At 35.3% G+C, this 115,343-nt stretch carries 91 protein-coding genes, 2 pseudogenes and 2 riboswitches (1 of these 95 running past the window's edge); of the genes and pseudogenes, 37 read left to right on the top strand and 56 right to left on the bottom strand.

Annotated features, from left to right (window positions below; translation table 11 throughout):
• Together KA845_RS07810 and KA845_RS07805 are read right to left on the bottom strand one after the other, a co-directional pair.
• Nucleotides 1-28, bottom strand: the 5' portion of a protein-coding gene (locus KA845_RS07810; RefSeq protein WP_167867864.1) for a sensor histidine kinase. 1,379 nt of this gene lie to the left of the window's left edge; 28 of the gene's 1,407 nt are visible here — the first part of the coding sequence; the start codon lies at nt 26-28; the stop codon falls past the left edge of the window.
• Nucleotides 29-180: 152 nt separating this feature from the next.
• Nucleotides 181-1,071, bottom strand: a complete 891-nt coding sequence (locus KA845_RS07805; RefSeq protein ID WP_167867781.1) for a LysR family transcriptional regulator — start codon at nt 1,069-1,071, stop codon at nt 181-183.
• 113 nt (nt 1,072-1,184) lie between these two features.
• On the opposite strand from KA845_RS07805, the gene KA845_RS07800 reads away from it, so the two are divergent.
• A complete protein-coding gene (locus KA845_RS07800; RefSeq protein ID WP_002509060.1) occupies nt 1,185-2,375 on the top strand; it encodes an MFS transporter in 1,191 nt (396 codons plus the stop codon).
• A 105-nt stretch (nt 2,376-2,480) separates the two neighbouring features.
• On the opposite strand, the gene KA845_RS07795 is transcribed toward KA845_RS07800, so the two are convergent.
• Together KA845_RS07795 and KA845_RS07790 are read right to left on the bottom strand one after the other, a co-directional pair.
• A complete protein-coding gene (locus KA845_RS07795; RefSeq protein WP_210127931.1) occupies nt 2,481-5,192 on the bottom strand; it encodes a lectin-like domain-containing protein in 2,712 nt (903 codons plus the stop codon).
• 199 nt (nt 5,193-5,391) lie between these two features.
• Nucleotides 5,392-6,558, bottom strand: a complete 1,167-nt coding sequence (locus KA845_RS07790) for a YbfB/YjiJ family MFS transporter (RefSeq protein WP_167867778.1) — start codon at nt 6,556-6,558, stop codon at nt 5,392-5,394.
• Nucleotides 6,559-6,827: 269 nt separating this feature from the next.
• Between KA845_RS07790 and KA845_RS07785 the strand changes: the two genes are divergently transcribed.
• Entirely contained in the window at nt 6,828-8,255 is a 1,428-nt protein-coding gene (locus tag KA845_RS07785) for an aldehyde dehydrogenase family protein (protein ID WP_210127929.1), read from the top strand.
• A 138-nt stretch (nt 8,256-8,393) separates the two neighbouring features.
• On the opposite strand, the gene KA845_RS07780 is transcribed toward KA845_RS07785, so the two are convergent.
• The 6 genes from KA845_RS07780 to KA845_RS07755 form a co-directional block, all read right to left on the bottom strand.
• Nucleotides 8,394-8,765 (bottom strand): Na-translocating system protein MpsC family protein, encoded by a 372-nt coding sequence (locus KA845_RS07780; RefSeq protein ID WP_103388248.1) that lies wholly within the window; start codon nt 8,763-8,765, stop codon nt 8,394-8,396.
• Nucleotides 8,766-8,867: 102 nt separating this feature from the next.
• Entirely contained in the window at nt 8,868-11,471 is a 2,604-nt protein-coding gene (locus tag KA845_RS07775) for a DUF2309 domain-containing protein (RefSeq protein WP_210127927.1), read from the bottom strand.
• Nucleotides 11,472-11,484: 13 nt separating this feature from the next.
• Nucleotides 11,485-13,002 (bottom strand): NADH dehydrogenase subunit 5, encoded by a 1,518-nt coding sequence (locus tag KA845_RS07770; protein ID WP_210127925.1) that lies wholly within the window; start codon nt 13,000-13,002, stop codon nt 11,485-11,487.
• A gap of 713 nt (nt 13,003-13,715) precedes the next feature.
• The gene (gene exaC / locus KA845_RS07765) at nt 13,716-15,236 is read right to left on the bottom strand and encodes an acetaldehyde dehydrogenase ExaC (protein ID WP_021459448.1); all 1,521 of its coding nucleotides are present in this window, start codon (nt 15,234-15,236) and stop codon (nt 13,716-13,718) included.
• A gap of 130 nt (nt 15,237-15,366) precedes the next feature.
• Nucleotides 15,367-15,864, bottom strand: a complete 498-nt coding sequence (locus KA845_RS07760; RefSeq protein ID WP_103388251.1) for a GNAT family N-acetyltransferase — start codon at nt 15,862-15,864, stop codon at nt 15,367-15,369.
• 61 nt (nt 15,865-15,925) lie between these two features.
• Nucleotides 15,926-16,939 (bottom strand): YeiH family protein, encoded by a 1,014-nt coding sequence (locus KA845_RS07755; protein WP_002509579.1) that lies wholly within the window; start codon nt 16,937-16,939, stop codon nt 15,926-15,928.
• 112 nt (nt 16,940-17,051) lie between these two features.
• Between KA845_RS07755 and KA845_RS07750 the strand changes: the two genes are divergently transcribed.
• The 4 genes from KA845_RS07750 to KA845_RS07735 all read left to right on the top strand — a co-directional run bounded on the left by KA845_RS07750 (nt 17,052) and on the right by KA845_RS07735 (nt 20,612).
• Nucleotides 17,052-17,933 (top strand): LysR family transcriptional regulator, encoded by an 882-nt coding sequence (locus KA845_RS07750; RefSeq protein WP_167867775.1) that lies wholly within the window; start codon nt 17,052-17,054, stop codon nt 17,931-17,933.
• A 99-nt stretch (nt 17,934-18,032) separates the two neighbouring features.
• The gene (locus KA845_RS07745) at nt 18,033-18,959 is read left to right on the top strand and encodes a VOC family protein (RefSeq protein ID WP_021459450.1); all 927 of its coding nucleotides are present in this window, start codon (nt 18,033-18,035) and stop codon (nt 18,957-18,959) included.
• Nucleotides 18,960-18,977: 18 nt separating this feature from the next.
• Nucleotides 18,978-20,039: an LLM class flavin-dependent oxidoreductase gene (locus tag KA845_RS07740; protein WP_210127923.1), complete on the top strand. Its 1,062-nt coding sequence runs from the start codon at nt 18,978-18,980 to the stop codon at nt 20,037-20,039.
• 9 nt (nt 20,040-20,048) lie between these two features.
• Nucleotides 20,049-20,612: an NADPH-dependent FMN reductase gene (locus KA845_RS07735; protein WP_210127921.1), complete on the top strand. Its 564-nt coding sequence runs from the start codon at nt 20,049-20,051 to the stop codon at nt 20,610-20,612.
• Nucleotides 20,613-20,723: 111 nt separating this feature from the next.
• Here the strand turns inward: KA845_RS07735 and mqo are convergent, their stop codons facing one another.
• Nucleotides 20,724-22,211, bottom strand: a complete 1,488-nt coding sequence (gene mqo, locus KA845_RS07730) for a malate dehydrogenase (quinone) (protein WP_002509890.1) — start codon at nt 22,209-22,211, stop codon at nt 20,724-20,726.
• Nucleotides 22,212-22,677: 466 nt separating this feature from the next.
• On the opposite strand from mqo, the gene fadX reads away from it, so the two are divergent.
• The 6 genes from fadX (at nt 22,678) to KA845_RS07700 (ending at nt 31,991) form a co-directional block, all read left to right on the top strand.
• Complete coding sequence (fadX, locus tag KA845_RS07725) at nt 22,678-24,231, top strand: fatty acid degradation protein FadX (RefSeq protein ID WP_002509891.1); 1,554 nt, start codon at nt 22,678-22,680, stop codon at nt 24,229-24,231.
• A 35-nt stretch (nt 24,232-24,266) separates the two neighbouring features.
• Complete coding sequence (fadD, locus tag KA845_RS07720; RefSeq protein WP_002509892.1) at nt 24,267-25,781, top strand: long-chain-fatty-acid--CoA ligase FadD; 1,515 nt, start codon at nt 24,267-24,269, stop codon at nt 25,779-25,781.
• Nucleotides 25,782-25,860: 79 nt separating this feature from the next.
• A complete protein-coding gene (gene fadE, locus KA845_RS07715; protein ID WP_002509893.1) occupies nt 25,861-27,066 on the top strand; it encodes an acyl-CoA dehydrogenase FadE in 1,206 nt (401 codons plus the stop codon).
• A gap of 29 nt (nt 27,067-27,095) precedes the next feature.
• Complete coding sequence (gene fadB / locus KA845_RS07710; RefSeq protein WP_103388253.1) at nt 27,096-29,354, top strand: 3-hydroxyacyl-CoA dehydrogenase/crotonase FadB; 2,259 nt, start codon at nt 27,096-27,098, stop codon at nt 29,352-29,354.
• Nucleotides 29,355-29,388: 34 nt separating this feature from the next.
• Nucleotides 29,389-30,576, top strand: coding sequence for a thiolase family protein (locus tag KA845_RS07705; RefSeq protein ID WP_002509895.1), 1,188 nt, complete (start codon nt 29,389-29,391; stop codon nt 30,574-30,576).
• 206 nt (nt 30,577-30,782) lie between these two features.
• Complete coding sequence (locus tag KA845_RS07700) at nt 30,783-31,991, top strand: macrolide family glycosyltransferase (RefSeq protein ID WP_021459454.1); 1,209 nt, start codon at nt 30,783-30,785, stop codon at nt 31,989-31,991.
• 193 nt (nt 31,992-32,184) lie between these two features.
• Here the strand turns inward: KA845_RS07700 and tagD are convergent, their stop codons facing one another.
• Nucleotides 32,185-32,574, bottom strand: a complete 390-nt coding sequence (gene tagD / locus KA845_RS07695) for a glycerol-3-phosphate cytidylyltransferase (protein WP_002509897.1) — start codon at nt 32,572-32,574, stop codon at nt 32,185-32,187.
• 62 nt (nt 32,575-32,636) lie between these two features.
• Entirely contained in the window at nt 32,637-34,787 is a 2,151-nt protein-coding gene (locus tag KA845_RS07690; RefSeq protein WP_210127919.1) for a bifunctional glycosyltransferase/CDP-glycerol:glycerophosphate glycerophosphotransferase, read from the bottom strand.
• 571 nt (nt 34,788-35,358) lie between these two features.
• Between KA845_RS07690 and ilvD the strand changes: the two genes are divergently transcribed.
• The 8 genes and pseudogenes from ilvD (at nt 35,359) to KA845_RS07650 (ending at nt 46,281) form a co-directional block, all read left to right on the top strand.
• Entirely contained in the window at nt 35,359-37,050 is a 1,692-nt protein-coding gene (ilvD, locus tag KA845_RS07685; RefSeq protein ID WP_002509899.1) for a dihydroxy-acid dehydratase, read from the top strand.
• A 339-nt stretch (nt 37,051-37,389) separates the two neighbouring features.
• Nucleotides 37,390-38,280, top strand: a complete 891-nt coding sequence (locus KA845_RS07680) for an SLAC1 family transporter (protein ID WP_167867773.1) — start codon at nt 37,390-37,392, stop codon at nt 38,278-38,280.
• A 1,449-nt stretch (nt 38,281-39,729) separates the two neighbouring features.
• A pseudogene (locus tag KA845_RS13165) lies at nt 39,730-40,116 on the top strand (M23 family metallopeptidase); the annotation flags it as partial.
• 379 nt (nt 40,117-40,495) lie between these two features.
• Nucleotides 40,496-41,995: a DUF6583 family protein gene (locus KA845_RS07670; protein WP_103388256.1), complete on the top strand. Its 1,500-nt coding sequence runs from the start codon at nt 40,496-40,498 to the stop codon at nt 41,993-41,995.
• A 29-nt stretch (nt 41,996-42,024) separates the two neighbouring features.
• A complete protein-coding gene (locus KA845_RS07665; protein WP_002509903.1) occupies nt 42,025-43,191 on the top strand; it encodes an ABC transporter permease in 1,167 nt (388 codons plus the stop codon).
• Nucleotides 43,188-44,108 carry an ABC transporter permease gene (locus KA845_RS07660; RefSeq protein ID WP_210127917.1) on the top strand — a complete coding sequence of 307 codons (921 nt, stop codon included), beginning with the start codon at nt 43,188-43,190 and terminating at the stop codon, nt 44,106-44,108. Before KA845_RS07665 ends, KA845_RS07660 begins: the two co-directional genes overlap by 4 nt.
• Before the next feature lie 10 nt (nt 44,109-44,118).
• A complete protein-coding gene (locus KA845_RS07655; RefSeq protein WP_103388258.1) occupies nt 44,119-44,787 on the top strand; it encodes an ABC transporter ATP-binding protein in 669 nt (222 codons plus the stop codon).
• Nucleotides 44,788-44,943: 156 nt separating this feature from the next.
• Nucleotides 44,944-46,281: pseudogene (locus tag KA845_RS07650) on the top strand (gluconate:H+ symporter).
• 76 nt (nt 46,282-46,357) lie between these two features.
• Here KA845_RS07650 and KA845_RS07645 read toward each other — a convergent pair.
• The 6 genes from KA845_RS07645 to melB all read right to left on the bottom strand — a co-directional run bounded on the left by KA845_RS07645 (nt 46,358) and on the right by melB (nt 54,946).
• Nucleotides 46,358-47,281 (bottom strand): AEC family transporter, encoded by a 924-nt coding sequence (locus tag KA845_RS07645; RefSeq protein WP_002509907.1) that lies wholly within the window; start codon nt 47,279-47,281, stop codon nt 46,358-46,360.
• 201 nt (nt 47,282-47,482) lie between these two features.
• Nucleotides 47,483-47,659 carry a hypothetical protein gene (locus tag KA845_RS07640; protein ID WP_021459462.1) on the bottom strand — a complete coding sequence of 59 codons (177 nt, stop codon included), beginning with the start codon at nt 47,657-47,659 and terminating at the stop codon, nt 47,483-47,485.
• Between the two features lie 264 nt (nt 47,660-47,923).
• Complete coding sequence (locus tag KA845_RS07635) at nt 47,924-49,444, bottom strand: hypothetical protein (RefSeq protein WP_103388259.1); 1,521 nt, start codon at nt 49,442-49,444, stop codon at nt 47,924-47,926.
• A complete protein-coding gene (locus KA845_RS07630; protein WP_021459464.1) occupies nt 49,425-50,396 on the bottom strand; it encodes a glycosyltransferase family 2 protein in 972 nt (323 codons plus the stop codon). The genes KA845_RS07635 and KA845_RS07630 overlap by 20 nt, the downstream gene beginning before the upstream one ends.
• A 144-nt stretch (nt 50,397-50,540) precedes the next feature.
• Nucleotides 50,541-53,537 (bottom strand): glycoside hydrolase family 2 TIM barrel-domain containing protein, encoded by a 2,997-nt coding sequence (locus KA845_RS07625; RefSeq protein WP_167867771.1) that lies wholly within the window; start codon nt 53,535-53,537, stop codon nt 50,541-50,543.
• Nucleotides 53,534-54,946, bottom strand: a complete 1,413-nt coding sequence (melB, locus tag KA845_RS07620) for a melibiose:sodium transporter MelB (protein WP_021459466.1) — start codon at nt 54,944-54,946, stop codon at nt 53,534-53,536. The genes KA845_RS07625 and melB overlap by 4 nt, the downstream gene beginning before the upstream one ends.
• A 180-nt stretch (nt 54,947-55,126) precedes the next feature.
• On the opposite strand from melB, the gene KA845_RS07615 reads away from it, so the two are divergent.
• Nucleotides 55,127-55,951 (top strand): AraC family transcriptional regulator, encoded by an 825-nt coding sequence (locus KA845_RS07615; protein WP_210127916.1) that lies wholly within the window; start codon nt 55,127-55,129, stop codon nt 55,949-55,951.
• A 320-nt stretch (nt 55,952-56,271) separates the two neighbouring features.
• On the opposite strand, the gene KA845_RS07610 is transcribed toward KA845_RS07615, so the two are convergent.
• Entirely contained in the window at nt 56,272-57,228 is a 957-nt protein-coding gene (locus KA845_RS07610; RefSeq protein WP_021459468.1) for a mechanosensitive ion channel, read from the bottom strand.
• A gap of 285 nt (nt 57,229-57,513) precedes the next feature.
• Between KA845_RS07610 and KA845_RS07605 the strand changes: the two genes are divergently transcribed.
• Nucleotides 57,514-58,182, top strand: coding sequence for an RluA family pseudouridine synthase (locus KA845_RS07605; RefSeq protein WP_103388261.1), 669 nt, complete (start codon nt 57,514-57,516; stop codon nt 58,180-58,182).
• Nucleotides 58,183-58,350: 168 nt separating this feature from the next.
• Here the strand turns inward: KA845_RS07605 and KA845_RS07600 are convergent, their stop codons facing one another.
• From KA845_RS07600 to KA845_RS07590, 3 genes are all read right to left on the bottom strand, one after another.
• Entirely contained in the window at nt 58,351-59,106 is a 756-nt protein-coding gene (locus tag KA845_RS07600; RefSeq protein WP_002510695.1) for a sulfite exporter TauE/SafE family protein, read from the bottom strand.
• 374 nt (nt 59,107-59,480) lie between these two features.
• Nucleotides 59,481-59,642, bottom strand: a complete 162-nt coding sequence (locus KA845_RS07595; RefSeq protein ID WP_021459471.1) for a hypothetical protein — start codon at nt 59,640-59,642, stop codon at nt 59,481-59,483.
• A gap of 69 nt (nt 59,643-59,711) precedes the next feature.
• Nucleotides 59,712-59,817, bottom strand: a riboswitch (SAM riboswitch).
• An 83-nt stretch (nt 59,818-59,900) separates the two neighbouring features.
• Entirely contained in the window at nt 59,901-60,908 is a 1,008-nt protein-coding gene (locus tag KA845_RS07590) for a PTS sugar transporter subunit IIC (RefSeq protein WP_107373712.1), read from the bottom strand.
• A 238-nt stretch (nt 60,909-61,146) separates the two neighbouring features.
• Here KA845_RS07590 and KA845_RS07585 point away from each other — a divergent pair, with 238 nt between their 5' ends.
• On the top strand, nt 61,147-61,536 hold the full coding sequence (locus KA845_RS07585; RefSeq protein ID WP_002510697.1) for a YbaN family protein: 390 nt from the start codon (nt 61,147-61,149) through the stop codon (nt 61,534-61,536).
• Between the two features lie 35 nt (nt 61,537-61,571).
• Here the strand turns inward: KA845_RS07585 and KA845_RS07580 are convergent, their stop codons facing one another.
• A complete protein-coding gene (locus tag KA845_RS07580) occupies nt 61,572-62,042 on the bottom strand; it encodes a peptide-methionine (S)-S-oxide reductase (protein ID WP_002510698.1) in 471 nt (156 codons plus the stop codon).
• Between the two features lie 268 nt (nt 62,043-62,310).
• On the opposite strand from KA845_RS07580, the gene KA845_RS07575 reads away from it, so the two are divergent.
• Nucleotides 62,311-63,528 (top strand): pyridoxal-phosphate-dependent aminotransferase family protein, encoded by a 1,218-nt coding sequence (locus KA845_RS07575; protein WP_210127914.1) that lies wholly within the window; start codon nt 62,311-62,313, stop codon nt 63,526-63,528.
• A gap of 339 nt (nt 63,529-63,867) precedes the next feature.
• On the opposite strand, the gene KA845_RS07570 is transcribed toward KA845_RS07575, so the two are convergent.
• The 9 genes from KA845_RS07570 to allC all read right to left on the bottom strand — a co-directional run bounded on the left by KA845_RS07570 (nt 63,868) and on the right by allC (nt 74,285).
• Nucleotides 63,868-65,079, bottom strand: a complete 1,212-nt coding sequence (locus tag KA845_RS07570; RefSeq protein WP_002510700.1) for a CynX/NimT family MFS transporter — start codon at nt 65,077-65,079, stop codon at nt 63,868-63,870.
• A gap of 113 nt (nt 65,080-65,192) precedes the next feature.
• Nucleotides 65,193-66,143, bottom strand: coding sequence for a carbamate kinase (gene arcC, locus KA845_RS07565; RefSeq protein ID WP_021459473.1), 951 nt, complete (start codon nt 66,141-66,143; stop codon nt 65,193-65,195).
• Nucleotides 66,136-66,927: an oxamate carbamoyltransferase subunit AllH family protein gene (locus tag KA845_RS13125; RefSeq protein ID WP_021459474.1), complete on the bottom strand. Its 792-nt coding sequence runs from the start codon at nt 66,925-66,927 to the stop codon at nt 66,136-66,138. Before KA845_RS13125 ends, arcC begins: the two co-directional genes overlap by 8 nt.
• Entirely contained in the window at nt 66,924-68,189 is a 1,266-nt protein-coding gene (locus KA845_RS07555; RefSeq protein WP_210127912.1) for a YlbE family protein, read from the bottom strand. Before KA845_RS07555 ends, KA845_RS13125 begins: the two co-directional genes overlap by 4 nt.
• 1 nt (nt 68,190) lies before the next feature.
• Nucleotides 68,191-69,951 (bottom strand): acyl-CoA synthetase FdrA, encoded by a 1,761-nt coding sequence (gene fdrA / locus KA845_RS07550; protein ID WP_002510704.1) that lies wholly within the window; start codon nt 69,949-69,951, stop codon nt 68,191-68,193.
• A gap of 15 nt (nt 69,952-69,966) precedes the next feature.
• The gene (gene allD, locus KA845_RS07545) at nt 69,967-71,016 is read right to left on the bottom strand and encodes an ureidoglycolate dehydrogenase (protein ID WP_103388265.1); all 1,050 of its coding nucleotides are present in this window, start codon (nt 71,014-71,016) and stop codon (nt 69,967-69,969) included.
• A gap of 115 nt (nt 71,017-71,131) precedes the next feature.
• Nucleotides 71,132-72,163 (bottom strand): ureidoglycolate dehydrogenase, encoded by a 1,032-nt coding sequence (allD, locus tag KA845_RS07540; protein WP_210127911.1) that lies wholly within the window; start codon nt 72,161-72,163, stop codon nt 71,132-71,134.
• A gap of 15 nt (nt 72,164-72,178) precedes the next feature.
• Complete coding sequence (gene allE / locus KA845_RS07535; RefSeq protein ID WP_002510707.1) at nt 72,179-72,967, bottom strand: (S)-ureidoglycine aminohydrolase; 789 nt, start codon at nt 72,965-72,967, stop codon at nt 72,179-72,181.
• 85 nt (nt 72,968-73,052) lie between these two features.
• Complete coding sequence (gene allC, locus KA845_RS07530) at nt 73,053-74,285, bottom strand: allantoate deiminase (RefSeq protein WP_002510708.1); 1,233 nt, start codon at nt 74,283-74,285, stop codon at nt 73,053-73,055.
• Nucleotides 74,286-74,453: 168 nt separating this feature from the next.
• Here allC and KA845_RS07525 point away from each other — a divergent pair, with 168 nt between their 5' ends.
• Both KA845_RS07525 and KA845_RS07520 read left to right on the top strand, forming a co-directional pair.
• On the top strand, nt 74,454-75,272 hold the full coding sequence (locus KA845_RS07525) for an alpha/beta hydrolase fold domain-containing protein (RefSeq protein ID WP_210127909.1): 819 nt from the start codon (nt 74,454-74,456) through the stop codon (nt 75,270-75,272).
• A gap of 18 nt (nt 75,273-75,290) precedes the next feature.
• Complete coding sequence (locus KA845_RS07520; RefSeq protein ID WP_210127907.1) at nt 75,291-76,538, top strand: Zn-dependent hydrolase; 1,248 nt, start codon at nt 75,291-75,293, stop codon at nt 76,536-76,538.
• Nucleotides 76,539-76,634: 96 nt separating this feature from the next.
• Here the strand turns inward: KA845_RS07520 and allB are convergent, their stop codons facing one another.
• Nucleotides 76,635-77,996: an allantoinase AllB gene (allB, locus tag KA845_RS07515; protein ID WP_103388266.1), complete on the bottom strand. Its 1,362-nt coding sequence runs from the start codon at nt 77,994-77,996 to the stop codon at nt 76,635-76,637.
• Nucleotides 77,986-79,476, bottom strand: a complete 1,491-nt coding sequence (gene allW, locus KA845_RS07510; RefSeq protein ID WP_210127905.1) for an allantoin permease — start codon at nt 79,474-79,476, stop codon at nt 77,986-77,988. Before allW ends, allB begins: the two co-directional genes overlap by 11 nt.
• Nucleotides 79,477-79,899: 423 nt before the next feature.
• On the opposite strand from allW, the gene KA845_RS07505 reads away from it, so the two are divergent.
• Nucleotides 79,900-81,519, top strand: a complete 1,620-nt coding sequence (locus KA845_RS07505; protein WP_103388267.1) for a PucR family transcriptional regulator — start codon at nt 79,900-79,902, stop codon at nt 81,517-81,519.
• A gap of 232 nt (nt 81,520-81,751) precedes the next feature.
• On the opposite strand, the gene KA845_RS07500 is transcribed toward KA845_RS07505, so the two are convergent.
• The 3 genes from KA845_RS07500 to KA845_RS07490 form a co-directional block, all read right to left on the bottom strand.
• On the bottom strand, nt 81,752-82,279 hold the full coding sequence (locus KA845_RS07500) for a DUF4064 domain-containing protein (RefSeq protein WP_103388268.1): 528 nt from the start codon (nt 82,277-82,279) through the stop codon (nt 81,752-81,754).
• A gap of 229 nt (nt 82,280-82,508) precedes the next feature.
• A complete protein-coding gene (locus KA845_RS07495) occupies nt 82,509-82,859 on the bottom strand; it encodes a DUF4064 domain-containing protein (RefSeq protein ID WP_002510715.1) in 351 nt (116 codons plus the stop codon).
• Between the two features lie 24 nt (nt 82,860-82,883).
• Nucleotides 82,884-83,879 (bottom strand): DUF4352 domain-containing protein, encoded by a 996-nt coding sequence (locus KA845_RS07490; RefSeq protein WP_210127903.1) that lies wholly within the window; start codon nt 83,877-83,879, stop codon nt 82,884-82,886.
• 296 nt (nt 83,880-84,175) lie between these two features.
• Here KA845_RS07490 and KA845_RS07485 point away from each other — a divergent pair, with 296 nt between their 5' ends.
• The 5 genes from KA845_RS07485 (at nt 84,176) to KA845_RS07465 (ending at nt 88,806) form a co-directional block, all read left to right on the top strand.
• Complete coding sequence (locus tag KA845_RS07485) at nt 84,176-84,391, top strand: hypothetical protein (RefSeq protein WP_103388269.1); 216 nt, start codon at nt 84,176-84,178, stop codon at nt 84,389-84,391.
• A 128-nt stretch (nt 84,392-84,519) separates the two neighbouring features.
• Nucleotides 84,520-84,620: riboswitch (TPP riboswitch) on the top strand.
• A 106-nt stretch (nt 84,621-84,726) separates the two neighbouring features.
• Nucleotides 84,727-85,479 carry a 3-oxoacyl-ACP reductase gene (locus tag KA845_RS07480; RefSeq protein ID WP_103388270.1) on the top strand — a complete coding sequence of 251 codons (753 nt, stop codon included), beginning with the start codon at nt 84,727-84,729 and terminating at the stop codon, nt 85,477-85,479.
• Between the two features lie 30 nt (nt 85,480-85,509).
• Nucleotides 85,510-86,817 carry an LLM class flavin-dependent oxidoreductase gene (locus KA845_RS07475; protein WP_210127901.1) on the top strand — a complete coding sequence of 436 codons (1,308 nt, stop codon included), beginning with the start codon at nt 85,510-85,512 and terminating at the stop codon, nt 86,815-86,817.
• Between the two features lie 317 nt (nt 86,818-87,134).
• Nucleotides 87,135-88,085: an oxygen-dependent tRNA uridine(34) hydroxylase TrhO gene (gene trhO / locus KA845_RS07470; RefSeq protein WP_103388272.1), complete on the top strand. Its 951-nt coding sequence runs from the start codon at nt 87,135-87,137 to the stop codon at nt 88,083-88,085.
• Nucleotides 88,086-88,371: 286 nt separating this feature from the next.
• Nucleotides 88,372-88,806: an Hsp20/alpha crystallin family protein gene (locus KA845_RS07465; RefSeq protein ID WP_103388273.1), complete on the top strand. Its 435-nt coding sequence runs from the start codon at nt 88,372-88,374 to the stop codon at nt 88,804-88,806.
• Between the two features lie 59 nt (nt 88,807-88,865).
• Here the strand turns inward: KA845_RS07465 and KA845_RS07460 are convergent, their stop codons facing one another.
• The 3 genes from KA845_RS07460 to KA845_RS07450 all read right to left on the bottom strand — a co-directional run bounded on the left by KA845_RS07460 (nt 88,866) and on the right by KA845_RS07450 (nt 92,126).
• On the bottom strand, nt 88,866-89,837 hold the full coding sequence (locus tag KA845_RS07460) for an SMP-30/gluconolactonase/LRE family protein (RefSeq protein ID WP_103388274.1): 972 nt from the start codon (nt 89,835-89,837) through the stop codon (nt 88,866-88,868).
• Between the two features lie 122 nt (nt 89,838-89,959).
• Complete coding sequence (gene pcp, locus KA845_RS07455; RefSeq protein ID WP_103388275.1) at nt 89,960-90,598, bottom strand: pyroglutamyl-peptidase I; 639 nt, start codon at nt 90,596-90,598, stop codon at nt 89,960-89,962.
• Between the two features lie 799 nt (nt 90,599-91,397).
• The gene (locus KA845_RS07450) at nt 91,398-92,126 is read right to left on the bottom strand and encodes a transglycosylase family protein (RefSeq protein ID WP_103388276.1); all 729 of its coding nucleotides are present in this window, start codon (nt 92,124-92,126) and stop codon (nt 91,398-91,400) included.
• Nucleotides 92,127-92,590: 464 nt separating this feature from the next.
• Here KA845_RS07450 and KA845_RS07445 point away from each other — a divergent pair, with 464 nt between their 5' ends.
• Nucleotides 92,591-93,007, top strand: a complete 417-nt coding sequence (locus KA845_RS07445) for a DUF2871 domain-containing protein (RefSeq protein ID WP_002510725.1) — start codon at nt 92,591-92,593, stop codon at nt 93,005-93,007.
• 112 nt (nt 93,008-93,119) lie between these two features.
• On the opposite strand, the gene KA845_RS07440 is transcribed toward KA845_RS07445, so the two are convergent.
• From KA845_RS07440 to KA845_RS07415, 6 genes are all read right to left on the bottom strand, one after another.
• Nucleotides 93,120-94,232: a YkvI family membrane protein gene (locus tag KA845_RS07440; protein ID WP_002510726.1), complete on the bottom strand. Its 1,113-nt coding sequence runs from the start codon at nt 94,230-94,232 to the stop codon at nt 93,120-93,122.
• Between the two features lie 338 nt (nt 94,233-94,570).
• Nucleotides 94,571-95,260, bottom strand: a complete 690-nt coding sequence (locus KA845_RS07435) for a transglycosylase family protein (RefSeq protein WP_103388278.1) — start codon at nt 95,258-95,260, stop codon at nt 94,571-94,573.
• Between the two features lie 360 nt (nt 95,261-95,620).
• Nucleotides 95,621-96,169 (bottom strand): tubby C-terminal domain-like protein, encoded by a 549-nt coding sequence (locus KA845_RS07430; protein WP_103388279.1) that lies wholly within the window; start codon nt 96,167-96,169, stop codon nt 95,621-95,623.
• A gap of 116 nt (nt 96,170-96,285) precedes the next feature.
• Complete coding sequence (locus KA845_RS07425; protein ID WP_103388280.1) at nt 96,286-96,795, bottom strand: YfiT family bacillithiol transferase; 510 nt, start codon at nt 96,793-96,795, stop codon at nt 96,286-96,288.
• A gap of 311 nt (nt 96,796-97,106) precedes the next feature.
• Nucleotides 97,107-97,871, bottom strand: a complete 765-nt coding sequence (gene fadH / locus KA845_RS07420; protein WP_103388281.1) for a 2,4-dienoyl-CoA reductase — start codon at nt 97,869-97,871, stop codon at nt 97,107-97,109.
• Nucleotides 97,872-97,993: 122 nt separating this feature from the next.
• The gene (locus KA845_RS07415; protein WP_107382461.1) at nt 97,994-98,569 is read right to left on the bottom strand and encodes a dihydrofolate reductase family protein; all 576 of its coding nucleotides are present in this window, start codon (nt 98,567-98,569) and stop codon (nt 97,994-97,996) included.
• Between the two features lie 346 nt (nt 98,570-98,915).
• On the opposite strand from KA845_RS07415, the gene KA845_RS07410 reads away from it, so the two are divergent.
• Nucleotides 98,916-100,229, top strand: coding sequence for a YjiH family protein (locus KA845_RS07410; RefSeq protein ID WP_021459505.1), 1,314 nt, complete (start codon nt 98,916-98,918; stop codon nt 100,227-100,229).
• A gap of 538 nt (nt 100,230-100,767) precedes the next feature.
• On the opposite strand, the gene sbnI is transcribed toward KA845_RS07410, so the two are convergent.
• Genes sbnI through sbnA form a run of 9 tightly spaced genes read right to left on the bottom strand, consistent with a single transcriptional unit; the run spans nt 100,768 to nt 111,944 of the window.
• Nucleotides 100,768-101,532 carry a bifunctional transcriptional regulator/O-phospho-L-serine synthase SbnI gene (gene sbnI, locus KA845_RS07405; protein ID WP_210127899.1) on the bottom strand — a complete coding sequence of 255 codons (765 nt, stop codon included), beginning with the start codon at nt 101,530-101,532 and terminating at the stop codon, nt 100,768-100,770.
• 14 nt (nt 101,533-101,546) lie between these two features.
• On the bottom strand, nt 101,547-102,734 hold the full coding sequence (locus KA845_RS07400) for a type III PLP-dependent enzyme (RefSeq protein WP_151508235.1): 1,188 nt from the start codon (nt 102,732-102,734) through the stop codon (nt 101,547-101,549).
• The gene (locus KA845_RS07395) at nt 102,731-103,504 is read right to left on the bottom strand and encodes an HpcH/HpaI aldolase family protein (protein ID WP_103388285.1); all 774 of its coding nucleotides are present in this window, start codon (nt 103,502-103,504) and stop codon (nt 102,731-102,733) included. Before KA845_RS07395 ends, KA845_RS07400 begins: the two co-directional genes overlap by 4 nt.
• Nucleotides 103,479-105,254 (bottom strand): staphyloferrin B biosynthesis protein SbnF, encoded by a 1,776-nt coding sequence (gene sbnF / locus KA845_RS07390; RefSeq protein WP_167867762.1) that lies wholly within the window; start codon nt 105,252-105,254, stop codon nt 103,479-103,481. Before sbnF ends, KA845_RS07395 begins: the two co-directional genes overlap by 26 nt.
• Nucleotides 105,244-106,938: an IucA/IucC family protein gene (locus KA845_RS07385; protein ID WP_031266731.1), complete on the bottom strand. Its 1,695-nt coding sequence runs from the start codon at nt 106,936-106,938 to the stop codon at nt 105,244-105,246. Before KA845_RS07385 ends, sbnF begins: the two co-directional genes overlap by 11 nt.
• Nucleotides 106,928-108,187, bottom strand: a complete 1,260-nt coding sequence (locus KA845_RS07380) for an MFS transporter (protein ID WP_021459511.1) — start codon at nt 108,185-108,187, stop codon at nt 106,928-106,930. The genes KA845_RS07385 and KA845_RS07380 overlap by 11 nt, the downstream gene beginning before the upstream one ends.
• Nucleotides 108,180-109,943, bottom strand: coding sequence for a staphyloferrin B biosynthesis protein SbnC (gene sbnC, locus KA845_RS07375; protein WP_210127897.1), 1,764 nt, complete (start codon nt 109,941-109,943; stop codon nt 108,180-108,182). The genes KA845_RS07380 and sbnC overlap by 8 nt, the downstream gene beginning before the upstream one ends.
• Before the next feature lie 13 nt (nt 109,944-109,956).
• The gene (sbnB, locus tag KA845_RS07370) at nt 109,957-110,967 is read right to left on the bottom strand and encodes a 2,3-diaminopropionate biosynthesis protein SbnB (protein ID WP_103388288.1); all 1,011 of its coding nucleotides are present in this window, start codon (nt 110,965-110,967) and stop codon (nt 109,957-109,959) included.
• Nucleotides 110,964-111,944 (bottom strand): 2,3-diaminopropionate biosynthesis protein SbnA, encoded by a 981-nt coding sequence (sbnA, locus tag KA845_RS07365; protein ID WP_021459514.1) that lies wholly within the window; start codon nt 111,942-111,944, stop codon nt 110,964-110,966. Before sbnA ends, sbnB begins: the two co-directional genes overlap by 4 nt.
• A 218-nt stretch (nt 111,945-112,162) precedes the next feature.
• Between sbnA and KA845_RS07360 the strand changes: the two genes are divergently transcribed.
• Genes KA845_RS07360 through KA845_RS07350 form a run of 3 tightly spaced genes read left to right on the top strand, consistent with a single transcriptional unit; the run spans nt 112,163 to nt 115,164 of the window.
• A complete protein-coding gene (locus KA845_RS07360) occupies nt 112,163-113,155 on the top strand; it encodes an ABC transporter substrate-binding protein (protein WP_021459515.1) in 993 nt (330 codons plus the stop codon).
• Nucleotides 113,156-113,173: 18 nt separating this feature from the next.
• On the top strand, nt 113,174-114,169 hold the full coding sequence (locus KA845_RS07355; RefSeq protein ID WP_103388290.1) for a FecCD family ABC transporter permease: 996 nt from the start codon (nt 113,174-113,176) through the stop codon (nt 114,167-114,169).
• Nucleotides 114,166-115,164, top strand: a complete 999-nt coding sequence (locus KA845_RS07350; RefSeq protein WP_103388291.1) for a FecCD family ABC transporter permease — start codon at nt 114,166-114,168, stop codon at nt 115,162-115,164. The genes KA845_RS07355 and KA845_RS07350 overlap by 4 nt, the downstream gene beginning before the upstream one ends.
• Nucleotides 115,165-115,343: the final 179 nt, after the last annotated feature.

Genomic DNA, 115,343 nt, shown 5'->3' with positions numbered 1-115,343 from the left:
GTGACAAAGTAGTATATGTTTGACATATAGTTGCTACATTTTGAATTACGCATCATCCCCAACGCGTTGTGCGAAAATTTAGATAATTCTATATATTTGATATAATTATCTATTTTTATCTACAGCTTGTCAATTAAATTCACAAATTAATAACCCAAGTTACTATTTAGAATTTTTATATTAATAATCATTATATAATTCAAAATAATTAACTAAACTATTTTTTGTAGTTTTGATTATAGGTAAGATATCATTCTTTCCTTTATAACTAACACCTATCGTTCTACGAGCATGATAATTCCTTATTGGTAATTGTGTTAAATTAGGTAACTGAATATTTTTCATATGCGGTAAAATAGAGACCCCTAAACCTGAGCTAACAAAACTAGCTACAGTTAATGTCTCTTCACCTTCAAAGTTAATTTCTACATCCAAATTAAAATAGTTTAAAATCTCGTCCACTTGTTCTCGTAATACAAATCCTTGTTTTAATAAAATAAATTTTTCATTACTTACATTAGTAATATCAACAGTCGACTGTTGTGCAAGGGCATGATTACTATTAACTGTTAAATATAATTCCTCTTCTAATAATGGTACAAAGTTGGTACTTGTCGTTTTATTGGAAATTGTCGTAATGGCAATATCAATATCACCGTTATCTAACATCTTAAATAAATTATACGCATGATTTTGTACGAGTTTTACTTGAATTTCTGGATATTGCTGTCTAAATTGCTTTAAGAACTCAGACAAATACGTCGGTCCAACTGAATGTAAAAATCCAATTATAATTTCTCCTGACAAGGCGTCAGTCGCCCGCTTCACTTTACTCTGAAATAATTCCATTTCCTGCGTAATATTTTGCGTCGTTTCTAAAAATGCTACGCCGTATTTATTCAATTTAATACTACGACCAATTCGATTAAATAATGGTACGGTCAAATGCTTTTCCAATTGTTGAATTGCTCTACTCAAGGCTGATTGGCTAATATTCATAGTTTTAGCCGTTGTTGTAATATTTTCCGACTTTGCTAAGTGTTTAAAATATTCTAAGTGATGCCATTCCATTTGTTACACCCTCTCTTATGCATATATAGCATAGGTTACATGAAAATTATGCAATATTTAAATTATATAATTCATGCTACCATAAAATTATTAATAAGAAGAGGTGTTTACACATGCAGCCAGTAACGAATAACTACGTGGGAAAAGGATCAAAAGCATATACAAAAATTATAATAGCCTTATTCATTGCAGGTTTTACGATATTTTCTATTTTATATAGCGTGCAGCCACTCATCCCACATTTTACAAACATCTTTCATGTAAACAAGACTGCTGCCAGTCTGCCTTTATCTACAACTACGTTGACTTTAGCACTTGCAATGCTATTTTTCGGCGCGATTTCCGAAGTGATTGGTCGTCGTTCTGTTATGTACTTTTCCGTCATTTCAGTAACACTATTAGCTTTAGTACAGCCCTTCATTACTGATTTTAATATGTTTTTAATTATACGATTAATACAAGGTATCTGTTTAGCAGGCTTACCTTCTATTGCTATGGCATATATAGGGGAAGAAATCTCTGCCAAAAGTCTCCCTGAAGCTATGGGGATTTATATTAGCGGTAATGCTTTCGGTGGCGCATTTGGTCGTATATTCACGGGGTATATTACTAGTCTATATGGTTATCAAACGGGGTTACTTGCTATTGCCTTATTAAGTGTCGTTGCAGCGATATTATTTATTTGGTTATTACCGCCATCTAAACATTTCACGCAGCAAACTTTCTCTATTAAATCCTTACTCAAGAGCTATATTCAACATTTAAAAAATATTCGATTGCTCAAACCCTTTATATTAGGATTTTTATTGCTTGGTAGTAACATTGCTGCCTTTAATTATATTAGCTTTGAATTAAGTGATCCTAAATATCATTTGCCTCATAGCTTTATTAGTTTTATTTATGTACTTTTCTTACTCGGAATGGTGTCCTCAATGTTAAATGCGAAATTACGTGCCAAATTAGGGACACTTCCTGCATTAAAACTGAGTCTTTTAACCTTAGCACTTGGGATAACGATTACCCTACTCCCTGCATTAGCTTTTAAAATTATTGGCTTAGCGTTAAGTGTAGTCGCATTTTTTAGTGGGCATGCCATTGCCAGTGCTGTCGTAGCAAGCAGAGCGCAACACCATCAAGCACAAGCTTCTAGCTTATATTTACTTTTCTATTATATGGGGTCTTCTATTGCAGGCACACTTGCTGGTTATTTTTACAGTGTTATGCAATGGTCAGGAGTAGTATTAATGATTGTCTGCTTTATGGTTGTCGCCTTGTTCATTACGTTAACAATTAAAACGAAATAAAGAAACGGAAAGTAAAATCTGTCATTTGATATGATTTCACTTTCCGTTTTGCGCTATTATTCTGTTTAAAGTTAGCTATTAATTGTAGTATGAATACTTAAAATATTACTTTTCCCGTTGTACTAGGCCTTTACGCCCAACTAATAATAATACGCTTCCTAGTATCGCAAGGAATGACGCAAAAATTGTTACTGTTGTTCCTTCATTAATTCCAGTTTTGGGCAAAGTGTGTTGCACGCTGTTCTCATTCCACATTTTCTTTTTCATTGTAGGCTTATGCTGTGCTGGTTCACTCGTTGTAGAAGAAGGTTTGTCCATCTTCCACATTACTGTATCCTTTTCAGGCATATCTGCCATCCATTTTGTTGTTGTTGCACTGTTGGATTGTGTTGTTGACTGACTCTGCTTTGCCATGAATTCTTTATATTGGGGTGACATTGATTGTTGTCCAGCTTTCATATTACTTTGTTTAGATTGTTTATTTCCTCCACCCATTGCTTGCGGCATCGGTTGACTTGGCTTCATCATATTATCTGGACTCATTGGCTTCATTGGTACTGGGGCAGTTTGCTTTTCTTTTACATTGGACTGCTTATTTCCTTCTTCCATTACTTGGGGCATCGGTTGACTTGGTTCCATCATATCCCCTGGGTTCATTGGCTTCATTGGTACTGGGGCAGTTTGCTTTTCTTTTACATTGGACTGTTCATTTCCTTCATCCATTGCTTGGGGCATCGGTTGACTTGGTTCCATCATATCCCCTGGATTCATTGGCTTCATTGGTACTGGGTCATCTTTCATATTACTTTGATTGGACTGTTGATTGCCTCCATCCATCATTTGCGGCATCGGCTGACTTGGCTTCGGCATAACCTTTGTATCCATTTGTTGCGATGTCAGTGAATTTGGCTTCATCTCAGGTGATTGTTGAGGTGGCGCTTGTGTTGATGGTTTTACTTGTGGTTTTGCTACAGTTGGGTCAATAACTGTTACTTGCGCTGTATTGGAGATTTTGCCAGTTTTATTTTTAGCTAAAAATTGTATGGTGTCTCCTGCCGTTAATCGTTTGCCGAAAGGTACAATGACAGTAAAGCGTCCAGTCCCATCCTCTTGAACATGTACAGTATAGCCATCTGAGAAAACTACCTTAACTTCTGTATTTTTATCTGTTGTCCCTGTAATTTCTCTCGATTTAGTCGTAATCGTATCGACTTTTGGTTGCTGCGGCTCAATGTTAACATTCATATCGATAGGTTGAACGGCTTTTTTCATTTTATATTTTAAAATAACATTTTGGTTCTCTCTCGTATAAGTGATTATATTATTTTTTACCGGTCCCTCAGCCATTACAAATTCATAATTATCGTCTGACACGTCTTTTTGCAAATGATTGATCGAAATGATATCACCAGCTTTACCGGCTAGATAATTAGGTCTTGCTATGTTTTCTCCAGTGTCCACATCTTTATACTGCACATAAACAGTCGATGTTGGTACGTATGTGAATGAGCCAAATTTAAATTGTTGTTTATTTGATCCATTGGGACCTGTAGATGCAAATATAGTTAAATTAAACTTAGTTGTCTTACTTAACCGTAGCCAATCAGCAATATTACGTTCCCAAGTTTGCCCCTCATACAGTACTTTTAACATTTCAGTCTTAGGATTAAATTCGAACGAAAACGGATAAAAAAGATTATTATCAGGCTTTCCTCTAAGTAATTTAGGTCCTTCTATACCATTCTTAGAATTATACGTTATCGCTTTGTGCTGATAATCCTGTGTCGTATGAATAAAAGCACCAAAGGCACCTAACTGATTCAAATAACTAGGATCTGCTTTAGCAAAAGTACTCTCTTGTCCATCAAATTTGGTATCCAATTTAAAACCAAAGGCGTTTTTCAAGCCCCCTATACCGACTGCTGGTCCGGCTTTACCTATTTCACCCGGACTGTTCGGTGACAAGATAAAACTCACACCATTACCGCTATTTTGAGCCATACTTCTGTGACCTAAATTCACCTTGCCAGTCAAATGAAAACCTTGTGAAATATCTAATTTCGAAGTTAAATATGCAGCACTAACTAAGTTATTTGTATCATCAGTTAAACTAATAATTCCTGTATTCGGATTATACCAACTAGTATTACCAATCACTCTAAAATGATCAGCAAAGTTTGTTTTAGTCACATGCTCTTGACCCTTTAATACTGCATTTGTTTGTGTCTTTTCAGCAGTTACTGATGCTTGTGCCACATCTTTAGTACCCCAAGACATTTGATCTACTTTATTGTTCTCTTGTTGTGGTGTAGCAATGTGCATTTTGTTAGGGGCTAACCAAGGATTTTTTGACACTTGAGATTGTTTAGAATAGCTTACGGGCTGTTTGGGAGTTGGCGTTGCTTGTGTAGAATTTAAAGTTGCTGACATTACTTTGTTGGCTGGAGTATATTGAGAATTGCTCGGTTGAGATGCTTCATTAACATAGTTAATTTTGTCATCGTTATACGTTGGAGTTTGATGTTGCTCATATGCTACTGATGAATGATTCTTTACTGTCACAACATCATTATTTAATTTTGTGTCTGTAACCTGCGTATTTAGTTGCACATCAACATTTTCTTTTGGCACTGTATCTTGGGATTGCGTTACATGCTGCTCTATTGTTTGTGCTTGGGGTTTATGTTCAGCTGCTTGTGCTTGCTGCTGTCCAAATATTAAAAATGTACCAAGTAGTATTGATGCAGTCCCGACTGAATATTTTCGAATGGAGTAATAATTACTACGATGTTCCTTATGATGATTTATGTTGTTCATAGCTGTTCTTTGCTCCTTAAATAGTAGATTAATTTGTAAAACTATTTTATCTAAGGATATTATAAATAAGTTTCACGACTTCTTTGTAATCATTTTAAACTTTGTAAAAAATACCTGATAATTAGTAAAAGTCTAATTATCAGGTATTTGATGCCTTAAGATATATTAAAAATCATCTATTTGCATTATTTAGCCCTCCTTAAGTCATTGCTTTATAACTCTTTATAGTACTGAACAAACCAATAATAAGTACTAATGTCGCAAATCCTAATGCAATATTATAGTTATTTGAAGGTCCGATTAATACACCAGAAATCGCAGGGGCTACCATCTGTCCAACACTGTAGATCACCGTTAAAGACGCCACTAAATTTGACTTCCCACCCGATTGATACATTAATGTTTGACCTGTAGACATAAAAAGTGTCGTTAATCCTAAAAATGTACTACCAAACAAAATGGAACTGATAATTAAAACGACTATGTGATTAGATAATATTGGTAAACTCACACCGATTATTTGAAGTATAAATGCACAATAAGTCGCTTTATCATATCCCATTTTCTCTGCAATAACTGACCACAATACAGTTGAAGGTATGGCTCCTAAACCTACAAACATCCAACTTAAAGCAGCATAATCTGCCAACTCAGGAATAGATTTAACTATAGCAACTAAAAATGTACCTGTAATAATATAACCAGCACCTTCACAAAAATAAGCAATCGAAAAGTAGCGTATAAATTTAGCGTTTAATGGTGGCTTTTCGTCAACATTAGTGTGTTGTGATTGGTGCGTCTTTATAGTCGGATTATCACGCATACCAAAGATTACAAATGCCCCACCTAATAAAGAAAAAATACCCAATACAATCCACGTCAATTGCCAATTATCATTATGCGTTTCAAAAAAGATATATATACTACTAGCAAAAATGCCTAGCCCTACGCCACTATATAGCAAACCTGAAATATTCGATTTTTGTGCTTGTCGTAATGCTTCCAACACAATATTAGATGCTAAAACAAATACGGTACCACTCGTTATTCCAGATACTAAACGCAATATAGCCCACAAGCTGTATGCCTCTGTTACTCCCATCAAAATGGTTGTCATAATATTGATCAATAAATAAATTTTCAAATCTATAGCTTTGCTTTTAAAAATTAACCACATTGGAATAATTGCACCTATCAAATAGCCCAAATAATTAATTGTGGCTAAAAAACCTGCTTGTGTACTATCCATATGTCCAGATACTTGCATGAAGGGCAAAATAGGTGTATAAGCAAAACGACCTATTGCCATTACTATAAATAAAGTTAGCATACCTAGACATAATTGTCGTATTGCATGTTGAGTCATCAAGTAGCACCTCTTTCTTTATTTAGCTTTCATTATACTTAACTATAATGATTAATAGAAATGATAGTTTTTGATGTAAATCATCAGTTATTTTGATAATTACTGTTTCTTCACTGAAATCCTTTGCACAAAAAACATATATAAAATAATTTATTTTCTTAAATCAATCAGTTGAATTTTAATTAATATGAGTGTAATATTCGATTGGTCTTAATTTATATTAGTATTTACTAAATATGAATATAAAAGATTACTTAAGGAGTGTTTATATGTTCAATCAACCGAAACAATATATTAATGGCGCATGGGTAGAAAGCCATAGCCAAGAAACAATTGCTGTTATTAATCCAGCAACTGAAACAGCTTTTGGCACAATTGCTAAAGGTAATGCACAAGATGTAGAAGACGCTGTTCAAGCTGCTAACAATGTTTATTTAGAATTTCGCCATTCATCTATCGACTATCGTAAGCAATTATTAGATGCGATTGTAACAGAATATGAAAATCGTAAAGCTGATTTAATTGAAGCAATGACTTTAGAGTTAGGTACTCCGGTCACTGCAGCTGAAAATGTTCATTATGAAATGGGCTTGGCACATTTCAAAGCTGCGCGTGATGCGTTAGATGATTTCCAATTCCAAGAACGTCGTGGTAATAATGTCGTAATGAAAGAAGCGATTGGTGTCGCTGGTTTGATCACACCATGGAATTTCCCAACAAACCAAACAGCTATTAAATTAGCAGGTGCGTTAGCAGCAGGTAGTACAGTCGTACTTAAACCTTCTGAAGAAACACCATTTGCTGCAATCATTTTAGCCGAAATCTTTGATAAAGTTGGCGTTCCTCAAGGTGTATTCAACTTAGTTAATGGTGACGGTATGGGTGTTGGTAATCCATTATCAGAACATCCATTAGTTAGAATGGTTTCTTTCACTGGTTCAGGTAATACTGGCAGTAAAATCATGGAAAAAGCGAGTGTAGATTTCAAAAAAGTATCGCTTGAATTAGGTGGTAAATCACCATTCGTTATACTTGATGATGCTGATTTAGAAGCTGCAGCAGACGCAGCAGTTCATAAAGTAGTCGATAATTCTGGACAAGTATGTATCGCTGGTTCACGTACATTAGTACCTGAATCTCAAAAAGAGGCATTTATTGAACAAGTAAAAGCTAAAATTCAAACAATTAATGTTGGCGTTCCACAAGATCGTTCAGTAAATATGGGACCTGTTATCAATGCTAAACAATTCAAACAAGTACAAGCGTTCATAAAAACTGGTCAAGAAGAAGGTGCTACGCTCGAATTTGGCGGTGAAGGTAAACCAGAAGGATTAGAAACAGGCTACTATATTAAACCTACTGTCTTTTCTAATGTAGACAACACTATGACAATTGCACAGGAAGAAATTTTTGGTCCTGTTATGTCAATAATGACTTATTCAGATTTAGATGAAGCCATTAAAATTGCCAATGATACAAAATACGGCTTAGCGGGTTATGTTTACGGTAAGGACCTAGAAACATTACGCTATGTTGCAACATCACTAGAAGCGGGTGTTATCGAAATCAATGAAGCACCAAGAAGTTGGGATCTTCCATTTGGTGGTTACAAACAATCTGGAATTGGTCGTGAATGGGGAGACTTCGGTATCGAAGAGTTTTTAGAAGTCAAATCCATTTCAGGATTCTTCAACTAACAACTGGTTGTAGGACAGCAATTTAATGTTATCAACAAGATTTAGTCGTCCAATCTGACTGCACTGAATATTAAAAAGCACATTACAAGTCATCACCTATTTAAGGTAGTAGCTTGTAATGTGCTTTTATTTTTATAATTAACTTGGATCAAATTGTGCTTCTAAATCAGTTTCTAATTTAAATACTATGATTCTTTCTCCTGTGCGAGAGCTCAAGTCTGTATGTAAACTTACGACATGTGCTCCAGTAATATTTAATATTATTTCTTTTAAGTGTTCTGCACCAGATTCAAGCAATTTAGATCGCGTTCGTTTAATTGATAGCAAGCCTTCTTGTGTTTCACACACAGTATATTCTGCTGGCGTCAAAATACCTTGCAAATCAATAATAATCATATTTCTTAAAATATCTGTTTTTACAGATAATGAGCCTCTACCGAGATATTCTTTTTCCCATTGTGTCACTGCTTTACTAATTTCAGATTCACAAGAGCCTTTCGTTACAGTCATTAAACGATATACCTCCTATTACTTCTAGCTAGCATTTGTTCATTCCTATGATAATGGTATCTTGCTATATTATATCAAAAATAATAACACTGTCACTTTTCATTACCAGATATGCCACTGTCCATCCGGAGTAATATTCGCTAAATGTAACCAATGATTGTCTACTTTTTGTTTAAAGTTTTGATTTTCTTGTAGTAATCGGTCTATATGATCATCAGGTGCTTGAATCACAATGAGTAATCTTAGAGGCGCATGATACGCTTCGTAATCAGACCTCATGACTGATTGCCACGGTAAACCCGTCAATAAATCACTCGCGTTTCCTTGCATAACGCCCAACCCACCAGTCACTGTATGGGTAGTCTTACTGCCACTACCATAATAATGAGGTGCTACTGTCGAAGCATAATATTGTAAGTTAATCCAATGCGCCACAGTTGCAGGCCCTGCAATAATATTTGCTAGTATAGACCCTGTTGCATCCTCACGCCAATCATAATTTTGTAAGAAAGATCTACCTTCTAAATTTGTCTGTTGTGTTAATGTCCTTTGACCAATAATAAATGACGCGTTTCTTGCTAATCCCCACTCTGGTCTAATTTCGCTCCAGTCATGTGCTAAACGTTGCGCTTCATGTTTTGCATTTTTAACTGATTGTGACAATCGAGGTAAAGTTAACATGCGCTCTGCATTAGCATTAAGACTTACTTGTGGCATTGCTGCTTTAATTTGTGTTAGTGCAGTTTGTGCAGCTGTAGATAAGTTAGGCACATAAATCCAATCCAACTCATCAAGAGCAGTATTATGTTGCGCTGCTACAAATACTGTTTCTTGTGGAATTGTGATTCCTACATTTATCAATGCTTCACGGACTTCTTCTAAATTACACAACATAGCTAACACTTTGGCATTAAATCCACTGGCAGCACCCCCGCATGCCCCACAATCTAATGAAGAAGCATATGGGTTATTCGCACTTTGACTACCGTGACCACATAAAACAACTAATGGTGAAAAATCATGTGTTAATCCCATTAACTCCAATCCTTGTTTTACATATGTCACTTTTTCTTCTTTTGTGAAGCCTACTGGTAAACCGTCTTCTTCTCCATACATTTCATGCGTTAAAGTCAGCGAGCTCTTTGGTTTATTGAACCAGTTTTTATAAAATTTTTGGATTAAGTTTCCAACAGGTCTAGGTACAAAACTACGCGAAAACATTTGGACACTGAGCCATGAGCCACTTAATTCAGGTAATAATAAACTTGGCAGCACATTTTGTTTCATTTTCTTAAACGTATAAATTAATGAACTCACTGAATATTTGCGTTGTAAATGCATCTGTAAATCTTGCGGACGCGCCACTTCTTTTACTTTATGTAGTGGCTCATTCATAACTGGTAAAGATGCATGACTGTGATGACTACCCAATTGACAACTTTCTATAGGTATGCCGAAAAACCCTGCTATACCAATTGTCTCAAAAGGTCCTGCTGCTTCTAGCTGGCGTCTAAATTGTTCTGATCGTACATCTATACAAAAGGCTAGTTGTGCTTGCGTACTGTCATTCTTTTTTTCTGCTTTTGAAACGTTCGTGAGTTGATGGCGCAATTGCTGGGCATAACTATCTTCCCACGCTTCTAACCACAATGTTCTACACGTTTTGTCATCCAATCGTTGCGCTAATTTCAAGTAGTCATGCTGTTTAGGCATCGACAATTGGTTCCAATGGCTTGTTGTTAACCCTCCCCAATGTATCCAATTATTTATCAACGTCACTACAGATGGGCGTGCCACAGGGTTTGATGCATTAAAAGGGGCAAATGGTTGAATAAATACCCACTCTAATGCTAGACGAATCGCTAAGTATTCAGTTATCAACGGCGCTTTATGACCCACCTTATCAGTTTGCCATAATAACATACCTGCCCAACCCGGTAGTGCTAATAAATGATTTTCTAAGTAACCTTGAATTTCATCATGTGGAATTGCTAAATGTTCTAACATTTGTGCTATAACTTCCAGTGGTTCAGAAGGTACTTGTTTTAATGCTTGTCGTTGTACTTTTGATAATGCTGGATCATGTGTTACTAATCGTTGCCAAGCATAAAAGAATCCTTCTTCACGTCCTGGCATTGTCCAACTTGCTTGGTTTTCATCCAAGTACAACTTACACCATTTAATGACATGGTAATCAAGCAACTGTAAATATGATTCTTTCGGCTTATGTTTAATAAACTTACTTCTGGGTGGCATAGAGCGTTGTAACCAGCGTTGAAAGACATCATCATCAGGTAGTTCAGTTGTCGCCGCTAAGTCATAACTTTCAGATTCTATTGTTAACGGTTGATCATCTAATTTCAGGGCATTGCTCCCATATTGTTTTGCAACTTCAAAAGGTACATTTAACTGTTGTTGTTCTATCCATTGTTCCAAACGCTCAACTAAATAGCTATCCTCAATTTCACCTTTTTGATAAGCATCTTTAATAATTTTTTTGCCTGGAAATATATCTACATCTCTTGAATTATCTAACCATCTGCCGATAGTTTCGAATTGTTTATCTTCAAGGTTGACCCAAGGATGTCGTGCTGCAAATATAGAAATTGGTGATAATGGAACAATTACTTTTGTCGCACGTGTAATAACCGCTTCTATACTATCATTGTGCAATTGTTTGTGTGCTGTAGACTGCGCTGTAACCATGGTCATTCCTCCTTTAAGATAAAAATTTCTTGAGATAGTTAGGGTGCCGTTCTATTGCTTTTGTTTTCGCATCGCCTAAACGCACTAACCATAAATATATAATAGCGAAAACTTTTGATGATTGATGTTTCGCAACCCACGTACTTATAATGCTACCGAGCACTAAAATAACAGCTACCAATATTATAATAAATAGTGATGGGTGACTATTGCTAATAGCAATATTTTGTAACCACGCATTGAAATAATGATGGATGACGAAATAAACCACGCCCACTATAACGAGTGCGATGAGACCAATAATCCGCCCCATTTTGCCTTCACCAAATGCTACTAATTGAGTCCATGCCATCGATAACGACCATGCTAGAATAAGCGCACTAATGATTCGATAACCTTCACCTGGTTCTGCTAACCAGAAAACAATCGCTAACACTCCTGCTAAAATACGCCCACTAATAATCCAAAAGTACGACATTCTTTCATTAGCTCTAACTGGGACTTCAAAGTGTTGGAGTGCAGAGCCCGATCTTAAAAACAACGTTGCTTTGAATAAACCATGTAAAATAAGATGAATGATTGCAGCAACATACGCCCCTAATGCACATTGTATTAACATAAAACCCATTTGTCCCATAGTAGAGCCAACGAGCTGTCGTTTATAATCTACATGCACTAAGCTAATGCCCGAGCCTATTAATACGGAAATACAGGCAATAATGATTAAAATAAATGCAGCAAAATCACTATGAAACAACGGTGAAAAACGTGTCAACATAATACCACCTGCATTCACAATACCGGCATGCATAATTGCAGATACTGGCGTAGGTGCAGCAACAGATTCTATCAACCATCGTTGGAATGGCCATTGAGCTGCCGGAACAATCACAGCAATAATAAGCAGCAATGATAAACTAAAGTATTGCCATCCAGTAACCATACTAAGATGCGCTTCTGTTAAAGCTGCCGAAAACGTCCATTCTCCTGTAATAACAAATAACCACAATACCGAACATGCTAAAGCTATCCAACTTAGTAAAAAATAGCGACTTGTAACTTTTGCTGCCGCTTTAGTTACTTTCCATTTTCGATTCAGGCGCATCAGCAATGATAAACAAATTAAAGTCAGACCCCAAAATGCCGTCATTAAGCGTAAATCATCACTTAACCATGCAATCGCTGCAAAACTTGTCACTAATTGAAATAACACAAAATATTTACGATAATTAAAATCGCCTTTTAAATACTGCATCGAAAAGCGTTGGATAATTAATCCAATGACTAATACAAAGAACGCCATTAACCATGCGAGAATATCAAAATAAAAAGGTCCTAATTTCTCACTATTATCTATGTTAATTAAGGCAATTAATGCGATTAAAGGTGGGAATGCACTTACCCCTATATGTATTTTTATATAAGACAGTGGTACACGTTTATTAATAAAAATAACACCACTTATCACAGCAATGATTAACGTGCTGACAAACACAATCATGAATGTTAAAAGTCCTGATGTAGCATCCATATACTAGGCCCCTTTCCATTTAAAATAATAAATGTTCCACAACTATATTTAGCAAAACAAAAAAGCCAACAAGTTGTAAGATACACTCTGTGTATGCATTACAATTGTTGACTTCATTACAACCTACTCCCGTAAAGGAATATTTTGCGCTGCTGTCGCTATGTTATCAATAATTTTTCGTTATACCGTTAACTATAGAAAGCAACTGCACCTAAGATACTTTTTCATTCAACCAATATTATTATATTAATCGTCTGCTAAAGTGGGAATTCACCTTTCAATAAGTAACGGTATATTAATTCAGAATAGTAACAATTTATAACTTTTTCAGCTATCTGTCAAGTTTTAAGATAATTACAACAGAATCACCACGCAAAGATTCAACAAAAAAGAGGTTGGAATATCGTAGATGCAGAACAGCATCTGTTCATATTTTTGCAGCTGGCTAAAAGAAAATTACGTTTCAAATAAATCTTTTCTTTTGCTTCATGCTTTCGAATTGAGAGACAAACTTTTGCCGCTAGTACAGCTAAAACTTTCATATAATATTAGTATTGTTTTTGGCCGACTTCTACTCGCCGAAGACTACAGGCTACGGCAGTGCCCGCGGAAAGCATGCACAAAAAAACTGCCAACAAAGTTGGAGCCTTTGTCAGCAGTCTTTATCATCTTTGTAGGTAAATCTAGTTCATCAAATTGCAGTCAACGTACCGTTAAAACAAGCCAGTTGGATTGGTATCATAACTGACTAAAAGATTTTTAGTTTGTTGGTAGTGGTCTAACATCATTAAGTGGTTCTCTCTACCAATACCGGATTGTTTGTAACCACCAAATGCAGCGTGTGCTGGATATGTGTGGTAATTATTGACCCATACACGTCCTGCTTGTATACCTCTACCAATACGATAAGCAGTATTTTGACTACGCGTCCATATACCCGCGCCAAGACCATACATTGTATCGTTAGCCATTTCTAAGGCTTCTTCATTATCTTTAAATGTTGCTACAGACAGTACAGGACCAAAGATTTCTTCTTGGAAAATACGCATGTCTTGAGTTCCTTTGAAGATCGTAGGCTCAATATAAAAGCCATGTGCTAAATTATCATCTTCCGTACGGACGTTACCTCCGACTAGCACTTCTGCACCTTCATTTTTTCCAATATCTAAATATTTTTGAATTTTTTCTTGCTGTTCATTAGAAGTTTGTGCACCTACCATTGTTGTATCATCAAGTGGATTACCTAATTTAATTTTGTTCACTTTATCAATACATAATTTAATAAAATCTTCGTAAATATCTTCATGCACTAAGGCACGTGAAGGACATGTACATACTTCACCTTGGTTAAGTGCAAACATGACTAACCCTTCTACAGCTTTATCTAAAAAGTCATCATCTTCATCCATAATATCTTTAAAGAAGACGTTAGGTGATTTACCACCTAACTCCAAAGTCACAGGAATAATATTATCACTAGCGTTTTTCATAATGATTTTTCCTGTTGTTGTTTCACCTGTAAAGGCAACTTTATTAATACCTGTATGTGTGGCTAATGCCTCACCCGCTTCAGCACCAAAACCATTAACGATATTTAATAATCCGGCAGGCAATAAATCTTCAATTAATTCAACAAAATGTAATACAGATACAGGTGTTTGTTCTGCCGGTTTTAATACAACAGCATTACCTGTAACTAAAGCTGGCGCAATTTTCCAAGTGGCCATAAGTATAGGGAAGTTCCATGGAATAATTTGACCTACAACACCAAGTGGCTCTTTGTAATGATATGCGACTGTATCATTATCAATTTGTGAAATGCCACCTTCTTCGGCACGTATCACTCCAGCAAAATATCTAAAATGATCTACCACTAATGGTAAATCTGCCGTTAATGTTTCACGTACAGGTTTTCCATTATCGAAGGTTTCAATCACTGCTAAGTATTCTAAATTTTGTTCGACACGATCAGCTATATCTAATAACAATTGAGAGCGTTCAGCGGGAGATTTTTTGCCCCACTCAACTTGCGCTTGTTGTGCAGCTTGAACCGCTAAATCTACATCTTCTTTAGTGGATTGTGGTACTTGTGAATAAACTTCACCTGTTATGGGAGAGAGATTATCAAAATAATTTCCTTGTTGCGGTGCTTGCCATTGGCCGTTAATAAAATTTTCGTATTGCGTTTTTACCTTGTATTGTGCATTTGGTTCAGTTGGATTAGTATAAATCATTTAATTACCTCCTTTTAGTAGTTCCTTACCCGCAACTACTTACTTGTAAGCGCTTAAATTATAATCCCAAAAACTGTATGAATTGCTAAAACAGACTATATTCTAACATCATACAAAGTTTACCTAAACTTTAAAATAGTTTAATCATGTTAAACCATGCTACATTGCCGTGTGTTGATGCGGAAGATCCAGCATTGGTATAACCATATTGTTCATACAAGGTAACCAACTCTTTTTTACATGTCAAGGTCACACCTTGACGTTGTGTTGACCTGGCTAACTGCTCAAAATGTTGCAACAACATACCAGCTAAACCTTGATGTTGATATTCTTGTGCTACAACTATGCCTAATATGCTGAGATACCCACCTGTTTCTGAATTAGGTTTAATACTATCAAATAAATCATCCGTTATATATTTTTGGTCGATAACGGGACCATTTATATAACCTGCAATAGTATTCGTTGTATCATCCACAGCAACTATAAAGCTATCTGTAATCAAAAAAGCACGTTCGCGTAATGCCTGTTCAGTCGCCGCTTCTTCTGGGGTAAACCCCGCTTGTTCTAATAGAATGATTTGCTCTAAATCTGTTTGCTGTACTTGTCTAAATTGTAACACTGCCATCCCTCACTATTATGCTCGTATTTAAATAGAGTGTAGGCAAATATTAGATAGCTGTCAAAATTCAAACTAATAAATATGCTATACCACTAACAATGATTGAGGTAATCAGCATAGCCATTAGCGGTTTAAAGGCACGCTGTCTTAAATCTGCCAAATTAACATTCAATCCTAATCCTACCATCGCTGCCGTTAATAACCATGTTGTCAGTGTAGACACACTGTTCATTACATTTGATGCTACTGGAATCATCGGACCTAGTACATAACTACCTATAATACTCATAATAATAAAACCTATTAAAAACCAAGGGAATGGTATTTTAGTAGTATCATTTTCAGTTGAACTCTGTTTGCGTTTCATTAAATACATAAAAATAAATGCTACGGGTACTAATAGAAACACTCGTCCCAATTTAGTAAGTAATCCTAAGGCCATCGCTTCATTACCTGCCGGTGCAGCAGCTACAGCTACATGTGCTAATTCATGTAAACTCATCCCACTCCACGTACCATATTGTACAGGTGTTAATGATAATACCGGCGCTAACATCGTATAACCGATTGCAAACACAGTACCGACTAGTGCGATCATACCTACACCAATCGCTGTATCCTCTTCTTTCGCTTTCACAATAGGTGCAATCGCTGCAATCGCCGCTGCACCACAAATACCAGTACCCACACCAACTAACAACGAAATCATTTTATCTGCTTTGAACAATTTAGCTAAGCTAAGCATAACTATTATTGCTAGTGCCACAATACAAGCATCTCGTAATAATAAACCTAGTCCTTCATTAAAAATAATCGTAATATTTAATTTTAGTCCGTACAATACAATTGCCACACGTAATAATACAAATGACGAAAACTTAATGCCTCGTTGAATCGCTCGAGGATAGCCAAATAATTGTCGAAATACCACTGCTATAATAATGGCACAAGCCATTTGACCAACACGATCAAACCCCGGCAGTAAAGCTAATACGTAGCCTATACCTGCAATAGCGAACGTAAACACTACACCTAACAACCAACTCAGCACTTTGTATTGTTTAAGTTGAAGTCCAAACATAAGTATTCCATCTCCTTTTCGTTTAGCATATAGCGCTCGCTTTTATAAGTAAAATTAATTATTATAATAATTACTATAAGTAATTTGATATGAATAATTGGAGGTATACAATATGGATCGCTATTTAAATGTCTTTATCAGTGTTGCAGAGCAACAAAGTTTCTCAAAGGCAGCAAAATTACATCACATGACACAGCCTGCAGTCAGCCAATACATACGTACATTAGAAGAGCGCATGAACACCAAATTATTAGATCGAAATAATAAACGTGTCCATCTCAATAAAGCTGGCGAAATTGTTTATCATTACAGTAAGGAAATTATGGGTATGTATGAACGCATGCATTATTTAGTTGATGATTTAAATCACACCGCTAATGGACCATTAAAAATTGGAGCAAGTTATACTTTCGGGGAATATATATTGCCCCATATCATTGCCAAAACTAAAGAACACTGTCCAGAAGTCCAACCTATCGTCACAATTGGCAACACTGAAGAAATAGCTGCACTAGTAGAAAATCATCAATTAGATATCGGAATTGTCGAAGGTCATTTTAAAAATCGCACGTTAATACCACATAAATTTGCCGAAGATGAAATGATTATCGTCGCTACACCAACGCATCCTTTGTTGCAAAAATCACACATCACGCATCATTTACTAGAAACACAAACTTGGATTGTAAGAGAGGAAGGATCTGGTACTAGAGAAGCATTGAATAACGTCTTCAAATCACTTGCTATTAGCCCTAATAATCTCATACACTTCAGTAGTACACAACCTATTAAAGCATCGGTGGAATCTGGGTTAGGTATTAGCTTTTTATCAAAATGGGCAGTCAAAAAAGAATTAGCTAGAGGGGAGCTTGTTGCTGTTGATATGAATTTCCTTCCTTACAAACGGACCTTTGCATACTTAACCCATTCACCGTTTCAAACGAAATCATTAGAGGTATTTATAGATATCCTGTGTCACCATCAGTTAGATTAAGCGTACGTAAGTCCATTCTAACTAAGATAAAACATATTATTGGTAAAAATTGTATACTTGATATAAAATTTATACTAAATTGACTGTAGGAGGAATTTTATGACTGTTACTGGACATCACCACATTTCAATGTATACCAAAAATGCCAAAGCAAACAAAGACTTTTACACTAACGTACTAGGTTTAAGATTGGTAGAAAAATCTGTCAATCAAGATAACCCTAAAATGTATCATTTATTTTTCGGAGACGAAGTAGGTTCAGCTGGAACTTTATTAAGTTTTTTTGAAATACCTAATCTGGGTAAAAATCGTCCGGGTACTAATTCTATTCATCGCATAACTTTACTCGTACCAGACAGTACAGCCCTTACTTATTTTCAAAATCGTTTGGAAGCGCGCGGTGTTACTACTCAACCTCTTACTTATTTGAATCAAGATGCACTAGTGTTTCATGATGTAGATGGCTTAGAGCTTGTTTTAATGGTTAACAACCAGCATGCCTTACCAACGTTTTGGCGTCACAACCCTTATAGCGATATCCCGAAAAAATATCAAATATTAGGCATGGGACCAGTAGAATTACGCGTTAAAAAAACGCAGCCGACTATGGAATTTTTAACTCAAACATTAGGATACTATCGACGAGATGATACTACAGAACTTGTCTACACACTTGATGATTCGGGCTACTATACAGATATCGTAGTCGTTTCACAACAAGGTGCTTCTGCAAGACCAGGGCAAGGATATGTGCATCACTTGGCTTTAAACACACCGACAGATGACGATTTAACAGCTATGCACAATAGTATCAACCAGCTACCTGGCAATAATTCAGGCATCGTTGATCGCTATTTCTTTAAATCGTTATATTACCGTCAAAATAAAATTTTATATGAATTTGCAACTGCTGAACCTGGTTTCACTGTAGATACTAGTGTTGAAAACTTGGGTAAAGAACTTAACTTACCAGATTTTTTAGAAGCGCAACGTGCAGATATAGAAGCTGCATTACACAAACTATAAATAAAGGAGACTAACACTGTGGCAGAATTAAAAATGAACCAACATTCACCATTAGAATTCGGTTTATACTCATTAGGTGATCATTTGCTCAACCCACATAACGGAGAGAAAGTCAGTTACGAGCAACGCATTAACGAACTTATAGAAGCAAGTAAACTTGCTGATCAAGCAGGCATTGATGTCTTTGCAGTAGGCGAAAGTCACCAAGAACATTTCACTACTCAAGCACATTCTGTAGTATTAGGAGCTATTGCCCAAGCTACTGACAATATTAAAATTTCTAGTTCCTCAACAATTATTAGTGCGACAGATCCTGTACGTGTATTTGAAGATTTTGCTACATTAGATTTAATTTCGCATGGCCGTGCAGAAATAGTTGCTGGTCGTGCTTCACGAACAGGTATTTTTGAATTATTTGGGTATGATTTAAATGACTATGACGCTTTATACGAAGAAAAATTAAATCTCTTATTAGAACTTAATAAACACGACCGAATTACTTGGTCAGGACAATATCGACCTGACTTAAACAATGCGCTTATATATCCACGTCCAATAGACAATACTATACCTATTTGGCGAGCAGTCGGTGGTCAACCAGCTAGTGCAATTAAAGCAGGTCGCCAAGGTATTCCTATGATGATTACGACACTTGGAGGTCCAGCAATGACCTTCAAAGATTCTATAGACGAATATCGAAATGCTGCACAAGCTAATGGTTTTGATACCGATGCATCATGTTTACCAGTTTCTACTGCTAGCTTATTTTATACGGCACCGACAACACAAGATGCTTTGAAAGAATATTATCCACATCTAAATACAGGTATGGCATTTATTAGAGGCGTTGGTTATCCGAAAGCACAGTTTGCAAATGCGCCTGATTATAGAGATGCTTTAATGGTAGGCAGTCCGCAACAAATTATTGAAAAAATTCTCTATCAACATGAACTATACAATCATCAACGCTTTATGGCTCAAATTGATTTTGGTGGCGTCCCATTTGATAAAATCATGCAAAATATTGAATTAATTGGCAATGAAATTATTCCTGGCGTCAAAAAACATTTAAACAAGTAGGTGATTAAGTTGAATATAGTATTACTTTCTGGCTCTAGTGTAGGATCAAAAACACGCACTGCCATGGATTATTTACAGCAACAATTAACAGCGACAACGAATGATCATATTGAGCTTATTGATTTACGTGAAAAATCAATCGAGTTTAGTGATGGACGAAATTATTTAGATTATCACGGCGACACATTAGAAGTCACTACTGCTTTAATGCAAGCTGACATTATTTTTATTGGTTTCCCAATTTTTCAAGCTTCTATCCCTGGGTCATTGAAAAATATTTTCGATTTATTACCTGTTAATGCGTTTAAAGATAAAGTAGTAGCCATGTTCGCCACTGCAGGTTCAGACAAACATTATCTTATTCCTGAACTACAATTAAAACCAATACTTGATTATATGAAAGCACATACGATGCAAACATATGTCTTTATTGAAGAGCGTGACTTCCATCAACAAACAATTGTCAATGATGACATTATTTTCCGATTAAATGCTTTAGCACAATCTACTGTACGCATGGCGAAAACTTATCAACAAATTTTACAAGATGAAGAATCACAATATGATTTTTAATAACATAGCAAAGCGGCATGTCAATGACATGTCGCTTTTTGCTGTGACATATTAATATTTATATTATAAAATAAATCCCCGCCAAGTAATAACTTGGTGGGGTTTCATTATTTATTTTTCATTTAATTCTAATGCTTGTGCAGTTGCTTTACGTGTTTCGTGTAATAGTTTTGTATCTTCAATTAATGATTGACCATAAGATGGAATCATTTCTTTAAGTTTTGGCTCCCATGCTTGTTTAAATTGTGGGAAGTTCTTTTCAATGACTTCTAAAGCCACTGATACTGAAGTAGATGCTCCTGGTGATTCGCCTAGTAAAGCGATAACTGTATGATCTTCTGAATTCACTACCTCTGTTCCGAATTGGATAAAGCCACGACCGTGTTCTTTTGTATCTTTAATCACTTGAACACGTTTACCTGCAATGTGTAAATCCCAATCTTCGTCTTTAGCATCTGGAATAAAGCGACGCAATTCTTTCATACGGTCTTCTTTACCCATTAAGACTTGTTGTACAGAATATTTTACTAATGGGAAGTTTTTCGTTGCTGCAGATAACATCGTTACCACGTTGCTAGGGTTGATTGATTTAAATAAATCTAAATTAGAACCATTTTTTAAGAACTTAGGTCCAATAGCTGCAAATGGTCCGAATAATAAACTTTTCTTACCATCAATATAACGTCTATCTAGATGTGGTACAGTCATAGGTGGTGTGCCAGGTGGCTCTTTCCCATAAACTTTGGCGTCATGTTCATTAACAATGTTTGGATTACTACATACTAGGAATGCACCACTGATTGGGAATCCTCCTAAATGCTTACTTTCAGGAATATTTGTTTTTTGTAACATTGGTATGGCATTACCACCAGCACCGATAAAGATATAGTCTGCAACATGAACATCGACCTGATTATTTTGTAAGTTACGTACTTTCACTTCCCATTTTTTATCATCACGTTGTTTAAAATCAACTACTTCATGACGATAATATACATCAGCGTTGTCATGTCCTTCTATATTCTTAGCCATTTTACGTGTTAACTCACCAAAATTCACATCTGTACCTTCATTAATTTTACTAGCTGCAAATGGTGTATTGCTTGAACGACCTTCCATCATTAATGGGATCCATTGTTTTAATACTTCTTTATCCTCAGAGTATTCGATATCTTCGAACATTGGCAATTTAGCTAATTTTTCATAACGACGTTTTAAGAAGTTTACATTTTTAGTTCCTAATACGAAACTTATATGTGGTAATGGACGAATGAAATCTTTCGGATTTTGGATAGCGTTACTTTTAATTAAGTATGACCAAAATTGCTTTGAAACTTCAAACTGTTCATTAATTTCTTTCGCTTTTTCAACATCGATTGAGCCATCTTTTTGTTCCACTGTATAATTCAATTCGCATAATGCCGCGTGTCCTGTTCCTGCATTGTTCGTCTCATTTGAACTCTCAATTGCGGGTTGATCTAAACGTTCAAATAGCTTTATGTTCCAATTTGGTTCGACATCTTTCAAAAATGAACCAAATGTTGTGCTTAATACTCCTGCGCCAATTAATATGACACTTTTATTTTCAGTATTATCCATTAGGAACCACCTTTCCCATATTAGTTAATTTATAGTGTGTGCATCAGTCTTGCTCACTATCATTAGAATTATCTACCCTATAGTCCACACTGACAAAAGAGCATTTTGTACAAATATTATTTGTAAGCACTGTCAATTGTGATTTTAAACTAGGATTGTGAAAAAGTAAATTTCGTAGTTATTTAACTTATGTGCTTAAACAACTTAATAGCATATGTTTAAACATCAATTTTTAACTAAACTACTATCTACAGTTAATTACTTTTACACACATCTGATGACTTGATGTATTTTTATTATATCTCATTTTAATGCTAATTTTCAATACAATTTCTAACATTTAGAAATTTTAACTCAATTCTAACGTTATTTAACTTTTACACTACATAACATTGTGTTATATTTCATGTAAGGGCTTACATTTGAAGGGGGTATGTCTTCTAATGAATACAAGTGATGCTGTTGTATGAAAGTAATACCATTAAATGAATTACACACAATAATTAAAAATGATGATGTCATCGCACTCGCTGCCTTGTCGGTTGCCAATCTACCAGCGGAATTATTAAAACACATGACGAAACAACATGATGATACGGGAAAATTAACTGGTCTTACATTTATGTTAGCTAATGATATTAGTAATTATGCGGATGGGATAGATTTAGACGCTTTGGTAGAGCGAGGAATGATTAAAAGACTCATCATGAGTATTATCACTGCATCACCTGCAACTGTTAATGCTATTAAGCACGATGCGCTTGAAGCGTATTTTATACCTCAAGGTGTAATGACTACGCACTATCGTAGTGCAACATCTGCTTCACCCGGTATGATTACGAAGATTGGCTTAAACACTACTGCCGATCCACGTTATCAAGGTGGTAAAGCAAATGACCGTACTACTGAAGATTTGGTAGACTTGATAGAAATTAACAAAGAGCAATATTTACACTATAAATTTCCAAATATTGATGTAGCCCTACTACGAGGAACGTATGCAGATGAAAAAGGCAATATTTATATGCACCACGAAACACATTTAGGAGAAGGTTTCAGTGTGGCAGCAGCTGCACACAATAACAACGGTACTGTCATTGTACAAGTAAAGGCTATCGTCGCAAACGGTAGTTTTAATCCAAATGAAGTGTTTATTCCAAGTGAATTAGTAGATTACGTTGTTGTCAACAAAGACCCTAAATATCATAAACAAGTTATGCAAAAGTATTATGACCCTGCTTTAGCTGGCCATTATCGTATCGCTTCAATGACTCAACCACAACTAGACCTCACAGATAAAAAATTAATTTTAAGACGCGCAGCACAATTTTTAACTCAGGACGACGTAGTTAGCGTTGGTTTTGGTATTAATAATGATTTGTCACAATTACTTATAGAAGAAAAAGTGACGGAAGCTGTGCAACTAAATATCGATACTGGTACTTATGGTGGTTTACTAGGCAGTGGTATGCAATACGGTATGAATTATAATTTAGATGCCAAAATGAGACATGATATGACTTGGGATTTCATTTATAACGGAGGTATTGATATAGCCTTTTTAAGTTTTGGCGAAGTCGATGCCGATGGTAATGTAAATGTTTCACTTCTTGGTGATAAGATGAATGGTTGTGGTGGCTTCATTGATATTAGCCAAACCGTTAAAACCATTATATTTTCAGGTAAATTAGTTGTTGGGGGTCAACTAAATATTCAAGACGACCATATCACTATCGCACAAGAAGGTACACCTTCTAAATTCGTTGATACCGTTCAACATATCGACTTTAATGCAAATTATGCACGCAGCTTAGGACAAACCGTTTACTACGTGACAGAACGTGCTGTCTTTCAATTAGTTGAAGATGGTATTGAATTAATTGAAATTGCTCCAGGCGTCGATTTGCAACACGACGTTTTAGATAAATTATCATTCCAACCATTGATTGCTGACAAACTACACACTATTGATTCAAACATCTATCGTCAACATTGGGGAATGCTGTATAAGTCACTTTAGCACTGGGAGTTATTTACACTTAGGGGGTATTTAAAATGAATTATGATTGGATAAAAACAAGATCAGATTTTGATGAAGAGAAACCCGCAATTATAGACCCAGCAAAAGGCACACAATGGACATACCAACAGCTAAATATTCGCGCTGATAATTTAGCACATCACCTACGTGAACAAGGTATTAAGCAAGGTGATGTAGTTGGTATCTTCGCACCCAATGATGTCGCAATATTAGATGTATTATTTGCTTCATTCAAACTAGGAGCCATTTATTACCCTATCAACTGGCGTTTAAGTCCAGAAGAAATTGAAACTGTGGTTAATGATTCAGGCGTTAAGTTAATTTTTTATTCAACAAAACACCTATCTAGTTTAACTCAAATACCAGAGGACTTAATCTATTTAGATATTGATACACCCGCCTATGATGAGATTGTAAATCCAGAAGTACATCACCCATTCACTGCAGTGTCAGTAGAACATGATGACATAGCATCCTTGTTGTATACAAGTGGTACTACAGGTACTCCTAAAGGGGTCATGTTCACATATGAATCTTTTGTCAACAATGGTATTAATTTAAATTTAACTTACAACACGGTGCCTGATGATGTCGCTATTGTTTCACTACCAATGTTCCATGTATTTGGTTTTAATGATTTAACAATTCCTATGTTAATGAATGGTTCCACAATAGTGTTACAACGTTACTTTAATGGCGAAGGATTGAACGACCTTATGGCAAAATTCAAACCTAATTATGTGATGTTGATTCCAACTATGTACTATGGCATGTTAATAGCTGACAATTTCAATCCAGCAAACTTTGAAAACGCACGCTATTTAATTCAAGGTGGCTCTGCCCCACTACCCGCTGTTCAAAAGAAATTCGCCAGTATGAATCTCTTTTTAATCAATGGATATGGATTAACTGAAGCGCCACTAACTACTGTCAACACACCAGATAACGCTATCAATAAGCCAATGAGTATCGGTAAACCAGTGATGTTTACAGAAGTTCGTGTGTTAGATGACACATATCAAGATGTAACACCTGGAGAAATTGGTGAATTGGCTATTCGTGGTAAAAATGTAACACCTGGTTATTGGAATAAACCTGAAGAAACTGCTAAGTCATTTCATAAAGATTTCTTCTTAACGGGAGATTTAGCTCGTTTAGATGAAGACGGTGATATTTATATTGTCGATCGTAAAAAAGAAATGATTATTACAGGTGGCGAAAATGTGTTACCTTCAGAGGTCGAACGCGTACTATCTGAGCACCCTATCATTGAACAATGTGTTGTCGTCGGTTATGACAGCCCGAAATTTGGAGAGTCTGTTGCCGCTGCAATAATTTTAAAAGAAGACACAGCGAATTATGAACAAGAATTAGATAGCTATGCACGCGAACACTTAGCTGGTTATAAAATCCCTAGAATGTATCTTAAAATTACTCATATGCCTTTAAATGCAACATCTAAACCAGACAAACTATCACTACAAAAATTAATGAATGACAGAGCACAACAAGAAGATGAACTTGCGTAAACTAGTTTCAAAATTAAACTGCTTATTATTTTTTTAACAACAAATGTAAGCGTTACCAAAAACGATGGAGGTTGATTTTATGTCAACAAAAAATGAAACTTTAAAAGCATTATATCCTGAAGATGTGTTAAGTATTGCCAAAGATTTAACTGATGGTGAAGTAACGTTGTTAAAACAATTAGATGATTTATTAGAAAGCAAATACCGTGACTCTATTAACGACCATTGGGTTAACGCTACAATACCCGAAGACTTCTTTGATGATTTAGGCAAACTAAATTATTTTAACAATCCTTTACTATTCGAAGGACGAGAAGGCGCTAAAACACCGAGTCAACTATTCCAGTTTTTCATGTCTTATACTATAGCTCGATTTGATGTGTCTTTAGTCACATTACTTGGTGTTCATCAAGGATTAGGGCATAATTCATTCTTATTTGGTGGTAGCAAAGAACAAGTCGCCTATTATATTCCTAAATTACAATCACACGAACTCCGAACTTGTTTTGCTTTAACTGAACCAAATCATGGGTCAGACGTTGCAGGTGGACTTGAAACAACAGCTGTTCGTGATGGTGATAAATGGATATTAAACGGCGAAAAAAGATGGATTGGTGGTGCACACTTAGCTGATGTTATTCCAGTCTATGCTGTAGACCCTGAAACAGGTAAACCAAAAGGTTTTATCATTCGACCTGATCAAGAAGGTGTCGAAATTGATATTATTCAAAATAAAATTGCTTTAAAAATTGTACCCAACGCCAATATCAAACTAAATAACGTAGTTGTAGAAGAAAGTGAAAGATTACAAAATATTAATAGCTTTAAAGATATTGCAAAAGTTCTATATTCTACACGTGCTGGCGTTGCATATATGGCTACAGGAGCGATTGCAGGTGCATTACGTGCCACACTGAACTATGTAACTCAACGTAAACAGTTCGGTAAAAAGTTAAGTCAATTCCAATTAATCCAAGAAAAACTCGCTATGATGGAAGGTAATTTGGCACATGCTATGTCAATGTGTGCACAGCTTGCACGTATGCAAGCAAATGGCGAATACGATGAAGTAGCCACTTCTACTGCTAAAATGATGAACGCTTTACGTCTAAGAGATTCAGTTGCAATGGGTCGTGGAATTACAGGCGGTAATGGTATCTTAGCTGATTATGATATTGCCCGCTTCTTCTCAGATGCTGAAGCAATTTACACTTATGAAGGTACACATGAAGTCAACGCATTAGTTATTGGTAGAGCACTAACAGGAGATTCAGCCTTTCTATAAAAATGATTTAATTACATGGAGGTAATGTTATGACTATAAGAAAAGCCACTGTATTAGGTGCAGGAACAATGGGTAGCCAACTTGCTGCCTTACTTGTAAATGCGGGATTAAAAGTAAAATTATTAGATATTGTGATAGATGAACAAGAACCAAATAAAATTGCTCAAAAGGCTTATAACATCATTACAGATAAGAAGAAACCTATGTTATTTGATTTGCAATATGCTTCTAATTTATCAATTGGTAACTTTCAAGATGATTTAGTCCAAGGTGATGATAGTGATATTTATATTGAGGCAGTCAAAGAAGATATCGACATCAAACACCAAGTATGGAACCAAGTACAACAAATAGCGAAGAACAGTGCTATTTTTGCTACTAATACATCAGGTATCCCTATAGAGGGTATTGCCAAAGCGTTTGATCAGCAAGCGCGTTCTCGATTTTTAGGACTACACTTCTTTAATCCACCACGGATTATGAAATTAGCTGAAATCATTCCGAATCAAGAAACGAGTTCTGAAATTATTACACAAGTCCAACGTTTTGCTGAGGATGTATTAGGTAAAGGCGTTGTAATTGCTAACGATGTACCAGGATTTGTTGCCAACCGTGTCGGTACACAAACGATGAATGACGTTATGTATCGTGCTGAACAACAAGGATTATCCATTACTGACGTTGATGCTCTAACTGGTCAAGCTATCGGACGACCAAAAACTGGGACATATGGTTTAACTGACTTAGTAGGTTTAGATATTGCTGTAGCTGTAATGCAAGGTTTACGTCAAGACCCTGCAGAACAACCATATTTTAAAGAAGTAAAATTATCACAACAACTATATGAAGCTGGCGCATTAGGTCGCAAAACAAAACAAGGCTTCTATAAAAAAGAAGGTAAACAACGGTTAGTCTTTGATGCATCAGTTAACGATTACGTTGCCCAATCAACACCGAACTTACCTATCTTGGCACAATTCAATAAAGATTTATCTCATAATCTAGATGTTATCTTCAATGCAACAGATGAGGCCGGAACATTTTTATGGGAAACGCTACGTAATAATTTTTATTACGCTGCTATCAATGTCCCGAAAGCTGCTCCTGATTTTAAAGACATTGATCGTGCGCTTGTTTGGGGCTTCAATTGGAAAAAAGGACCATTTCAATTATGGGACTTAATGGGCTTTGACCGTGTCAAATCAAGAATGCGTGATGAATTAGGCACATTGCCCGACTGGATCGAATCATTAAATGGATCGTTTTATCAACCTCAAGAATCTATTGAGCGTGTCACAGCTATTACTGACCAAATCGAACAAGAATTATGGGATAAAGAAGATTCCAAATTAGCAGTCGTTAACACAGACCAATTACTACTTAAATTACAAAGTAAAAATAATATCATTTCAGACGGCTTTGCCGATGATTTAGTAGAAGCTATTGATGTCTTAGAAAATAATGACTATAGTAGCATGGTCATTTATGCAGATGGTCATAACTTTAGTGTTGGTGCTAACCTCTACATGATGAAAAAAGCACACGAAGATGGCTTAGTTGATACTTTAGTTGGTGACGCTGTTGATAAATTACATTATAGTTTCAGTCGCTTAAAACATTCATTAAAACCAGTAGTCACTACTACACAAGGTAAAGTACTGGGTGGTGGTTGTGAGTTAGTAATGCACTCCCCATTTGTCGTTGCATCAAGTGAAACGTATATCGGTTTAGTAGAAACAGGTGTAGGACTGTTACCAAGTGGTGGTGGTTTAGCTGAATTAGCAACACGTATCTTGAGCACTGACCATAAAGCTAACGACAAACAAGAAAGTGTATCAAAAGTATTGATGAATGTTGGTTTAGCCAAAGTAGCTACTAATGCTCATGAAGCTGTACGTTATGGTTATTTAAAACCAACTGATACGATCATCTTGAACACTGACCAACGTGTTGAAGTAGCATTGAAACGCGCAGCTTATGAAGCACAAACGAACTATATACCAACACCAAAACCAAACTTCATCGCTTTAGGTAAAGACTTTAAAGCATTAGCACAAGGTCAATTAGACGCACAACGTCTCGGTCATTTTATCAGTGACTACGACTACGAAATTGCCTTAAAAGTAGCCAATATTTTGGCTGGTGGCGATTTACCACGTAACACATATGTCAATCAACGCTATTTACAAAAACTAGAAAAACAAGGATTCTTAGAACTACTAAATAATGAAAAAACGTATGATCGTATATCACACATGCTAAAAACAGGAAAACCGTTACGTAACTAATCATTGAAATTGAGTAGAGAGAGGATGAAGTTAAATGCAAGATGCATATATTGTTGCTTATGGACGTTCTGCCGCAAGTAAAGCTAAAGGTGGCGCATTATTTCATGAAAGACCTGATGAAGTAGCTGCTCAAGTATTAAAGGGAGTATTAGATAGAGTTGATGGCAATTTCACTCCAGACATGGTAGAAGATGTCATTGTCGGTAACTCTTTCCCTGAAGGTCTACAAGGACAAAACATCGCACGTTCTATTGCCTTACTCGCAGGTATGCCTGACAGTGTTCCTGGACAAACTGTCAATCGTTACTGTTCATCTGGACTACAAACGATTGCGTTAGCAGCCAATCAAATTAAAGCTGGCCAAGGTGATATCTTAGTAGCGGGTGGCATAGAACTAATGAGTGCTGTTCCAATGGGTGGTAATGAACCTACCAACAGCCCATTACTACAAGATGAAGATCGTGGCGTATCGTATCCTATGGGATTAACAGCTGAAATGGTAGCTGATACGTATCAAGTATCGAGAGCAGATCAAGATGCCTATGCTGTCCAAAGTCATCAACGTGCTTATGAAGCTCAACAAGCTGGGAAATTTGAAGATGAAATTATCCCTATCGAAGTGAACGATGTGTCATATGACCACAATGGTCCTGTAGTCACTAAAAAACAATTCAAAACAGACGAGATGATAAGACCTGATACAAATGCCGAAGCACTGGCACAGTTACGCACTGTCTTTAAGGCTGACGGCACTGTGACGGCAGGTACATCTGCACCATTAACTGACGGCTCAGGCTTTGTAGTAGTTATGTCAGGTGACAAAGTTAAAGAATTAGGTGTTACGCCAATTGCTCGTTTTGTCGGCTTTAAAGCTGTTGGTGTAGATCCAAAATTAATGGGTATTGGACCGGCTTATGCTATACCTGAAGTACTGTCAGCCAATGGCTTAACAATTGATGATATTGACATTACCGAATTAAACGAAGCATTTGCATCTCAAACGCTCGCATCCATTCGCGAAACTGGTTTAAACATAGATAAAACCAATGTCAACGGTGGCGCAATTGCCTTAGGACATCCTTTAGGTGCTACAGGAGCAATGCTAACTGGACGTTTATTATCAGAAATGAAAAAACAACCACACACACGTTACGGCATGGTCACTATGTGTATCGGTGTAGGTATGGGTGCTGCCGGTATATTCGAATATATTCGCAATTAATACCTGTTCAATTCTCAAAATAATCTAGTCACAAAACACTTCAAATAAAGATTATTTAAATATAAAGACTACCATCAAATCACTTACGGTTGATGGTAGTCTTTTTTGTTATTCGCACTGTTAAAAAAGTAAATAAAATATACATATTTTTTTATTTGAATTATTTTTGTTAAACTAAATATTAGTTTAACTTAGGAGGTTTTTTTGTGGGAAAAATTTTATTTATCAATCCAGGGTCAGAAGGTCACATCAATCCAACGATTGAAGTATGTAAGTCGTTGGTAGACCAAGGAGAAGAAGTCGTTTATTATTTAAGCGATATATACGAATCTAAACTAGCTAATACTGGAGTCGAGATACGTTCGTTACCTATCGATTCAGTGGTCGAATCCTTTACAGCATATGGTAATAATAATGTGTTAGACGTCATCAATGGCGTGTTGAATACTGCCCATGTCATGTTACCACGCATTTTAAATGATATTAAACATGAACATTTTGATTATGTAATCTATGATTCTATGTTTGGGTGTGGCTATTTAATTGCTCAAAAATTAAATATTCCTGCTATTTCATCCGTTACCACTTTTGCTAAAACGAAGCCATTGTTCGACAATTTTATCACTTCAATTGAAAATCAACTTGATGATTCGGAAGTTGCACGTTCTAACCAAATATTCCAAAGTTTAAAAACCGATATTGAAACAACATATCAAGTTCAAATACCGTCACGTCATGAAATTATGAATAATCCTGGTGATTTAAATATTTCTTATATTATGCAAGGATTTCAACACGATGTTGAGCAGTTTAATGCTCAAGAGTTTGTGTTTGCTGGACCGTCAGTACGCACACCACAACCTACTGAGTTTATGAATAAGATTAATACTTCACGCCCTGTTATTTATATTTCTCTAGGTACAGTGTTTAACGAAAACATCAGCTTCTTTAATAGATGCTTTGCAGCTTTAAAAGATTTAGATGTTACAGTCGTAGTATCAATTGGCACTACAAATAATCTTGCTAATTTTGATGATATACCTAGCAACTTTATTGTCGAATCATACGTTCCACAAATTGAGTTATTACAATATACAGACTTATTTATCACACATGCTGGGATGAATAGTACGAACGAAGCTATGATGATGGATGTACCTTTACTGGCTTTTCCACAAAGCGCTGACCAACCAGTCGTCTCACATCAAATTGAACAATTAGGGATCGGCAAAAAACTTGATTCCGCCACTGTAACAACTACTGAACTAAAAACAACGGTAACAGAAATGTTAACTAACTTAGACTATTACAAAGCGAATATTGCCAAAATCAAGCAATTACAATCTGCTACGAAACCTGGATATCAAGTAGCTGTAGAAGCAATACTTAATTTCAAAAAACAGTATGTACACTAGCTTTGGGACGTATCATATTGCAACAATATATAATTTTGGCAACGGTTCCTGCGAGAAGCGCACTCGCTGAAGACTACAGGCTGTGGCAGTGCCCGCGGAAAGCGTGCATAAAAAAACTGTCGACAAAGTCAGAAACTTTGTCGACAGTCCGAAAGAAGCGATTTCTCGCTTCTTTTTTATAACTAACGGTAGCTTAGTTACCGTATAATTCAGTTTTAATTTGAGTCGTTGAAATACCTTCTGTACGATTCACATAAATCACTTCACATTGTGATTTCAACTCGTCAAATTCACCTTCCCAGTCGTGACCCATAATAAATAAATCAACATCATATTTATCTACATCTTTAGTTTTTTGTCCCCAACCATCTTCAGGAATTACTAAATCTACATAACGAATTGATTCTAACATCATCTTACGTTGCTCATAGTTATAATATGATTTTTTGTTTTTAATTTTATTAAACTCATCTGTAGATAACGCAACGATTAAATAATCACCGTGCTCTCTAGCTCTTCTCAATAATTCAATATGTCCATAATGTAATAAATCATATGTGCCGTAAGTTATTACTCTTTTCATCGTTTGTTTGCCTCCAGCTATTGTTAGACCATAACTATGTCTAATGTAGTTCGTTTATTTAATTAATATTTAATGACATCTGAAATAATTTTAGAACCTTTTCCTTGTTCTAACGAACAGAATTTATCATAAAACGCATCAATTTGTGGTTTGTAATCTTCTGCTATTTGATCTAAGTTCTTCAAATCATTTGCTAATTCATAAGGATCTTGATAAATCGGACCTGGTAAATCTTTGTGATAGTCTAAATAGAAACCACGTAAATCTTGTCCATATTTATCTAAATCATAAGCAAAGAAAATTTGTGGTTTTTTCAGTACACCATAGTCAAACATAACTGATGAATAATCTGTAATTAAACAATCAGTAACTAAGTATAATTCTGAAATATCACTGTAGTTTGATACATCAATCGCAAACTCTTCAAAACCACGTAAGTCTAGAGCATTGGAAATAAGATAGTGCATTCTTAATAACACTACGTACTCATCCCCTAGTTGACATTGTAAGTTTTCTAAATCTATTTTTAAATCAAATAGATATTTACCTTTTTTCACAAACTCATCATCTCTCCATGTTGGAGCATACATTATGACTTTTTTATCATGTGGTAAATTTAAATTTTCTTTGATGTCATTAATATACTGTTCGTCATCCGCTCTGTTCACTAAGACATCGTTACGAGGGTAACCAATTTCTAAAATTCTATCACTATCCATCCAAAAGGCACTTTCAAAAATTTCAGAAGAATACCTATTTGGTGATACTAAATAGTCCCATCTACTAGTTTCTTCTCTGAAGTTACGTTTATAATTCTCAGTTGTCGTTCCTGGCATACGAATAACTTTCATGTCATTAGCTAAACGTTTTAATGGTGTACCATGCCAAGTTTGTATATACACTTGATTGGGCTTTTTATTTAAATATAATGGCAAGCGTGCATTGGCAACCCAATATTTAGCTTTACTATATGCTTCGTAATACGCTTGTGAACCTTTTTTCACTTTCTTCGCTGGACCAGGTATAAATACATTCTTCGGTCGGTTTAATACCCAAATGTATTCAAATTCTGGGAAATGATTCATCATATATTCATAAATATATTTAGGGCTATCGCTGTAGCCTTTGCCACCGAAAGATTCAAACACAATGACATTTGGACGAACGTTTTCTGGACTATCCGTTAACTGATACAACGAACGATTTTTGTTTTTGCGCTTTAAGATAACATTTTTAGCCAAACGTGCATTTTTTCTAATTAGGTTAATTTTGTAAGCTTTTTTCTTTTGATTTAATGCTAGTAATAATGATTCTAAAATAAATAATGGTTTTTCGTTTTTAATGATATTAGTTAATAATTTGCGTATTACACCAGGAAGTAAAGAGCTATAATTTGCATAACGTTCTTTTGTCTTTCTTGAAGATGGTTCAAATGATTGCATCACTAAGCTCTTCATTTTATTCGTAATAAATTTTTTATTGTCTTTATATGGTGCGCGTTTTATAGCATCGTTAAAACTATAAATATAGTCGTTAAAAACAACACCAAACTCTTGTTTAGACAACGCTGGTTTTAAGAATGGATCATAGATTTCACCTTTGATATAAAATGGGAATCGTGACACTCGTACAAACCAATTTGAATATTTCATATACTCAAGTAAAAATGACCAATCAATATAAACATCTAAGTCTTCGTTAAAACGTACGTTATGCCCTTTCATGATAGCCGTTTTAAACACTATATTACATGCTGAATTTTTACGTAAAAATTGATTGGAATGTGTTTTAGTTTTTAAATATTTTACTTCTACTAAGTTTTGATCAACGTATTGTGGAATATCCAATGTAAACGAATGGATTGGCGCAATTAAGGCATCACATTTATTTAACACTTTCAAATAATAAGTTAAAGCATATGATGCTAAATAATCATCGGAATCGACAAAAATGAAATACGGTGAAGTTACTTCTTTTAATGCTATATTTCGTGCGTGCGCATGACCTTTGTTTGTATCTAAATCAATCTCATGACAATTAATATCCCATCCATCTAACATAGATGCCACTAGCTCTTTTGACTGATCCGTTGAGCCATCGTTCACTAAAATCAATTCAAAATCTTGCATTCTTTGCTTTTTCAAACTACTTAAACATTTAGCAATGTAGTCCTCCGAGTTATAGTAAGTGACTATAACAGATATTTTATTCATTAATATTACCTCTTTACTTTTATATATATTTACATTAAGTGTTAAGAATATTTCTTTAGCACTTGGAGTTTATCTGAAAACAATAACATTTAGTATAACAAAAACAAATGCATTTTTTTACAAAAACAAAACATTTTTAATATACATTTAATATAATAGTAACAATTTTAGATTTAATAGCAAATAGCGTTGTAACTATCGATACTACTGTGTTCTACAGTATTTTATTTCGTTAATTTTAAGTAAAACGCCATCTTGCAGTCAACGATTCAGTCATATATCGCTACTGTTGCGCTCACATGTGCATTCCCATATCGTAATTTAGCTATTGACTGCACAATAAAAATGTACAAGATTAGTTTAAGTTTAATTCGTTATGTTGGGGTTCGACGTCATTTTGAGTTACACTGAAAAAACAATAGTTTTAGTCTGCCTGTTAAAAGTGAAGACAAAAGGTTTGGCTACTATGACTGACTTTAACTTGATAACTATTTTGTTACACTCAAAATAGTTAGAATTTTCACACAATAGTAAATTCACTAAAGTGTTAGTAATTTTAGGGGGTATTTTTATGAACAGGGAGAGTAACAATCAGCAAGATTTAAGAATTAAAAGTAAAGTAATCAGTGAAGGTGTCAGTCGTACACCGAACCGTTCTTATTTACGTGCGTTAGGTTTTGAAGATGATGACTTTAACAATCCAATGATTGGAGTTGCCAGTACTTGGAGTGAAGTTACACCATGTAACGTACATATTGATGGCCTCGCACGTGCTGCCAAACGTGGCGTGAGCGAAGCTGGTGCAAATCCACTGATTTTTAATACCATTACTGTATCTGATGGCATTTCTATGGGTACTGACGGTATGCGATTCTCATTACCTAGTCGTGAATTGATCGCCGACTCTATTGAATCTGTAGTCAGTGCAGAAAATTTAGACGGCGTAGTTGCAATTGGCGGCTGTGATAAAAATATGCCGGGTTGTATGATTGGTATTGCACGTTTAAATTTACCAGCTGTATTTGTTTACGGAGGTACTGTATTACCAGGGAAATTAGACGGAAAAGACTTAGATGCTGTGTCTGCCTTTGAAGGTGTAGGACAATATAACAATGGAGAAATTGATAAAGCAGCGTTACACAAAGTAGAGTGTAATGCTTGTCCAGGCGCTGGTGCTTGTGGTGGTATGTTTACCGCAAATACTATGTCGTCAGCAATTGAAGCTATGGGTATGAGTTTACCTGGCAGTGCATCACACCCAGCAGTATCTGCCGATAAAGCTAAAGATAGCCGTGCAGCAGGCAAGGCTGTTTATCATTTATTAGAACAAGGCATTTATCCAAAAGACATTATGACTAAAGAAGCTTTCGAAAATGCAATTACTGTTGCTATGGCTTTAGGTGGCTCAACAAATGCAATTTTACATTTACTTGCCATCGCACATACTATGGAAATTGATTTAACATTAGATGATTTTGAAGAAGTACGTAAACGTGTACCTCATATAGCTGATTTACGTCCGAGTGGTAAGTACGTCATGTCACACCTTAACGATGTCGGAGGTATTCCAGCAGTAATGAAGCTACTTCACAAACATGGATTAATTCATGGAGAGTGCTTAACAGTTACTGGTAAAACAGTAGCAGAAAATCTAGCTGATGCACCCGATTTATCTGATAACAAAGAAATCATTAATTTTGAACAGCCGAAACACCCAACAGGTCCACTAGTAATCCTAAAAGGAAACTTAGCCCCTGAAGGTGCGGTAGCCAAAATTTCAGGATTAAGTGTTACGTACATTCAAGGTCCAGCTAAAGTCTTTGACACTGAAAATGACGCAACACATGCGATTTTAAATGATCAAATTAAACCTGGCGATATAGTCGTTATTCGGTACGCCGGACCTAAAGGTGGACCAGGTATGCCTGAAATGCTATCCGCTTCCTCAATTTTAGTTGGTAAAGGGTTAGGTGAATCTGTAGGCTTGTTAACAGACGGCCGTTTTTCTGGAGGCTCTCATGGTTTAGTTATTGGCCACGCTGCACCAGAAGCTCAAGTTGGTGGACCTATGGCACTATTAGAAGAAAATGACATTATTACCATTGATGCCGAAAAACGTGAAATTAGCTTCGATGTTTCTGATAGCGAGTTAGCTGAGCGTAAAGCAAAATGGCAAGCACCAAAATTGAAAGCAACACATGGTACGTTATACAAATATGCAAAATTAGTATCTTCCGCATCTAAAGGTGCGATAACAGATTAATGATTTACAACAGCGTATCTCGCCTCAAAGTCCACACTTTGAGGCGAGATGCTTTTTTATATTACAATATTCGATGCCTCATAATGATAGCGCGCTTGCATTTGGCTATTTTTATACTGATTCCAGTAGCTATTTAATTGAAATTTTTATAGCAACTAAGCGCCTAGCCCACATTGAAAATCAGAACTATAGAACTTTCCTAGTAACAATTTAGCTTCACACAACTACTTTAAAACATAGTATACTAATAACATTGTTGATAAAAGACTGTGTAAGGAGTGCATCACTATTTATGCTAAATTACTGAAACAATTACCGACTCCCATATGTGGTTTAGCATTGGGTTTAGCAGCATTAAGTAATCTTTTGTTCACCATCAACTTGACCTATCTACCTTTTTTATTATTTTATATATCTCTTATTATCATAGTTATATTTTTACAAAAATTGCTACTTTTTCCCCATACAGTTGCCAATGAATTAAAAAATGCTAATACTTGTGCCACCTTTCCTGCCTTGCCAATGGCACTATTATCATTATTATATATATTACATCATTACTTACATGTCATTGGATGGTTTATTACTATAATGTGGTGGCTCATGGTACTCATCCATTTTAGTATATTACTTGGATTCATCATTTATCATATATGGTTATTTCCATCGACTGATTCCAAACCGAATACTAGTTGGTTTGTGGCATTTGTAGGTATCGGGGTTATTGCTGAAACGTCTGAAGGTTTTAGTACACAACTAGGCGCAGGCGTGGTTTATTTAGGATCGATATTTTTCATCATATTACTACTGTTTGTATTATGCCGTAAAGCTTGGCAAAGGTATAACAATCAACAGTTTCCAATGGCCGTAATTATTTCTGCACCTGCAGCACTTTGCTTAAATGGTTATCTGTTAACGCGGACAGATTATTCAATGCTATATATAGGAAGTTTTTTTGTATTATCACAAGCTTTATTTATCATGTCGCTCTTTTTCATTCCAAGAATTAAAACAATTGGGTTCCAACCTGCCTATGCAGCTCTTACTTTTCCCTGGGTGACAACTGCTGCTTCGGTAGTCTCACTATGTCAACTGGTAAATTTACCACCGTTGTGGAATGTTCTATTGAATATCGTAATGATTACTGAACTTATTTTCGCCACATTAGTAGTCGTTTATGTCACTTTGACTTATATTAAATACATTATCAATCATTTACGCTACACATAGCTTGGTCCAAAGTATTTATTTACTACAGTAAAAAGAACATAAAATTAGAAAATAAAGGCGTTATTATCACATGATTTAATGTGCAATAACGCCTCTTTACTTAAAATTTGATACTGAAAGAAAATTTCAATTTAACTTACTTGCTGTCAATGTTCCTATATAACAATCATATATTGCTGTTACTCCAAAACACATATTTATTATTAATAGTAGTCATCATTACCTAATCTTTATTACAAACAACGAAACATAATATAGATTTTGCCAAAAAACATAACGTTATGTTGCAAAAAAATTACATACAATGAAATAATGTATTTTTACACTATAGTACAATCTTAATATTCGCCTATAAATATAAGACTTTTTTAATTTTCTAAATATTTACATGCATCTCATAATAATTACTTTTGTATTAAAACAAACATTACTATATTCTCTTTTAGAAAGTTATCTGCTATTGTTATTCCAGGAAAAATTTTGGGAGGATTTATTTTTATTATGAAAAAATTAATGACAGCAACGATTGCTACGCTATCTTTAGGTGCAGTCGGTATCGCGCAACAAAGTGAAGCTGAAGCTTCAGAAACAACTATTTCAAGTCAAGAGCAAAGTCAATTTTCTGGTATCTTTGCCGAAGGTTATATGGATAAAGATGCAAGTGGAAATTATCATCATACATCAGATGGCAATTGGGAGCAATCTATGTTCGATGATGAGCAATATTATTTCTACCTTATTGATGATAAAGGTAATTATCATTACTTCTACTTCCCTGTTGCAGGAGAAGGACAAGGCGCTACTAACGATAATACAAACGCTACAACTACACCTGTTCAACAAGATGGGAATGTGAACAGCCCAAATAAAAGCCATGAAGAAGTTCAAAAATCAGGTTATCACTTAGACGGTACTGATGACAGTGCTCAACAAGATAAAAATAACTATGACAATAACTATACACGCAATGATAATAATGGACAGCATAACGTTCAACAAGGCGCTACTTCAAATCAATCAGCTAATGAATCAGCACAAGCAACTGACAACGAAGACAGTACAAATGCTGCAAGCTCTAATAACGAGACTGCTCAAACTGCAGCATCAGCTAATGAATCAACACAAGTAACTGAACAACAAAATAATACAAATGTTGCAAGCTCTAATAATGAGACTGCTCAAACTGCAGCATCTGTAAATGAATCAGCACAAGCAACTGACAACGAAGATAATACAAATGCTGCAAACTCTAATAATGAGACTGCTCAAACTGCTGCACCTGTAAATGAATCAGCACAAGCAACTGAACAACAAAATAATACAAATGCTACAAGCTCAAATTATGAGACTACTCAAACTGCTGCACCTGTAAACGAGTCAGCACAGTCAAGTGAAGAAGCAAACACTACGCAATCAACTACAGACAGTAATAATGAAACAAGTTCATCTAATTGGTTAACTCAAAACCGTCAACTACAACCTTATGGTCAATATTATGGTGGCGGCGCTCACTATGGCGTTGACTATGCAATGGATGAAAATACACCAGTATATTCATTAACTGATGGAACAGTTACGCAAAGTGGTTGGAGTAATTATGGTGGCGGTAACCAAGTTACTATCCAAGAAGAAAATAGTGATAATTACCAATGGTATATGCACATGAATGAACTAAATGTATCAGAAGGTGACACAGTTTCAGAAGGTGACCAAATTGGTTTATCAGGTAATACTGGTAATTCAACAGCACCTCATTTACACTTCCAACGTATGGACGGTGGCGTAGGTAATAACTATTCAGTTGATCCAACATCATATGTAAATTCAAAAGCATAAATATTAAAACCCTAGCGCAGTAGACTGTGCTAGGGTTTTTTACATATAACTATTCCCACAATCACACTGCCTATATAGCTAGCGCATAAAAATCCTCTTTTCGCTGTCTTTGCAATTAATAGACCCTTATCAACATTAAAATATCTATTATATAAATTAACATTATAAATTCCTTTGAGTTAACTCCCGATAAAATATATATCATTATAATTAACTATATTTAAAAAAGTAATTATACTTTCTAATTTAATTTTATAAAATTTACACAAAAATAATGGGCGTTTACACTTTTTAAAAAAATTATCAAATTCATGATTAATTATTATATTTTTTATGTTATTATGTTTACAAAGAATTGAAATTTGAGGGGGGCAATCTTATGTCAAAAACAGTGAAAATTGTCATTGCAGCTATCATTGGACTCTTGTTAGTTGTGGGAATTATTGGGGCAGCAACATATTATTTTGTTTCAAATTCACCTAAAAACACTTATTTAAAAAGTGAACAAGAAACTGCAAAACAATATCAAGAATATGCCAAAACACGATTCAAGGATGGATTTGAGTTCCAAGACAAGATGAAAGACGAATCATATTTAATTAATATGGATGCGAGTGCTGATGTACCTGCAAAGCTATTAAAAGACGCAGATATTCCTAAATCGGTGGTAGACGGTTCTAAAATCGGATTAAAGGTAGGACATGACCCTGATAAAGACAAGTCAGTGCTAGCATTATCTCCAACAATCGCAGATAATAGTATCGGAGACTTCCAGTGGGCTGCAGACAAAAATAACCAATATTATGAAGCACCTATTTTAGATGATGTTTACAAAGCCAAAAACGATGAGCTAGTAGATGTGTATAACAAGTTAACTGGAAGCAGCAGTTATTCTTCAACAAGTTCACAAGATAATGCTATCACAAATGATTCATTGAATTTAAATACTATTTTATCAAGCACACAGATTTCTGAAGATAAATTAGAAGACATTAGTGAACGTTACAGTGATCTAATCATCGATGAATTAGATGACGATAATTTCGACAAAGAAGATGACACTATTTCAGTTGATGGTGAAGACACAGACGTACAAAAAGTTACTATGACTTTAAGCAAAAAAGAAACAAAAGCTCTTATTCAAACTGTATTAGAAGAAGCAAAAGATGATGACGACATTAAAGAAATTGCAGAAGATAAAATGCAAGCAGATTCTTATAGCGATTCAATTGACGATGCATTAGAAGAAGTTAAAGATACAGATGCTTCAGATTTCCCTAGCGTTAAATCTGTAATTTGGGAAGAAGATAAACATATTCTAAAAAGAGATTTAACTCTAAAAGCAGAAAATGGTGAAGAAGTAACACTTGAAGGTACAAGTAATATCGATGATGATAACTTAGCTGTCGATTATAAAATCAAAGCCGACAATACAACTTTAGGCATCAAAGGTAAATCTACTAAAAAAGATGACACGTACAATGATAAATACACTTTAACTGCTGACGAGTCATATAAAAAATCTAACATTAAAATTTCTAACAAAGAAAAACAAGATGGAGACAAACGTACAGACAAAGGTAACATTACCTTCGGCTCTGAATACGATGAAACAACAATAGATTATAATAATGTATTAAATACAGATACTAAAAATAATCAACAAAAACAAAAACTTGATGTCACTATGGATGTCGAAGGTGAACCAGTAACAGTTACTTTAGAAGGTGACGTAAAACTGAAGGAAGATATTAACTTCGACAAAGGTAATGCTAAAGATTTAAATACACTAAGTGACAGCGACTTCAGAAAATTACAACGTGAAATATCTGATAATACAGAAGATATTGTTAAAGATGTCGCAAAAGATTTAAAATAATAACTAATTAACTATAAAGGAGTGATAAAATGAAAACATTTCAATTGTTTCGCATTTATCACTCCTTTTTATTAAAAAAATGGTATTTATTGCTTTATATATTTGTCATAATTATCGCTGCTTTTGGAACATTACTTATTATTCAACAGTCACAGCAAGATAATACTACCTTCAACATTGGAGTTGTCGATGAAGACGACACTAAAGAAACACGATTAATTTTAAAATCTTTAGGTAATGGTAATAACTTAGGAAAAGATATACGTATCACCCCTTACACACAACGGCAAGCGCATAAAAAATTGCAACAACACCAACTCGATGGATATTATGTATTCAAAGATGGTATGACGAAAACATTTTATCGTAATGGCAGTTTACCTATTACAGTTTATACATATGATAAACAGTCAACACAGAGTATTACACTTAACCAATTAACTGATTCAGTCTACGACAGACTGATGGGTGCTATGGGCGGTGGCCTCACTTACAATTCACTTGCACCTGATGCAACAAAAAATGACAATCTAAAGTTATTGACCGACTTATTATTTACAGGACTTAATCGTACAGGCACCTTTGACTATCATCCAATGACTATTTATCATACTGGCAGTTATTATGTAGTAACTGGTTATTTAGCATCTATCTTTATTGTCTGTTTATCACTGTTTTCAATTTTAAAAATGAATCAAGAAAAAGCTTTAAAAGACCGTTTGACCCTATTTCATTTTGCTGTAGAAAAGCTTATACTTATCCGAAGTTTGTTTACTTTTATCTATACTTTAGTATGGGCGATTTTAGGCTTACTTTGGATGTTGTTAACCTTACCTAATGCCTTTGAAATGTACAACTGGCCAACTTTAGCACTTCACATTTTATATTATGTCATCATGATAACTCTAGTGCTAACAATTATTGAATTACAGTTACAAGGCTTAAAACAGTTATTTGCTAAAATTCTTTTTACACTAGTTATACTTGTATTATCAGGAATCACACTCCCTACTATTTACTTCAGTCATTTATTGGGAGGACTATTCGCTCATCAACCGTTCAGTCTAGTTACGAATCAATTGTTAGAACTCGTACTGAACAACTATATTTTAGACATCAGCCCTCTATTTTATAGCAGTTTGATCGTCCTGTCCTGTTGGCTTATCGGGCTATTAGTTTGGAGGTATCGCACATGAAGCCATTTTTATACTTAGTCATTTATAAACAATGGAAGCAGTACCTTCTTTTATTTGGCATTTTATTAAGTAGTTTAGGTTTGATATGGGTACTACAAAAAACGATTAATCAAACATTTCACATTCCTATTGCTATACAAGATTTAGATCAATCTACTAACTCTAAAACGTTAATTAAGCAACTTAAACAAGAACCTATTTTAGAAGTATCAACTTTACCTTTAGATGATGATTACATCGAGGAAGCTGTAACTAAAAAAGAAGCTGTAATTAGTCTGCAAATACCTAAAAATTACAGCTCACAACTAGAACAAAATGATTTACATGAAGCTATATTACTTTATGGCAGAGATGATTTTATTGGCAATATTTCCTTGGAAATAGTAAGCCAATCTTTGTATAACCAACAGATACCTCATCTTGTACATGCACACGTACAAGAGGCCGATACTAACGTCAGTATCAATCAAGTTAAATCTAAATTAACAGCTAAAACACCTGCATCAAATGTGGACTTTCGTGCGTTACATAATGCTTCCAATCGCTCACTATCTATGAGTATTATTTTCGGTTTGCTTTTGTGTATCAGCAGTATTCAAATACTACTTCACCACAATCTAAAACAAAACGCGCCTTTGCAACGTTTGTATTTAGCACCTTTTAGTAAATTAAAGTTGTATGGGCTATATATTGCGGCACACACTATAGTGTTGCTTATTATACTATGGTTGAGCGCACTATTAATGCACCAACAACTTAGCATAACTTTTTATTTAGCTACATTATTCGTTATTATTATTTATGAATTAGGTATCTCATGGTTATTATTCACTATTAATACGTTAAGTCATAGACTTTTCATGGCACTTATCTATGCAGTTGCTATTACTTTAATTTATATCTATTTACAATTTTAGGAGTGACAATATGATAGAACTTATTAATATTCATAAGCATTATCAACGCAAAACAATATTTAATAAGCTCAATATGACATTCGCAGATCGACAAGTTACCGTACTCCTTGGTGAAAATGGTGCCGGTAAATCAACGTTGTTAAATTTAATTTCATCTTTGGAGCAACCAAATAGTGGAACAATTAAATACTTTGATAAAACTTTAACAACAAAAGCAATTCGTCAACTTATTGGTTATATTCCTCAAGATATTGCTTTGTTTGAACATATGACGATCGATGAAAATATCGCATGTTTCAAAGCATTGTGTCGTACACCATTATCAGATCAACAAATTACTAATTACGCAGAAACACTTAACTTACAAGATCGTCAGCAAACTGTCGCCAAACTGTCTGGAGGAACAAAACGTAAAGTCAATCTATTAATTGGTCTACTCGGTCAACCACAAATATTATTACTCGATGAACCCACTGTCGGTATCGATTTAAAATCTCGTTATGATATCCACCGTTTATTAGTTACTTTAAAGGAACAATGCTTAATTATTTTAACAACACATCATTTAGATGAAGTTGAAGCGCTTGCAGATAATATCAAAGTCATCGGCAGCGATCCGTTCTATACTAAAGTGTTAACTGATAAACAGTGGCCTTTTGAATCATATGCTAATAATTAACAACTAATATAATAAACATAACACACCGCTTTTCATAATTAATGGTGTGTTACTTTTTATAAAAATAACAACGTTGTTATTTTCTCGAAAATCTTTTATAATAGAGTAATTTGAATACGCTTACATGACTTATTATTAAATTAGGAGGACGTTTACATGTCATTATTGAGTGAACATTTGCCGCTAATATCTTTGATTATTGGTGTAGCATTCCTACTCTTTATCAATATTAAACTTAAAATAAATAGTATATTAGCTCTTATATTTTCTGCTATTATCGTTGGTCTAATTAACGGAATGAAACCAATGACTATATTAGATACTGTTAAAGATGGATTAGGATCAACATTAGGAAGTTTAGCATTAATCATTGGGTTTGGTGCTGTCTTAGGTAAAATTATGGTTGATTCTGGCGCAGCACAACGTATTGCTTCAACTTTAATCTCTAAATTTGGGGTAAAAAATGTACAGTGGGCATTAATCATTATTGGTGCTGTATTTGGTATTTCAGTCTTTTATGAAGTTGCATTTATGATTTTAGCACCTTTAGTAATTAGTATTGCTGTAGAAGCCAAAACACCTTTCATGAAATTAGGAATCACTATGGTTGCAGCTACAACATTGTCCCATAGTCTCTTTCCACCACAGGCGGGACCAACAGCGTTAGTTGATGCTTATAACGCCGATATGGGGATGGTTTATTTATTAGGTATTCTTGTCTTTATTCCCGGAGTTTTAGTCGCAGGAATACTCTTCCCAAAATTGTTAAAAAAATTAGATTATCCAGTACCACCATTATTGTAAAAAAATAAAGTTTTTACGGAAGCAGAGATGCTTAGCTTTCGTTTAAGTTTAATTGTACCTTTAATTCCAGCAATTTTAATTTCTATTTCTACGATTTTAAGTATGTTTGTTACAGAGGATACTGCCATACATGAAATAATCACCTTTTTCGGAAGTGCTGAAATTAGTTTAATAATTTCAATTATGATCGCAGTTATCGTCTTTGGTCTACGTAAAGGAAAAAATATGTAAACTATGATGTCGTCATTTGAAAGCGGTTTAAAAGGCCTTTCTACCATTATTTTCATTGTAGGTGCTGGTGGTGCTTTTAAAGAAATTATATTAAAAGCCCATGTTGGTGAATATATTGCCAATCTGATGACTGACACTAATATTTCACCTCTTATTATGGCCTGGCTCATTACTGCATTGATCCGTATTGCAACTGGTCAAGGCGTAGTATCAGCGATTACAGCCGCAGGAATTGTCGGTCCTTTAATTCCTACTTTCAATGTCAATCCAGTTTTAATGGTCTTAGCCACAGCTACGGGAAGTAATACAATTACGCATGTGAATGACGCTTCATTTTGGTTATTCAAAGAGTATTTCAATATTTCTATTAAAGATACCTTTAAAACTTGGGGGCTAACACTTCTTTTAACATCCATTACTGGACTTATTGTAGTGCTAATTTTAGATATCTTTATTTAACACAAATTTTAATAGAGACAACAAAAACACCACTCCTACACATTTACTTGTATACGGAGTGGTGTTTTACTGTTATTTAAAATAACATATGTGAAAAATAAATAGTTATTGCTACTGTTAGCGCACTAAAGAGTGTTGATAAAAATACTAATTGTGCTGCCATTTCTGGATAGTTATCATATTCTTGAGCGATAACTGAACTATTTACAGAAGTTGGCATCGCAGACGTGATGAAGAGTGCTTGACCTACAATACCGTCTATACCCATTAATTTAATAATAACCAAAGCAATCAATGGACCAGCAACGAGACGAATTAGTATAAAAATATAAGCTGAAGACCATTTTAAACTGAAGTTTATTTTGGCAATTTGTCCGCCTAATAAAATTAAGGCAATCGCAATCATTGCATCTGCTACATAGTTAGCAGGCGTCCACACAAATTTAGGAATAGGAATATCATTATAATTAAAAATTAATGCTAACACTAACGCATAAAGCACAGGCATTTTAAAATAACCTAGCATTGCTTTCAATTTACCTATTTGTAATGATTGAATTGAAAAGATTCCATAAGAGAACGTAAAAATATTTTGTAACGATAACATAATGACTTGTACAGACATTGCTAGTGCATCCCCTTTAAACACTAAGTCATTAACAGGCACGCCGTAATTACCGCAATTAAAAAAGAAAGTGCTATTTTTAAGCGTCGTAGCTTTACCTCTCTCCATTTTGCCAAGTCTTGTTAACACTTCTGCAATAATATAGAGAATAAATATGTATATAATAAAAAAGATGACGATGTACAATAACAGTTTCAATGCAAAATCAGTCTGATAAAATTTTACAAAAATAAAACCTGGCACAAATACATAAATATTTAATTTAGCCAACGTGTTTAAATCTAAGGTGAATTTTTTTTGTAAAACAAAACCAAGCAATACCATAATAAATATTGGTAGCAAGATGTTTTGTAAAATATAATACATTTCAATCATATATGTATCCCCTTTTTCATATGATGGTCATTGTAAATAAAATCCATTATCCTTTATCATACACTTCTTATTTCATAAAAACTATGCCATAGCTTATTCATTTTTCCTATTTACCTTTAAAAATGCAATAAAAAAACACGACCCTCACCAACTGGGTCGTGTTTCTGTTATATGGTAGTATGCCTCTAACATACATATTATTTAATGCTCATCTTTATCGTCGTCTTGCAGCTCTGCTTTTTCTTGTTGTTCTTGCTCAAATTGTTCTTGTTGTTCTTGTTTTTCAGCATCTTGTTTTCTATGCTTTTTCTCTTCTAATACAGACATTACGATAAAACCGATAACTAACAGAGGCATTAAAATACCAATATACATCATAATTCTTCACCTCAATCAACACTTTGAAATGATACGACTCTATTAACGTAACAGTTCATTGTTAATAGATATGGATCCTTAAGTTAAATTTACATGTTCTCTGCTGAAATAACAATAAAAATACTACATTTCCTTATGGTAACTGCTTAATTGTCTAAATTTAGTAACAATCAAACTAGAATGTACTATTATCAATTCTAACAAAAAATACTTACTTCTTTATGCAAATGCCATTCAATAACTATTATACATTATTGATTGTTGCTATTGTTCAACATCTCTTTCTCGTGCTTGCACTTGCTGTTTTTTATAACCAAATGGAACATGTTTCACATGAGTATTTTCTGGTATGTCCCAATATAAATTAAAATACTTTTGATATTTACGACTTTTCGGTATTGAATGTTGCATATAGTTTTCGAAAGGCAGCCTTTCCATAACATAGGAATGCTTTTTAGGGTGTGCTTTAATGTCATGTTTCAACTGAGCAACACGTTCACTATTATAATAATGAATATATCCAAAAACACTTATAAATACGACACTTAAAATAACGGCCACTGCCATAACTAACGAACGAATAATATGCATTTTAATATGCAATTGCTTCACTAGTAATAATAGTATAACGACATAAATTCCATAAATTGTAAAAAAGTTCCTCGGACCTAAAGGTGACACAATTACTAATGGTAAAGATACTAAAGCCAGCGTCAGCATTAAAACATAAATAGTAAATTTCGTTTCTTGTGAGCTAATAGAATAGTGTATTGTGAGTCCTAATGAAACAACAAATATAAGACAAATCAATAAATTAACAATATTGACAATGTGTATCGTTTGGTAATTAAATAATTCAAATTGACGATAAATACAAAAATAGTAAAGTGGCAATATGGCTAACCCTATATAAAGTGACCACTGCTTAACAGTCTTTAACGATTGAAAAACTGCACTTTTATTTAATAATAAATACGCTAAGACAATTATAATAAGTATTATCACAATTTGATTAAAGAACATCCATTGGGTAAATACAGATGTCACTGTTTTATATATTGTTTCGACAAAACTTATTTCTTGGGGAATATTTTGGTAGTCGCTACCTTCAAAAAATATTTTGCGATAATTGGCATTGGAAAACATGATCAGCGTACCTATGCTTGACAATGCTAAACCAACTAACAATTTCACATTGAGCTTGTGATATAAAATAATATAAGTAACAACTGCTAAAGCTAAAAAAAGCATATGAAAAACTGTAATATTTTCCATAAATAATTGTCCAACCACACAACATGCATAAAATAACACATGATGTATTGGCGAGATTCGTTGCGACGAGAATAATAATGTTGTTACATACCAAATAATAAATAAGGCACATACCGTTGATGGGACATAATTATAAAATCCTGCAAACCAACCATACGTTTGTTTATAAATCGCACTTGGAATAATTAACATTAAAATAAAAGCTACTACATAATAAATCGAGGAAACTTGATGTCCAACAAAGCGTACCATGACCATCAAGAGACTTAAGCATATGATGACATATGTACTCCAGCGTACGATGTTATAACGCACCGCTATAATTTCAGTGATGTTGCCTAGATACCGACCATTTAAATTAGCAAATCTTTCTTCTAACATTTGCATACCATATTTGCTATACCATTCCCAATCATCATGAGTTAAAGGTAAAAAGAACGCCATAATAATATAAAATATGGTAATCAGCGTTAATGTTATAACAGTACTATTATTCCTTAACACTTTCATTTTTCGCTACCTCGGCTTTTAATAAATTGGTTGTATTCACGATATATAGAGGCCTATGCTTGACCTCATAATAAATTCTACCAATATACTCTCCAATTATGCCAATAGAAACCAGTTGAATACTTCCTAAAAAAGTAATCGCAAAAATTGTCGTAAAATAACCGGGCGTCTGTATACCATACAAGACAGCATCCCCTAAACTTACAATAATATATATAAAACTGAATATTAAAATCAATGTTCCTATATAAATCAACGAACGTAATGGTTTATTATTAAATGATAATAATCCATCTATAGCATAATTGAACAATTGCTTAAATGACCATTTAGATACACCGTTAACTCTAATTTTGTTTTGATAATGTATAACTTTAGGTGCAAAACCAATCCATGCAAAAATACCTTTAGAAAAACGATTATATTCGCTTAATGATAGCACTGCGTGAACAGCTTTTTGACTTAGTAGTCTAAAATCACCCACACCATCCATTAAAGAAACATCTATAAGTCTATTAATTGTTCCATAATATAACTTAGTCAGTCTTTTTCTCCATTGCTGTTCCCCAGTTCTGTCACGGCAAGCCACAACTTGATGATAACCTTGTGTAAAAGCTTTAATCATTTTAGGAATGAGTTCTGGTGGGTGTTGTAAATCACTATCAATAATCACCACTGCGTCTACTGTGTCACTCTCCTTAAGTCCTGCATACATTGCCGCTTCCTTACCAAAGTTACGTGAAAATGAGATATATTTAACTCTATGATTTATCGATGCATACTGTTTAATAATCGTTAAAGTGTCATCTGTGCTTCCATCATCTACAAACAAAATATCATACTGATACTGTTGTAATTGACTATCAACTGACAAAATGTCACTTAACTGGTCATACATATGATGCAATACTGGTGCTTCATTAAAACAAGGTACTAGTATTCTAACAAACAAATCTTACACCTCTTTATGCTTTCTTTATCGCCATAATTATATAGAATAGCCAACTAAAGGTACCTAGTTTATCAGTATGAAGTAAAAAATAACTTTAAATATGTAAAAAGATTACTGGTGCAAAAGCATCAGTAATCTTTTTCATCAGTATTCATTTAGTTGAAGATTAAATTCAAAGTGTATGTCATTGTCGTTAATACGATAACGTTCGGCTAGTTCTGGACCACAACTATTAGAGCCAATACCACTTTGATACTTATCTATGTGCACATACGTAATAGGTTCTTGCTCTAATCGGTCATTATGCGTAGCATGTGTCAATTGTGCAACAGCATAATGTGAAGCATTAAAACTCATTGGTTCTGCACTTGTAAAAGTAAAGCCATACTTATGATCAGACACCTGAAGATAAGTCGTATTATTATGACTACTGTTTTCCTGTGGCAAAATGTGTGGTTCAAAGTTGCGAGTAACCGTAGTATCAAAATAAGATAAGTACGTTGCTACCCCTTTATCTTGATAAGCGCCATAAGGTCCATTGCCATAATAGTTCAACGCTTCGAAGGTATCTTGTAATTTAAATACTAAACCAAAGCGTGGTAAAAACGGCATTCTTGGATTTTTGTTAACTTCAAGTTTTACATTTATGCTGCCATTGTTACGAATCGTCCAACTTACTTTACCAGTCATAATACGTGCTTTGGCATTACTCACTACTGCTAGATCAAATACTAATTCTACGTCTTTATTATTGAGATAGTGTGCACTGTAGTGGTTAACGTCTGTCAAAATATCATGGTATCCTGCATCTTCCCATAATTTTCTCACTTGAACATCATTATCTATCGGAGCTCGCCATAAACATAACTCACTTTCACCCACTAGTATATTTCTGTGGCCTTTTACAGCCTGTGTTAGCATACCTGTATTTTTATTAAAACTATACACTTTATCCTCTTGTTTAACTTCCAAGACATCTGCATCATCTACAATAATATAAGGTTGACTTGATGTATCTTGGGCAACATTCAGTACATCTTGTCTGTGATATATCACTTGGTCGTGCCCTAATTTAGTTTGCGTATCTAATAATAAAGTATCATTGCTTAAATAATAATCCAGTCGTATATCACTGATTTGTTCAACATTAGTCAATTCCGTTACATCAACTGAATATAATGTATGTGGTGCGAAATCTTTAATATCAAGCTCAATCACTTCTTGGGTATTATCTAAAAACGTAATAACACATGCTACGTCAATATAATCAGCTACATTTATAAAATCTAATTGATTTCTTAACTGTAGTTCATAGCCATCATTCGAGATAAGTTTTATAGGGCGATTGACATGTTGAAATTCATAATAACTTTCATGCACTTCTCTATTTGGGAATACAATACCATCTACACAAAAGTTGCCATCATGTAAAGTTTCTCCAAAGTCGCCACCGTATCTAAAAATTGCTTGACCATCCTTCATACCGACATGTATACCGTGATCACTCCATTCCCAAACAAAACCACCAATAAAACTATCATATTGATCTATTAAGTCATGGTACTCTTGTAAATCTCCGGGTGAATTGCCCATAACATGCGCATATTCACATAACACAAAAGGTTTATCTAACTGGTCATTCGTCAAATACCTATTTTCGATTTCACTAGGAGACGCATACATTCTACTAATCATATCGATATTTGATAAATCATTGTCCCTATTATCCTCTTGGTATAATGCACCTTCATAATGAATTGGACGTGTGCTATCTAATGCTTTGACTTCACTCGCAGCTTTTTCAATATTAATGCCGAATCCAGATTCATTTCCGAGTGACCAAGAAATGATACAACTATAATTTTGTAATGGTATTACAGAGGCTACCACGCGCTCAATAATTGGCTTTTCATATGCTTCATCATTTGCAATTAAATTATAATCATCATTATTTTCATCACCGTATAATCTTACAACACCATGAGTTTCTAAATCCGCTTCACTCATAACGTAAAAGCCATAATAATCCGCCAGTTCATAAAATAGCGGTGATTTCGGATAATGCGCTGTTCTGATAGCATTGAAATTGGCTGCTTTCATTAACTGCAAATCTTGTATAAATTGTTGTTTATCCATCACATATCCCGTCTGAGGATGACTGTCATGATAGTTAGCACCACGTAATTTTATTGACTGATGATTGACATAGAGTTGATTATTTTTAATTTCAACCTCACGGATACCAACCTTTTGAACAATTATTTCCTCAGGCGTTGTAATTCTTAGTTCATACAAATAAGGTTGTTCTGCCGACCATAGTAAAGGTTGTGTGACATTAAAACTTGTTGACGCATTAACTTCTGTTTCGGATAATAATTCTCCGTTAGGATGATATAACGCTACGTTAGCTTGTGATAACCCTTGATATGTTAGCTGTCCAATATTTATATATGCATTGGCAAGTGACGCGTCTACTGCTGTTTCTATTTTAAAATCAATGACACGTTGTGTTGCTCTTTCTAAAATATATACATCTCTAAAAATCCCCGAATGTCTAAACATATCTTGGTTTTCAAAATAAGTGCCATCTGACCACTTGAGTACGAGTACTTGTATTTTATTATCTTTTTCCACTAAGGCATCCGAAATATCAAATTCAGAAATGGCGTGGGATATCTGACTATAGCCAATAAATTGCTCATTAATCCATAAATAAAATGCGTTATCCACACCTTCAAAATTTAAATGATACTTTTTATCAGCATTATAATTTGCTATAGTAAAATGCTTAGAATAGAAACCACATGGGTTCTTTTTCGGTACTTTCGGTGGATTGAATGGTATAGGATATTGTGTATTTAAGTATTGTAGCGTATCGTAGCCATGTAAATTCCACACAGATGGTACAGGAATGACATTGGTATGCTGCAATTGATGCTTAGCTGCAGCTTCAAATGTTTGTAATGAATCAAAGAATTCAAAATTCCAGTCTCCATTTAAGTTAGTAACACTATCTCTTTCTAATCTCTGTGTGTCTTCACTTATATTTTCTGCATGCTTAAACGGTATATAATAAGCTCTTCTCGGCATTAAGTTAACGTTTTGTACTGCCATATTTTCATGATAATGTTCTATAATCATTTTGTACCCTCACCTTCATTGTTATTTAACCTTTGTTGTAATGATCTTTGTCGTTTTAATTGCAATGTGTGTTGAATATCGTATAAAAAATCACCTTTCAACTTGAATGCTTTGTGATATAGGAAGGCACTTATAATAATGAATATTACAGGTGCAATAATAATCATAATTCGAATACCATTCACCGTACCTTCTGTTTGCGCAACATTAGGTGTAAAACCTAAAACTGATAACCCAACACCAACGATTAAAGAAGCTAACGCTTGTGCTGTTTTAGTTAAAAATGTGTTGGTAGAGCTAATAACACTCTCATTGCGTTGCCCAAATTTCACTTCACCATAATCAATAACATCAGCTAACGCTACTGTTGAGATACCAATAATAAAACCTGAACCTATTCTCAACATACCGCCACCTATAATAATCCATATTGCTTGTTTCGGATCAAGATATCCAAAGAGTAGAATAATTAATAACCCACTGACAATAAGTCCAATGGCTATACTAAATACCTTACTTCTGTTTAACAAACTGATGGCATATGGTAATAACAATAATCCACCCATTTCAGCTAAAATCATTGCATTGAAAATTGAAAATAAATGTTCAGCATCTACGACATATTTAAAGTAATAAATAATCGTCCCATTAAGTGTCTGTATACATAGATTAAATGTTAATAAGACTCCCATAATTGCTAATAATTCTTTGTTTGTAAATATAATACGCTTCAAATCTTTAAAGCCAACTTTAATACTATTTTGTTTTTCCATTTCTTTATCTTCTGGAACAAAAAAGACTGTTACAGCGATAGTTATAATAAAAGTAATACTACATAAAATAGCAAACACAAATATACCAACGGAGTCACTACCATTTCCTAGACCGTCTCCTAATTTATGAATAAACATTAAGCCAAAAGTTCCAACTACAAATGCTGCAAGACTAGCAAAAAATCTAGGAATGACTGAAACCACTTCACGCTCTCTAGGGTTATTTGTTAGATTGGGTAACCATGACCAATATGGGATATCCATCATTGTATAGCTCATCCCCCAAGCAATGTAGATTACAGATATGTAAATATGCATTGCGAGCGTTGGCAAATCAAAGTTAGTGAATAATAAAATAGTAATTATCGCATTGATAAATGTGCCTATGGCTAACCATGTTTTAAATTTCCCAAATTCATTTTTCGTATTATCTACGATGATGCCCATAACCGGATCATTTAGTGCATCCCAGATTCGAGCAACAAATAACAACACCCCTATAAAAGCTGGCGATAATCCTAATATATCTGTGCTGTAGAACATAAAATAAATACTTACTATATTAAATATTGCATCTTTGCCGACAGCACCAAAACCAAATGAAAATTTTTGAAAACCTGTTAATTGTCTTTCCATTTGTGGTAGACCTCCTTCTAAATTAAGCGCTTTCATTGTATGTATTAATACAATATCAATCTTAATAAAAGCAGAAAATAGACAAATGATGCTATTATATGGATAAATGTTTCCAAACTTAGTAGAAAATGTATTTTAAAAAACATATTGTCAAAATTATTAAGATGTTGGAGGTTACAAATGCAAATTTTATGGAAAAAGTTCAAAAAGATACATATTGATGCGAATGTTAGTGAATGCGGTATTGAAGAAGGTGTTCCAAATACTAAATATCAATATCAAGTACATCAAGATGCTGTGGTGCATATTATTACAGAAGGTAGTGGTTATTTTTCATGTGGCAGTAAAACATATGAATTGCATAAAGGAGATTTATTTTTACTCTTAAACGGCGAAGAGGTATCATACTATCCTTCATACAAAAATCCTTGGACGTACTATTGGGTTGGCATGAGTGGTAAACAAATATTAGATTACTTAAATCGTAGTTTATTATTTGATCAAAAAGTCATTACTAACTCTGATACGCAAGCAGTAGAGGCTATTATACGTAAATCTTGTGAGCTCTCAAGTAGCATCGAAAGCAATAATTCGAATGATATTTTATTATTACAATATTTATATAAGCTCGTATATCAATTACAAGCACAGTTCCCTAAAAGCTATACAACTTCAGTAAATATTATTAATCAAGATATGCAAAAAGCGATTCAATATATAAATAATAACTATTATAAAAACATTCAAATTACTGATGTAGCACAGTACGCCAATCTCACTCGCAGTTACCTATATAAATTATTTAAAAAAAGCTTTGATGTTTCACCCAAATCATATTTAACATATATTCGAATGTATCATGCAAGCGAACTATTAAAACAAACGAACCTACCAATTAAACAAATTGCAGAAAATGTAGGTTACCAAGACCCCTTACTTTTTTCTAAAAACTTCAAACAACACTTTGAAATGACTGCTACAAATTATAGAAATTATAACGGTTAAAATATCAAAAAGTGAATGTTCAGTTACTCAATAAGAGAGATATTATGCATTTTGAAGCACCAGACATATATTATAGTCTATAGCCTCTTGGTTTATTGTCCGTAAACAGACCTTAAATATTAGTTATCCTAAGCACTTTTCTATATATTGGCAGGGCTTTGTGCCAACTCCTGCGGGACAAGCACAAGCCGAAGACTATAAGTTGAGGCGGTACCCGCTGAAAGCGTGGACAAAAAAACTGCCAACAAAGTCAGTAACCTTGTCGACAGTTTGAAGCTACCATCCACAACTAAATTAGGATGGTAGCTCATAATCTTTATTTATTTGTTTGAATCATGCTGGTCATTTTTACTTTCAATTTTCTCTGAGAATTTATTTAATTGTTTCTCAGCAAATGATTTACCACCGATACCAAATGCAATCGCAAATGCTACCGAAACTGCACCCAAGATTAATAAGAATGCTACATTTACTATACTTTGCGCAAAGTTTAACTGGTCTAATGTCATAAAGACAGATACGATAATCACTAAATATTTAACAATTTCAGCTAACATCGCATTGCCTGTAGACTTGTTAATAAGTTTAGCTAATAAATTACCACCAATAAATCCTAATGCTAAAATAATTGCCCCGGAAATAACTAAAGGTAAGTAACCTATAATAGCTTCACCAATTTGGTTTAGCACTGATAAATTAACCGTGTTCAATGCTTGAACCGTAAAGAATATGCCGATTAGTGTTGTAATAACCCAACCTACTGCTACTGGAATATCAATACTTTCTTTATTATCGCCAAAATTAACATATTTGTTAAAGCGACTAACATTGAATCCGCTAAGTATATTTTTCACTAAAGTGCCCAACACTTTGGCAATAAAAATACCTAATACTAAAATAATTACAGCAACGATAATTTTAGGTGCAAATTCAAAAATACTAGTCATCATACCCTTGATTGGGTTTGATACAGACTTCATATTTAATTGATCAAATACAGATGGTAAAAAGAGTAAAAATACTAAGAAATATGCTAATTTACCAAATGTTTGAATAATCCCTTCGGACTCAGATTTACCACTATCGGCATCTACCAGTCCTTTCTTTTGTAACCAAGCTTCAAAACCTAAGGCACCTAAAGCTTTAACAATTACTTTCTTCACAATTACTGCAATAATCCATGCAATAAGTAATAAGATAATGGCACCTATCAGGTTTGGTAAAAATGCTATGATGCTATCTAAAGCACCCATTAAAGAATCTATTATTTTACTCATGAGAATTACCTCCTTTTTAAGACAAGATACCCTAGCAAGAAATAATTAATCATACAATTATAAAGTTTTTTACCCTTATTTCATTAATTATATAAAAATAATGGATTATGTTTATATTTTCAAACTTATATTGTTTATTTATATAAATGGATATTGAAGTTTAATAACTTGTTTGCTATTATCATATATTAATGCAATTTTTAAATAAAACCTACTTTGTTTTTATAAAAAAAATAAAATAAAACAGTATTTTTATATCGTGCGTATGTCACAAGGAGGTATAACATGGATATTGATGTGCTTTATGAGGACAATCATTTATTAATGGTAGAAAAACCAATCAATGTGCCTGTACAAGCTGATAATTCGAGAGATGAAGACTTATTAACTATATTAAAAAAGTACATTAAAAATAAATATAATAAACCAGGCGCCGTATATCTTGGATTAGTCCATCGTTTAGACCGCCCAGTAGGTGGCGCTATGGTATTCGCTAAGACCTCAAAAGCCGCTTCAAGATTAGCAAATGAACTAAGAAAACAAAAAATTTACAGAACTTATTTAGCGATTATACACGGTCAACCATTACAACAAACTGGCAAATTAACGGATTACTTATGGAAAGATCGTACTAAAAACATCGTCTATGTAAGTACACCGAAAAATAAACAGGCGAAACAGGCAATACTCGATTATCAATTGTTACGCACAGTCAACAATAAAAGCCTAGTAAAAGTAAAATTACATACGGGTCGATCCCACCAAATAAGAGTACAATTTGCGAACCAAGGGTTACCTTTATACGGTGACCAAAAGTATGGTCAACACGTCAATAAACACGGTCAACAAATTGCGTTATGGGCATCCGAACTTAGTGTTAAACACCCTACCAAAGATGAAATTATCACAGTAAACTCACGACCTTCCGGAAGATTGTGGGAACAGTTATTATAAAAGCGTATGTACAACAGTAAATGTTTGTACATACGCTTTTCAGATTGTAGACAGCCGTTAGCCTTCGTCAAGAGTATAACGGCAAGTCAATAACCGTATTTGTGGTGTGCTTTAGCCGTTTCTCAACTGTACTTGACTGTTAGAGATACGCTTCAAAGAACTTTTGACCTATAAATTCATTAAAATTTGGATAATCGCAATAACTATAAATACAATAATTATTAAACTTTGGATCTTACTTGGTGTTTTTTGGCCGACTTTCATACCAACTTGAGCGAAAATTATACTTCCGATAATTAAACCAAGTGCTTCCTCAAAAGGGATAAATCCTTGAAATAATTTAACCCCAAAGGCTCCGATTGAAGAAATAAAGGCAATAACTATACTATTAGCAACAACTTGTTTCATTGGCAGTTTAAAAATAACAAGTAATACTGGAATAATAATAAATGCGCCACCTGCACCAACAATACCTGAAATAAGTCCGATTACTCCACCTAAAAACATTAATAGTAATTGGTTATAAGACTTATGATATCGATTATGTTTAGGTTCTATAAACATTAAACATAACGCTAGCAAAGCTATAATAATGTAAACGATATTCACAAAATTTTCGTTTAATAAATTGGCACAAATCGCTCCAACGGTACTTCCAATAATCATACCCACACCCATCTGTAACACTAAAGAAGGTGTGAAATCGGGTCGTGTCGCTGCTTTAATACTGCCACTAAGTGTGCTAAAAAACACTTGGACAGCTGTTAAACCTGATGCTACATAAGCACTGTATTCAGGTAAGCCTAATAATGGTGGAATAAATAACAAAATAGGATAAATAATAATAGCGCCACCTATGCCCACTAAACCAGAAATAAATCCACCAAACGCACCTATAAACAACATCACAAGTATAATGGTCATTTATTGTTCACCAAAGATTGAATTGAGCTTTCCGATATACGTAAATGGGTCACAGTAATTTTATTATTTAATTGTTGATCACACTTCATTACTGTTCTCCTTTCTATATTGTTTCTAACATTACTTTAATTATATTAAATTGCCGGCACTTCATCAAATGCACACAGATTATTTTCAAATACTTTCGTGACACACAATAAAAGGGAGTGGGACAGAAATCTGATTTTGAAAAAATTGATTTCGTCGTCCCACCCCGGCAAGGATGACTAGCGTTGAAAAAAGCTTGGTTTGAAGCGCATTTTCAATGCAGTCAGCTACTGCCAATATGACAAGAGACTAGGACGAATCAATCTTGTCCCAGCCTCTTTTCTTTATTAGCTTTCATCATTCATATTGAATTTAGCATAAATATGTGCACTAATTTTATTTTCGCATTGTCTAATTTTATTAACTCGTAAAATACTGCTTGCTGTATTCACCGGTTTATAAGACTTCCAGTAATTTAATTGCTGAAATAGCTCGTTCAATGTAGACATGTTATTACCACCTAATTATAAATTAATAAAAATAGCTCTTCTATTAATAAGAAGAGCTTTCCACACATCTTCTTATCATTCAGGTTACTACCTGTTGGATTTGGCACATCGCATCAAATAATGCTGTTGCCGGAGTATCATAGGGCCAATTCCCTTCACTCACTCTCAATAAGACGAACTATATTTATTTATATTTAGCTTACATGAAATTTTATCTTTATGTAAGTTATTTGCTTGTATAACGCATTTTTCTATGCTTTACTCTACAGTTTGTAATCGGTGGTCTCCGTCTTTTATCCAATTTCGGCGCACACAAATAGAATAAATTGTATAGCTCACGATGATTGGTAAAACAATGTGAAATGCTAGAATTAATACCCATGTATTTAGTGAAGAACCCATCGTATGTATCGTCATAATTTGTCCTATTAAACCACTTGTCCCCATACCTGCACCTGCTGCATTATTTGTCATTGGAAACCATAAGGTCATGAGTGGAGCCACGATAGCACTCGCTAATGTTGGTGGTAATAAAATCATTGGATTTTTAATAATATTTGGTACTTGTAGCATACTCGTACCTATGCCAACAGAGATAAGTCCACTCCAGCGATTATCTTTAAATCCATTAACAGCAAAACCTACCATTTGTGCAGAACAACCAATCGTCGCTGCGCCCGCTGCCAATCCGCTCAAATCAAGCATTAATGCTAAAGCCGCACTAGAAATTGGAGCAGTTAACGTCAAACCAAATATTACAGCTACAATAATTCCCATCACTAAAGGTTGCTGACCTGTAGCAATATTTATAACTTTGCCTAATGATGTCATAAATTCATTTAAAGCTGATCCTAAAAATTTAGCTACCGCTCCTCCTATAATGAGTGTTAATAATGGAGTAATGATAATGTCAATTTTTGTTTTACTAGCATAAAAACGACTTATTTCTACTACTACCAACGTAGCAATATACGCTCCTACTGGGCCACCGCCAAATGTATCATATCCTAATGTACCTACGATGACACAAGAAAATATTACTAGTGGCTTAGATTTCAATCCATATGCGATGGCTGCACCAATAGCGCCCCCCGTCATACTCATTGCTACATCACCAATTTGTGCTAAAAAGCTCAAATCTACTTGTGGCCATACTGTCTGCTTACCAATTGTATTTAATAGTAAGCCAATGATGAGTGAGCCGAACAACCCGAGTGTCATATAGCTCAATGCTTCAATAAACCATCTATTTAAATATGCTTTCATTTATAATCCCTCTTTATTTATCTTAGACTGTATCTACGATTATAGCCCAAATCATCAATCAAAAGTGTGTTTTTAATGAAACGTAATTAAATCATAATATGTATAACTTTCGTAGGAAGTGACCTCTAATATTTCAACGAATTTTTGACAGAAACGTGGAAACATTGACATGTTGCTAACTCTTCAATAAACTTAAATAAGTGAGAATCACTATCATTAAAATTAGGGGTAAAATATTATGAAGTTGTTAAAACCACTATTATTAGTCCTTGGTATTTTGTGCACAATTTTAGGCTTTTTAGGTTCTATATTACCCTTATTACCTACCACTCCGTTTATTTTATTGGCTGTACTATGCTTTGCCAAAAGTTCAGATAAATTCCATAATTGGCTCGTAGCTACAAAAGTTTATAAAAATTATATACAGAGCTTCAAAGAGAATAAAGGTTATACGATGAAACAAAAATTGAAAATGCTCATAAGTGTCTATATTGTTGTTGGATTTTCTATTTTTGTCATAGACATTACACCGATTCGTGTCGGTTTAGCATTTATGTTACTGTGCCAAACGGTAGTCTTATTTGCATTTATTAAAACACTCCCTAAAGAGTATAATACTGATGACTAAACACAACAGTGTGCTTATTATGACCACCGTTGTGTTTATTTATATTTCAACATTAATGTCTGAGGTATATGACAATAATCATTAGGATATTTGGCCAAATGATGTTGATGTATTTCAGCACTTTTTACATAATTACTGAGTAATTGTACTTCCACTGCAATCTCCGCATAATCTGCTCTATTAGTGAGCCACTCAGTAGCACTTTGTAAATGGGTACTATCTTCACTATAGATACCTGTACGATATTTTTCACCTATATCATCACCTTGTTGGTTTACACTATAAGGATCGATAATTTCAAATAATTGTGAAAGTAAAGTTTCGACTGATGTTTTTGTCGGATCAAATGTTGTTTTTACACATTCGACGTAGCCATCATACGGGCTGTCTAACGTTTGTGTAGTGCCATTTGCGCGGCCCGCTTCCGTCTCAACGACTCCTGGTAATGTTTGTACAAAAGCTTGTACACCCCATAAACAACCACCCGCTAAATAAACAACTTCCAAATTGCCGTCCTCCTCTTAAGTTACTATGGTATATCTCCAAACGTTAAATGTTTGTTGTAAACTGTACTCAACTATTTCAACTTATTGTAAACTGAAATACATGAAAATCAAAATTATAGATGCTAGAGTAATAATTGTTGATAATGACGAATTTTTGTAATATTCGCACAAATTAGCATAAAAATTTCATCACATTAAACGAATAAAACTCCAAAACTATTCGTTATAATATATGATGACACAATTTAAAGAAAATGAGGTTTTAAACATGGATGATTTAAAAATCAACAAGAGATTAATTATGACTCCTGGACCTGTAAGCGTTGACCCAAGAGTGTCTCAAGCAATGTCTAATTCTATATTAGGACAATTTGATTATGAATTCGTAGAAATTATGAATGAAACGATGGAGCTCATCCGTCAGTCATTTTTAACAACAAATCAATGGTCATTTCCAATTGATGGCACGAGTCGTTCAGGCTTAGAAGCTGTTATTTCAAGCATCGTGAAACCAGGCGATGAAGTACTTGTTCCAATCATCGGCCGTTTTGGCTATTTGTTTACAGAGTTAGTTACCCGTGCTGGCGGTATTGTACATAATATTCACAAGCCAATGGGTGAAGTATTCGCTCAAGAAGAGATTATTGCAGCGCTTGATAAGTATCAACCGAGTGTGTTGGCAATCGTTCACGGCGAAACATCTACAGGTCGCTTACAGCCAATCGACAAAATTGGTCAAGCGTGTAAAGAACGTGGAATCTTCTCTGTCGTTGATGCTGTAGCTACCTATCAAGGTGCAGTCATTCCTGTTGATAAATGGCAGCTTGATGCTGTAGTTGGTGGTGCTCAAAAATGTTTATCTATACCTTCAGGCATCACACCTATCACTTTTAATGAACGTTTTAGTGAAGAAATTAATAAGCGTAAACGTGTTGAATTAGGTATTCGCTCTGGTGGAACTACCGAACAAGATCATTTTATACGTAGCAACTACTTAGATTTAACACAATTACAAGACTATTGGAGCCCTAAACGTTTAAATCATCACACAGAAGCTACCACAGCTATTTATGGTTTGAATGTTGGATTAAAATTAGCATTAAAAGAAGGTGTTAAAGCACGTGCACAACGTCATGAATACCACCACCGTGGCTTAAAAGCTGCTTTAGAAGCATTAGGCTTAGAAATATTTGGTGATAGTGACAATGAAATGAAAATGGTTATTTGTGTCAACATCCCAGAAGGCATTGATGATGCTGCTTTTAGAGATGGTTTGTTGCGTAATTATGGTATCGAAATCGCAGGTTCATTTGGTGACTTATCTGGTAAGATTTGGCGTATCGGCCTAATGGGTTATGCCGTAAACAAACAAAATATTTTAACATTCCTTTCTGTATTTTCACTGTATTTGAGTCAACAAGGGGTTACAGGAATTGACCCAACTAAAGCGATGGATACTTTAATAAACTACTACGACAATCATTAATTATTTAAACACACACTACATCAATAAAAGCTCAACTATAACTAATATCGTTGCCCTCAGAACGTAGACACCCCTTCGTATTAATTTGCGAAGGGGTTGTTTATTTTCTATATATAATTTTTTGTTAGTAAGCGACCTTAAATATTAGTTCACCTTTCTATAGATTAGCAGTAATTTATGCCAACTCCTGCGGGAATAGCACTAGCCGAAGACTACAGGTTGAGTCAGTGCCCTCGGAAAGCGTGCATAAAAAAACTGCCCACAAAGTCAGAGACTTTGTCGACAGTCTGAGCTCAACCATAACTAAATGTATGGTTGAGTTTTTTTCATTTCAACTCATTAATTATCTTCAACTACTCTATTTTTTGAGGCAGGGTAACCAAAGATAAAGAAACACAATGCCATTATTAATAAAGCGATAATGCCTGAATTCCAACCACCAGTAACGTCATGTAAATAACCTATAAAGAAAGGACCAATTGCCGCAATTAAATAACCGACAGACTGTCCAAATCCTGATAAGGCAATACTGCCATCACCTGTACGTGCTCTAATAGAGAAGAACGTCATACATAAACTGAAACAAGCACCCATTGCAAGACCTGCAATAATTATACCTATAACTAATAATACGAGCGACTGCGTAAAGAATAAGCTAAAGCCTATTAAGAATAACAACGTAATAATGACAACTAAAATACGTTGATCCTTTAACTTAGAGGCAATGATTGGGAACGTAAACGTCATAGGCACTTGTGAAAATTGATTGAGCATAAACAAGTAACCTGCTGTAGATGGATCAAGACCTCTATCAATTAAAATAGATGGTACCCACGCCACTACCGTATAAAAAACCATAGATTGAAAACCCATCGTTAAAGCAACCATCCACGCCAACTTAGAACGTGCAATATTGACTTTATGCGGTTTGCTTGTAGTAGTATGGTCTACAGTTGTGCGTTCCAACTTAGCACCATTTTTTGCTTTAGGTATCCATAAAATAATCGCAATAATCGCTAAGATTATCCAAAATGATAAAGATAATCTAAAGCCTAAAGGAGACATGTCTGATAATGGAACACTTAAACCACCACCTAATCCGGCAGTGAAATTCATCGTGCCACTATAAATACCTGTAGCTACTCCAATTTGTAATGGAAAATACCACTTCACATAGCTCGGTAATACTACATTACCAAAAGCAATAGCAATCCCTAATAATATTGTGCCAATAATAAAGATATTAATATCGCCTGCAACACGTAATATTAAGGCAATGATTAATAAAATCGTAGAGAACAATATTGTGCGAGACATCGTTAAACGTGCAGTTACTTTCGAAACCAGTGGTGATACAATAGCAAAAATAAGCAACGGGATGGTGGTTAAGACGCCAGCAACACTGTTATTGATGTCCAACACATGTTTTATTTCTCCAACAACTGGACCAACAGAAGTCAAAGGTGCACGCAATGTGGACGCAATAAAGATAATTGCTAAAATCACACCCCAATTTTCTTTTATTCTATGTACTTTATAGGGTTCACTCATCTTATACCACCTTTCTATAAAATATTACATTATTTTTTAACACTGCTAATAAAAGGCAACGAACCGAACAAACAAAAATGTTGATCGATTCGTAAGCTGCCTATATAAATAACTTAAACTGTTGCTTTTTCTAAGACAATACGTGTACCTGCTTTACCTTCTAAAGCTTCAATAGCTTCGTCTAGTGAGCAAATGATTGCCTCTTTACCCATTTCAGCAAATTGAATCGCTGCTTCAATTTTTGGTAGCATACTACCTGCTGGGAATTGATCTTCACTTACGTATTGTTTCGCTTCAGTAACTGAAATAGTTTCTAATTTTTGTTCATTTTCTTTTCCGAAATTAATGTATACATTCGAAACATCCGTTAACATCATAAATGTATCAGCTTCGACTTGTTCAGCTAATTTCAAGCCAGAACGGTCTTTATCAATTACAGCTTCTACACCTTGGATGGTACCATTGTCATCGCGATAGACTGGAATTCCTCCACCGCCAGATGAAATAACAATTGCTTGGTCAATAAGGTTTTTAATTTGTCTTACGCCATGAATAACAAGTGGTTCTGGTGAAGGTACTACACGACGATAACCTCTACCAGCATCTTCTACCATGACAAAGCCTTTCTCATTTTCCAAACGTTTCGCTTCAATTTCATCGAAAAATACACCAATCGGTTTCGTTGGATTATCAAAAGCAGAATCATTTTTATCTACTTCTACCATTGTTAACAATGTTACTACATCGCTATCCATATCTAAATCATTTAAATGATTTTTTAGAGCTTCTTCCATCATGTAACCAATAAATCCTTGTGATTCTGCGTTACATGCATTGATCGGCAATGGATTTACAATATCTTTAGCTGCTTCATTTTGGGCAATAATATTACCTACTTGTGGTCCATTACCATGAGTGATCACTACATTGTGACCAATTTTTTTCATTTCTGCCATTTTACGTGTAGCAGAGAACACATTATTATATTGATTTTCGTATGAAGCTTCTTGTTTTGGTTGTAAAATTGCGTTACCACCTAAAGCAAGTACGACTCGCTTATCCATACGTTTCACTCCTTAAAGTTAATGATATATAAATGCCATACAAAGTGTCTTTACCAGAAGATGAACCAACTTCAAGCAGTTGGTTCAAACGGACGATAAATGGCTCATCTTGTAAAATTTTGACTTTCGAACTAAATAATCCATTGAGTGCACAGTGTAGAAATGTTTCCGAAACGCGTGTCGTTAGTGTTTCATCCAATAATTGCCTTAACGTTTCTAAATGAAGCGTTTCTATATACGGTTGGATGGAATGAATGAATAAAATGCCTGTTAAAATATCATCACCAGTAGGAGTTAGCCCTTGGCCTCTTCCAATAACATAGCGTAACATTTGTTCAACAGTCATTTTATCTGTTGTTGTTAAGGCGTTAATGAATCGACGCATCGTTGCAAAATCAAAATCCGAATCTTCATACTCCGAAAAATCGAAAGTAGTTATATTTTCTGTGAGGTCTTCTAAATATTGATTGTGGGGTGGGTGTTCACTTAATATCGTTTCGAGACGCCAAAAGAGTTGGTAGGCTGAATTGAATTCTAGCGTACTATAGCCTACCTTAATCTCTTGTCCTACAACAATTTGGGCGAGGAGTTCATTTCGCGTTTGGCTATCCACGACAATGCCAAACGGAAATGTTCCATTTTCTGTTGTCCCGATAAATATTAATTGATTGTTTTTAGTAATTATATTAAAACCCTTATTGAAAATACTATGCACTGTCCATGTATTACGTTGTACTAAATAATCATAAGCTACTCGTCCAATTGCTTGTGCGCGTAAAATCACACACTAAGTCCTAACTTTTGTGCATAGGCTGTGATTGCTTTTTCGAAACACTCAATTGGAGGATGTACTGTACCTGCTCCAATTTGACCGTAACCAGCAATTTTATGTGCAATACCTGTATTGATTACAGGAGTTATTCCAGTTTCAACAACTTTGCGTGCATCAATACCTAAACATGCACCTTTAAAGTTCCATGTTGGGATTGAGAAGTTAGGATTTTCACCGATACAAATTTCAGTCATTTCGTTACTAATACTTAATGCATCATCAAATCCACCAGTACCTACAAAGCGTGTTACTGCAGGTGCTGCAATCATAGCCATACCACCGACACCGATTGTTTCAGTAATTGCTGAATCTCCGATATCCGTATTAGCATCATCTGCAGAGTAACCTGTAAAGTATAATCCTTCTGGTGTATTAACAGGTGCAGTAAACCACTCATCACCCATACCTGCAATACGTACACCAAAGTTTTCCCCATTACGACACATAGCTGTTACTACAGTACCGTGTTGGATTTGTCTTGCTGCATCCATCATTGCTTTACCAGTTGCCATTGCAACATTTAAGAAGAATTGATCAGTATCAGCTAAGAATTGAATAACTTCGGTACGTTTTGCTGGTTCAATGTCTTCTAATTCTGAAATGATAGGTGCTAATTCTTTAAGGAACGCTAATGATGCAGCAATATTACGTTGATGGAATTCGTCTCCCATAGCAATTGCTTTGGCAATTAATACGTTAACGTTTAAACCACTTTCCATTTGTGTTAATGCTTTACTCAACACTGGACCTAAGACATCTTTCATCCAATGCAAACGATTAACTACTGTTTCGTTATAAGCACCGAAACGTAGCACAGCACCAATACCTTCATTCATTTGGCAATATGCTTCGTTGCCACTTTCTCTATTCTCTACTACTAGAACAGGCATATTAGCAGATGTAATACCACCCATTGGCCCTACTGCATTTACATGGTGACATGGGATAAAAGTAATATCGCCATTTTCCAATAATTTACGAGCTTCTTGTTCATTGCTTGCCCAGCCTTCAAATAGGATTGCACCTACACATGAGCCTTGCATTGGGTCTGTCATGTTCTCATATTGAATTGGCGGACCAGCATGTAATAGTACATGGTCAGTAAGTTCAGGAATTTTTGATTTTGCTGGTACCACATCTACTAAAAATGGCGCTGCAGCAATCATTTTGTCGATAACAGCCTGATTCGCTTCATCTATAGTTTTGTATCCCATGTTAAACTGTCTCCCCTTCATAGTTATTTAAAAACTGTAGTACTTTCATTAATTTTTCGTCTCCACCGGCAATTGGACGCCAGTTAAATTGCACTACTTCTGCGTCACTAGCTTGAATCGCTTCTGTGAAACTTTGTAATCCAATATTGATAACACTTGGTTTCGTATTAATTAAGTTCATAACTTTTTCATCCACAGTTAAGTCTACTGACTGTGCTTCAAATGAACGTAGTTCACGTTGTGGTTGTGCTACATCTTTACCGATTAAGTGTAATGCAGTACGCACCATTTCATCGTTTGTTGCACAAACAACAGCGCCTGCTTCTTTTAAGATATCAATTTGGTCTTGGTAACCTTGTTTATCATGCTCTGTACCAACAACTGTGGCTAAAATCGCAAGTGATCTTCCTGCTTCTTGAACTTTTGCAAGCACACTCTTGATTGTAGGTGCTAATTGACTAGCCATATCATCATGACTGCCATAACCTATTACATTATCCAACATAATTACTGCAGTTGCAGGATCGTCAGATGAAGTTTCTAACATTTCGATACGCTTAGAAGGATCAATCATAGGGTGTGGCTTACCTTGAGTGTACATGTCATCACCTAAGTCGATAATTTCATGATTACCACCTTTATAAGAATAACCTTCTGGTGTTTCACCTTCAGAAGCGTCTCCTAACGTATCTTTAACTAACATTGCTGCTTCAGATGCTAATGTTCCACCTGAATAGTAGCCTTTAATGCCATCTTGTTGTGCAGATAAAGTTAAAGAAATATTATCTAATACTGATGGTTTAAAGCTTGGTGTTTCATCGTTAGCTAATTGTACAGATACTTGTGCTGCTTCATCTAATGTATATGCGTGATAAATATTTTCTTCAGTATATGTTGGTTTAGCACCTAGGAATAATGTCACTACTGGTTTATCAATATTTCTTAAAACATTTAACACTTTTTCTTCCACTTCTTTAGCTGGTGGCTTAGAAATAACTGTAATAACTTTAACTTTAGGGTCATGATTTAATGCTTTAATACTATCTAGCATCGTAATAGCACCAACCTCAGTAGATAAGTCTCTACCTCCAGTACCTAGAGCGTTTGTAACACCTTTATCCATACGGTCGATAATTGTTGTTACTTCTTGAATACCTGTACCTGAAGCTCCTACAACACCAATATTGCCTTCATTCACAATGTTTGTGAATGCTAAAGGTATACCGTGAATAATACCTGTACCACAGTCTGGACCCATAACTACTAAACCTTTGTCATTCGCTAATTGTTTTAAACGAACTTCATCGTCTTTAGCTACATTGTCACTAAACATAAATACATTTAAATTATTGTTTAAAGCATTTTCCGCTTCCATTGCTGCGTATTGACCAGGTATAGATATCAATGCCAAGTTAGGGTTTTTCGCAACTTCTAAAGCACGTTTCCAGTTAGATACTTCGTCTTGCTTTTGACCACTATCTGCACTTTCTGCTTTACCTTTTAATTCAGCATCTACTTGTTCATTGACCTCATCAACTTTAGCCGCATCTTCAGTATCAACAACGATAATGATGTCGTTTGGTTTAGCTGCAGCCATTTCATCTGTACCTAAACCAGATGATTTGAAAATATCTTTATTTGCTGGTGTTCCCATCATAATAGATACTTGATTGATACCTTCAATTGAAGATAATTTGTTAGATAACAACATTAAAACAATTGAATCTTGGTACGTATTTTCTTTAATTATTGTGTGTAACATATTGTTCCTCCAATATTATTCTGTAAATCTATTTTTTCCATGATAACGATCGTAGTGTACATCCTCAGAAATCAGATAATCATAAATATCATCTACAATTTCGATGCCTTCTTTATCATACTTTTCACTACGTAAACGTCCGCGTTCTCCTGGGTAGAAAATTTCTCCGTAACCTTCTGCCGCTGGTTGTGCTTTAAGTTCATCTAGCATTGTAGTCATTTGTTTTTTGAATTGAGTCAAATCAGTGAAATATGCAGGATTGATTACTATGTGTAACTGACCTAAATCACGACCTTTAGTTAAATCTTTATACATAGAAGAAACGTGAACACCGTGTGGTACACCTAACAAACTACCTGATAAAATGTCTACCATCATCATTAAACCGTAACCTTTAGGACCAGCAACTGGTACTAATGCATGGACATCTCTTGAATCTGTTGTAGGCTCACCGTTTGCATTAACAGCCCATGTATCAGGAATCGCTAAATGTTTCGCACGAGCGTCTAACACTTTGCCCCATGCTTGCACTGTTGTTGCCATATCAAAAGTAACGATACGATCGTCATTTGTCGGTGCACTAAATGCAATTGGGTTAGTACCAAAGTATGGTTCAGTACCTCCAAATGGTACGACCATTGGGTCTGATTGACACATACTTAAACCAACCATATTTTCTGCGGCTGCCATTTCTACAAAATAGCCTAAAGCTCCACTATGTGAGATGTTTTTAACACCAACAACAGCAACACCATTTTCTTTAGCCATTGCAATTGCTTTTTCCATTGCTTGTTTTGCCGCTTGATGACCCGGGCCATTATCGCCTTCAAAAACGGCAGTAGATGGACCTGTTTGTTCAAAGTGGTAATTCGGATGTGCTGTAATACCACCTTTGGCGATACGTTCAGAGTAATATTCAACTCTCACAGCACCGTGTGAATGAATACCGCGATGATCAGCAAAAGTTAAAACATCTGACACATCTGCAGCAGCATCTTCATTTAAACCAGCTTTGACTAGTTTGTTTTTCATTAAATCAAATAATTGTTGTTTTGTTACACGCATATCCATTCCTCCTTAGTTGTACTCAATAAGTGTTGTCAAATGCTAAATCATCAGAAGTGTTATGCATGGTACTAGATGCAATTTATATGTAGTTTCGAGTCTTTACTCTGCACTATTAATAAATATCATCTGACTGTAAATAGTCATATATACTTTGAGCTACTGGAATGCCACTCTCTTTATACTGTGCTTTCACTTCTTCTTGTATTTCACCTGGGTAGTATACTTGGTCAAAACCTTTAGCCGGTTTAATCGCATGTAATTCTTCTACCATTTCTGAAACTTGTTTTAAAAATTGGTCTTTATCACCAAAGAATGCCGGGTTGATAACAATATGGAATTGTCCTAATCTTCTATACTCAGATAAATCTTCATACATAGAAGTTACGTGCTTACCAAATGGTAAACCTAGAAGGCTGCCGGATAGAATATCAATCATCATCATTAATCCATAGCCTTTAGGTCCTGCCACTGGCAATAATGCACCAACTTCAAATGGATCCGTTGTAGGCTCTCCATTTTTGTCTACAGCCCAAGTGTCTGGGATTGATTTATTTTTAGAACGTGCGTCTAAGATTTTGCCCCACGCTTGCACTGTTGTTGCCATATCAAATAAGATAGGTTCACCATTTTCACGAGGTGCGGCAAATGCAATTGGGTTAGTACCAAAATACGGTTCTGTACCACCAAATGGTACGACCATTGGGTCTGATTGACATACAGTTAACGCGACCATACCACGTTTTGCTGCTTGTTCTGCAAAGTAACCAATGGCACCACTGTGGCCAATTTCTTTCACACCTACCATGCCAATACCACTGTCTTCTGCAAGGGTAATTGCTTTTTCCATCGCTTCATATGCTACATAATGACCGACAGTATTATCGCCAAAGTACGTACCTGTTGAAGGACCTGTTTGCTCGAAGTTAAATTGTGGATCAAGGTTCAGCCCTTTTTTAGCAATACATTCAGCATAATATTGCGTGCGGACCGAGCCGTGTGAATGAATACCTCGCTCATCAGCAAAAATCATTAAGTCAGCAGTCTTATCAGCTAAATAATTAGGTAGACCCGCATTGACTAATTTGGTCTTAAATAACTCGCGTAGTTCATTACGTTCGACATATACTAATGCTTCTTCACTCATGCTTAACAACCTTCCTTAAATTTCGATATCTCTATTAGCATCTTTTGAGTAGATATACGCAAATGGTTCATCAAGACCTACAGCATAAGTTGCTTGTGGTGCATAAGCTCCCATAAAGATATAGTCGCCTTTATCTACTGGTTGCCATTCGTTATCTAAATTGTACATGCCACGACCGCTCAATACGTAAGCACCATGTTCTTGTACGTGAGTTTCAATATAGCCATGTGAAGCTCCTGGCTCAAATGTTAAAATATGAATGTTCATATCATATGCCAACTCTTTTGGTAATAAGTCTAAAATACGTACCTCTGCCATACCTTCATATGGTTCTTGTGTCATTTCATTCACGTTACCTGAAACAACTTCTGGTGTATAACCTTCAAGAGGTTGGTAACGTTTTTTGTATAAGAATACACGGCTATCTTCATTTTGGTTATTGTTTTCAAATGTCATTACTTGATGTGCTGGCACATATAAATAGCCACCTGCAGATAATTCGTATTTTGTATCATCTGCATACGCGTTAATATTTCCATATTCAACATAAATAAATGTTTGAACACCATCGCCACCAAATCCTTGAGTGTTACCACCTTGGTTTTTTAATGTAACGATGTAATCTACGAAACGTGCACCTAATCTAGGCGTACCTAAAATTGTTACATCACAGTCTTCAAAACCTGGAACAACATTATTAACTAAGCCATCTGGCGTAATAACAGCATAGTTGTCCTTTTTAATAACTGAACGTGTTTCTAATAATCCTTCTCTATATCCTTGATTATGATTTAAGTAACCCATAAATATAATGCTCCTTTATCTAATTATTTATTATTGTTGCATTAAAAATTTGTGTATTAGTAGCTCAAACTCATGCGCTAACTAATTATTCTTCGTAAGCCAGTTTATATAAAACGTGTTTTAACACTTCTACACCTTTGATTAAATCTTCAATACGTGTCTCTTCTTCAACATTATGACTGATACCATTAATCGATGGCACAAACATCATAGCTGTTGGTACATATTTGGCAAAGATTTGTGAATCGTGACCTGCACCTGAAGGCATTGTTTTATAGTCTGTTTCGCCTACAACATGTGTTGCAGCATCACCGATTGTTTGCACTAACTTATCATCCATAAGTGTTGGTGCTTCGTCCATCCATAAGTCGATGTCAAAGTTGACGCCTTCTTGTTGTGCAACATCGCTAATACATTTTTCTATTTCTTCTGCAAATGCATTTAATGCATCTTGGTCGATATGACGACAATCAATCGAGAATGTAACTTCACCAGGGACAACGTTAACAGTATTCGGTACTGGGTCTACACGTCCAAATGTTAGTACTAATGGATCGCCAATTTCTCTTACTCTGTCTGTGAGTTGGCTAGCAATTTTACTAAATGCTACGACAGCATCATTACGTAACCCCATAGGCGTAGTTCCAGCATGATTAGCCTCACCTTTTAAGTTCACCGTATAACGCTTTTGACCTACGATGCCATTAACTACACCGATAGATTTTTCTTCTGTTTCAAGCACTTTACCTTGTTCAATGTGCACCTCAACAAATGCTTTAATATGGTCGTAGATGTTGTCTGTTGAACGGAAATCAAAACCACATTGACGCATTGCATCTACAAAACCGACGTCATTACCATCTTTAATTGTTTCGACGTCAGCATTATTAGCTAAGTTGAAAAAGTTTTTACTTCCCCAAAAAGCGTATGGGAATCTGCTACCCTCTTCTTCTGCAAGTGCTAAAAGCTCTAATGAACGTAACGGTTGACCATACTCTGCTTTCAACGCTTGCATTGCTGTCAATGCAGCAAGAACGCCATATTGCCCATCAAGATGTCCACCTTCTACTACAGTATCAATATGAGAACCTGACATGATTGTTTCTTCAGGGTACTTACTTCCAACCAATTTCCCTTTTAAGTTCCCAATACTATCGAATTCTGCTTCGAATCCGTCTTGCTCTAATGTTTCTTTTAATGCTTGTACAGCATTTGACCATTCAGTTGAATATAGGAGACGTGTAATTCCGCCGCCTTCTAAACCACCAAATGCAGTAAATTTTTTATCTAAAGCTTCAAAATAGGATTTGATATCCATCAAATTCAACTCCCTTTCTATTGCATATTCTATTATAAGCGTTTACATTTTAGTTATCATTCACATAATTAACAATAATAGATCCTAGTTTTATTCGAATTACACAAATACTTAGAAAATTTAATTTGAGATAATAAATTTAACAAAATCTATTTAGGAGGACTTGTTGTGTATCATCAATATATCACTACAAAAGATAACTTTGAATTACCTATCACTATCATAGAAGCAACAGGCTCACAAGCTAAAGGTGTCGTCGTCTATTACCACGGTGGCGGATTAATCTTTGGACAACCCAATGATTTACCCCAAGCTTATCAAGACCTAATTACAACTGACTATCATCTCGTTATGTTGTCTTATCGCTTAGCACCAGAAAGTAATATCGATACGATTATTGCTGATGCGCTTGCTGGTCTAGACTTTGTAGCACAACTGTATCCTGAATTACCTCTAATACTTTTTGGGCGCTCTGCTGGTGCCTACCTTGCATTACAAGTTGCAAGTCAACGTCAAGTCGCTGGTATAATGGACTTTTATGGTTACAGTCGAGTCCATGTACCTAGTTTCTTAAGACCACATCCAACCTATCAAACACTATCAACTCAAGTGTCAGCTGATATGTTGCAGCAACTAATACAAGATTCACATTTAGTAACTGGACCTATGCAAGCACGTTATCCTATTTATCTACATGCACGTGGTGCAGCTCAATGGCTTAACTATTTAGGAATTCAAACCTCTACAGATAGTGCCTATAATTTAGCACCAAAGCAATTGCAACAATTGCCACCAACATTTATTGTGCATTGTTCTGGTGATCCTGATGTACCAATAAGTGAAAGTGATTATCTCGCGCAGCATATCCCAGTAACACAAGTTAAACGATTAGCATTAGATGAGCATGATTTCGATCGCACTGTGAATGATTACAATATTGCAATTTATCAAGAATGTTTGGATTTTTTAGCTACTTTAACTAATTAAACAAAGAGGTGATGTGTCATGGATATACAAAATGTCATGGCAAACTTTAAAGGATTTAATGATTTCGGCCGTAATCCCGTAAATGGAGGGATTAATCGTTTAGCATTTACACATCAAGAACGTCTTGCTGCTTTAAAGTTTTCGATGCTATGTCAAAAAGCTGGACTTGATGTCTATTTTGATTTCTTTGGTAATGTTATTGCACGACGCGAAGGGCGTTACCCTGAATTACAACCAGTCATTGTTGGCTCTCACATTGACACCGTGACAGACGGTGGTCAGTATGACGGACTACTTGGAGTTATCGCTGCACTAGAAATGGTAGAGCATCTCAACCAGCATCAAATCGAAACAGATCATCCTATTGTTATTATTGCATTTGCTTGTGAAGAATCTACTCGTTTTAATGAAGCTACTTTAGGCAGTAAATATTTAACCGGTAAAATGACAAGGGATGATATGAAAGATATCCAAGACAATGACGGTAATATTCTATATGATATCGTTCAACCACTTGCTCAAGATATGCACGGTAAAGCTGCATTATTTGAACGTAATAACATTAAAGCCTTTTTAGAATTGCATATTGAACAAGGACCCATTTTAGAAAACAAAGAGAAAGATATCGGCATCGTCACTCATGTAGCAGCACCACATCGTTTCAAACTTACGCTTCATGGTGTCACAAGCCATTCTGGTTCCACTCCTATGCCGATGCGTTCAGACGCATTAACAGCTGCGGCAGAAATCATTTTACAAATCGAAGCCATTGGCAACATGTATCACAATCAAGGCATCGTCACAACTGTCGGTTATGCTAATGTCTATCCTAATTCTATGAATGCTATACCTGGTGAAGTATCATTGCTTATTGATATACGAGGGAAAGAAGTAGCTATACGTGAAAAAGTAGTAACTAAAATCCAACAACAAATTACTGCCATCTGTGATAATCGTAATATCACTTATGACCTTAATGATTTAGGTCAGGATCAACCAGGTACCTTTAACAGCACTATTGGTGCTATTTCCGAAAAACATTGTGAAACATTACGATATAGTTATCGTTATATGTATAGCGGTGCTGGGCATGATGCGATGAATTTTGTTGATATTTGCCCTACTAGCATGCTCTTCATTCTATGTAAGGCAGGTATTAGTCACTCACCAGATGAATCTGTCACTACAGAACAAATTGCTAAAGGGATTGATGTTTTAATCGCAACCACGATTGACTTAGCACAAGCAGACACAGTGCTCACTTAACTATGGAACAGTAGTTCTAATTCAACTTATTATAAACAGACAAAAAAGCTTTCTATGATGTAACTCATAGAAAGCTTTTTTACTTTATCTTAGATCCTAAATAAAGCGACCAATTTTGTTATCTGAAATGCCATTCTCTTTGCTATAAATTTCTTGTCCTCTTAAAATTGTTCTTGTTACTTGCGCACCAATTTCACGGCCAATATAAGGACTCATTTTATTACGATAAGCTAAATCTTCAGCTTGTAATGTATAAGCGTCATTTTGTTTAATAAATACGAAGTCAGCATCTTTACCTAGAGCAATACTACCTTTGTCAGTTAAACCGAAGCGTTTCGCTGGTGCAGTAGCAATAATGTCTGCAAATTTTTCTAATGACATATTTCGTTTTTGCACACCTTCATCAAATAATACATCTACGTTGTTTTGTAATCCTGCAATACCGCCCCATGCTTCGAAAGCATTTGTTGTATCTTTTAAATCAGGCGTACATGGAGAGTGGTCTGATGTTACAAAGCCAATGTCCCCATTAAATACGCGTTCCCACATACCTTCTAAGCGTGATTGTTCACGAATTGGTGGAGAACATTTAACAACTGGACCAATGGCATCTAATTCTTCTTTGTAGAAGTATAAGTAGTGTGTACATGTTTCACATGTAATATCGACACCTTCTTGTTGTGCTTTGACAATTTCATCTACGCCTTCTTCACAAGCAACATGTACGATATGTACACGACAACCAGTTTCTTTAGCAAATAAAATAATTTTACGGATAGGTTCTACTTCAGTAAATACTGGACGGCTATCTACATAAGCACTCAATGAAGTTTCACCACTTGCTTTAGCAATTTCACCTAAACGATCTGTAATTGTAGCATTTTCAGAGTGAATAGATAAAATTTTGCCTGTTTTCGCAATTTGTTTCATACCTTCGTATAATGAATAATCATCAACGTTTTCAAAATCACCTTCGATTGAACGGTCTCCACAAGTAGCTAAGAAGGCTTTATATGCAACAACACCCGCTTCATCTAATTCTTGGATACCACCGTTTAAGTTATATGGTACTAAACCGCCATAACTTGCAACGTCCACAGATAATTCATCTTTACCTGCATCAAATTTTTCATCAATTGACGCTTTATCTGTTGTAGCTGGAACTTGGTTTAAAGGCATTTCTACAAATGAAGTTACGCCTCCTTTTGCAGCTGCACGTGTACCAGTATCATAGCCTTCCCAGCCATCACGATAACCTCCACCTGGTTCAGTAATATGCACATGCGCGTCAACCATACCTGGAGAAACAATTTGATTTTCAGCATCTATAATTTGAGTAGCTTCGCCTAAATCTTGTCCGATGGCTGCTATTTTTCCGTCTTTCACACCAACTTCAACGTTTTGAGCACCATCTTCTAAAATGACTACACCGTTTTTAATTAATAAATCATACTTCATGATACTTCACTCCTTTTTTATTTTTAGGAAAATTCTTTAATGCAAAATGCAATACAATATACACAATGCTAGCGATGATAAATCCAATAAACCATGAGAAATCTGAAATCACTGTAAAGCCAGGTAAGAAACCAAGCAGTGAAATTGCTACACCGACAATCGTTGCAATATATGCTGAAATATTAAAACGCTTTATTTTTATGTTTTTATCATAAAGGTCAAAATACAACGCATCGATATCGATCTGGCAACGTTTGACGATAAAGAAATGGACAATCATCACACCAGCAACTGGTCCTAGTATCGCTCCGATTGCATTCAAGAATAGGAAGATACTATCTTCTTCTTCCATTAACTTCCATGGCATTATCAACACACTTGCCACAGAAGCAATTATTACTCCGCGCTTGTAATTCACCAATTTTGGCATTAGTGCACTCAATTGATAAGCAGCTGGAATAATATTACTTGTCGCATTGGTAGAAATAGTTGTCATTAATAGTGCACCCGTTGAAATCAAAATTGCCCAGAAGTTATCCCATTCATTAATAATAACTAGGATATTCCATTCTTGGTGTCCTAAATAAATCGAACCACCTATAATAATAAACACACTCGCTACGGCAAATAAAATATGTGCGACTACAATACCTGAAATTTGCCCAACGACTTGTGCTTTAGTCGATTTCGCATTTTGTGTGAAATCAGCAACACTTGAACCTGGTCCTGCCCAAACACCCAATAATGAGTTAAAAATTAGGAAGAACGATAAAATAGCTGGATAAATAATGCCTGTTTCTTTAGTCGCAATATCATAGTCCATAATATTGTTCCAACCGCCAGCTACCATAAAGCCCCATATTGCCATACCGCCAAAGACGATATATATTAATGGGTTTAATACTGCAGTGAATTTATTTAAAATATCTCCACCGCCGAAACCGATTACAAAACTAATCGCCCAAAAAATCAAGAAAGCAATTAATCCTGGAATTGAAATACCGAGAATTTGTGCACCGTTACCAATATCACTAAATCCCGGAATCATTTTATTTAACAAAATAAGTAGTGCTTGTGACCCAGCAAAAGTTTGTAAACCAAACCAGCCGATACCAGCAATAACACCACGTAAAATACCTGGTAATTTCGCACCATACTCGCCGTATGTTTCACGTAATTGCATCGCAAATGGTATGCCATATTTTGAACCAGCATAGCCATTAACCACGAGTAATAATGCAATAATAAATGAACTGAATATTAAAGCAAACATCACCTGAAGTGGTGATAGTCCAATTAATAAGAACCCTCCAACAGCGGTATAGTTAGGTATATTATGTACTGCTCCCATCCATAACGTGAAGAAGTTAAAAGCAGAGTTATTTCTTTGATCAGCCATTTTCGGCATAATATCCTTGTTGTAGCCACGACGTTCGAAAAACGCTTTATCGTAGCGCTCTTGGTTCCCCTGTCTTTCCATTAGCTATATCTCCTTTGCTTTAGCAAGCTATTGACTATATAATCTTTATCTATTAGTTTATTACGATTGTAAGCGTTTTTCTTTGTCCGCTTTGACATTTCTTTCAAAGAAAATTATGTATTTCGAACAAAACAGGTGTAAAATTCATTTTATATAGCATGATTTTTTATCAGTTCTCACAAATATGGTATATAAATTATTTCATGATTAAAATTAATAGTGGAATATTGCAACATTAAAGTATATAACTAATAGAGAGGTTTTATTAGACAAAGTCACAAATTATATTCGTAAAATATTTCTACGTTAAATCGCTGTTATAACATACAACTTTAGATTTAAGTGGAATTCTTATACTGACAATTACATGCGTTTGCGCTAATTTATTGTTAAAATTACACAAGTTAACAGGGAGGGCTAGTAATGACTACATTAGAAGAAATTTTAACAGTCCCACAGTTTGAAGGGCTTAAGTTAATTAATCATAAAGGCGACTTATCTTCAGAAGTAACAACGTTGGATATTACAGAGAACGATGATATTAAAAATTTTACATCAGCACATACCTTTATTCTTACAACAGGCGTACTGTTTCAAGAAAGCCAAGAAGGTTTAAAACAATTAATCAAAGACTTACACGATATACGTACGGCTGGACTAGGTATCAAAATATCACGCTTTTTACATCAAATTGACCAAGATGTAATCGATTATGCGAATAGTTTAGAGTTCCCTTTGATAGAAATACCTGAAAATTGGAATTTAGGAGATATCACACATCATATATCTGCTTACGTGTCCGACTCTGAAACGGGCAAATTAAATTACGCTTTAAATATTCAACAAGAGCTCAATCAACTCATTATGAAAGGTTTTAGTGTTTCTACAATGATTGAACGCATGAGTAAATTATTAGGTGTACCGATTATTTTATTTGATCCATTTAAAAAACCAGAAGCACAAAGTCATCATTATCAACAAAATAAAGCATTAGCCGATGAGCACATTGCGTATTTCCAAAACCATCATCAAGAAGCAGAACGTTATGAAAAAGACAAACAAACTTTTGAAAGTGAAAATCATGTTATTTTCAAAGTGCTTAGCTATACTTATTTTCCATACTATCTAATGGTGTCAGAAGTGAATAAATTATCATATCCTTTCAGTTTACTGACGATCGAACAAGTCGTTAGCGTCCTAGGATTTGCAATTTATAAAAATATTAAAATTGATGAAGCTGCACAAAATGATATTAATCGCTTTTTCGAATCATTGGTTAACAATCAAGGTGATCAAACACTATCAATTAAAAAACATTCAGAGTTATTAAAGCAATATTATATTTACCACTCAGATTATTATCAAATTATTATCGGTGATCTGGATGCCCAAGATACGCTACAAAACAGTCATTATTTGAATGAACGTCATCAACTTACTTATTACTGGCTAAAAAATGAATTTGCATTGCTAGATCCTGCCATTAGTGTTTATAAATTACTCAGTAGTAATCGCTTTGCGATATTATTACAAAATAAAAATGATCATTATATGGATGATTTGCAACACATTCAACAAAAATATAACACTTACTTTGATGGCACCCTATCCTTTGGTATTGGTAATGAAGTAATTGAATTCACGCAACTAGCTTCTTCGTTCTTTGAAGCTAATGAAGCTTATGAAAGTTCGGTGCAGGAAGGTCAAAAATCGTTTATTACATTTTATCAATCTAAAAATATCAATGAATTATTACAAATGATTCCACAGGAAAAACTTTTACCATTCACTAAACATATTTTAGGAAAATTGTATCAACCAAAAACTAAAAAGGATTCTGAACTTAAACAGACATTGAAAGTATATATGGATAACCAGTGTGACATTACCAAAACAGCTGAAAAAATCTACATTCATCGTAATACGGTAAAATATCGAATCAACAAATGTACTAATATTATCGGGTCTGAAATTGAAGAGCCAATGAACTCACTTAATATACGTATTGCTTTATATGTATCCGAGTCTATAACTTTTGATTAATAATAAGAAACCAAAACATAAATAACCTTAGGTGATTGTACACCTAAGGTTTATTTATATTTATTCGTGAATTTTATTAAATAGCAGTGCTTTGTGCCGACTCCTGCGGGAAAAGCACTAGTCGCAGACTACAGGCTAAGGCAGTGCCAACAGAAAGCGTGCACAATAAACTAGGAGTGAATCCGAAATCTAATATGATTTAAAAGGTTCCATCATCCACGCTCTTTTGTGCTTAATATTTATATGGATCGTCACTCTTACGTTGCTCTACCTCATCTAAACTTTTCATTGATTGATGTTCACGCTCATTATGCTCAGTTGAACTATCATTATAGCTGTCACCCGTGCGTTCAGATCTTAAATCATTACCAAATGTTTTGGGTTCCGGCTTTCTAACCAATAGCATAATACCAGCAATAATCCACAGAATCGCACTAATCCAGTTAAGAATTAACGAGATAATACCAAAAACGAGTAACAAAATTCCAGCTAATTTATTACTTTTACCAATTTTAATGGAACCAATAATTGTTCCAATTAAAACAATCAAACCAATTGCCAAACCTACACCCATGATGACTAAAAAGATAGTGGCAGATTCACTTGCTTCACTTGGAGTAAGGGATGGATCTGCACGTAATTCTTCTTCAAAACCAGCTGAACCCATGAATAGCAATATACCGCCCCACATCAAGACTCCCAGTAGCTGTATGCCAACACCAATCCACGCTAAGATACGTTCCCCAGTACGACTTATCATCTTTTAAAACCCCTTTCTAAATTATTAAACTTTCAATAAAGTTGTATTGTAATATTTATTTTCATGTTACTATATTGTGCTTTGCATGAATAGTGTTATGTAGTAATTTGCATACACTTAATAAATAAAAAATCAGACTGGAACAATCTTTTTGTTCCAGTCTGATTTTCTTAATATTACTGGGGAATATAAATCAAATCTTTTAAAAGATAACTAAGTTTGCGTTTTGTTATTTTCTAATCAACGCCAGAATACCTGCTACTAATATTAAGATACCTGACAAAATACCAAACATACTAATAAAAACAAAGTTTAGAATACCGCCAATAACAAGTAGTACTCCCATAACCACACGATTTTTGTTTATAATACAACTAAGGATTAATGTAATAAAACATGTAATGATAACTGCTACGCCTAAACCCATTATAGAGCCACTATCTTCAGCTTCAAAAGCAGTTCCGATACTACTGAGTAGCATAGCAAAAATACCACCAAAAATACCAAATATACTTCCAATAATACCTAATGTCGTTTCTGCAACTCGTCCTGTTGCTTTATTAACTTTAAATTCGCTCATTACAACACCTCATTTTGATTTTATTTATTCTTCGCTTAAATCCTCTTCTAACTCTTTATCAATTTTTTCCATTTCAGCCTCATATTCCGCTTCTTCACGTTTCATTTCTTCTTCAAATGCCTTGTCTTCAGCTTCCATTCGTTCTTCCTCAGCCTTTTCCTCTTCCTCCAGCTGCTTCATTTCCTCTTCGTATTCTTTTTCATCTTCTTCTGCTTGTTCATCATACAAAGCTGAAATTCTGTCTTCCAATTGTGTATATTCAATCTCTATAACATCACGGTTTACATGGTCCATTTTTTCGCCATCTGTTAGACTATTATATTCATCTACTAAGTCATTATATTCTTCAGCAGTAAAGGTAATTTCATCACTAGATTCTTCTTCAACAGAAGCTTCTTCTTCCGATTCTTCAACGTCTTCGTTTACTGAATCATCATTAGTGGATTGCTCATTTGATACATTAGTTTGGTTACTGTCAGAATTCTCTTCATTTTTAATATCGGATTTTTTAATCTGCCATTTTGCTTTAACATTATCAAATTTAGGACTTGCTTCCATCTCTAAAGTATACTGTTCACTATCTGGAACATCGTAAGTAATATAACCTGAACCCGTATTCCCTTTATTTAGTTGGTGTGAAAAACCATCATGAATATCATCAGTTCCAAACCATTGTTCATAATTTTCATTATCTACTTTCATAGTAAAATCAGTTGAGTCCATTAAAACTTGATCTTCATTATTATTTTTAAATTTTAAATGCACCTTTAGTGCCTTACCATTTTCTGGCGCACTATATTCGTCAAAATCATTGACATATTCAATCTTAGTTACTTTTACATCTACACCATCTGCATCAATAATTTGTCCAATTTTAAATGTTTTCATTTTACTTGTGGCTTGAGCTTTACTTGATGATTTTTCATTAGACTTTTCTTCTTTTTCACTTTCTTGGCCACTAGTTCCACATCCAGCTAAAACAAATACAACGACAATCATGAAACACAATATTTTTTTCAACTAGTCATTTCCCTCTCTTTTTGTATATTGTACAACTATAAAAAATACTAATTTGTATATCATACATTTTATAATATTTTTAACTAAAAGCAATAGGTTTTTTTCAGAATTTTCCTTTTTTTGTATTTAATTAGGTTTTTCAATACATAAACAAACTAATTTCTGATTTTGTCTATATTTGATACATAAATCCAGATATTACTATTTGAAAGATACTGCGGTGTACTTAACTAACTTATGATTGACTTCTAGTTATATAGGGAACAATATAATTACAGTATTAAGGAGGAGATAAGATGCCAAAAGTAAATGATCGTATGCATAAAGATTTAGTAGATAAAGAGTCACGTATTGAAGCTAGTGTAAGTTCTGAAAAAGAAATAGAATTAAATGCTTTTGAACGCTTAGGCAAAGATGTCGTCATTATTGAAGTATTAGCTATTATGAATATTATTTTTGCTGTTTGTACTGTTGGTCTTATCGGTGCTTTAATCTATAGTAATCAAAAATAATACAAATTTACATTTTATATACAAAAGCGATGGTGTTATAACCATCGCTTTGCGCTTATTCTTGCTTATCTATTATCAAACCAAACTTGACTTTACAATGTGAAATCGTTACATTGAAGATAATTAAATACACGCACTAGGGGTGTTGAAAGACTGAGATGAGCTGTAGCTCAAACCCTTTGAACCTGATCTAGTTGATACTAGCGTAGGAAAGTGTGAATCAACACATGTATGATATCGAGGGGTTCGTTCACCCTATTATATATTTGATTTTACTTACACAACTTTCCTATGGGGAGTTGTGTATTTTTTTATTCAAAAAGGAGTGAACACGTATGACAACAACAGTACTTATTACAGGTAGTAGTCGAGGTTTAGGTGCAACGATTGCACAGACCCTTGCTACACAAGGCTTTCAAGTCATCATTAATTATCATAAAAGTAAAGAAGCAGCATTGGACTTAGTAAAAAGCATTGGCTCCACGCAGGCAATAGCTATACAGGCTGATGTCACACAACGTGATCAAGTCGATCACTTAGTTGCTACTGCAACAGATCATTTCGGTCAAATTGATGTAGTCGTCAATAACGCATTAGTTGGCTTTAAATTTGATCCCAACGCACAAAAAGCTTTTACTGAATTATCTTGGTCAGATTACCAACAACAAATAGACGGTACTTTAAAAGCCGCTTTCAATACTACACAAAGTGTAGCCCCTCAATTTATCAATCGGCGCCATGGGGCAATTATTAATATTGGAACGAATCTTTTTCAAAATCCAGTCGTGCCATACCATGAATACACGACGGCTAAAGCAGGATTAATTGGTTTCACCCGTAATATTGCTGCCGAATTAGGCCAATATGGTATACGTGCCAACGTAGTGTCCGGCGGTTTATTGAAAACAACGGATGCCAGTGCTGCCACTTCTGATGAAGTGTTTGATTTAATTAAACAAACTACCCCACTCAAAAGTGTCACATCTCCTCAAGACGTCGCACATATGGTGGCCTTTTTGGCAAGTGAACATGCAACTGGCATCACAGGTCAAAACTATACTGTCGACGGCGGTCTAACAATGAATTAATCTATTCTATAACAACTGAGGTGTAAGTAAATGACACAACCACACACAAAACAACTTAATATTGGCGTCTTACTGTATGCTTGTGGCCATCATCAAGCTGCTTGGTTACAACCAGATTCTAGTATTGAGCGTATTGGAAATATTAACTATTATCAATCATTAGCACAAATCGCTGAACGCGGTTTGTTTGATGCAGTCTTTTTTGCTGATAATCAATCTTTCCCAGCTCAATCTGCAAGTGATATGCCAGCATTTTGGTTTGATCCGTTGATCAATTTGGCGGCTATCGCACAAGTAACACAACATATCGGTCTTGTTTCTACAATTTCTAGTACTTTTGCTAATCCTTTTACCGCAGCCCGACAACTATTAAGTTTAGACCACTTATCAGGCGGTCGTGTAGGCTGGAATCTAGTAACTTCTATGACTGATAATGAAGCACAAAATCATAGTTTGTCACAATTACCTAGCCATGACGCACGTTATGCCAAAGCACGAGAATTTGCGGAAGTGATGAACCACTTATTAAATTCTTGGAACCCTTCTAATTTTATTCATCAACGTGAACAACATGCACTTATTGAACCAGAACACATACAATCCTTTAATTATCGTGGGGATTATTTTAATGTGACTGGGCCATCAACTACACCCAGCAGTATACAAGGCGATCTTGTAGCAATGCAGGCAGGCGCTTCTGAACCAGGTGTAACATTAGCTGCCGATTTTGCAGATGCGGTTTATGCTGTAGCTTGGAATATGGAGCAAGCACAAAAATATATTCAACGTTTACATGAAAAAATAGCTCATAGTTCACAACCGACAAGAACAATCAAAGTGTTTCCAGGTTTAGTCACTTATGTAGGTGAAACATATGAAGCTGCACTTGCAAAGAAACAAGCTTTAGATGACTTACTCCCTATTGAGACTGCACTCAGCCAACTGAGTAGTTTTATTCGGCAAGATTGTTCTGACTGGGAACTGGATGCGCCAGTACCCCCGCTGCCACCGGTAGAAGATTTTACTGGTCCAGTTGGGCGTTATGAAACCATACTTCAAATCATTCAAGATAAACAACCTACCGTCAGAGAACTTTTAGGCTACTTAAACGCAGGTGGCGGTCACTTGACTTTAATTGGCACACCGTCAATTATTGTCGATGAAATGGAGCGTTGGTTTGAGGCTGGCGTTGCAGATGGCTTTAATTTAATGCCACCAACATTACCTAATAGTTTGGACGATTTCGTAACGTTAGTCGTACCTGAATTACAACGTAGAGGTTTATATCGTACTACTTATACAGGACATACTTTTCGTGAACACCTCAATTTATCTTAGTTATCCGTTTCATGTTCACATAATAGTGAGCTTTATCACTCGTGACAAAGTATTTTTATAACATCGTATCATATTAACATATGTAAATTTTATTACTTAACTTCTTATCTATAACTTCTTATCTTTCTCAAACTAACATATTGAATAATTTCCCTTTTTTGTTAGAATATAGTATGGATTGTTTTGTCGTAGAACTAATGAAAAACGACATATAAACTTAACTTATCACTGAAAGATTAGCTAGTGCTTGCACTGACTATTTCAGTCTTATATTTCAATATGATGTACTAAAAGACTATATAGAGGAGAATCGATTTATGGATTATCAAGTATTATTGTATTACAAATACACTACCATTAATGACCCCGAAACATTCGCATCAGAGCATTTAGATTTTTGTAAAGACTTAGAACTAAAAGGGCGTATTTTAGTATCAACTGAAGGTATTAACGGTACCGTTTCAGGTACAACAGAAGCGACAAACAAATATATGGAAGCAATGCAAGCTGATCCTCGTTTCAAAGACATTACGTTCAAAATAGACGCTGCAGAAGATCATGCATTCAAAAAAATGCACGTGCGTCCACGTAAAGAAATAGTCGCTCTAGACTTAGAAGAAGATGTAAACCCAAATGAATTAACAGGAAAATATTTATCACCAATAGAATTTAAACAAGCACTAGAATCAGACGATACAATCGTAATCGATGCACGAAATGACTATGAATATGATCTTGGTCATTTCCGTGGTGCCGTTCGTCCTAACATCACTCGTTTCAGAGACTTACCAGACTGGATTAAAGAAAATAAAGAACAATTTATGGATAAAAAAATTGTTACGTATTGTACAGGCGGTATTCGTTGTGAAAAATTCTCTGGTTGGTTATTAAAAGAAGGATTTGAAGATGTTGCACAATTAAAAGATGGCATCGCAACATACGGCAAAGACCCAGAAACACAAGGCGAATTATGGGATGGCAAAATGTATGTTTTCGATGAACGTATCAGCGTGGAAATTAACCAAGTTGAAAAAACAGTAGTTGGAAAAGAATGGTTTGATGGTACACCATGTGAACGTTACATCAATTGTAGTAACCCAGATTGTAACAAACAAATTTTAGTTTCTGAAGAAAATGAAGCACGTTATTTAGGTGCTTGTTCACACGAATGTGCAACACACGAAAGAAACCGTTATGTTGCCAAACATAATATTAGCGAAGAAGAAAAAGCGCAACGTTTAGAAAACTTTAAACAATTTGCACATTAATTTTTATAACAGAGCAAGAAGATCAATCACTTTACATAGGTGATGACTTCTTTGCTCTTTTTTTATTACACAATATGCCATATTGCCACCTAGCGACTTACTATAATTGCATTTGTTCAAGCAATTGGCAATTAATCAAAAATAGTCAAACTTTAATGTTGACTAACTTTGACCTTTGTCTTATAATATAGTTGTAAGGTTAAAGAAGAGATCAGTGCTGAAGTCATTGCATATCTTCAACACTGGTACTTCGACCTAATTTATTATGATTAAGGAGAGATGTATGATGGCTTTTGATATGAGACCATTCAACAATTCATTTTTCGATATTAATCAAGGTGATTTCATTAAAGATTTAGGACGTCAAGTTTTTAACCAGTCCCCTTTTAGTGCTTCTAGTATTACAACTGATATTAAAGAATTAGACAACGCTTATGTAGTAGAAGCAGAACTTCCTGGCATGGATAAAGAAAATATTAGTCTAACATTTGATAATAATATTTTAACTATCGAAGGTAAACAATCTATCGAAAACAACCAAGAAGACGAAGAAGGTCGCGTAATTCGTAAAGAACGTAGTTACAGCAATGTCCGTCGTCAATTTACGTTTAATGGTGTAGACCAAACTGCAATCAAAGCTTCTTATAATGATGGTATGTTAAATATCACATTACCAAAATCAGAACAATATAACACAGATAATCAAATTCAAATAGATTAATTTTTAACAATCACTTATATGGAGAGGGACATAAATCAAAGTTTATGTCCCTCTCTTTTTTATTGAAATTGATAACTGTAATGCCCCGAGGCAAAACCATTCACTGTGTATAACCATGATCCACCATTTTGTTCAATATCATTCGCACATATTAATAATTGATTCGTCCCAGGAATAAATGCAGGATGTGTTGATCGTAACATATGGCCTTCATCACGACCTGGAATTAAAATTTGACCGATGGGATAGCCTTTTTTATTAAACACTAACACTCTCCCCTGACCATACATCGCTACATACAAATTATCATCACTATCAATACAACAAGAATCCGGACCTTCATGACCTGTAAAATAATATGGAATAGTAGCTCCAAACGGCGCAATTGTGATGCCATCTTCTAATAATTCAATGCGATGTAAACGATTGGTCGTGGTTTCCGTCACCCACAATATGCGTTCATCAGTACTAAGTGCTACACCATTGGCTACTGCTATATTTTGAATTACTGGTGTTACTGTCTTGAAATCGGGTGAGACATAATACACGCCACCTTGAGGATTAGTGGAATATCCTCTAAAGTCAGTAAAGTAAAATCCACCTTTACTGTCAAAGACTAAGTCATCTACACAATACTCTGATGAGATATCAGATAAAATCGCTTCAAAATTTTCCCCTAGTTCATCTGATGCAAATATACCACCCGTACTTTTAAAGTCTCCTAAATAACAAATAAACAACCGTCCATCTTTATGTATCTTTACCGCTGCTGGATTATCTTTAGAAGACTGAAAAGGATTGGTAATAGCATGTGTCGTCATATCTACTTTAAAGATATTACCGCCAAAGACTTCACATAAAAACAGATTTTTTGCTCTATCAAAACACAGCCCTTCTAGCTGTAATCCTTCATCTGATATTTTTAACCACGGTTCTGCTGTCACAGTTTGTAAATTGCTCTCACTAATAATAGGCACTGCACTCTTCGAAGCACCTGTATACGTTAGTGTTGGTAATGTGTTATTTGTCATAACTAACTTCCTTTCTATTATAAGTTTATCTCTTTATTGTATGATAGCGTTTTCTTAAATGAAAGTAAGAAAACGTCTCACTTGTTCCATGGCATTTCTACGTCTGTAGCATAAAATACTTACTATTCAGTCTGACCTAATGCTAGTGACGCATCGTCATCATATGAAATTGCTGTGATAGCTGCTGTTAAACCTGTCACTATAGTAGCTAACGACAATGACGGTGTAGCTGTTTGTACATTGCATTGTTCAGATATGTAGGGCACATGAATAAAGCCAAATAACAATTGGGGATATTGTGTTGCTTGTAGATAACCTGATTGATAAAAAATATGATTACAAACAAAAGTTCCTGCTGTATTTGATAACTTTGCCTCCACGCCACTTTGTTGAATTGCTGCAGTCATTCTTTTTACTGGCATATTTGAAAAATAAGCCGGTGCACCGTCTTGTTGAATAGGTGTATCAATAGGTTGCTGCCCTTTATTATCAGGAATACGTGCATCATCTATATTTATTGCTACGCGTTCTGGTGTTAATGCGCTACGCCCTCCCGCTTGCCCGATTGTTAATATCGCATCAATATCTTTTTGTTGTACACATTGAATCAGTACATCATTCGCTTCATAAAATACTGTAGGTAATTCTAATTTAGTTAACTTATGCTTCCCTATTTCATGTGGTAATTGTCTCAGTGCTTCTAAAGCTGGATTTAGCACTTGACCATCAAATGGTTCAAAAGCTGCAACTAGTATGTTCATAAACTATCCCCCTTCTTATTTCACTCATTAATTCTACAGCGTAATTTAATGAAAGTTCAAAATCTACAGTTCGTTTTTTAATTCTAAACTCTTCAACAGCTCCATTATAATATATACATTAAATTTTATAGAAAATAAAATTTCTAACCTTAATTATTTCATTTCCATACACTTTAGAATAAAATTACAACACTTAAGAAAAATGACACACAATAAAATATACTTATTGCGTAAAACCAAATAACATTAAGGGAGTGGGACAGAAATCTAATTTGATAAAAAGATTTCGTCGTCCCACCCCGGCAAGGATGACTAGCATTGAAAAAATCTTGGTTTGAAGCGCATTTTCAATGCAGTCAGCTACTGCCAATACGGAAAAAGGTTTCGAATAAAACATGATGTGGGACAGAAATCCAATTTTGAGAAAATGATTTCGTCGTCCCACCCCGGCAAGGATGACTAGTATTGAAAAAAGCTTGATTTAAAGCGCATTTTCAATACAGTCAGCTACTGCCAATATGACAAGAGACTAGGACGAATCAATATTGTCCCAGCCTCTTGTCTCATTAATTTGATACTAAATCATTTTTGTATAAGCAATATTTTCAACACCATATCGGCAGGAATTGGGGTCGGCTTCTGTGGGAAGAGTACTAGCAGAAGACTACAGACTAAAGCAGTGTCCGTGGAAAGCGTGCATAAAAAAACTGCCGGCAAAGTCAGAGACTTTGTCGACAGTCTGATTTCTACCTCAAAAGAGGTGAGAATCTTAATATGGGAATAAAATAAAATGCTTATATTAAGCAGTTACCCATTGTGACGCACCTTCAGTTTCATAAAGTTCCATTGCTGCTGCATCTTGTACTGATTCTGGTGCAGATGCTGCTGGTTGACCTTGATATTCAGCTGGTGCTACTGAATCCCATGTACTTTGTAAGAATTGATATTTACCTGAAGCACCTGATGAAGGGTTAGTAGCATTGATGTCGCCACCTGATTCACGTTGTGCAATTTGTTTTAAGTGATCATTCACTTCTACTGATGAACCACTTGAAGCTTCACTTGAGCTAGTGTCTTCAGAAGATGCTGAAGTAGACTCTTGTTGTGGTTGTTCAGTTTGCTCAGTTTGTGGTGCAGCTGTTTGTTGAGGTTCTTCAGCTTGCTCACTTTGTTGAGTTGATGTTGCTTGTTCAGCATTGTTATTTGATTGTTCAGCTGGTGCTGATTGCTCAGTACCTTGAGTTGATTGAGCACTAGTGTCAGCTGCTCCTTGACCATAGCCATTGTAACTCCATGACCAATAAGTACCATCTGAATCAAAGTTATAATCTACTTTATCATGATTAAAATCATAGTTATAAGAACCTTCATGAACTGGTGCATCATTTAATTGTTGAGGGTTATTTTGTGCTGTATTTGCTAATTGTGCTTTATCTATATTTTGTTCTGATGCGTCTGCTTGTCCTGACGCTACTCCTGTAACTCCTAGTCCAACTGCTAATGTTGATGCGATAATTGTTTTTTTCATTATTAATATCCTCCTAAAAGGTGAATGTTTTAAGTTTAATATAAATTAAAATCGTTGTTTGCTATCAATTTCAACTACAAGAGCCACTTTAACACTTATAAAACCCTAGTAGGTTACAGTGAGATAAAAAAAACAAGCTTTTTTTTACATCCCAATGACATTCAAAATGACCAAATCCCCTTCATTAAGCTCATTTATAAACTGGCACTGTCCTTTATAGTTTAATTATTTGCAATTCAACTTTGTAATATTCATGTAATTAGTGCGAAAATAATGCATGTTAACACCTTTATATAACTTTATTTTTAGCATTATTATATAAATTATTTTTAGAAAAGTAATAACTAAATAATTAGGATAGTTTTGTCTGTTTTTATTGTGCTATCCGTACTTATTGTTCATCTTCAGTTCATAAATAGACATTATAGTAAAACTATTCAATTAACACATAGGAGGATAGTACAATGAAAAAGTTAATGTATAGCTCAGCATTTTATACAATTTTAGGCTTACTTAGTGGCATATTTTATCGAGAAATGACAAAAGCAGAAGAATTTAGTGGTTATTCGCAATTAAATGTAACACATACACATTTACTCGTTTTAGGAACTATCATGTTTTTAATATTTATGATTATTGAACTTCAACTCAACATAACGAAGCATAAAACTTTATTTAATTACTTCTTTTATCTCTATCATTTAGGATTATTAATCACTGTTGCTATGCAATATGTTAATGGTATCGCAACGATTAAAGGGTTCAATGCTGGACCAGCTATTGCAGGTATTTCTGGATTAGGTCATATCACATTAGCCATAGCACTAATTTGTTTCTTTAGCTTATTGCATAAACGTATAACTAATGTGACTAATAAATAACATTACTATATAACAAATGGGTCAGAAATCTCCGTACTCAAAATAAAGGACTAATCCGTATTAAATGGATTAGTCCTTTTTATATAAAAACCAAAATCAATTTATTCTATACTTAAGAATTGGTTTGTCCTACATTATTTGGATAATGTTCAGGTGCTTTATTTTCTAATTTCTTCATTTTAAATGGTGCATAAATTAAAACACCTATTAACACTAATCCTAAATAACCAATAACAGGATAGAAGAAAGTCATTAAATCTTTAAATCCTGCAAAGCTTACGACAAAACCAATTAATATCATAACTGTATAAAACACTTTAAATTGTTTCGTATCGTTTTTAGTAAAACGTGTTGCTAATGAATAAAACATTCCTAGACATGTATTAAAAATCATGAGGTAAATGACAATAGACATAAAGATACCAAAAATTGGAGAAATATCATTAACAAGACCTAACATTGGTAATGCTAAATGACCTACTGTATCAATATTCGTTAAAATAGCAAAATGACTTAACATAATCATCACACCTAAGACAAGTCCACCAACTAGGCCACCCCACGCAGCTACTTTCGGATTTTTCTCACTACCACCCATAACGATGGACATAGAAGCTCCTAAACCTACATTAAGTGATACATAGTTGACTCCTGCTAAAAACCAATTAGGTACAGCAGGTTTATGACTTTGAGCGAGTTGGTTCAACTCACTGAATGATCCTGACATAGTGACGATACAATACCCAGCAATAATTAAAATACAAATAATTAATAACGGCGTAATATTACCAATAACTTTGACAACCCCATCGATTTTCATCATGCCAAATAAAAAGACTAATATTGCCATTAGTGCTGTTCCTAAAAATGCTGGAATACCAAACTGCTGTTCAAAGCTTGATCCACCACCAGCAAGCATAACAACACCAAAACCAAATAAAGCAATGATTAACACTATGTCTACAATTCCGGCTATAGTTTTACCAACTGCACTATCTCCAGTAATTTTACGAATAACGACAGTATGACTCTCTGCTTTTAATTTACTGCCTAACCATACTAACATCATACCTACATAGGCAAATAAAATCGTAGAAACAACGGCAGCTAAAACTCCTAGTGCTCCAAAACTCGTAAAATATTGTAAAATTTCTTGTCCTGAAGCAAATCCTGCGCCAACGATAATACCAATAAATGCACTTCCGATTAACATTATTCTCTTCATTATAAATCCCCTTTGTTTATCACGTAACCACAAAAAAATTGAATTATTTATTGCGTGTTTACATTTTTATGTATGCTTGCAATTGTCTGTAATCATGCAAATCAGTACTAAATACGCCAACAATGAAAACGCTTGCATATTCCTATGCTAACTTATATTACTAGAAGAATCAACGAAACATATAATGTGTAGTATACGATTTATTGTGCGTCACGATGGCATTGTAGTGCTTTATTTTACATTTTTACACATAAAAAATCCTGCTTCTCACTAATAGAAGCAGGATCATCATTCAATTTATTTTGACTTGTCTTTTGTTGGAGTGAAACTACCTAAACTTAAGCAGTTACCCATTGTGAAGCGCCAGCTGTATTATATAGTTCAACTGCTGCTGCATCTTGAACTGATTCTGGAGCAGATGCTGGTGATTGTCCAACATATTCTGCTGGTGCTACTGAATCCCAAGTGCTTTGTAAGAATTGGTATTTACCTGCTGCACCTGAACTTGGGTTAATTGCAGTAATGTCGCCACCTGATTCACGTTGAGCGATTTGTTGTAAATGAGAATTAACGTTTACTGATGAACCACTTGAAGCTTCAGTAGATTTTGTAGTTGTAGAAGTTGACGTTGAAGTCGTTACTTCTGTTGATTGTTGTGTTGATTCAGCTTGTGGAGCTGACTCTTGTTGTGGCTGTTCTGTTGCTACTGATGCTTCAGCTGAAGCAGATTGTTCAGAACTTGATTGTGAACTTGCAGCTGATGATTTTTCACCAGATCCTTCACCATAACTCCATGAGAAGCTTTTACCATCTGATTGGAAGCTATAGTTCACACCATCAACTGTAAAGTTATAATTATAAGCACCTTCTGCAATTGGAGCTGCATCTAATTGTGCTGACCCAGATTGTGCTAATTGTGCTAATTGTTCTTTATTAATATCTTGTTCTGCTGCGTCTGCTTGTCCTGACGCTAATCCTGTTACGCCTAATCCTAACGCTAAAGTTGAAGCAATTACTGTTTTTTTCATAAAATTAATACTCCTCCTAAAAAGATAATTCGTCGTAATGATTTATTTGCAATACAGGTAATACTGTAACACGCATAAATCCTTAGTAGGTTACAGAGATATGAAAAAAACAGGTGTTTTTTTACAACTTAATTACAAGAAAATTCTGAATAAATTAGCGAAAAAGTGCTAAAAACATGATTAAAATAGTAGATTAAGGGAATTAAATGAATATATGTTTGTAATATGAGTGTAACTTAAGCACAAAATGTGCATGTTTTTACCTTATTTCATTTCTTTTTAATTTGTTATAAAAGTTCAATGCAATAATTATTGTAAAATTATGATTGTTTCATTGTATACTATTTCACTTTAGGCTATTCAATCTGACTTACTCCGTTGATATTCCTGAAATTCATAAAAAACTTGGAATAATAGTAGTAACATGGCTGGATTATAAATATCACTTTGAATATCTATATCATGGCGTGACGCAATTTTAAATCTTTCTGATTTTGTTGTCATTAAAGTTTGAGCTTGTTCATTCATTACATTAACACTTCGTGAAATAAAACCGGACTGAAATGTTAAAGTGTCTCCTTGGATACCTTCGAATAGCATTTTAGGTTTAAATCCTATTTTAGTACGAAACACCCCAATGACTTCATTATTTTTTTCTACTTCCCACACTGTCTTAAATGGTGTTTTAAATTTACCACTGACTGAACGTTCTTGACGTACTCGAAATATATCTTGACCATCTGTTATTTCAAAATTATGTTTCTTTTTCCCTAACCAAGCAAACGTTTCTTGCGCCGTAGACGTATAATATAATTTCAATGCAAAAACAGCATGGTGTTGCTCATTATAAATATCAATTGCAGTTGTTGATGTGCTAAAAAAGTTTTCCTTAAAATAATATTTAGCCATAATGTCAAACTCCCATCACTTAGTTTTCTATTATTGTACCCTATCTGTAATTGTAACTTCTATATATTGTAATAAAAAAACCATTCAAAATCATGATGACTCTGAATGGTTAGTAACTATTGTGATAATGCAATCTTAATATGCTCTAAATGATGAACTTCGTGCCATGCCAATTTTGCTACTTTTGTAGCGACATCGATTTCACCACTACCTTGTAATGTAAAGACTCTTGTTAATTGTGCTTCTGTTAAAGTTTGACCTAGTACTGCTATACGTTCATTAATGCCTTCTAACATACGAATAGACGGTTCAATCGGTAAGTTAGTATCTGGTTGTACCGCCCATTTATCTTGAATAAATGGTGGAACTTGAGGATTATCGTCTGTTAGAGCCAATTTCAAACGTTGATACATATTTAATTGTGAATCCGCAATATGATGAACAAGTTGACGCACGTTCCAACTACCCTCACGATAAGTTTTCGCCAATGCTTCATCATCCAAGCCATCCACTACAGTACGTAATTGATAAGTATATTCCCTTATATTATCTAACCATTCTTGTACATCACTTAATGTCACGTGCTCTGGTACCTCTAGTTTACCTATTGGAAATCTAACATCCATATAACTTCACCTTTACTTTCTTGTTTAATAAAGTTGTTATGTTATTAGTATTCTCCGATTTAACTATCTTAAACATTCAATTACATAGGACAATTATGAATATGAATATGAATGAGGTAGAAAATAAAAAGAGTAGGACAGAAAACTAATTTGATTAAAAAGATTTCATCGCCCCACCTCGACTGAATGACTAACATTGGAAAACTTAATGCGAAGTGCATTTTCAGTGCAGTCATCTACTGATAATATTAAAAGGCTGGAACAACGCAATGCTGTCCCAGCCTTTTATCATTGTATTTTTTATTCATTCATTAAAAAGGATTACGATTCAACCACGCACCACCATCCATTGTAATGCATTCACCATTAATATATGCGGCTTCATCTGAGAACAAGAAATGTGCTAAACCAGCAATTTCTTCAGGTTGTCCCATACGACCGACCGGTACATTGTCTATTGTTTCCTGTCGCGCCTCTTCTGATAATGTCAACTTCTCTGAGCCACCTGTATGTTCAATCGGCCCAGGTGCAATGGCATTAACACAAATGCCATATTTAGACCCCCACTCTACTGCGAGTGTTTTAGTCATTGATAGTACACCTGCTTTGGCACTTGCAGAATGAATAACGCCTGGCCCTGCCGTCCATGCGTATGTTGCGGCCATATTTAAGATTCTTCCAGATTCTCCACGTTCTATCCATGTTTTTCCGACTGCCTGTGTACAATACCATGTACCATTTAACACAATATCAATGACCGCATTCCAACCATTAATTGATAAATCCTCCGCCGGACAAATAAAGTTACCTGCTGCATTATTGACTAAACCGTCAATTTTGCCAAAAGTTTCAATTGCATAATCTACAGTGTATTGTACCCGATCAGGATCACGTACATCCATATCTACACATAACACTTGTCCCGCATAACATTCGATTTCTTTTTTAGTTGCTTCCAATTTATCCATATGTCGTCCAGTAATCACTACTTTTGCACCTTCAGCTGCAAAGCGTTTCGCCATTGCCTTACCCATACCACTACTACCGCCAGTTATCATAATCACTTTATTCTTCATTTGCATGCTCCTTCATGTTAATAATAATCTAACTCCAAATAGAAAACGCTTACATTCTTATTGCAAGTATAACAAAATAGTACAATTATCTGGAAGTAACAATACTTTTAAAACATAAAATGCTAAGTCAGTTTCTGATACCATAAACCAAGCGCCCCTGACTCAAATGTTTGGCTATGTCTCAGTGTTAAGTTTGTTTGATCAGCAATATGTTCAAACAAGCGTAATCCTTGTCCAACTAATACTGGTGATACTGTTATTTTAAAAGTATCAACCACGTTTAATTGCATCAAATGATGCGCAAATCGTGGACTACCAATCACCACAATGTCACCACCGGGTTGTTGCTTCAAATCTGCAATAGCTGCTTCCACCCCATCATTAACGAGACGAGTATTGTTCCAATCTACGGATTCTAAAGTCGTTGAAAAGACTACTTTTTCTACTTGTTCAATCCATTGAGCATGATTTCGTTCGTGTTCTGATGCTGTGGTCTCTGTTTTTACCGATGGCCAATAATCATGCATCATTTCATATGTTTTGCGTCCCCATACTACGGTATCTGCCGAGCTTAAAACTTTATCAGCAAATTGTTCTAACTCTTCATTATAAGCAATCCAACCTATATCCATAGCACCATTCGGTCCTTCAACAAAACCGTCTAATGATGCATGTAAAAATACTACTAAATGCCTCACATCTAACAGCCCCTTCACTTTAATAGTCATTACATTAATTAGTATGAACAATACTTCGTTTTGTTATACCCTATTTTGTAATATATGTTAATTTTTTCTCTTTAATTTAACAAAGCAAATGTACTATTAATATAGATCAACAGCTGTTTTATAGTTTGAAACTATTAATAGTTAGTTTATTAATATTGGTTGATAACATTTTACCCTTTTACAATAGATATAAGATATCTTACGTAAGTTGATGTTCACTTCTCTACAATAAGTCATATAGGGGATGATATGATTTTGTATAATTTATGGTGTATCTTTCAACTACGTTATTCATATCAAACAAAGGGGTGTCACTATGATAAAAGAAGAAGCGATTGCAGTTCGCAATAAAGGGGCATGGCGTTTTTATGTTTTTAGTTTACTCGGTATATTTTGTTTCTTCGTACCTATCACAATTAATGGAACAAATTCAATATTTATTGATCATGTCCATTTAGCTATTAGAGCAGTATTAGGTGACGTTATGCCATATATAGCGTTATTAATGATTTTAGCAGGAGCCATCTTGCCTATTATGAGGCAAACATATAAAAAGTCTGCCACTGATTTTATTATTACATTATTTAAAGTTATTGGTGCGGTTATTGGCGTAATGTATGTTTTCAACTTTGGTCCGGCACTATTATTTAATAAAGATTATGGTCCATTTTTATTTGATCAACTGATGATGCCATTAAGTGTACTTATTCCTGTCGGTGCCATCGCACTGTCTTTACTTGTCGGTTACGGTTTGCTTGAATTTGTAGGTGTCTTTATGGAGCCAGTAATGCGTCCTGTATTTAAGACACCGGGGAAATCTGCAGTTGATGCCGTAGCTTCATTTGTTGGTAGTTATTCTTTAGGGCTATTAATTACCAATCGAGTTTATAAAAAAGGGATGTACAACAAGCGTGAAGCAACGATTATCGCTACAGGGTTCTCTACAGTATCAGCGACTTTTATGATTATCGTAGCGAATACGCTCGGCTTAATGCCACATTGGAATTTATATTTTTGGGGAACGTTAGTCATCACATTTATCGTGACCGCTATTACTGCTTGGTTACCTCCTATCGTCAATGAATCTACAGAATATTATAACGGACAAGAAGGAGAGCAGGAGGTAGCTATTAAAGGTAGTCGTTTACAAACAGCTTATAATGAAGCTATGAAACAAAATGCTGCCACACCATCACTATTAAAAAATGTGTGGGATAATGTTAGAGACGGTGTTGAAATGACCATCGCTATACTACCTTCCATCTTATCGATTGGATTTTTAGGTTTATTATTAGCGAACTTCACACCACTTATTGATTGGCTTAGCTATATTTTTTACCCAGTCATTTATCTATTCCCTATACCTGATCAGGCTTTATTAGCTAAAGCCTCAGCCATTTCAATTATCGAAATGTTCTTGCCATCATTACTTGTAGCTAAAGCAGCATTAAGCACGAAATTTGTCGTTGGAGTTGTCAGTGTATCAGCGATTATCTTCTTCTCTGCTTTAGTACCATGTATTCTAGCAACAGAAATTAAAATACCAGTGTGGAAACTTATAGTTATTTGGTTCATACGTGTCGTTCTTACGTTATTAATTACTATACCACTGGCACTATTATTATTTTAAAAGGGAGTGGGTGAGAAATCTGATTTTGAAAAAAATGATTTCGTCGTCCCCCCGGCAAGGATGACTAGCGTTGAAAAAAGCTCGATTTGAAGCGCATTTTCAATGCAGTCAGCTACTGCCAATATGAAAAAAGACTAGGACAATCAATATTGTCCTAGCCTCCATAACATAAACAAATCCTTCGCATTAATTCGCGAAGGGTTTGTTTATTTTCTATTTATATAGTTTTGTCAAAATAGTAGTGCATTTTCGCTACATTTACTTAGTAGGAAATAATGTCGACCTATCAAATTATCTGATACGTAAAACCTATATCCTGTTGGCAGTGATTTATGCCGAATCCTGTGGGAAAAGAACTAGCCGAAGACTACAGGCTGAGTCAGTGTCCACGGAAAGCGTGCATAAAAACAGCCAATATACCAAAAATGAGAGGCACTTTTAAAAACAAGATTTTCCTATTTTTTATAAATTTTAATTATCTTTTAAACATTAATTTGGACTCAAAAAAGACAGAGCATACTTGCCCTGTCTTGCGATTTTACTGTTCTACTAAATATACTTTCTCTGCATAACAACGAATGCTATTGATTTTATCAGCTAAAAAATTATGCCATTTTATCATTCTCACATGTACTGTTGCTTCTGTTAAGATATGCAACGGCACTTGTAAGTTTAAACAACGTCCAGAAATATTGAAACGTGTCACACCTGCTGGTACTGTCTCACCTCGTGCCACAACGGCTTCAATTTCTGTAATATTGAGTGGTTGATATTTTAACAACACTTCTTCATCAGACAACTCATTTATTTCTCCCTGTGCGATACGTTCGACTGTGTAGCTCTTACTATAGCTGGCAACGACTTTAGACCAGGCAGCTAATTTAGCCTGCCCTAAGTCATCGGCGTATAAATATTGTTCATGGTGACGTTGGCATACTGTAATGAATGGTGTTTCTTGTCGTGCTTCAGTAGTCCAAGGCAAAGTCGGATCTTGTTGTAAGTTCTGCCACCATTTACCAGCCGACACACAATGATGCCACGTCGTGATCGCATACTTACTCTCATCAATGACTTGAACAGGAATAACATTACAACCTAAAGCTTTTAAACTCGTAAAGCGATGAACACCATCTATTACCATATATCTCCCTGATTGCAGTTGCACTACTAGAATCGGATGTCTAATAAATTGATCTGCTGCAATTTGTGCTTGCGTTTTAGTTAATCTACTAGGTTCAAAGTCTTCATGTAAATCGATGCGTTCGACGGGCACAAGCTGCAACTGTTGATACACTTCCTGCATAAAACTCCTCCTTGTTATTCAGTTAAATAAATAAATGTTGGATGAGGATGGCTTAAAAAGTCATGATGTGAAATCGACCAACCATAAGCACCAGCATAATTAAAAATAATGACATCACCTGTAGTTAAAGAAGGTACTGTTATGTCTTTAGCCAAGACATCTTTTGGTGTACACAACTGTCCGACAAAAGTGACTGGTTTTTGAGCCACGCTAATACGCTCAAAAGCATAAGGATTATGGCTTACAGGATATATTTCAAAAGGATGATTGTGTTGCCATGATACTGGCAGTCTAAATTGTTGTGTCCCTCCTTTAAGAATCGCATAATATGCTTGGTGCACGCGTTTGATATCCAACACTTCCGTCACATAGTAACCAATATGCGCCACTAGATAACGACCACATTCAAAGTTTAATGACACCTCATGCATAGCTTCGTCATCAATGACTTGGTGAAAACCATCGACAAATGTTTGCCAGTCAAATTGCTGCGTTAAATCTGCATAGTTCACACCAATCCCACCACCTAGATTGAGATGGTGTAATGTAAATCCATGTTGATGTGCCCATGTTTTAGCTTTTTGAAAATATAAACGCATCATTTCGACGTGTAACTGCGCATCTAAATTATTAGATATAGAGTGAAAATGAAATCCTTCGAGCTGAATATACGGTAGCTCTAAAGCTAACGCAATAGCTGAATCAATCTGTTCTTCCGAAATACCAAACTGCGTTGGTCTACCTGCCATGTGTAAAGTTGCATTAGGGAAAGGTCCTGCTAAATTTACACGCAATAATACATTCATCTGTTGTTGTCTCGTAGCTAACAATGCATTCAAACGCTGTAGTTCATAAATACTTTCTACGTGAATGCGTTGAATACCTTGATCTACAGCGTAAGCTAACTCTTCATCTGTTTTTCCTGGGCCACCAAAGATAATGTGTTGTGCTGACTTATGGGCCAAACCTTTAGCAATCTCACCTTGTGACGCTACTTCAAAGCCAGTAACATCTTCACTTAGTGCTGCTAAAATAGATGTTTCGCTATTCGCTTTCATCGCATAATACATGTCACAATTTGCTGGTAATGATGCTGTTATTGCTTGTACATGTTTGTGTAACGCTGGTAAATCATAGATGAAATGGCACATTGTTGTGCCGTTTGTTTTCAAATGTGCTATTGTGTCATGTAATCGTGTCATGTTGTATGCGCTCCTTTATGTACAGATAATTCTGACTTTAAATGACGATACAGTTTACCACGCTCATCACCCAAGACAAAGGCGTTTACACCTCGTTGTAACCACATCTTTTGTTGTGCTGTATCTCTAGGTAAGGCACAGAAATATTTATCAGCTGCTTGTGTCACATCATGCATATAACGTAGTGCAGATTGTACGGTATCACTCGTCGTTTCCCACGGAATACCGAAAGATTGTGAAAGATCTGCAGCACCTTCGATAATCATATCTAATCCTTCAACTTGAACGATATCTTCTAATGCTGCAATACCTTCTTTATCTTCAATCATCGCAATCACTAAAATGTCATTATTTGCATCATTCATATACTCAGTTAATGGAATCTCGCCAAATTTCGCCATGCGTCCACCATTCAAACTGCGCAATCCCTGTGGGTAATAGCGACTTAATTGTACGACTTGTTCTACCTTTGCTTTATCAGTCACGTGTGGCACAACAATACCACGTGCCCCCATATCTAATACTTTGATAATATCGCGTTCGATAGCTTGCGACACTCTTACAATTGGGGTTATCTGTGCCGCTTCAGCTGCACGAATCATGTGTTCTAATGTTTCATCATTAATGGCAGTGTGTTCACTATCAATGATGACAAAGTCATAGCCACTCGCGGCAATAATCTCAGTTACCAGTGGATTGGGTATAGAGTTAAACATGCCGTATAATTGAGCGCCTTGTGCTAATTTATTTTTGAGTGATAATGTCATCATATGCAATCACTCCTAACGGGTTTGAGACATGGTGAATTCTAAGTTCCGTATCTTCTAACAAACGACGTGTCGTTAGTTTTTCTACTTGAATGGTTGTTTCACATAAATCAAAATGCGCATAGTTTGGCAAATTGGGATGCTGACGCTGATATGTTTCCAACACTGCATAAACATATGCCCATTGACTGTGTTCATCTAAAGCGTAGTATTTCTCAATAAACATAATGATTTCCGAAATGTTAATAAAGAAAAATGCATCCAACACAAAGTCTCGCACCAAAGCTATATTATCGGTTTCAATAAAAGAATTACTATTGATTTTTTTATGTTCTTCTGGCGTATCTTGTAATTGTGGATTACTTGCCATATCACTAAGTAAATCTCGCTTAAAACGTATACCATCATGAAAATCCTTAATAGCAACACGTGTCGGCCAACCATCTTCATGAATCAACATCATATTTTGCGCATGCGATTCTAACGCAATGCCGTGATAGTACAACATATGAATAATAGGTTGTACTGCTACTTTGATAAATTGTTGTGTCCATGTTGCTACACCATAGCGTTGCATCCATTCATCAATGAGTGGTCGCCCGTTTTTCTCCTTACTATAAAGTGCATTAAAAGGAATCGCGTCTTCTTGTGCACTTAAATAGTGGTGTAAATTTTCACGCCAAATCACAGCTAACGCACCGTACGTTGCTTGTTGTTTAGCAGTATTAGCTGTAGGTGATTGATAAGACATACCCATAATTTCACCTAAAAAGATAGTTTGTAACTCATCTTGCAAATAGCTATCTGCTGCTTGAATTCGTTTTAACCAATCTGTTATTTGAGCTGCATTCTCAATCGTATGTGGGGCTAAAATCCGCTTCGTGGATGTATTGGTAATGCTTAATGGTACTTTGAGATAGTATTTTGTTGTATCTACAGGTGCTAAGGTACGTATCGATTGTTGTGGTCTATACGTTTCGAGTGATTCTCCTAAATAAATAATATCCCCATTTAGCCACTCCTCTGCTAAGTCCGTAGCAACAATGTGGTCAAATTGCCACGGATGTACCGGTAGCCATACATAGTCGATTGTTTCATCACCCTGTGCACTTATTGTTTGTTGAAATTGTCTATAAGTCGTAGCATCCAATTGTTGTGCTAATAGTTGTTCAGGTTCTATTCCTGTGGCTAACGTACGTTCAATATGTTGCTGTGGAATAGCTAGCCATTTGATTGTGAATTCAGGCTTAAAGTCTGGACCATAGCGTAAGTTGTCTTCTAAAGTAAAGCCTAAACGCGACTTATAACTTGGATGATATGGATGTCCTTCACTCGCATATGATTCTAGAGCATCAAACGTTAAAGTTACATCTCCCTCAGATGCCTCCTTATATTGAAGCGCTTGACGGTCCTTCAATTCTGTCTGTAACAACTCTTGAATAAACGCTTCAATTTTAGTTGTATTTTTGGGGAAGGTGTATTCCACTTCGCGTAATAATTGTGCGTAATTCACAGTTGCTTCATATTTACCTTTAGCATTACAACGTAACACTGATGATTGTAAGGTTAAACGTTGAAAACTAAATGCTTCCTTCACAGTAGCATGGTACGTAATATCTCCAGCGTCAATAATTATCGTTGCTTTTTGGTCATCCTGACTCACTTCATAATGCACGATATTTTCATATATTAATGATGTTACTAATTGATTCATAATACGTTGTTTCACTAGCTGTTCAGTGTTAGGTATCATATTGTACCTCCTTAGTCATTGCGATTGGGTTTGGTATATCTGTATAAATAGGGTTTTCGCCACAATCATGAATTTTACTAATCAAGTTAGCTTTTGCCGCGAATACTGGACTATTACATAGATCTGTTACATAAGTCGACCATGCTGCTGAACTTGTCTCTTCTTGTAACCATGATTGCAATATGTCGTGCACGTGTGACCATAAAGTCAATTCTTCACCCTTATGTTTTCCAACAGTCGCTACAAGATGACCGAGATGATTGACAATAATATAATATTTGAAACGTTGCCAAGCAGCCTCATCACTGTAGACTACTGGACTGTTGTTTGCGACTACTTGTGGGGCGAGCTGTGCTGCTTCTGCTTTCTTACGTGATAGACATACACCTTCTAAGTCACGCACATAATAGGCAATAGGACGACCGTCTTTTAGTTCAATCAAGGAATTTTGTACATGACCTTCTAAACTAACACCTGTATTTACAAACAGTTGTAACATCGGTTTTAGTGTTAAGTTCAAATAGTCTTTCAACCACGTTTTTACAGTTAACTTACTCATTGATAGTTGTTTACTTAACAGCGAATTACAACTATGTGGCATCGTCTCGAATAGACTCGCTAATACATGAATTTCTTTTTGTGGATGATAGTTTTCAATACCTTCACGCACGATCATGGCACTGTTAGCTAACAGATCAAAATTCTCTTTTGTCTTATGTGGTCTGAGGGCACGATAGCCTTGTTCGAACATTAATTTAAATTGCGCTGTTTCATACTCTGTTTTGATAGCAGCAATCACTTGTGCTGCATCAATTGTACGTTCCACTTGTTCATAATCATTCGTTCTAACAAAGTTAGTAATTTTCACTTGGATAGGTAATTTTAAATAAATATTTAACTCTTTAGCAAAAACGGTCCTCACAGATGACGTCGGATATAATACATGACCGCGCTCTCCTATAAGTTTAATTAACCCTTGTGTAACCCATTGTTGAAAATCTGCATTATCTTGTAGGACAGTAAGTTGAAATGGGTGTAGCGGTAATAACGTATAGCCTTCAGTCAGTTCAGACGTTGATAATTTAGCCAACGCTAAGAGTGTGTCATTGACACTAACTGCTGTGCCTGTCACATAACGCTCGACGATGAGTTCATTTGCGACTTCAACATAATAAAGCTGGAACTTAGCTTGACATTCAGGCGCATAACGTTGTAAATCCGCTTCACTAAATCCTACTGAACTCTTTGGCGTTGGATGAAATGGGTGCCCTAAATATAATGATTGTTCAGATAGTATATACGGGTTGAGCGACTGTTGTTGCTCTCGATATGCTAAATAATGCGCTGTGCGTTCTATACTGTTTTTAATATCGTTACTAATTTCAGACATGCGCTCACTTAACACCGCATCACCTTGTCCTAATTTGTCACATAGTTTAGTAATAACTTCTAATGGTGCTAATGACGTCGTCACAGCTGTTTGTTGTAGTTGTATCTCTGGTTCATACGCATGATGCCCCATGGCTGACCAATAGTGAAATTGGCCAGTTAATTGTTGGGAGTCATCAATGGTAATGTGCCACATATTGTCTTCTGGCTGTCTATGATATAACTGATGTTCTCTAAAATAGACATTTAACATTCGTTCTACCGCAGCATGCGCTGCTATATTTTTATTTTGCACGTCTGTCATTCAACTCCCATAACTTCATTGATATTTGATATTCTGACATTTCATTGACTCGTGAAAAGAGTAAGATTAGACTACTGCCGATAAAAATAACTCCCATTACTATAAAAGTTATGCTCGGGTTATAACTACTTGTCACCACAGCACCAAACATACTACCAATCACTTGTCCTACCACCAACATGCTATTGGTTGAACCAACGAACGTACCTTTTAAATCACGGTGGCATGCTTTAACTACTACATACATCACGCTTTGAATTAAGGCACTGTACGTCAATCCTTGAACAATTCTAAAAATCATAAGCATCCATATATTAGTAGCCAAACCTTGTAGCACTACACTGAAACCGCAAACTAATGCCGTTAGTAAATAAACTTGTTTGACATAATTTTTATCATTTAAGCGTCCCCATAACGGCGCACTGAGAATTGATGCTGTCCAAAATACTGACTGCACTATACCGACAGCTGATTTGTCATCTAATAGAGTTGTATTTACACCTGCCGTTAAAGGCGCTAACGCTGTCATCATGCCATACATAGCTAAGTTAGCTAAAATACCCACTATAATAAAACGACATGTCGTCTGCGTACCAAGTAAACAGTGAAAAGATTGGAAAACACCACATGTCACAGTTGCTTGCTCATTAGTATGTTGACGATGTGATGTTTCTACTAAAAATTTCACACCTATGACACAGACAACAAACGTAATAATCGCGATAATTAACAACAGTGATTGAAAACCAATCATTGCTGCCACAATGCCACCAATTAATGGGCCTACTAAGGAACCCGCACTAATTGCACTTTGCAATTTTCCCAGCACTTTACCGCGCATATCATCAGGTGCTTCACTCGTCGCAAAAGCATTTGATGCGTCTACGACACCACCAAATAACCCTTGCAACAAACGTACAACAACAAATTGTAATGGCGTTGTACAAAGTGACATGAGGAATAAACAAACCGCTAACCCTAGCAACGCGCGTAACACCATCCATTTGCGGCTAATTTTATCACCTAATTTGCCCCATAACGGTGATGACACCATAGTAGTAATTGCTGGTGCAGCAATTGCTAGACCACTCCATAATTGAATTTCAGTCACAGATAATGCTTGCAGTGATGCAATGTAAATGGGTAACAATGGCACTAAAATCGTTAAACCGGCAATAGAAATAAATTGACTCAGCCATAAAAGTCGAAAATTACGATACCAAACTGCTACATTAGTCATAACGTTTCATAGGGTTCGCTATAGTCCCAATACTAGAAGGCATGCTTCCACCACCAGAGCCTTGCTGTTGTAATAACGGTAAAAGTATCCGTTTAAAAGGCCAAGTGTCTGCTGTAAACAATAATGTAGTTATTTGTTGTTTGGTATCAGGGGCAAAATTAAGCGTTTCGACTTGCTGTTTCATAGCGTGTTTAATGCGTGTCATCAATTGAGCTTCTTTAATGTTAAAAGTATGATGCAGGGCATCGACAATTGCATATAAATTTACTGAAACACCCAACGTTTGGAAGTACGTAAAAAATGTTGCTAAATCATCATTAATCAACGTATTCGGTGAGTTTTGACTAATTGTGTACTCTGGTATATTGATGTCATTGGCTTGCATCAATGGTGGATAAATACGCACAGTATCATGATCACGTAACACACACTGTTGAACGTGCCCCTCCTGAAATGATAGTAAGACATTTTGTCCATGTACCTCTGGCAACACACCATACTGCATAAATGTCATAACCGTTTGAATAAAATGTGCCACAATATCATCAAATAATGCTAGGACATCATCTTGTGTAATCTCTTTGACTGGTTTATCTATGATTAATGCATATAATTTTGTGTCATGTGCGGCAAGTGCTGCCATAGACACTAACTGTGTATGATCTGCCATTACACTCTCAGGATAACTTCTAAGCTGTGCGGTTAAATGCCCTATTTTATCTGCAAAAATATCGCCATCTGCCTGCATAAATGACCACCATTGCCGTTCATTGCATAAAGTTACCGTATCGGCTAAGTTCTTATCTTGTGCTATCACTTGTCTTAAAAGCCCTTCTGCTTTTTCGCCATTTAATAGATATCGCGTAGGCGTCAGTCTGAGGGCACCTAATGACTGCATAGCAAAAGGTACTTTAAGATGATGGAACGGGTCTTGCACATCAATGAGTGAACGTATCGACGATGATGAGACGTAATTTCCAAACTTATAATTGAGTGGCACGATAACACCTGTAGCTAATTCCCCTTGGAACATAGGTCGAATAATATGTTCCCATTGCCATGGATGTACTGGAAACACCATATAGTCAGCTGCCGTCACCTCATGTTCTCTTAACAGTTGTTTCACTTGAATATCGGTTAATCCTAATGTCTCCATCAATGCCGCTTCTTCCGCGACATCACCTGCAATAAGGTAATCGCGATGAATAGCTACAGTTTGTAGTGCAAACGATTGACAATATTCGGCTTGATAACGCTTATAGTCTGTTTCTGACAATTCACGTTTTTCCTTTGCTAAAGGATGAAATGGTCGATCCTTTAAACTGGCTAACTGTTCTGCTTGGATGAACGTATTATCAGCTAATGTTAAGTGCGTCAATTGGTCTGCTAATTGTTGTTCGGCAGTCATCAATCCTTCTGCAAAACGTTGCACATTCAAGTTGTCGCAGCGTGCTGCATTCATTGATACTAGTGCCTGCCATAAAGTCACAGCATCAGCTATATGCTGCGCTGTCTTTGAATGCAATACCACAGTGTCACTTGCCAAGCGATATGTATTCAAGCCACTTAAATATACAGGTATCGATAACGTTTGAGCTGCCTGCTGATAATGTAAAATAGTTGCAGTTGGTGTCTGTTCTAGTTGACTTTTGGACCATAATTCAAAAATATCTTCACACAACATACTATCTACCAAATCTCGCAGTATGTGTAGTTGTGCTTTCTGTTGCTGTAGTTGCGCTGTAACTTGCATCATTGCATGACACTCCTTAATACAGGTTTAATGTTGTACCAATCTGTTGTTGTTGCGCGCGTTTGTAGATATGGTAGGCACTGCTAATATCTTCAATTGCCATCCCCATAGGATTAAGTAAGATAATTTCATCATCATGTTCACGTCCAGGTTTGTCTCCAGTCAACAATTGTCCTAACTCAGCATGCAATGCATCTTCACTAAAACGACCTTCTAGTACGAGTTGATTCAAAGTCTTTTTCTCTCTATTTGCTTGCGACCAATCATCGACAATGACTTTATCAGCTTGAACAAAGACTTCTTTTTGAATATCCATAATCGAAATATTACTGATAAACACGCCTTTTTGAAGCCATTCATATTCAATATAAGGCTGGTCTGTCACAGTACAAGTAATTAATACTTCCGCATGTTCTACTGCTTCACGCGCTGTACTGGCCTGGACAAAATTCACATCAGGATATGCAGCTGCCCATTTACTCACAAACTTATCGCTCGCTTCCAGAAATTGATCATATACATAAACTTGCTGTATATGGTCAAATTGTTCCAACATACTTTGTAGTTGGCGATCACCAATTAAACCACAACCAATAATTGTTAAATCTGTAAATCCTTCTTTTGCCAAGTGTTGTGCTGCAATGACAGACACTGCCGCAGTTCTCATACTACTAATTAAACTTGCTTCCATTACGGCAATAGGATAATTCGTTTCTGGATCATTTAAAATAATAACGCCACTCGCACGTTCCAATTGTCTTTTCGTTGGATTATCATGTTTACTTCCAATCCACTTAATACCTGAAACTGGATCTTGCCCACCAATATGACTTGGCATAGCAATAATACGATCTGCAATATGCCCCTCCTTGCCTTGTGCACGTAAATACGGCTTTAGTGGTTGGACAAAATCTTGTTTTGCATGTGCTGTTAAGGCTTCAGATAGTGCTGCAACATAGACATCTGAATGATCGCCACCTGCTTGTGCTACATCTGTTCTGTTTAAATACAATAATGCTTTATTCATCGTGATAATGCTCCTCTGCTCTCTTTTATATGATTAAACCAGTCGTCCGAATATACTAAATCTAAATAACGGTCGCCACGATCCGGTAAAATTGTAACGATTGTTTTATTGTGGTCCATATTGTCGATAATTTCGGCTATGGCCGCAATAATTGAACCTGTTGAACCACCAGCAAAAATGCCTTCTTTATCAACTAAGCGCTTACAACCAAGTGTAGATTGATAATCATCGACATGGACAACTTGGTCGATTTCTTGTTTGTTTAATATTTCTGGTACTCTACTCGCACCAATTCCTGGTAATTCTCTATTTGTAGGTGTGTCACCAAAAATGACTGAACCTTTCGCATCAACAGCGATAATTTGTGCTTGAGGGTGATGTTCTTTAATTTTGCGACTCATCCCCATAATGCTTCCTGTTGTACTTACTGGTGCAATAAAATAATCAATCGGTTCTGCGATTTGGTCGACAATTTCAGTGCCCGCACCATGATAATGTGCCTGCCAATTTAATTCATTGGCATATTGGTTAATCCAATAAGCATTTGTTGTTTCATTGAGTAACGTCTGTACTCTATTAATGCGTGTCATTAAATAACCACCATTTTCATCAGGTTCAGAAACCATGTCGATATTTGCACCATAACTTTTAATGATTTTTAAATTCGTTTCAGAAATTTTAGGGTCAACGACACATGTTAGTGTTAATCCTTTAATTTTAGCTATCATTGCTAAAGCAATACCTAAATTTCCAGAGGTACTCTCAATTAAATGCGTATCCGACGTAATTACTCCACGTCTCAAGCCGTCTTCTATAATGTATTTTGCAGGCCTGTCTTTCATACTGCCACCAGGATTCATATATTCTAATTTCGCGTAAACTTTATGATTAGGAAATAAGTGTTTAAGTTGAATCATTGGTGTATTACCTATACATGAAAGTAAAGAATCATTGCTGTTCTTACGTGCTTCGTCCAATTGAATTCCTCCTACAATAATTTAAAATGAGTAACACAATCAATTGATAACGATTATCATTATCAATGGCTGTATTATATTTTTTCCGACAACATATGTCAACTCACAATTTAATTATTTAAAAAATCTAAAATTTTTATTGACTTATTCATAAAGTTATAAGATATTTATATATGAGAATGATTATCAATAGCAAATGGGAGGTCTCATTCAAAACGATGAAACATTTAACAAAATTATTAGTAGTTGCTTTAGCATTAGTTGTGCTATTAGCAGCTTGTGGGAATAACAGTTCAGAGAAATCTGCAAACAATAAAGAAGATAGTAAGTCCGTTAAAGTAAAACATGCTATGGGGACAACTGAAATTAAAGGAAAACCGAAGCGTGTTGTAACATTGTATCAAGGCGCAACTGATGTCTCTGTTGCTTTAGGCGTTAAACCTGTAGGTGCCGTCGAGTCTTGGACACAACAACCAAAATATGACTATTTAAAAGATGACTTAAAAGATACCAAAATAGTTGGTCAGGAACCTGCGCCTAACTTAGAAGAAATTTCTAAACTAAAACCTGATTTAATCGTGGCGTCAAAAGTACGTAATGAAAAACAATACGAACAATTATCAAAAATTGCGCCAACAATTACGCATGACACTGTATATAAATTTAAAGATACGACTAAAATGATGGGGAAAGCATTAGGGAAAGAAGATAAAGCGGATGAATTGTTGAAAAAATACGATGATAAAGTAGCTCAATTCCAAAAAGACGCGAAAGCAACATATGGTAAAGAGTGGCCAATATCCGCTTCTGTTGTCAACTTCAGACCAGATCATGCACGTATCTATGCAAGTGGATACGCTGGTGACATCTTGCATGATTTAGGCTTCAAACGCCCAGAAGCACAACAAAAGCAAGTAGACAAAGGTAAAGATATTATTCAATTAACATCTAAAGAAAGTATTCCATTAATGGATGCTGATCATATCTTTATGTTTAAATCAGATACAACGGCCAAAGATGCTAAATTAACTAAAAAAACGCAGCAAGAATGGACGAATAGTAATCAATGGAAAAACTTGTCAGCTGTAAAATCTGACGATGTTTCCGATAACGTTGATGAAATCACATGGAATATGGCTGGCGGTTACCAGTCATCACTCAAATTAATTGATGATTTATATCAAAAATTAGATATCGAAAAACAATCTTAATGCATAAGGAGTTACATCATGTTACTTAAACCTCAGTCTAAGTTAATACTCTCTGGTTTATGTCTAATCGTTGTAACCATCTTAAGTTTAATAGTTGGGAATACGCTTGTACCACTATCTCAGTTGGTACAGGCGTTCTTCCACTTTGATAGCTCAAACGATATACATATTCTCATTATCGAATCACGTGCATCCAGAACTATTATCGCATTATTAACTGGTGCAGCATTAGCAGTTTCCGGATTACTCATGCAAGTTTTAACACGTAATCCCATCGCTTCTCCAGGCCTTTTTGGTGTTAATGCTGGTGCTGTCTTTTTCGTCATCGCAGGCTTAACATTATTCAGTATTCAATCATTTGAAGCACTCATTATACTAGCATTTATAGGCGCTATTTTAGTCACTGTGGTTGTTATTATGTTGGGAATGTTCAAACAAGCACAATTCTCGCCAAAACGAGTGATATTAGCAGGCGCAGCAATCTCTGCCCTCTTCAGTGCTTTTACACAAGGTATAATGATTATGAATGAAAATAATTTACAAAGTTTTTTATTTTGGCTAAGTGGTTCTGTTTCATTTCGCAATATTTGGGAGGTTCCATGGGTAATTCCTCTGATTGTCATCGCTTTAGTAGTTGCCTTGGCTTTATCTTCTCGTATTAACATTTTAATGACGAGTGATGATATTGCGACTGCCTTAGGTCAAAATATTAAAATAACGAAATTTATCATAATCATATTAATCAGTGTGTTAGCTGGCGTCTCAGTAGCCATTGCAGGTTCTATTATGTTTGTAGGCTTAATTATTCCAAATATCAGTAAAAAACTATTACCACCTAACTATAAATATTTAATACCATTTAATGCTATAAGTGGCGCGATACTCATGTTATTATCCGACATCATTGCACGTATCATCATTCAACCACTTGAACTACCCATTGGTGTGATTACCGCAATTATCGGTGCCATAACATTGATTTATATTATGAGGAAAGGAATTCAAAGTATATGAATGAGTCACTTACCAAACAAGATTCAAGGCGTTTAGTTGTCGCGATGCTACTATTAAGTGTCTTGGCAATCATTAGTTTAATGCTGGGCTCAACGTTTATTTCACCCTTGAAGATAATCGCTTATATCTTTGACCCTGCCAACAGCCCAGATCAATTTACACTTGAAGTGTTGCGATTACCACGTATCACACTTGCCATCGTTGCCGGTGCTGCATTAGGTGCCAGTGGCTTAATCTTGCAAAATATCTTAAAAAATCCTATTGCCTCTCCAGATATTATTGGTGTTACTGGTGGTGCGACCTTTGGCGCAGTAACTTTTATTGCTTTTATCAGTAGTTTAAGTATCCATTGGTTACCACTCTTTTCCTTAACTGGTGGTGCCTTAGCGATGTTGCTGCTCATCAGCTTCCAACATAAAGGAAATTTGCAACCAACGACTATCGTCATTATTGGTATTGCTTTACAGACTATGTTTACAGCTTTAGTGAATGGTCTCCTCATCATGACCAAACAATTATCTGCCTCTAAAGCCTATACTTGGATTGTCGGTAGTTTATCCGGTGCAACCTTTGATAGTAGCTTAATTTTAGCGATTATCATACTTTGCGTAGTGCCATTGTTAGCTATCGTAATTCCTCGTATGAAGGTGTCTATTATGCATGATGACGTTGCAACTGGCTTAGGTTTAAATGTGAATCAAACAAAATTAATTCAAATGTTAATTACAACCGTTTTGGCAGCGTCAGCGATTAGTTTTGTCGGTAATATTGGCTTTGTCGGTTTAATTTCACCGCACATTGCTAAAACACTTATTAAAGCCAGTTATTTAAAACGCTTAGTTATGTCAGCTATTTGTGGTGCTGCTTCAATTTTGCTTGCCGATTTAGTTGGGCGTACTATCTTCTTACCGAAGGAAGTACCTGCGGGTGTCTTTATTGCCGCATTCGGCGCACCATTCTTCATCTATTTATTATTAACAGTTAAAAAAATATAAACTATATCTTAATTTCGAGGCTGGGACAATATTCATTCGTCCCAGTCTCTATTCATATTGGCAGTAGATGACTGTATTGAAAATGCGCTTCAAATCAAGCTTTTTTCAATGCTAGTCATCCTTGCCGGGGTGGGACGACGAAATCTTTTTATCAAATTAGATTTCTGTCCCACATCATG

The organism is Staphylococcus sp. GDX8P114P-2 (assembly GCF_017892945.1).
GTDB classification, from domain to species: domain Bacteria; phylum Bacillota; class Bacilli; order Staphylococcales; family Staphylococcaceae; genus Staphylococcus; species Staphylococcus arlettae.
This window is presented reverse-complemented; position numbering and strand designations above follow the sequence as displayed.

What these genes read in the sequence shown, in the direction of transcription:
- KA845_RS07805 (WP_167867781.1), bottom strand. Translation starts at nt 1,071, where the DNA reads ATGGAATGGCATCACTTAGAATATTTTAAACACTTAGCAAAGTCGGAA.
- KA845_RS07800 (WP_002509060.1), top strand. Translation starts at nt 1,185, where the DNA reads ATGCAGCCAGTAACGAATAACTACGTGGGAAAAGGATCAAAAGCATAT.
- KA845_RS07795 (WP_210127931.1), bottom strand. Translation starts at nt 5,192, where the DNA reads ATGAACAACATAAATCATCATAAGGAACATCGTAGTAATTATTACTCC.
- KA845_RS07790 (WP_167867778.1), bottom strand. Translation starts at nt 6,558, where the DNA reads ATGACTCAACATGCAATACGACAATTATGTCTAGGTATGCTAACTTTA.
- KA845_RS07785 (WP_210127929.1), top strand. Translation starts at nt 6,828, where the DNA reads ATGTTCAATCAACCGAAACAATATATTAATGGCGCATGGGTAGAAAGC.
- KA845_RS07780 (WP_103388248.1), bottom strand. Translation starts at nt 8,765, where the DNA reads ATGACTGTAACGAAAGGCTCTTGTGAATCTGAAATTAGTAAAGCAGTG.
- KA845_RS07775 (WP_210127927.1), bottom strand. Translation starts at nt 11,471, where the DNA reads ATGGTTACAGCGCAGTCTACAGCACACAAACAATTGCACAATGATAGT.
- KA845_RS07770 (WP_210127925.1), bottom strand. Translation starts at nt 13,002, where the DNA reads ATGGATGCTACATCAGGACTTTTAACATTCATGATTGTGTTTGTCAGC.
- exaC (WP_021459448.1), bottom strand. Translation starts at nt 15,236, where the DNA reads ATGATTTATACTAATCCAACTGAACCAAATGCACAATACAAGGTAAAA.
- KA845_RS07760 (WP_103388251.1), bottom strand. Translation starts at nt 15,864, where the DNA reads ATGGCAGTGTTACAATTTAGACAAGTACAGCAAACAGATTTAGAGCAA.
- KA845_RS07755 (WP_002509579.1), bottom strand. Translation starts at nt 16,939, where the DNA reads ATGTTTGGACTTCAACTTAAACAATACAAAGTGCTGAGTTGGTTGTTA.
- KA845_RS07750 (WP_167867775.1), top strand. Translation starts at nt 17,052, where the DNA reads ATGGATCGCTATTTAAATGTCTTTATCAGTGTTGCAGAGCAACAAAGT.
- KA845_RS07745 (WP_021459450.1), top strand. Translation starts at nt 18,033, where the DNA reads ATGACTGTTACTGGACATCACCACATTTCAATGTATACCAAAAATGCC.
- mqo (WP_002509890.1), bottom strand. Translation starts at nt 22,211, where the DNA reads ATGGATAATACTGAAAATAAAAGTGTCATATTAATTGGCGCAGGAGTA.
- fadX (WP_002509891.1), top strand. Translation starts at nt 22,678, where the DNA reads ATGAAAGTAATACCATTAAATGAATTACACACAATAATTAAAAATGAT.
- fadD (WP_002509892.1), top strand. Translation starts at nt 24,267, where the DNA reads ATGAATTATGATTGGATAAAAACAAGATCAGATTTTGATGAAGAGAAA.
- fadE (WP_002509893.1), top strand. Translation starts at nt 25,861, where the DNA reads ATGTCAACAAAAAATGAAACTTTAAAAGCATTATATCCTGAAGATGTG.
- fadB (WP_103388253.1), top strand. Translation starts at nt 27,096, where the DNA reads ATGACTATAAGAAAAGCCACTGTATTAGGTGCAGGAACAATGGGTAGC.
- KA845_RS07705 (WP_002509895.1), top strand. Translation starts at nt 29,389, where the DNA reads ATGCAAGATGCATATATTGTTGCTTATGGACGTTCTGCCGCAAGTAAA.
- tagD (WP_002509897.1), bottom strand. Translation starts at nt 32,574, where the DNA reads ATGAAAAGAGTAATAACTTACGGCACATATGATTTATTACATTATGGA.
- KA845_RS07690 (WP_210127919.1), bottom strand. Translation starts at nt 34,787, where the DNA reads ATGAATAAAATATCTGTTATAGTCACTTACTATAACTCGGAGGACTAC.
- ilvD (WP_002509899.1), top strand. Translation starts at nt 35,359, where the DNA reads ATGAACAGGGAGAGTAACAATCAGCAAGATTTAAGAATTAAAAGTAAA.
- KA845_RS07670 (WP_103388256.1), top strand. Translation starts at nt 40,496, where the DNA reads ATGTCAAAAACAGTGAAAATTGTCATTGCAGCTATCATTGGACTCTTG.
- KA845_RS07665 (WP_002509903.1), top strand. Translation starts at nt 42,025, where the DNA reads ATGAAAACATTTCAATTGTTTCGCATTTATCACTCCTTTTTATTAAAA.
- KA845_RS07660 (WP_210127917.1), top strand. Translation starts at nt 43,188, where the DNA reads ATGAAGCCATTTTTATACTTAGTCATTTATAAACAATGGAAGCAGTAC.
- KA845_RS07655 (WP_103388258.1), top strand. Translation starts at nt 44,119, where the DNA reads ATGATAGAACTTATTAATATTCATAAGCATTATCAACGCAAAACAATA.
- KA845_RS07645 (WP_002509907.1), bottom strand. Translation starts at nt 47,281, where the DNA reads ATGATTGAAATGTATTATATTTTACAAAACATCTTGCTACCAATATTT.
- KA845_RS07640 (WP_021459462.1), bottom strand. Translation starts at nt 47,659, where the DNA reads ATGATGTATATTGGTATTTTAATGCCTCTGTTAGTTATCGGTTTTATC.
- KA845_RS07635 (WP_103388259.1), bottom strand. Translation starts at nt 49,444, where the DNA reads ATGAAAGTGTTAAGGAATAATAGTACTGTTATAACATTAACGCTGATT.
- KA845_RS07625 (WP_167867771.1), bottom strand. Translation starts at nt 53,537, where the DNA reads ATGATTATAGAACATTATCATGAAAATATGGCAGTACAAAACGTTAAC.
- melB (WP_021459466.1), bottom strand. Translation starts at nt 54,946, where the DNA reads ATGGAAAGACAATTAACAGGTTTTCAAAAATTTTCATTTGGTTTTGGT.
- KA845_RS07615 (WP_210127916.1), top strand. Translation starts at nt 55,127, where the DNA reads ATGCAAATTTTATGGAAAAAGTTCAAAAAGATACATATTGATGCGAAT.
- KA845_RS07610 (WP_021459468.1), bottom strand. Translation starts at nt 57,228, where the DNA reads ATGAGTAAAATAATAGATTCTTTAATGGGTGCTTTAGATAGCATCATA.
- KA845_RS07605 (WP_103388261.1), top strand. Translation starts at nt 57,514, where the DNA reads ATGGATATTGATGTGCTTTATGAGGACAATCATTTATTAATGGTAGAA.
- KA845_RS07600 (WP_002510695.1), bottom strand. Translation starts at nt 59,106, where the DNA reads ATGACCATTATACTTGTGATGTTGTTTATAGGTGCGTTTGGTGGATTT.
- KA845_RS07595 (WP_021459471.1), bottom strand. Translation starts at nt 59,642, where the DNA reads ATGTCTACATTGAACGAGCTATTTCAGCAATTAAATTACTGGAAGTCT.
- KA845_RS07590 (WP_107373712.1), bottom strand. Translation starts at nt 60,908, where the DNA reads ATGAAAGCATATTTAAATAGATGGTTTATTGAAGCATTGAGCTATATG.
- KA845_RS07585 (WP_002510697.1), top strand. Translation starts at nt 61,147, where the DNA reads ATGAAGTTGTTAAAACCACTATTATTAGTCCTTGGTATTTTGTGCACA.
- KA845_RS07575 (WP_210127914.1), top strand. Translation starts at nt 62,311, where the DNA reads ATGGATGATTTAAAAATCAACAAGAGATTAATTATGACTCCTGGACCT.
- KA845_RS07570 (WP_002510700.1), bottom strand. Translation starts at nt 65,079, where the DNA reads ATGAGTGAACCCTATAAAGTACATAGAATAAAAGAAAATTGGGGTGTG.
- arcC (WP_021459473.1), bottom strand. Translation starts at nt 66,143, where the DNA reads ATGGATAAGCGAGTCGTACTTGCTTTAGGTGGTAACGCAATTTTACAA.
- KA845_RS07555 (WP_210127912.1), bottom strand. Translation starts at nt 68,189, where the DNA reads ATGGGATACAAAACTATAGATGAAGCGAATCAGGCTGTTATCGACAAA.
- fdrA (WP_002510704.1), bottom strand. Translation starts at nt 69,951, where the DNA reads ATGTTACACACAATAATTAAAGAAAATACGTACCAAGATTCAATTGTT.
- allD (WP_103388265.1), bottom strand. Translation starts at nt 71,016, where the DNA reads ATGCGTGTAACAAAACAACAATTATTTGATTTAATGAAAAACAAACTA.
- allD (WP_210127911.1), bottom strand. Translation starts at nt 72,163, where the DNA reads ATGAGTGAAGAAGCATTAGTATATGTCGAACGTAATGAACTACGCGAG.
- allE (WP_002510707.1), bottom strand. Translation starts at nt 72,967, where the DNA reads ATGGGTTACTTAAATCATAATCAAGGATATAGAGAAGGATTATTAGAA.
- allC (WP_002510708.1), bottom strand. Translation starts at nt 74,285, where the DNA reads ATGGATATCAAATCCTATTTTGAAGCTTTAGATAAAAAATTTACTGCA.
- KA845_RS07520 (WP_210127907.1), top strand. Translation starts at nt 75,291, where the DNA reads ATGGATATACAAAATGTCATGGCAAACTTTAAAGGATTTAATGATTTC.
- allB (WP_103388266.1), bottom strand. Translation starts at nt 77,996, where the DNA reads ATGAAGTATGATTTATTAATTAAAAACGGTGTAGTCATTTTAGAAGAT.
- allW (WP_210127905.1), bottom strand. Translation starts at nt 79,476, where the DNA reads ATGGAAAGACAGGGGAACCAAGAGCGCTACGATAAAGCGTTTTTCGAA.
- KA845_RS07505 (WP_103388267.1), top strand. Translation starts at nt 79,900, where the DNA reads ATGACTACATTAGAAGAAATTTTAACAGTCCCACAGTTTGAAGGGCTT.
- KA845_RS07500 (WP_103388268.1), bottom strand. Translation starts at nt 82,279, where the DNA reads ATGATAAGTCGTACTGGGGAACGTATCTTAGCGTGGATTGGTGTTGGC.
- KA845_RS07495 (WP_002510715.1), bottom strand. Translation starts at nt 82,859, where the DNA reads ATGAGCGAATTTAAAGTTAATAAAGCAACAGGACGAGTTGCAGAAACG.
- KA845_RS07485 (WP_103388269.1), top strand. Translation starts at nt 84,176, where the DNA reads ATGCCAAAAGTAAATGATCGTATGCATAAAGATTTAGTAGATAAAGAG.
- KA845_RS07480 (WP_103388270.1), top strand. Translation starts at nt 84,727, where the DNA reads ATGACAACAACAGTACTTATTACAGGTAGTAGTCGAGGTTTAGGTGCA.
- KA845_RS07475 (WP_210127901.1), top strand. Translation starts at nt 85,510, where the DNA reads ATGACACAACCACACACAAAACAACTTAATATTGGCGTCTTACTGTAT.
- trhO (WP_103388272.1), top strand. Translation starts at nt 87,135, where the DNA reads ATGGATTATCAAGTATTATTGTATTACAAATACACTACCATTAATGAC.
- KA845_RS07465 (WP_103388273.1), top strand. Translation starts at nt 88,372, where the DNA reads ATGGCTTTTGATATGAGACCATTCAACAATTCATTTTTCGATATTAAT.
- KA845_RS07460 (WP_103388274.1), bottom strand. Translation starts at nt 89,837, where the DNA reads ATGACAAATAACACATTACCAACACTAACGTATACAGGTGCTTCGAAG.
- pcp (WP_103388275.1), bottom strand. Translation starts at nt 90,598, where the DNA reads ATGAACATACTAGTTGCAGCTTTTGAACCATTTGATGGTCAAGTGCTA.
- KA845_RS07450 (WP_103388276.1), bottom strand. Translation starts at nt 92,126, where the DNA reads ATGAAAAAAACAATTATCGCATCAACATTAGCAGTTGGACTAGGAGTT.
- KA845_RS07445 (WP_002510725.1), top strand. Translation starts at nt 92,591, where the DNA reads ATGAAAAAGTTAATGTATAGCTCAGCATTTTATACAATTTTAGGCTTA.
- KA845_RS07440 (WP_002510726.1), bottom strand. Translation starts at nt 94,232, where the DNA reads ATGAAGAGAATAATGTTAATCGGAAGTGCATTTATTGGTATTATCGTT.
- KA845_RS07435 (WP_103388278.1), bottom strand. Translation starts at nt 95,260, where the DNA reads ATGAAAAAAACAGTAATTGCTTCAACTTTAGCGTTAGGATTAGGCGTA.
- KA845_RS07430 (WP_103388279.1), bottom strand. Translation starts at nt 96,169, where the DNA reads ATGGCTAAATATTATTTTAAGGAAAACTTTTTTAGCACATCAACAACT.
- KA845_RS07425 (WP_103388280.1), bottom strand. Translation starts at nt 96,795, where the DNA reads ATGGATGTTAGATTTCCAATAGGTAAACTAGAGGTACCAGAGCACGTG.
- fadH (WP_103388281.1), bottom strand. Translation starts at nt 97,871, where the DNA reads ATGAAGAATAAAGTGATTATGATAACTGGCGGTAGTAGTGGTATGGGT.
- KA845_RS07410 (WP_021459505.1), top strand. Translation starts at nt 98,916, where the DNA reads ATGATAAAAGAAGAAGCGATTGCAGTTCGCAATAAAGGGGCATGGCGT.
- sbnI (WP_210127899.1), bottom strand. Translation starts at nt 101,532, where the DNA reads ATGCAGGAAGTGTATCAACAGTTGCAGCTTGTGCCCGTCGAACGCATC.
- KA845_RS07400 (WP_151508235.1), bottom strand. Translation starts at nt 102,734, where the DNA reads ATGACACGATTACATGACACAATAGCACATTTGAAAACAAACGGCACA.
- KA845_RS07395 (WP_103388285.1), bottom strand. Translation starts at nt 103,504, where the DNA reads ATGATGACATTATCACTCAAAAATAAATTAGCACAAGGCGCTCAATTA.
- sbnF (WP_167867762.1), bottom strand. Translation starts at nt 105,254, where the DNA reads ATGATACCTAACACTGAACAGCTAGTGAAACAACGTATTATGAATCAA.
- KA845_RS07380 (WP_021459511.1), bottom strand. Translation starts at nt 108,187, where the DNA reads ATGACTAATGTAGCAGTTTGGTATCGTAATTTTCGACTTTTATGGCTG.
- sbnC (WP_210127897.1), bottom strand. Translation starts at nt 109,943, where the DNA reads ATGATGCAAGTTACAGCGCAACTACAGCAACAGAAAGCACAACTACAC.
- sbnB (WP_103388288.1), bottom strand. Translation starts at nt 110,967, where the DNA reads ATGAATAAAGCATTATTGTATTTAAACAGAACAGATGTAGCACAAGCA.
- KA845_RS07360 (WP_021459515.1), top strand. Translation starts at nt 112,163, where the DNA reads ATGAAACATTTAACAAAATTATTAGTAGTTGCTTTAGCATTAGTTGTG.
- KA845_RS07355 (WP_103388290.1), top strand. Translation starts at nt 113,174, where the DNA reads ATGTTACTTAAACCTCAGTCTAAGTTAATACTCTCTGGTTTATGTCTA.
- KA845_RS07350 (WP_103388291.1), top strand. Translation starts at nt 114,166, where the DNA reads ATGAATGAGTCACTTACCAAACAAGATTCAAGGCGTTTAGTTGTCGCG.